95 protein-coding genes and 1 tRNA gene (1 of these 96 running past the window's edge) are annotated in these 115,343 nt (G+C 38.3%); 53 read left to right on the plus strand and 43 right to left on the minus strand.

Annotated features, from left to right (window positions below):
• The first annotated feature begins 263 nt into the window (after positions 1–263).
• Positions 264–1,103, plus strand: coding sequence for a GIN domain-containing protein (locus tag ASF92_RS00005; protein ID WP_197413204.1), 840 nt, complete (start codon positions 264–266; stop codon positions 1,101–1,103).
• 185 nt (positions 1,104–1,288) lie between these two features.
• Here ASF92_RS00005 and ASF92_RS00010 read toward each other — a convergent pair whose 3' ends face one another.
• Positions 1,289–2,467: a TlpA disulfide reductase family protein gene (locus tag ASF92_RS00010; protein WP_056085999.1), complete on the minus strand. Its 1,179-nt coding sequence runs from the start codon at positions 2,465–2,467 to the stop codon at positions 1,289–1,291.
• 176 nt (positions 2,468–2,643) lie between these two features.
• On the opposite strand from ASF92_RS00010, the gene ASF92_RS00015 reads away from it, so the two are divergent.
• The 7 genes from ASF92_RS00015 (at position 2,644) to ASF92_RS00045 (ending at position 10,888) form a co-directional block, all read left to right on the plus strand.
• Positions 2,644–3,711: a sensor histidine kinase gene (locus tag ASF92_RS00015; protein WP_056086002.1), complete on the plus strand. Its 1,068-nt coding sequence runs from the start codon at positions 2,644–2,646 to the stop codon at positions 3,709–3,711.
• Positions 3,708–4,391 (plus strand): LytTR family DNA-binding domain-containing protein, encoded by a 684-nt coding sequence (locus ASF92_RS00020; protein WP_056086005.1) that lies wholly within the window; start codon positions 3,708–3,710, stop codon positions 4,389–4,391. Before ASF92_RS00015 ends, ASF92_RS00020 begins: the two co-directional genes overlap by 4 nt.
• A 331-nt stretch (positions 4,392–4,722) precedes the next feature.
• Positions 4,723–5,334, plus strand: coding sequence for a GIN domain-containing protein (locus tag ASF92_RS00025; protein WP_056088974.1), 612 nt, complete (start codon positions 4,723–4,725; stop codon positions 5,332–5,334).
• 216 nt (positions 5,335–5,550) lie between these two features.
• The gene (locus ASF92_RS00030) at positions 5,551–8,142 is read left to right on the plus strand and encodes an alpha-L-arabinofuranosidase C-terminal domain-containing protein (RefSeq protein WP_056086008.1); all 2,592 of its coding nucleotides are present in this window, start codon (positions 5,551–5,553) and stop codon (positions 8,140–8,142) included.
• 182 nt (positions 8,143–8,324) lie between these two features.
• Positions 8,325–9,131 carry an ABC transporter permease gene (locus ASF92_RS00035; protein ID WP_056086011.1) on the plus strand — a complete coding sequence of 269 codons (807 nt, stop codon included), beginning with the start codon at positions 8,325–8,327 and terminating at the stop codon, positions 9,129–9,131.
• A 3-nt stretch (positions 9,132–9,134) separates the two neighbouring features.
• The gene (locus tag ASF92_RS00040) at positions 9,135–9,914 is read left to right on the plus strand and encodes an ABC transporter ATP-binding protein (RefSeq protein WP_056086014.1); all 780 of its coding nucleotides are present in this window, start codon (positions 9,135–9,137) and stop codon (positions 9,912–9,914) included.
• A gap of 2 nt (positions 9,915–9,916) precedes the next feature.
• Entirely contained in the window at positions 9,917–10,888 is a 972-nt protein-coding gene (locus ASF92_RS00045) for an MlaD family protein (protein WP_056086018.1), read from the plus strand.
• A 113-nt stretch (positions 10,889–11,001) separates the two neighbouring features.
• Here the strand turns inward: ASF92_RS00045 and ASF92_RS00050 are convergent, their stop codons facing one another.
• Complete coding sequence (locus tag ASF92_RS00050; protein WP_056086021.1) at positions 11,002–11,223, minus strand: hypothetical protein; 222 nt, start codon at positions 11,221–11,223, stop codon at positions 11,002–11,004.
• A 452-nt stretch (positions 11,224–11,675) separates the two neighbouring features.
• On the opposite strand from ASF92_RS00050, the gene ASF92_RS00055 reads away from it, so the two are divergent.
• The 5 genes from ASF92_RS00055 (at position 11,676) to ASF92_RS00075 (ending at position 17,491) form a co-directional block, all read left to right on the plus strand.
• A complete protein-coding gene (locus ASF92_RS00055; RefSeq protein WP_056086024.1) occupies positions 11,676–12,983 on the plus strand; it encodes an MFS transporter in 1,308 nt (435 codons plus the stop codon).
• 148 nt (positions 12,984–13,131) lie between these two features.
• Entirely contained in the window at positions 13,132–14,412 is a 1,281-nt protein-coding gene (locus ASF92_RS00060; protein WP_056086027.1) for a replication-associated recombination protein A, read from the plus strand.
• Between the two features lie 57 nt (positions 14,413–14,469).
• On the plus strand, positions 14,470–15,942 hold the full coding sequence (locus ASF92_RS00065) for a DUF5687 family protein (protein ID WP_056086030.1): 1,473 nt from the start codon (positions 14,470–14,472) through the stop codon (positions 15,940–15,942).
• A 2-nt stretch (positions 15,943–15,944) separates the two neighbouring features.
• A complete protein-coding gene (locus ASF92_RS00070; RefSeq protein WP_056086033.1) occupies positions 15,945–16,637 on the plus strand; it encodes an ABC transporter ATP-binding protein in 693 nt (230 codons plus the stop codon).
• 176 nt (positions 16,638–16,813) lie between these two features.
• A complete protein-coding gene (locus ASF92_RS00075) occupies positions 16,814–17,491 on the plus strand; it encodes an OmpA family protein (RefSeq protein WP_056086036.1) in 678 nt (225 codons plus the stop codon).
• A 109-nt stretch (positions 17,492–17,600) separates the two neighbouring features.
• Here the strand turns inward: ASF92_RS00075 and ASF92_RS00080 are convergent, their stop codons facing one another.
• On the minus strand, positions 17,601–17,945 hold the full coding sequence (locus ASF92_RS00080; RefSeq protein WP_056086038.1) for a hypothetical protein: 345 nt from the start codon (positions 17,943–17,945) through the stop codon (positions 17,601–17,603).
• A 138-nt stretch (positions 17,946–18,083) separates the two neighbouring features.
• Between ASF92_RS00080 and ASF92_RS00085 the strand changes: the two genes are divergently transcribed.
• From ASF92_RS00085 to ASF92_RS00095, 3 genes are all read left to right on the plus strand, one after another.
• Positions 18,084–19,106 (plus strand): Gfo/Idh/MocA family oxidoreductase, encoded by a 1,023-nt coding sequence (locus tag ASF92_RS00085; protein ID WP_056086042.1) that lies wholly within the window; start codon positions 18,084–18,086, stop codon positions 19,104–19,106.
• Positions 19,107–19,125: 19 nt separating this feature from the next.
• A complete protein-coding gene (locus ASF92_RS00090) occupies positions 19,126–19,899 on the plus strand; it encodes a zinc-dependent peptidase (RefSeq protein WP_056086045.1) in 774 nt (257 codons plus the stop codon).
• 61 nt (positions 19,900–19,960) lie between these two features.
• Complete coding sequence (locus ASF92_RS00095; protein ID WP_157263654.1) at positions 19,961–20,857, plus strand: DUF6263 family protein; 897 nt, start codon at positions 19,961–19,963, stop codon at positions 20,855–20,857.
• A gap of 17 nt (positions 20,858–20,874) precedes the next feature.
• On the opposite strand, the gene ASF92_RS00100 is transcribed toward ASF92_RS00095, so the two are convergent.
• The 5 genes from ASF92_RS00100 to ASF92_RS00120 all read right to left on the minus strand — a co-directional run bounded on the left by ASF92_RS00100 (position 20,875) and on the right by ASF92_RS00120 (position 25,151).
• Positions 20,875–21,858 carry an alpha/beta fold hydrolase gene (locus tag ASF92_RS00100; RefSeq protein ID WP_056086051.1) on the minus strand — a complete coding sequence of 328 codons (984 nt, stop codon included), beginning with the start codon at positions 21,856–21,858 and terminating at the stop codon, positions 20,875–20,877.
• Between the two features lie 393 nt (positions 21,859–22,251).
• Positions 22,252–23,103 carry a hypothetical protein gene (locus tag ASF92_RS00105; RefSeq protein ID WP_157263657.1) on the minus strand — a complete coding sequence of 284 codons (852 nt, stop codon included), beginning with the start codon at positions 23,101–23,103 and terminating at the stop codon, positions 22,252–22,254.
• 4 nt (positions 23,104–23,107) lie between these two features.
• Positions 23,108–23,482, minus strand: coding sequence for a GntR family transcriptional regulator (locus ASF92_RS00110; RefSeq protein ID WP_056086057.1), 375 nt, complete (start codon positions 23,480–23,482; stop codon positions 23,108–23,110).
• A gap of 19 nt (positions 23,483–23,501) precedes the next feature.
• On the minus strand, positions 23,502–24,320 hold the full coding sequence (locus ASF92_RS00115) for a hypothetical protein (protein ID WP_056086058.1): 819 nt from the start codon (positions 24,318–24,320) through the stop codon (positions 23,502–23,504).
• 3 nt (positions 24,321–24,323) lie between these two features.
• Positions 24,324–25,151: an ATP-binding cassette domain-containing protein gene (locus ASF92_RS00120; protein WP_056086061.1), complete on the minus strand. Its 828-nt coding sequence runs from the start codon at positions 25,149–25,151 to the stop codon at positions 24,324–24,326.
• Positions 25,152–25,390: 239 nt separating this feature from the next.
• Here ASF92_RS00120 and ASF92_RS00125 point away from each other — a divergent pair, with 239 nt between their 5' ends.
• From ASF92_RS00125 to ASF92_RS00135, 3 genes are all read left to right on the plus strand, one after another.
• Positions 25,391–25,786, plus strand: coding sequence for a DoxX family protein (locus ASF92_RS00125; RefSeq protein WP_056086064.1), 396 nt, complete (start codon positions 25,391–25,393; stop codon positions 25,784–25,786).
• A 2-nt stretch (positions 25,787–25,788) separates the two neighbouring features.
• Positions 25,789–26,778 (plus strand): aldo/keto reductase, encoded by a 990-nt coding sequence (locus ASF92_RS00130; RefSeq protein WP_056086067.1) that lies wholly within the window; start codon positions 25,789–25,791, stop codon positions 26,776–26,778.
• A gap of 89 nt (positions 26,779–26,867) precedes the next feature.
• On the plus strand, positions 26,868–27,947 hold the full coding sequence (locus ASF92_RS00135) for an NADH:flavin oxidoreductase/NADH oxidase (RefSeq protein WP_056086069.1): 1,080 nt from the start codon (positions 26,868–26,870) through the stop codon (positions 27,945–27,947).
• Between the two features lie 124 nt (positions 27,948–28,071).
• Here the strand turns inward: ASF92_RS00135 and ASF92_RS00140 are convergent, their stop codons facing one another.
• Positions 28,072–30,390: a TonB-dependent receptor gene (locus ASF92_RS00140; RefSeq protein WP_056086071.1), complete on the minus strand. Its 2,319-nt coding sequence runs from the start codon at positions 30,388–30,390 to the stop codon at positions 28,072–28,074.
• A 603-nt stretch (positions 30,391–30,993) separates the two neighbouring features.
• Between ASF92_RS00140 and ASF92_RS00150 the strand changes: the two genes are divergently transcribed.
• Positions 30,994–31,725, plus strand: a complete 732-nt coding sequence (locus ASF92_RS00150; protein WP_056086079.1) for a class I SAM-dependent methyltransferase — start codon at positions 30,994–30,996, stop codon at positions 31,723–31,725.
• A gap of 294 nt (positions 31,726–32,019) precedes the next feature.
• Here ASF92_RS00150 and hisS read toward each other — a convergent pair whose 3' ends face one another.
• From hisS to ASF92_RS00165, 3 genes are all read right to left on the minus strand, one after another.
• On the minus strand, positions 32,020–33,411 hold the full coding sequence (gene hisS, locus ASF92_RS00155; RefSeq protein ID WP_056086083.1) for a histidine--tRNA ligase: 1,392 nt from the start codon (positions 33,409–33,411) through the stop codon (positions 32,020–32,022).
• Between the two features lie 65 nt (positions 33,412–33,476).
• Positions 33,477–34,220, minus strand: coding sequence for a LytTR family DNA-binding domain-containing protein (locus ASF92_RS00160; RefSeq protein ID WP_056086085.1), 744 nt, complete (start codon positions 34,218–34,220; stop codon positions 33,477–33,479).
• Between the two features lies 1 nt (position 34,221).
• Positions 34,222–35,820, minus strand: coding sequence for a sensor histidine kinase (locus ASF92_RS00165; RefSeq protein WP_056086089.1), 1,599 nt, complete (start codon positions 35,818–35,820; stop codon positions 34,222–34,224).
• Positions 35,821–36,312: 492 nt separating this feature from the next.
• On the opposite strand from ASF92_RS00165, the gene fumC reads away from it, so the two are divergent.
• From fumC to ASF92_RS00195, 6 genes are all read left to right on the plus strand, one after another.
• Positions 36,313–37,710 (plus strand): class II fumarate hydratase, encoded by a 1,398-nt coding sequence (fumC, locus tag ASF92_RS00170; protein WP_056086092.1) that lies wholly within the window; start codon positions 36,313–36,315, stop codon positions 37,708–37,710.
• Positions 37,711–37,802: 92 nt separating this feature from the next.
• On the plus strand, positions 37,803–38,360 hold the full coding sequence (locus ASF92_RS00175) for a fumarate hydratase (protein WP_231729706.1): 558 nt from the start codon (positions 37,803–37,805) through the stop codon (positions 38,358–38,360).
• A 1-nt stretch (position 38,361) separates the two neighbouring features.
• Positions 38,362–39,168, plus strand: coding sequence for a S1/P1 nuclease (locus ASF92_RS00180; protein WP_056086095.1), 807 nt, complete (start codon positions 38,362–38,364; stop codon positions 39,166–39,168).
• A 294-nt stretch (positions 39,169–39,462) separates the two neighbouring features.
• Positions 39,463–39,897, plus strand: coding sequence for a hypothetical protein (locus ASF92_RS00185; RefSeq protein WP_056086098.1), 435 nt, complete (start codon positions 39,463–39,465; stop codon positions 39,895–39,897).
• A gap of 208 nt (positions 39,898–40,105) precedes the next feature.
• Positions 40,106–40,540: a low molecular weight protein-tyrosine-phosphatase gene (locus ASF92_RS00190; RefSeq protein ID WP_056088979.1), complete on the plus strand. Its 435-nt coding sequence runs from the start codon at positions 40,106–40,108 to the stop codon at positions 40,538–40,540.
• 39 nt (positions 40,541–40,579) lie between these two features.
• Positions 40,580–41,323, plus strand: coding sequence for a ThuA domain-containing protein (locus tag ASF92_RS00195; protein WP_056086101.1), 744 nt, complete (start codon positions 40,580–40,582; stop codon positions 41,321–41,323).
• A gap of 40 nt (positions 41,324–41,363) precedes the next feature.
• Here the strand turns inward: ASF92_RS00195 and ASF92_RS00200 are convergent, their stop codons facing one another.
• The gene (locus ASF92_RS00200) at positions 41,364–42,032 is read right to left on the minus strand and encodes a hypothetical protein (protein WP_157263660.1); all 669 of its coding nucleotides are present in this window, start codon (positions 42,030–42,032) and stop codon (positions 41,364–41,366) included.
• 290 nt (positions 42,033–42,322) lie between these two features.
• On the opposite strand from ASF92_RS00200, the gene ASF92_RS00205 reads away from it, so the two are divergent.
• The 4 genes from ASF92_RS00205 to ASF92_RS00220 all read left to right on the plus strand — a co-directional run bounded on the left by ASF92_RS00205 (position 42,323) and on the right by ASF92_RS00220 (position 45,288).
• Positions 42,323–42,778: a PA2169 family four-helix-bundle protein gene (locus tag ASF92_RS00205; RefSeq protein WP_056086107.1), complete on the plus strand. Its 456-nt coding sequence runs from the start codon at positions 42,323–42,325 to the stop codon at positions 42,776–42,778.
• Positions 42,779–43,018: 240 nt separating this feature from the next.
• Positions 43,019–43,396: a hypothetical protein gene (locus ASF92_RS00210; protein ID WP_056086110.1), complete on the plus strand. Its 378-nt coding sequence runs from the start codon at positions 43,019–43,021 to the stop codon at positions 43,394–43,396.
• Positions 43,397–43,518: 122 nt separating this feature from the next.
• Positions 43,519–44,724, plus strand: a complete 1,206-nt coding sequence (locus ASF92_RS00215; RefSeq protein WP_056086111.1) for a hypothetical protein — start codon at positions 43,519–43,521, stop codon at positions 44,722–44,724.
• A gap of 39 nt (positions 44,725–44,763) precedes the next feature.
• Positions 44,764–45,288, plus strand: coding sequence for a hypothetical protein (locus ASF92_RS00220; protein WP_056086114.1), 525 nt, complete (start codon positions 44,764–44,766; stop codon positions 45,286–45,288).
• Positions 45,289–45,637: 349 nt separating this feature from the next.
• On the opposite strand, the gene cphA is transcribed toward ASF92_RS00220, so the two are convergent.
• On the minus strand, positions 45,638–48,253 hold the full coding sequence (gene cphA / locus ASF92_RS00225) for a cyanophycin synthetase (RefSeq protein WP_056086115.1): 2,616 nt from the start codon (positions 48,251–48,253) through the stop codon (positions 45,638–45,640).
• A 284-nt stretch (positions 48,254–48,537) separates the two neighbouring features.
• Between cphA and ASF92_RS00230 the strand changes: the two genes are divergently transcribed.
• The 4 genes from ASF92_RS00230 (at position 48,538) to ASF92_RS00245 (ending at position 53,566) form a co-directional block, all read left to right on the plus strand.
• Complete coding sequence (locus tag ASF92_RS00230; protein WP_056086116.1) at positions 48,538–49,413, plus strand: cyanophycinase; 876 nt, start codon at positions 48,538–48,540, stop codon at positions 49,411–49,413.
• 86 nt (positions 49,414–49,499) lie between these two features.
• Positions 49,500–50,342 carry an isoaspartyl peptidase/L-asparaginase gene (locus ASF92_RS00235; protein ID WP_056086121.1) on the plus strand — a complete coding sequence of 281 codons (843 nt, stop codon included), beginning with the start codon at positions 49,500–49,502 and terminating at the stop codon, positions 50,340–50,342.
• 29 nt (positions 50,343–50,371) lie between these two features.
• Positions 50,372–51,052: a hypothetical protein gene (locus ASF92_RS00240; RefSeq protein WP_056086124.1), complete on the plus strand. Its 681-nt coding sequence runs from the start codon at positions 50,372–50,374 to the stop codon at positions 51,050–51,052.
• A gap of 342 nt (positions 51,053–51,394) precedes the next feature.
• On the plus strand, positions 51,395–53,566 hold the full coding sequence (locus ASF92_RS00245; protein ID WP_231729707.1) for a carboxy terminal-processing peptidase: 2,172 nt from the start codon (positions 51,395–51,397) through the stop codon (positions 53,564–53,566).
• A gap of 72 nt (positions 53,567–53,638) precedes the next feature.
• Here the strand turns inward: ASF92_RS00245 and ASF92_RS00250 are convergent, their stop codons facing one another.
• From ASF92_RS00250 to ASF92_RS00260, 3 genes are all read right to left on the minus strand, one after another.
• Entirely contained in the window at positions 53,639–54,559 is a 921-nt protein-coding gene (locus tag ASF92_RS00250; protein WP_056086129.1) for an AraC family transcriptional regulator, read from the minus strand.
• A 9-nt stretch (positions 54,560–54,568) separates the two neighbouring features.
• Positions 54,569–55,462: an SDR family oxidoreductase gene (locus ASF92_RS00255; protein ID WP_056086132.1), complete on the minus strand. Its 894-nt coding sequence runs from the start codon at positions 55,460–55,462 to the stop codon at positions 54,569–54,571.
• Positions 55,463–55,668: 206 nt separating this feature from the next.
• Entirely contained in the window at positions 55,669–56,601 is a 933-nt protein-coding gene (locus ASF92_RS00260; protein WP_231729708.1) for an SPFH domain-containing protein, read from the minus strand.
• A gap of 88 nt (positions 56,602–56,689) precedes the next feature.
• Here ASF92_RS00260 and ASF92_RS00265 point away from each other — a divergent pair, with 88 nt between their 5' ends.
• The 3 genes from ASF92_RS00265 to ASF92_RS21550 all read left to right on the plus strand — a co-directional run bounded on the left by ASF92_RS00265 (position 56,690) and on the right by ASF92_RS21550 (position 59,586).
• Complete coding sequence (locus tag ASF92_RS00265; RefSeq protein WP_056086135.1) at positions 56,690–58,732, plus strand: M13 family metallopeptidase; 2,043 nt, start codon at positions 56,690–56,692, stop codon at positions 58,730–58,732.
• A gap of 152 nt (positions 58,733–58,884) precedes the next feature.
• The gene (locus tag ASF92_RS00270) at positions 58,885–59,070 is read left to right on the plus strand and encodes a hypothetical protein (protein WP_056088986.1); all 186 of its coding nucleotides are present in this window, start codon (positions 58,885–58,887) and stop codon (positions 59,068–59,070) included.
• A 306-nt stretch (positions 59,071–59,376) separates the two neighbouring features.
• Positions 59,377–59,586, plus strand: coding sequence for a helix-turn-helix transcriptional regulator (locus ASF92_RS21550; protein WP_082489407.1), 210 nt, complete (start codon positions 59,377–59,379; stop codon positions 59,584–59,586).
• 123 nt (positions 59,587–59,709) lie between these two features.
• Here ASF92_RS21550 and ASF92_RS00275 read toward each other — a convergent pair whose 3' ends face one another.
• From ASF92_RS00275 to ASF92_RS00285, 3 genes are all read right to left on the minus strand, one after another.
• Entirely contained in the window at positions 59,710–59,895 is a 186-nt protein-coding gene (locus ASF92_RS00275; protein ID WP_056086138.1) for a hypothetical protein, read from the minus strand.
• Positions 59,896–59,939: 44 nt separating this feature from the next.
• A complete protein-coding gene (locus tag ASF92_RS00280; protein ID WP_082489408.1) occupies positions 59,940–61,040 on the minus strand; it encodes a CapA family protein in 1,101 nt (366 codons plus the stop codon).
• Positions 61,041–61,136: 96 nt separating this feature from the next.
• Entirely contained in the window at positions 61,137–61,694 is a 558-nt protein-coding gene (locus tag ASF92_RS00285) for a C40 family peptidase (protein ID WP_056086142.1), read from the minus strand.
• A 464-nt stretch (positions 61,695–62,158) separates the two neighbouring features.
• On the opposite strand from ASF92_RS00285, the gene pdhA reads away from it, so the two are divergent.
• Positions 62,159–63,154 (plus strand): pyruvate dehydrogenase (acetyl-transferring) E1 component subunit alpha, encoded by a 996-nt coding sequence (pdhA, locus tag ASF92_RS00290; protein WP_056088996.1) that lies wholly within the window; start codon positions 62,159–62,161, stop codon positions 63,152–63,154.
• A gap of 30 nt (positions 63,155–63,184) precedes the next feature.
• Positions 63,185–64,858 carry a pyruvate dehydrogenase complex dihydrolipoamide acetyltransferase gene (locus ASF92_RS00295; protein ID WP_056086146.1) on the plus strand — a complete coding sequence of 558 codons (1,674 nt, stop codon included), beginning with the start codon at positions 63,185–63,187 and terminating at the stop codon, positions 64,856–64,858.
• A gap of 318 nt (positions 64,859–65,176) precedes the next feature.
• Here the strand turns inward: ASF92_RS00295 and ASF92_RS00300 are convergent, their stop codons facing one another.
• The 5 genes from ASF92_RS00300 to ASF92_RS00320 all read right to left on the minus strand — a co-directional run bounded on the left by ASF92_RS00300 (position 65,177) and on the right by ASF92_RS00320 (position 71,320).
• Positions 65,177–66,049: a hypothetical protein gene (locus ASF92_RS00300; protein WP_056086149.1), complete on the minus strand. Its 873-nt coding sequence runs from the start codon at positions 66,047–66,049 to the stop codon at positions 65,177–65,179.
• 195 nt (positions 66,050–66,244) lie between these two features.
• Entirely contained in the window at positions 66,245–66,856 is a 612-nt protein-coding gene (locus tag ASF92_RS00305) for a GIN domain-containing protein (RefSeq protein ID WP_056086152.1), read from the minus strand.
• Positions 66,857–67,605: 749 nt separating this feature from the next.
• Positions 67,606–68,316 (minus strand): HesA/MoeB/ThiF family protein, encoded by a 711-nt coding sequence (locus ASF92_RS00310; RefSeq protein ID WP_056086155.1) that lies wholly within the window; start codon positions 68,314–68,316, stop codon positions 67,606–67,608.
• A complete protein-coding gene (locus ASF92_RS00315; protein WP_056086158.1) occupies positions 68,316–70,928 on the minus strand; it encodes a DUF4132 domain-containing protein in 2,613 nt (870 codons plus the stop codon). The genes ASF92_RS00310 and ASF92_RS00315 overlap by 1 nt, the downstream gene beginning before the upstream one ends.
• Before the next feature lie 2 nt (positions 70,929–70,930).
• Positions 70,931–71,320 (minus strand): hypothetical protein, encoded by a 390-nt coding sequence (locus ASF92_RS00320; protein WP_056086162.1) that lies wholly within the window; start codon positions 71,318–71,320, stop codon positions 70,931–70,933.
• A 532-nt stretch (positions 71,321–71,852) separates the two neighbouring features.
• On the opposite strand from ASF92_RS00320, the gene ASF92_RS00325 reads away from it, so the two are divergent.
• Complete coding sequence (locus ASF92_RS00325; protein ID WP_056086165.1) at positions 71,853–72,374, plus strand: hypothetical protein; 522 nt, start codon at positions 71,853–71,855, stop codon at positions 72,372–72,374.
• Positions 72,367–73,062, plus strand: coding sequence for a nucleotidyl transferase AbiEii/AbiGii toxin family protein (locus ASF92_RS00330; protein WP_056086169.1), 696 nt, complete (start codon positions 72,367–72,369; stop codon positions 73,060–73,062). Before ASF92_RS00325 ends, ASF92_RS00330 begins: the two co-directional genes overlap by 8 nt.
• A gap of 243 nt (positions 73,063–73,305) precedes the next feature.
• On the opposite strand, the gene ASF92_RS00335 is transcribed toward ASF92_RS00330, so the two are convergent.
• The 4 genes from ASF92_RS00335 to metG form a co-directional block, all read right to left on the minus strand.
• Entirely contained in the window at positions 73,306–74,577 is a 1,272-nt protein-coding gene (locus tag ASF92_RS00335) for a site-specific integrase (RefSeq protein ID WP_082489409.1), read from the minus strand.
• A gap of 312 nt (positions 74,578–74,889) precedes the next feature.
• Positions 74,890–74,961, minus strand: a tRNA-Arg gene (locus ASF92_RS00340).
• Positions 74,962–75,093: 132 nt separating this feature from the next.
• Positions 75,094–75,696 carry an FMN-dependent NADH-azoreductase gene (locus ASF92_RS00345; protein WP_056086172.1) on the minus strand — a complete coding sequence of 201 codons (603 nt, stop codon included), beginning with the start codon at positions 75,694–75,696 and terminating at the stop codon, positions 75,094–75,096.
• A gap of 219 nt (positions 75,697–75,915) precedes the next feature.
• On the minus strand, positions 75,916–78,021 hold the full coding sequence (metG, locus tag ASF92_RS00350; protein WP_056086175.1) for a methionine--tRNA ligase: 2,106 nt from the start codon (positions 78,019–78,021) through the stop codon (positions 75,916–75,918).
• Positions 78,022–78,058: 37 nt separating this feature from the next.
• Between metG and ASF92_RS00355 the strand changes: the two genes are divergently transcribed.
• Both ASF92_RS00355 and ASF92_RS00360 read left to right on the plus strand, forming a co-directional pair.
• Positions 78,059–78,958 carry an LD-carboxypeptidase gene (locus ASF92_RS00355; protein ID WP_056086177.1) on the plus strand — a complete coding sequence of 300 codons (900 nt, stop codon included), beginning with the start codon at positions 78,059–78,061 and terminating at the stop codon, positions 78,956–78,958.
• A gap of 1 nt (position 78,959) precedes the next feature.
• The gene (locus tag ASF92_RS00360) at positions 78,960–79,367 is read left to right on the plus strand and encodes a DoxX family protein (RefSeq protein WP_056086180.1); all 408 of its coding nucleotides are present in this window, start codon (positions 78,960–78,962) and stop codon (positions 79,365–79,367) included.
• 178 nt (positions 79,368–79,545) lie between these two features.
• Here the strand turns inward: ASF92_RS00360 and ASF92_RS00365 are convergent, their stop codons facing one another.
• From ASF92_RS00365 to ASF92_RS00410, 10 genes are all read right to left on the minus strand, one after another.
• On the minus strand, positions 79,546–80,178 hold the full coding sequence (locus tag ASF92_RS00365; RefSeq protein ID WP_056086183.1) for a hypothetical protein: 633 nt from the start codon (positions 80,176–80,178) through the stop codon (positions 79,546–79,548).
• Between the two features lie 242 nt (positions 80,179–80,420).
• Complete coding sequence (locus ASF92_RS00370; protein ID WP_082489410.1) at positions 80,421–82,016, minus strand: RagB/SusD family nutrient uptake outer membrane protein; 1,596 nt, start codon at positions 82,014–82,016, stop codon at positions 80,421–80,423.
• 24 nt (positions 82,017–82,040) lie between these two features.
• Positions 82,041–85,139, minus strand: a complete 3,099-nt coding sequence (locus ASF92_RS00375; protein WP_056086187.1) for a TonB-dependent receptor — start codon at positions 85,137–85,139, stop codon at positions 82,041–82,043.
• Positions 85,140–85,478: 339 nt separating this feature from the next.
• Positions 85,479–86,933, minus strand: coding sequence for a RagB/SusD family nutrient uptake outer membrane protein (locus ASF92_RS00380; RefSeq protein WP_056086190.1), 1,455 nt, complete (start codon positions 86,931–86,933; stop codon positions 85,479–85,481).
• A 25-nt stretch (positions 86,934–86,958) separates the two neighbouring features.
• On the minus strand, positions 86,959–90,090 hold the full coding sequence (locus tag ASF92_RS00385; RefSeq protein WP_082489411.1) for a TonB-dependent receptor: 3,132 nt from the start codon (positions 90,088–90,090) through the stop codon (positions 86,959–86,961).
• Positions 90,091–90,233: 143 nt separating this feature from the next.
• Entirely contained in the window at positions 90,234–90,899 is a 666-nt protein-coding gene (locus tag ASF92_RS00390) for a hypothetical protein (RefSeq protein WP_056086195.1), read from the minus strand.
• 93 nt (positions 90,900–90,992) lie between these two features.
• A complete protein-coding gene (locus tag ASF92_RS00395; protein ID WP_056086199.1) occupies positions 90,993–92,006 on the minus strand; it encodes a DUF1735 domain-containing protein in 1,014 nt (337 codons plus the stop codon).
• Positions 92,007–92,042: 36 nt separating this feature from the next.
• The gene (locus tag ASF92_RS00400; RefSeq protein WP_056086202.1) at positions 92,043–93,482 is read right to left on the minus strand and encodes a SusD/RagB family nutrient-binding outer membrane lipoprotein; all 1,440 of its coding nucleotides are present in this window, start codon (positions 93,480–93,482) and stop codon (positions 92,043–92,045) included.
• A gap of 31 nt (positions 93,483–93,513) precedes the next feature.
• Positions 93,514–96,765 carry a SusC/RagA family TonB-linked outer membrane protein gene (locus ASF92_RS00405; protein WP_082489412.1) on the minus strand — a complete coding sequence of 1,084 codons (3,252 nt, stop codon included), beginning with the start codon at positions 96,763–96,765 and terminating at the stop codon, positions 93,514–93,516.
• 425 nt (positions 96,766–97,190) lie between these two features.
• Positions 97,191–99,683, minus strand: a complete 2,493-nt coding sequence (locus tag ASF92_RS00410; protein WP_056086208.1) for a M14 family metallopeptidase — start codon at positions 99,681–99,683, stop codon at positions 97,191–97,193.
• 82 nt (positions 99,684–99,765) lie between these two features.
• Between ASF92_RS00410 and murF the strand changes: the two genes are divergently transcribed.
• Positions 99,766–101,064 carry a UDP-N-acetylmuramoyl-tripeptide--D-alanyl-D-alanine ligase gene (gene murF, locus ASF92_RS00415; protein WP_197413205.1) on the plus strand — a complete coding sequence of 433 codons (1,299 nt, stop codon included), beginning with the start codon at positions 99,766–99,768 and terminating at the stop codon, positions 101,062–101,064.
• A 170-nt stretch (positions 101,065–101,234) separates the two neighbouring features.
• Here murF and ASF92_RS00420 read toward each other — a convergent pair whose 3' ends face one another.
• The 3 genes from ASF92_RS00420 to ASF92_RS00430 are packed head-to-tail and all read right to left on the minus strand — an operon-like array spanning position 101,235 to position 104,309.
• A complete protein-coding gene (locus tag ASF92_RS00420; protein ID WP_231729709.1) occupies positions 101,235–101,681 on the minus strand; it encodes a gliding motility lipoprotein GldH in 447 nt (148 codons plus the stop codon).
• 10 nt (positions 101,682–101,691) lie between these two features.
• Positions 101,692–103,158 carry a regulatory iron-sulfur-containing complex subunit RicT gene (locus ASF92_RS00425; protein ID WP_082489413.1) on the minus strand — a complete coding sequence of 489 codons (1,467 nt, stop codon included), beginning with the start codon at positions 103,156–103,158 and terminating at the stop codon, positions 101,692–101,694.
• 2 nt (positions 103,159–103,160) lie between these two features.
• A complete protein-coding gene (locus ASF92_RS00430) occupies positions 103,161–104,309 on the minus strand; it encodes a DNA polymerase III subunit gamma/tau (RefSeq protein WP_056086216.1) in 1,149 nt (382 codons plus the stop codon).
• A gap of 215 nt (positions 104,310–104,524) precedes the next feature.
• On the opposite strand from ASF92_RS00430, the gene ASF92_RS00435 reads away from it, so the two are divergent.
• The 8 genes from ASF92_RS00435 to ASF92_RS00470 all read left to right on the plus strand — a co-directional run bounded on the left by ASF92_RS00435 (position 104,525) and on the right by ASF92_RS00470 (position 111,945).
• Positions 104,525–106,954 carry an outer membrane beta-barrel family protein gene (locus ASF92_RS00435; protein WP_056086219.1) on the plus strand — a complete coding sequence of 810 codons (2,430 nt, stop codon included), beginning with the start codon at positions 104,525–104,527 and terminating at the stop codon, positions 106,952–106,954.
• Between the two features lie 81 nt (positions 106,955–107,035).
• Positions 107,036–107,452: a Holliday junction resolvase RuvX gene (gene ruvX / locus ASF92_RS00440; protein WP_056086222.1), complete on the plus strand. Its 417-nt coding sequence runs from the start codon at positions 107,036–107,038 to the stop codon at positions 107,450–107,452.
• A 9-nt stretch (positions 107,453–107,461) separates the two neighbouring features.
• On the plus strand, positions 107,462–108,100 hold the full coding sequence (locus ASF92_RS00445; protein WP_056086225.1) for an O-methyltransferase: 639 nt from the start codon (positions 107,462–107,464) through the stop codon (positions 108,098–108,100).
• Between the two features lie 75 nt (positions 108,101–108,175).
• Positions 108,176–108,853 carry a glucosaminidase domain-containing protein gene (locus tag ASF92_RS00450; RefSeq protein WP_056086228.1) on the plus strand — a complete coding sequence of 226 codons (678 nt, stop codon included), beginning with the start codon at positions 108,176–108,178 and terminating at the stop codon, positions 108,851–108,853.
• Positions 108,854–108,883: 30 nt separating this feature from the next.
• Entirely contained in the window at positions 108,884–109,720 is an 837-nt protein-coding gene (locus ASF92_RS00455; protein ID WP_056086231.1) for a glucosaminidase domain-containing protein, read from the plus strand.
• Between the two features lie 48 nt (positions 109,721–109,768).
• Positions 109,769–110,521: a hypothetical protein gene (locus ASF92_RS00460; RefSeq protein ID WP_056086234.1), complete on the plus strand. Its 753-nt coding sequence runs from the start codon at positions 109,769–109,771 to the stop codon at positions 110,519–110,521.
• Positions 110,518–110,847 carry a hypothetical protein gene (locus tag ASF92_RS00465; RefSeq protein WP_197413206.1) on the plus strand — a complete coding sequence of 110 codons (330 nt, stop codon included), beginning with the start codon at positions 110,518–110,520 and terminating at the stop codon, positions 110,845–110,847. Before ASF92_RS00460 ends, ASF92_RS00465 begins: the two co-directional genes overlap by 4 nt.
• A 93-nt stretch (positions 110,848–110,940) precedes the next feature.
• Positions 110,941–111,945 carry a DUF3078 domain-containing protein gene (locus ASF92_RS00470; protein ID WP_056086237.1) on the plus strand — a complete coding sequence of 335 codons (1,005 nt, stop codon included), beginning with the start codon at positions 110,941–110,943 and terminating at the stop codon, positions 111,943–111,945.
• 45 nt (positions 111,946–111,990) lie between these two features.
• Here the strand turns inward: ASF92_RS00470 and ASF92_RS00475 are convergent, their stop codons facing one another.
• Positions 111,991–114,438 carry a DUF5916 domain-containing protein gene (locus ASF92_RS00475; protein ID WP_056086241.1) on the minus strand — a complete coding sequence of 816 codons (2,448 nt, stop codon included), beginning with the start codon at positions 114,436–114,438 and terminating at the stop codon, positions 111,991–111,993.
• A 184-nt stretch (positions 114,439–114,622) separates the two neighbouring features.
• On the opposite strand from ASF92_RS00475, the gene ffh reads away from it, so the two are divergent.
• On the plus strand, positions 114,623–115,343 hold the 5' portion of the coding sequence (gene ffh / locus ASF92_RS00480) for a signal recognition particle protein (protein ID WP_056086244.1). It continues 617 nt past the right edge of the window; only the first 721 of its 1,338 coding nucleotides appear in the window; the start codon lies at positions 114,623–114,625; its stop codon lies off the right edge, out of view.

Consider the following 115,343-nt stretch of genomic DNA (forward strand, 5'->3'; position numbering starts at 1 on the left):
ATCACATTCAACTTACTGCTGTCCAAGGCAGCGCTTCCTCCCGATTTTTCATCGGGGCTTGTGCTGCCGCCTTAAAAGCTTTAACGAATTTATCCGACAAATTCAGATTACTCGGTAAATTAATACAACTTTCGTCTAGGAATTACTGGCGTTGGTCTATCGGTTATGTTTGCTGGTATAATACGGGGTTTTTGTGTGCAACGTTTTAGGGACAGCTGCGTCTTAATTACAAAACAACAACAAAAACTTAAAATATAAAAGATATGAAAACCTTAACTAAAATAGTATTCGCAACAGCATTAACAGCAATAGTATTCACTTCATCAGCCATTTCAACTTTAGCGGCTGAGCCAGTTAAAGCAGAAACAACAACTTCTTCATTATCAAAGTTCAACAGGATTTGGGTGAGCGGTAATGTAAAAGTTATCCTGACACAGGGTGATAAACAAAGTGTAGATGGAACAAGCAACTACGATGCTACAAAAACTTCTGTATCAACTGATGGCAAAACCTTGTTCATCAATTCAGAGGAAACAAGCTTGGTAACGCTTAACATTACTGTAAAAGATTTAGAGCGGATTGAAGCTTATGGTCAATCGGTAGTTGTTACAAGCAATAATTTCAATGTAAAAAACCTTCAATTAATATTGGGTCAAAGCGCTACAGCGAAGATTAAAACCACAGCCGGTAATTTATATACCATCGTTAAAGAAAACGCGGTGTTGAAATTAAACGGTACAGCTGCTGAAAGCACCATGATTGCCAGCAACATGAAAAATGTAAAACTAGCTGACTTTGCCGCTTTAAAATCGGCCTCCTTTTATCAAACATCTGGAAATACGGCCGCCGTTTCCCAGGTGCAGGCCAATCAGCATCTGTCTTTCCATATTAAAATTTTATCTGTTTTTTATTTTTGGGGACCTAAGTTGCGTTTTAAAGAAAACGCGGTGTTGAAATTAAACGGTACAGCTGCTGAAAGCACCATGATTGCCAGCAACATGAAAAATGTAAAACTAGCTGACTTTGCCGCTTTAAAATCGGCCTCCTATGCTTCTCAAGCCATCATGGAAGCGGAACAAAACGCAATGGTTTTAGCCAAATAGAAAAATTACTGTTATATATAAACGAAAGCCGCCTATTGGGCGGCTTTCGTTGTTTAACGAGTTAATTGTTGTTCGGTTGAGTTAACTGATGCCACAGCCGAAATGCCGTACAATATAAACTTCCTACAGAAGAAAGTTAAGTTACCACAATTACTATCCCTTTCAGTTAAAGGTGTTTTGATACCCTAAATGTTTGCTTTTATCAGGTGTTCAATTTTCACATGATCAAGCGCTCCAATGTAAATAACTTTACCTGACTTGTCAATAAGTACAACTGTTGGATATGCGGAAACACCAATTTTTTTTGCCAAAGCTTTCCCTGTATAGAGCATTTTATAATCGGGCCGTTCCCGGTTATAGAAGAACGCAACGTCTTCTTTTTTGTCGTAAGCATTTATTGCCAATAACTGAAATCTATCCGTTCCATATTTGGTTTGGAGTGCTTTCAGGTATGGAAAGGATTCCATGCATGGACCGCAATTTTTTATCCAGAAATCCATTAATATTACCTTCCCTGCAAGCTGGTCACTTTTTAATACAGCATTACCTTTACCGTCGAGTTCAGGAAGCGCCCAGTCTGTCAGGGTTGTTCCAACCGATATTAGAGAAGGCACATCTCCCTTCTTTTCAAGGCTGTATTCTTTTTGATAGGTTGAATAGTACCAGGATTTGATTTCGGGCTGCCTCGGATGTGTATCAATTGCAGTAAATGTAGTAATGGTGTTATAGGATTCTTTATCAATATTATTGGTTTCTATTACCTGATACGGAAGGTTCGTTTCAGGATTAACCAATATGCGGTAATATATAGTTACATCCTTAGTGAAATGCATACCACGACCAGCATATTGCAGTGAACTCCGGTATAGAGATAAGGTAATTACTTTATAATTCTTTTTATTTATAAGCGTATCTGCCCCGTCTTTAGCAATGTTATTGCCTGCGATTAATGAAGGCAATTGATTTGCAAGGGTTTGAATAGAATTATGAAACAATGAAAGTGAGCCAAAGCTGCCAGGATCAGGTTGCTCGGCAATGCTGTAAGTTTTAAGCCTCTTATCCAGGGTAAAGATTTCAGAGTCGTTATAAACCGATCGGTATGTTGCTGTTTCGAGTTGAAAGCGTGCGGCCATACTTTTATTGGTCGAATCGAATTCCAGGTAGGCATGACCCCTGACTTCTGAGTGGTAATTATTTTTAATATTATTCACTTCATTATGATAATCATAACTTATAGCATTAAGAGCGGAAAGTTTAGCCGCCATTTTGCTTAGCGTTAATGACGAAAAATTTTGTTGGGCTTTTAACTGGCATGAAATACTCAGCACAGAAGCAAAAGATAAAGTCAAAAGAATTTTTTTCATCTTGTTTTATTTTCTACAAATCTAATTTACCCTAAGGGTTTATTTTTTCGAATTAGACCAGCAACAATAAAATTTCGACTAATTGCGGTAAACGAGATTAGTCGAAAAATCAGATGGGTTCGTCGAAATAAAATTCTATGCCGCTCATAAATTTCATTTTCTTTCTACTTTGCAAAATGATTAAACTAAAGAAGAACATTCAATGGAATTATGTCCAAATTGAACTACTGTTCTTTTTTGTCTTTTTTTATCTATTCCCGGTACTGACGGATATAGAATACAACTTTAATGAGCCACGCCACGCATCTCCCTTAAGTGAAAGTTTGAAATGGACTTTGATTTACGGTTCCTTTGCGATATTGCCAGCATTAATATTTTATTATTTAATCAAAGTTTTTCTAGTCAGAAAAAGGTTGATGCTTTTTTTATTGTCGGCATGTGCTTACCTGGTGGGGCTTCACTTTTATATGGCCGGGGAATATTACTTGATTGGACATGCATCTTTTTTACCGGTGCAGATGCAAAAAAATGCACTACGGTGGTATGCCGCGGGTAATATTCATTTTAGTGTTGTGTACATGTTTCGTGAATTTATCTGCATAATGGCTTTGGCATTTTTTATCCGTTCAGCCAAACAGGATAAGAAACTGCATGAAATGTCAGAACAGCAGCTGATTAGTGAATTGAACTATCTTAAAGCTCAACTGCACCCGCACTTTTTCTTCAACACCATGAATAATATTTATTCGTTTGCATTGCAGAAGTCTGAACATACTGCGCCTATGGTGGCAAAACTTGCCGATATGATGCGTTATATTTTATATGAAGCACACCACAAAAAAGTGCCATTGCAGAATGAAATTGCTTTTATCATTAATTATATTGAAACCGAAAAAATACGCTATAAGATGGCCCACAAAATTAGCTTCGACGTTCAGGGAAATGCCTCAAATGTGCTGATTGAGCCATTACTGCTTTTGCCTTTTATCGAAAATGCATTTAAGCACGGCCTGGAAGATGAAACCGGAAAAGGTAATGTACGTTTGGTTTTATTCATAAACGGCCGGGAAATTATACTCCAGGTGAATAACAGCAAACCAATTGGTTATTGTAAAAGAGAGAAAGGTATCGGCCTGGAAAATGTAATTAAACGATTGAAGCTCCTGTATCCTGAAAGATATAAATTAGAGATAAGTGATGAGCCTCATGAATATCAGGTAAATTTAACCCTAATGATCGAATGATTCGCTGTATCATAATTGAGGATGAGCCTTTAGCTCAGGAAATTCTGGAAACCCATATTCGTCAGATTCCACAGCTTAATCTTTTAGCAAAGTGTTATAACGCTTTAGAGGCTTTCAATATGCTCCATACCAATACGGTTGATCTGATGTTTTTGGATATTAAAATGCCAGATATTAATGGAATAGATTTCATTCGATCATTGAAGCATCCTCCGCAAGTGATTTTCACAACTGCTTATTCAGAATATGCGATTACAGGGTATGAACTCTCGGCTATCGATTATTTGCTTAAACCCATAACTTTTGAGCGCTTTGAGAAAAGCATAAATAAGATGCTGAAAATCCAGAATTATGAGCATCCCCCTGAAAAAAACTACACCTATTTTAAGGTTTCGGGGAAATTAATTAAAGTCTTTCACGATGAACTTTTATATGCCCAGTCTGTTAAGGATTATATTTTAATTCATACCAATGCAGGCAATTTTTTAACACATATGACCATGAAGCACCTGGTTGATTTGTTGCCGGCTCGCAATTTTGCAAGGGTTCACCGATCCTTTTTAATAAATACAAACGCTATCGACCTTCTGAAGAAAAATAGCTTGAAAATAGGAAACGATGTGATTCCAATTGGCCAGAATTACCGTTTCAACGCAAAGCCGAATGATTTAAAAGGCTAATTATATACTTAAGTAGAAGAATTTTCACTTGCGCCCTGCCTGCAATTTCTTTGTGTTTTACGGTGAACAGCTTGTCTAATTACAAACAATCTGTTGATCTGATATGAAAGCATAATTGGAATACTATAATATCATTCAAATAATATTATAGTCGAGGATTGCTGAATTTCAGGCAATCAGGGAAAATTGTTGCAGCCGTTCGTCTAGAAATTAGAGGCGTTGGTCTATTGGTTACAGATGCTGGTATAATACAAGGTTTTTGTGTGCAACGTTTAATGGACAACTGCGTCTTAATAACAAAACAACAACAAAAACCTTAAATATAAAAGATATGAAAACCTTAACTAAAATAGTATTCGCAGCAGCATTAACAGCAGTAGTATTCACTTCATCAGCAATGGTAGCTTCTGCAGCTGAGCCAGTTAAAACAGAAACTAAAAATTCAACATTGTCCAAGTTCAACAGGATTTGGGTGAGTGGAAATGTAAAAGTTATCTTAACACAAGGCGACAAACAAAGCGTTGAAGGCACAAACAATTACAATGCAGCAAAAACGTCAATATCAACTGATGGAAAAACTTTGTTCATCAATTCAGAAGAAACAAGTCTGGTAACGCTTAACATTACCGTGAAAGATTTAGAAAGAATTGAAGCTTATGGACAATCGGTAGTTGTTACCAGCAATAATTTTGATGTAAAAAACCTTCAGTTATTTTTAAACCAAAGTGCTGTTGCAAAAATTAAAACGACAGCAGGTAATTTGTATACAATCATTAAAGAAGATGCTGTGTTAAAATTAAATGGTACTGCTGGTGAAAGCACCATGATTGCAAGCAACATGAAAAATGTAAAATTAGCTGACTTTGCCGCTTTGAAATCGGCCTCATTTGCTTCTCAAGCCATTATGGAAGCTGAACAAAACGCAATGGTTTTAGCCAAGTAGAAAATTACCGTTACATAATAAACGAAAGCCGCCTCGTAATTGATTTACGGGGCGGCTTTCGTTGTAATAAAATGGCGCGGGGTCGTGATTCACCTGGGCAATAAGTTTATCCCTAAAAATCTAACAAACAATTAATTCAAATAAGGGAAATAATAATCGTTACTACAACTATTATTATTTATTTTGGTGCAATCTCACTAACCAAATAGCTTGTTTATGCTGCGCAGATTATTTTTCACACTATTCGTAATAAATGTTGTATTTACATTTTCAACTTTTGCACATGAATACAAATTAAAAGATGAACCTGATTCCGCCTATTTGTTTTCCTATAATGCAAATGGTTTACGTTTCGCATGGAGCCACGACAATAAAAACTGGTCATCAATAGGCAGAGGCTATATTTATCTTCGAAGTGATTACGGCAGATGGGGAACTGAAAAGAAAATGATCGCACCCTTTTTAATTAAAGGAAGAAATGGAGAATGGGTCTGCATCTGGAGCTTAAATGACCGCACAAATCAATTTGCTGTATCAACCTCAAAGAATCTCATCAACTGGGGGCCACAAAACTATCCTTATGTAACGTTGGGCAAAAATGTGCTTTCCCCCGTAATCGCTTTCAACACCCAGAATGATGAATATGATATTTACTATTCAGATGCTGATGGAAAATATTTCGAAACCAAGACAAGGGATTTCATCGTTTACAGCCAGGTTAGAAGCATCTCTGTACCCACTGTTTTTGATAATAGTATCAACGCCGATATTAATGGGCTCAAGTCTGGACAAAGCCATCGCGTACCCTGGTCAGTAATCAGGGACCTTCAAAAAGCTTACGAAATTCAGGAATTTAAAGTTAAGCAAAACAATGAACGCACGGAGGATGATGCCAAACGTTTTGCCGGCCTAAAACCCGTTGATTTGAAGGTTTCACTACAGCCGGAAAAGGCAAAAAAAATCAGCGGTATGCTTACGGGAATATTTTTTGAGGACATCAACTATGCCGCAGATGGCGGTTTGTACGCGGAACTGGTTCAGAACAGAGACTTTGAATATAAACCAAGCGATAGGGAATTTAACGACGAAGCATGGAAAAGTACATTCTCATGGTCGTTGTCAGATGAAGAAACAATTTTTTCAATTGATTCTATATTACCAATTCACCCTAATAATTTACATTATGCGGTTTTAGATGTAAAAGTACCAGGTGCAGCACTAACTAATACTGGCTTTGATGGAATGGCCTTAAAAAGAGGTGAATCTTATACATTTTCGACTTTTGCTAAGCATTTGGAAGGTTCGAAGTCCGACTTTGAAGTGCGATTGGTTAATGGAAAAGGCATAATATTGGGAAAACTTAGGTTGAAAAGCGCATCCGCATGGAAACAGGTGAAAGGGACATTAACTTCTTCGGCTGATGCCACCGATGCAAGAATAGAGATTAGTCCTTTATCGACTGGAAAATTTGCATTCGATATGATTTCGTTATTTCCTGAAAAAACTTTTAAAGGGCGTAAAAATGGGTTAAGAGCTGATTTAGCGACAACCATCGCTGCTATCCAGCCTAAATTTGTACGCTTTCCGGGAGGTTGTGTAGAGCATGGTGATGGAATTGACAACATTTATAAATGGAAAAACTCTATTGGTCCATTGGCAGAAAGGAAACCCGACCGTAATCTTTGGGGCTATCATCAAACCATGGGATTAGGTTATTTCGAGTATTTTCAATTTTGTGAAGACATTGGGGCAGCACCAGTCCCGGTTATCGCAGCTGGGGTGCCCTGTCAGAATTCAGCCACCGGCGGTGGCGGGCAGCAGGGCGGTATTCCAATGGCAGAAATGGGGCAGTACATCCAGGATATAATCGATTTGATAGAATATGCCAATGGCGATGTGCATACAGCCTGGGGTAAAAAGCGGGCGGAAGCAGGTCATCCAAAACCTTTTAACCTTAAATTTATTGGGATTGGGAATGAAGACCAGATCACAGAAGTTTTTAAAGAGCGATTTACACTTATTTATAAAGCGCTTCGGGCGGCACATCCTGAGATTACCATTATAGGTACTGCAGGTCCATTTTTTGAAGGCACTGATTATGAAGAAGGCTGGAAAATTGCATCTGATTTAAAAGTGCCACTGATTGATGAGCATTATTATCAATCACCCGGCTGGTTCATCAATAATCAGGATTTTTATGATAAATATGATCGAACAAAATCCAGGATTTATTTGGGGGAGTATGCAGCCAGTGTTCCGGGAGGAAATAAAACAAATCTGGAAACAGCCCTGGCAGAGGCGCTTTATTTAACGGCATTAGAAAGAAACGGTGACGTGGTAAGTATGGCATCTTATGCTCCGCTTATAGCGAAAGAAAAACATACGCAATGGAATCCCGATTTAATTTATTTTAACAATAGTGAAGTAAAACCCACGGTAGGCTATTTTGTGCAAAAAATGTTCGGCAATTATTCTGGCGACCAATATATCCCTGCAAAAGTTAAAACCTCTGTGGAGCAGGAGCCTGTTAACAAGAGGATTGGCATCTCAGTAGTTGAGGATACAAAGTCAAATCACCTTATTATTAAACTGGTAAATTTACTTCCCGTTGAAATCAATACATCACTCAATCTGGACAATTTTTCAATTGCTGGTGAAACCGTGGTTAAAACAGAAATTACTGGAAATCCTTCCGATAATTCCATTAAACCAATAGTGTCGGAGGTAAATATCCGAAACTCCGTGAAAATTCCCGCTTATTCTTTTACAGTATTCAAAATTAAGTTAAAAGGTTATAAACTTAATTAATTTATTTTTATAGAACAGGCAGAGCAAACAATTGTTCTTTTAAACTGTATAGTTAGTGTAAGCAATCTGATGCGGTTTGATGATGCTTTTTTATAGAATTTTGCCGGCGAAAACATATAAGATTAGCAACATCGGAACCATTAATATTAAGCAAACATTTCCATTAAAACCTAACATCGAGTATGATAACAGTCGATTCGAAACCTGCTGAAGAGCAGGTTGATAAAGAGCCGGGTAAATTTGGCAAATGGTTTATTTCGTTATATCAAGTTTACAGCTTTATTGGCCGGTTTTTCAAAGAAGCCTTTTTACCGCCTTACGAATTTAAAGAACTCATGCGTCAGTGTTATGAGATTGGCTACCGCTCTGCTTTACTGATTTCAACAACCGGATTTATTACCGGACTGGTTTTTACCAAGCAATCAAGGCCTTCCTTGTCTGAATTTGGAGCAACGTCATGGTTGCCATCCTTAGTCGGCATCGCTTTGTTGCGTACCTTGGCACCACTTTTAACGGGATTAATTGCAGCAGGTAAAGTGGGCTCAAGTATTGGCGCAGAACTTGGCTCCATGAAAGTGAGTGAACAAATAGATGCCATGGAAGTTTCGGCTACCAATCCGTTCAAATTTCTGGTTTCAACACGTGTACTCGCCGCCACCATTACCATGCCTATTTTAACCTTTTATACCGCCATGGTGGGTATGCTTGGCGCCTTACTTAATGTATCGGTTAATGAAGGCACAAGTGCAACAACATTTTTTCAAAGTGCGCTTGAAAGCATTACCTATTTAGACATAATTGCATCCACTATAAAAGCAATACTTTTCGGTTTTACAATAGCAATAGTTGGCTGTTATCAGGGCTATAATTCTTCTAAAGGAACGGAAGGTGTAGGTAAAGCGGCAAACTCAGCTGTAGTAACCGCTATGTTTTTAATCTTTATCGAAGAGGTCGTTTGTGTTCAGATATTCAGTCTGTTTAATAGCTAAGTCATGGATATAATAGCAAAACAATCAACCGATACAAATACCGAAAAGGTAATTGAAATTAAGGGACTAAATAAAGCCTTCGGCAGCTACGTTGTACTGGAGAATGCATCGCTGGAGTTATATAAAGGTGAAAATCTTGTTGTTTTAGGCAAATCGGGTACCGGTAAATCTGTGCTGATTAAAATCATTATAGGGCTCCTGAAACCTGATTCAGGTTTAGTGAATGTGCTTGGAAATGTTGTGGATGAAATTTCTTATAAGGAATTACTCGCACTGCGGCTAAGAGTAGGCTTTTCTTTTCAAAACAGTGCATTATATGATAGCATGACAGTTAGGGAAAACCTCGAATTTCCTTTGGTGCGTAACCGGAAAGACCTGACGAAAAAGGAAGTGAACTCATCAGTAGAAGAAATGTTGGATGCTGTGGGACTTTCACAAACCATAAACCAGATGCCGTCAGAACTTTCAGGAGGACAGAGAAAACGGATTGGTATTGCCCGCACACTGATTTTAAGACCGGAAATTATGTTATATGATGAGCCTACTGCAGGCTTAGACCCTATCACCTCTAAAGATATCAATAAACTTATCAATGATGTACAGGAACGTTACCGCACAAGTGCCGTTGTTATCACCCACGATTTAACCTGTGCCAAAGAAACGGGCAATAGGGTAGCCATGCTTGTCGATCGGAGTTTCGAAAGACAAGGAACTTTTGACCAGGTGTTCAACTCTGGAGATGCTAAGGCGCAACCATTTTTTGATTATAATTTTATCCAATAACCATGACGGACAATAGAAAAAAAATAACTGTAGGTATATTTATTGCAATCGGCATCCTCATTTTTTTACTCGGCATATTTACATTGGGTAGCCAGAAGAAAACATTTGTTAAAAGTTTTACTTTAAGTGTCGTTTTTAATGACATACAGGGTTTAAAAAAAGGCAATAATGTTTGGTTCTCCGGGGTAAAAATAGGGACCATAAAAAAGATTGAATTTTTTGGAACTTCTCAGGTGAAGGTTTACTTAAGCATTGAAGAAGATGTCCATAAATACATCCACAAGGATGCCGGTGCCAGTATTAGCGCCGATGGGCTAATCGGTAATAAGATCGTGGTGCTTACAGGAGGTAACCCAAAATTTCCTTTTGTTGAAGATGGTGATGTTTTAAAGGTGAATACAGCACTTTCGACAGATGACATCATGAAAACGCTTCAGGTAAACAATAAAAACCTGGTCGATATTACATCTGATTTCCGGGTCTTATCGAAAAACCTAATCGACGGAAAAGGTGCTGCTGGCGCCCTGCTTTCCGATCAGGAACTGGCTATGAACTTTAAATCCATGGTTGCAAATCTAAACCAGACAGCCATTGCAACCGCACAGGCTTCAAAGGATCTTAACCGTTTTGGGAAAACGCTGAACACGAAAAACGGGTTAATGGATAAAATGCTTACCGATACAACAGTGTTCCAAAAACTGAAACAATCGGCTGCAACATTGCAGAAATCTGTAGAATCAGCTTCAAGTTTAGCAGCAAATTTGGATGCCGCATCGGCCAAGCTAAAAACGACAGACAATGCAGCTGGCTTGCTCTTAAACGATCAAAAAACAGCAGAGCAAGTAAAAACGATTATGCTTAATTTGGAAAAGAGCAGCAAAAAATTAGATGAGGACTTAGAAGCACTTCAGAGTAATTTTTTATTCCGTGGTTTTTTTAAGAAAAGAGCCAAAGATTCTTTAAATAAAAAATAGAATCATCAGGTTCAGCGCATGCCTGTAAGTGGATCGGCTATGTTAGCAAGCGCAGTGTACATCTAACAATCTTTCGTTTTGGAATAATTTAGTAGACGAGATTAATAAGTGAATTAGAACTCATGGTTTTGAAATTCTTCAAAAGCCATTTCTAATGCAGATTTTTCCGCGTACATAATCTTTTCTTTTATTGTAACGTCTGCAATTTCAGTGAAAATTGTTATCGAATTGGCATTTAACTCGAATGCCGACAAAAGCTCCTTAAATTTATTAGGCTTGATTTTTAATACAGTAGGGTTACTGTTATTTTTCGCTGCGTTGTTTTTTATAATCATTACAATAAGATCTCCTTATAGGTAATGGTTTCTATTGCTCCATGAAACAACTTCTCCATTTTCCAAATAAATTTTTATAAAATGGCTTTTTTAAAGACGATTGGGTATTTATTTATAGGTAATATGCCCTCAAACCTGTATTTCAGGCATATAAATTATAACAATGGTCTAATAATCAAAACTTTTCCAGTTCGTCAACAACTATTCAAAAGTAATACCAAATTACTCAAAAAGCGCCATAAGTTGTATTATTAATAATATATAGTTAAAAAATCTTGTCTTTTAACAGGTGAATCCAGATATGCTGGACTTAAGAAAGAATCACTTTACTTTAAAGCAGATTTTGAATGCCTTTTGTAATTACATTAACCGTGCATAATCTTATCTTAGCATCAATCAACGTAAAATCATTAAAGTTGGATGTTTTTAGTTAAAAATTTTTACCAATAAACATGAGAAGTACTCAGAGTGATTTTCCATCAGTGGAAATTAACGAAATAAAATACAGGTTAAAATCCATATTTGGAGGTTCGGTAGGCAACCTGGTCGAATGGTACGATTGGTACACCTATTCCGCTTTTGCCTTATATTTTTCTACCTCCTTCTTTCCAAACAGTAATCCAACGGCCCAGCTTTTAAACTCGGCCGGTATTTTTGCCGTTGGATTCTTAATGCGACCCATAGGCGGTTGGTTATTTGGAAGTATTGCAGATAAGCTGGGGCGAAAAAAATCAATGACACTTTCTGTATTAATTATGGCAATTGGCTCACTGATTATCGGTTTAACGCCAGGTTACAAGCAGATTGGAATTTTAGCGCCGTTATTATTGGTTTTTGCCCGGTTGATTCAGGGCCTAAGTACAGGTGGGGAGTACGGTACGTCTGCAACCTATCTAAGCGAGATGGCGACAAAAAAACATAGGGGTTTCTACTCAAGTTTTCAATATGTTACTTTAATCGGCGGTCAGTTACTGGCTTTAGGTATTCAATTGGTTTTACAGAACTGGCTTTTAACGCCTGCCCAGTTACATGATTGGGGCTGGAGAATTCCTTTTTTCATTGGTGCAATTCTATCGTTTATCGCCCTTTATTTAAGAAGACATATTGATGAAACTGATGCCTTCAAAAGCAAAGACAAATTGAAAAAACCGGGTGGAATTGCTGTGCTAATGAAGTATCCGAAAGAAGTATTCACAGTTGTAGGCCTCACTTTGGGCGGAACAATTGCTTTTTATACTTTCAGTACTTATATGCAAAAATTTCTGGTTAATACGGTTCATTTGAGCAAAGAAATGTCTACAACATTATCTTTTATATCGCTTTTGGTATTTGCAATTATGCAGCCATTATTTGGTTTATTATCGGATAAAATCGGAAGAAAACCATTATTAATTGGCTTTGGTGTTTTAGGAACTTTATTTACCGTTCCGATTTTAACAGGCCTGGCCAGTGAAAATAATACAACTATAATTTTCCTGTTGATGATTGCCGCACTCATCATTGTAAGTGGTTACACAAGTATAAACGCAGTGGTTAAAGCAGAATTGTTCCCTGCAGAAATCAGGGCTTTGGGTGTTGGTTTGCCCTACGCTTTAACGGTTGCAATATTTGGAGGAACTGCAGAATATTTTGCCTTATGGTTTAAGAATATCGGTCACGAAAGCTACTTCTATTGGTATGTTACAGGCTGTATTTTGATTTCGCTGACTTTGTACATGACCATGAAAGACACCAAACATCATTCGAAAATAGAGGACTGACCAGGATTAAATAGGTTAAAGGAATTTAGGATTCGATTGGATAATTATGGCGCTAAATCATTTGTGATCTAAGAAAATCTGTGGCTCAATAGGAGGTTGTTGGCAATATTCCATAAACACAATAATCAAATTTTATATATTTACCATTATGCAAAACCAGGCCCCTTTAGCTGAAAGAATGCGTCCTCAAAATCTTGATGAATATGTGGGCCAAAAACATTTGGTTGGTGTTGGTGCGGTTTTGCGAAAGGCGATTGAGAGCGGTCAGCTGCCATCGATGATTTTCTGGGGACCGCCGGGAGTTGGCAAGACAACTCTGGCCTTCATCATTTCCCAGGCTTTAGACAGGCCGTTTTTCAACTTGAGTGCAATAAACAGCGGCGTAAAGGATATCCGTGAGGTAATAGATAAGGCCGCCGCTTTGAAAGACAGCTTTTTAGGCTTGCCGATTTTGTTTATCGACGAAATTCACCGTTTCAGCAAATCGCAGCAGGATAGTTTGCTTGGTGCTGTAGAGCGGGGCTTGGTCACCCTTATCGGTGCCACCACGGAAAACCCATCGTTTGAAGTGATCTCTGCTTTGCTCTCCCGTTGTCAGGTTTACATTCTAAAATCTTTAACGGAAGAGGAATTGTCTGGCCTGCTTCAAACAGCGATAAAAAAAGACCCGATCCTCGCTAAACAGAAAGTTACAATTAAAGAGCATGAGGCTTTAATCCGTTTAAGCGGTGGCGATGCCCGTAAACTTTTAAATGTTCTGGAAATTGCGGTTAATGGTATAGGTGGGAGTAAAATTACTTTAACCAATGAGAATGTACTTGCCCACGCGCAACAAAACTTAGCGCTTTACGATAAAGCAGGCGAACAGCATTACGATATCATTTCAGCCTTTATTAAATCCATCCGCGGAAGCGATCCGAATGCTGCGGTTTACTGGCTTGCCCGAATGATTGAAGGCGGCGAAGATCCATTATTTATCGCCCGGAGATTGTTGATTCTCTCTTCAGAAGATATCGGAAATGCCAATCCAAATGCCCTGCTGCTTGCTAACAATTGTTTTACAGCTGTTAACGTAATCGGATATCCTGAGGCTCGAATTATTCTATCGCAATGCGTAACTTACCTTGCAAGTTCTGTGAAAAGTAATGCAGCTTACGAGGCTATAAATCATGCGCAGGCTTTGGTAAAACAAACGGGTAATTTACCGGTTCCCTTGCACATCCGTAATGCACCAACCAAGCTGATGAAAAACATCGGCTATGGAAAAGATTATAAATATTCACACAGCTACGAAGGGAATTTCGAGGCACAGGAATATATGCCCGATGAAATAAGCGGAACAAAATTGTACAACCCTGGTAAAAATCCCGCTGAAGAAAAACTGCGTGAGAAACTAAAACAAAACTGGAAAGACAAATACAATTATTAGCTGTAACATTTCAACCAAAAAAAATACTAACTAAAAGAACTAACACCTAAACTATATATGTTGAATACTTTTTTAAGCCATCAATGGAAATCATTCTGGCGTTCACGCAATCGGGGCAGCAGCATTGCCGGGCAAATTGTTCTGGGCTTTTTTATGCTATACTTTCTCGTTCTGGCACTGGGGGCAGGTATCGGAATGCAATTTCTTTTACCGAAAGTTTTCCCAAATCAAGATGTTATTAAAAGCTTTAATGGATTAATACTTTATTATTTTGCTTTCGATTTTATTATGCGACTGCAACTGCAGGAATTGCCAACTTTGAGTATTATTCCTTATCTGCATCTTCGCATTTCCCGAAGCAAGATTATCAATTTTCTGAATGTTAAAGCCTTGTTTTCTGCTTTTAACCTGTGGCCATTTTTTATATTCTGGCCATTCTGCTTTATGAAAATCGCGCCAACTTATGGCGCTTTTGCTACATTGATGTATATTATTACCATTCTCTCGTTATCTGTCTTTAACAATTACCTGGCGCTTTACATCAAAAGAAAATCGATTAGTAATGTACTTTACACACTTGCCGGTTTGGTAATTTTCGCTGCTTTTGCTGCACTTGAATATTATAAGGTAATTTCGGTAATGGCAGCTTCCGATTACCTTTTTAAAGCCATCGCTTCAAAACCTTATATCGGTTTCATTTTTACACTTGCTGCAATTGCTATTTTCTACATCAATTCTACCTTCCTTCGTAAAAACCTGTATACGGAAGAACTCGGCAGCAAACAGGAGAAAAAAGCAAGTACCGATTATGCATTCTTAAATCGCTTCGGCAGAGTAGGCGAACTGGCTGCTTTAGAATTAAAGTTAATCCTTCGCCATAAAAGACCTCGCTCTTCCGTTATAATGGGCTTTTTCTTTTTATTCTACGGATTTATATTCTATAAGGAGAAAGCAATTGACAGGGATGCCTTCGGACAAATGATGTTCGGTGCCATTTTTATGACCGGAATTTCTATTATTATATACGGGCAATTTATGTTTGCCTGGCAAAGTGCGCATTTTGATGGGATACTGGCAAACAAAATCAATTTTAAAGATTTTATCAGGGCTAAATTTTTACTTTTTACTATTGGTTGCACAATAATTACACTTTTAGCGAGTTTTTATGGCTTTTTAAGTCCCAAACTGCTACTGCTGCACGTAGCTGCTTACCTGTACAATATTGGATTTGGAACCGTGGTGGTTCTTTATCTTGCTACTTTAAATTATAAGCGTTTGGACATTACTAAAGCGGCAAGCTTCAATTACCAGGGAACGGGTGCTACCCAATGGCTGTTAATGTTTCCATATGCGCTCACTCCGATTTTGATATATGTTCCATTTGGTATGCTCGACAAACCTTATTGGGGTTTAATTGCCGTTTCTGTTTTCGGCCTTGCCATGTTACTGATGCGCAGTTTCTGGGTAAACTATATTGCAAAAAGACTTGAATTACAACGTTATAAAATAGCCGAAGGCTTTAGAGAATAATTATGATTTTAGAAGTTAAAAATTTACAAAAAGTTTATGGCGATAAAATCGTTGTAAATATACAAGGTTTACATATCGAAGCTGGTGAAACCGTTGGTTTAGTCGGCAATAACGGAGCAGGTAAAACCACGTTCTTCCGTATGCTTTTAGATTTAATAAGGCCGACTCAAGGTGAGGTTTTATCAAAAGGCGAAAATGTGATGCAAAATGATGATTGGAAAAATTACACTGCATCATTTCTGGATGAAGGTTTTTTAATCGATTACCTTACTCCTGAAGAATATTTTATTTTCATTGGAAGTTTGCACGATTTAAGCGTTGCAGATGTTTCTGCATATCTTAATCAATATGGAGAATTTTTTAACGGTGAAATTTTAAATAGCGGAAAATACATTCGTGATTTTAGTAAAGGAAACCAGGTCAAAGTTGGCATTGCTGCGGCATTAATGCAAAAGCCAGAGATTTTAATTTTAGATGAGCCTTTTGCCAACCTGGATCCAACAACTCAAATCCGGTTGAAGAATTTACTTAAAGCACAAAGTGGGAGCATGACTACATTTATATCCAGTCATGATTTAAATCACGTTACTGACGTTTGTAACCGCATCATATTAGTTGAAAAAGGCAGTGTGATTAAAGATTTTAAAACGGACGAAAATACGTTAAAGGAGCTGGAAAGTTATTTCTCTGCATGATATTTTGTACTAATAATAATACAATTGAAGAGTCCTGAGATTTCAGGACTCTTTTTTTGATCAAAAATTATTCTTTTTAAGGCTTAATAGCCGAAATAACTTTAAAATCAAACGACCTTAATTTTTGGCATCGTGTTTGAATATGATGCTAAAGGAAATTAAACCTAATTAGTATTATGAGTATTTCAAGAGTAAAAATAGCAACATTAAGTATAGGATTAGCAGTGGGTTCGATGGCACTTCAAAGCTGTGACAGTTTAACTAAGACACAGAAAGGTGCCGGAATTGGTGCTGCAGCAGGTGGTGTGGTAGGTGCACTAATCGGGAAAAAAGCCGGTAATACAGCAGTTGGTGCTTTAATTGGTGGCGCTATTGGTGGTACGGCAGGTGCATTTATCGGCCGCAGAATGGATAGACAAGCTGCTGAGATTCAAAAAGCAATCCCAAATGCAGAAGTTATCCGTGAAGGTGAAGGTATCATTGTTAAATTTGATAGTGGTATTTTATTCGATTTTGATAAAACAGCATTAAAAGACGCAGCAAAGACGAATGTTCAAAGCTTAGCTGCTTCATTAAATCAATATCCGGATACTGACATTAAAATTATAGGTCACACAGACAGCCGTGGTACTGAGCAATATAATCAGGGTTTATCCGAAAGAAGAGCGGCTGCCGTTAAAGCATATGCAGTTTCTCAAGGTGTACCTTCTTCAAGATTAGTTACTATTGGTAAAGGTTTCGCTGAACCAATTGCAGATAATGAAACTGATGCCGGACGCGCTGCTAACCGTCGTGTTGAAATTGTAATTGTGGCAAACGATGCATTAAAAAACACAGCTAAAACGCAAGGATAGTACGGACAATTCCCTCTACCTATGAGGTCATTATATATCCAACCCTGGTGCCGGAGCATCAGGGTTTTTTGCTATGTGTTATTTTATTTTGCGTGCTTTGCGGTTAAACCTAAGAATAAATATCCTCGAAATAACTGACCACTAACGACTTCATTAAAAGTTCTTGTTCCAGCATTGTGTATGGCGGAATAGCCTTAACTAATTTCCAATGTGGCCAGCCATCCTGGTCCAGGCCTTCTAACTCGTAAAAACCCATTTCGCTTAATAAACGGCAGGTCGCAATGTGCATTAATTCCTCTTTCTGGCGTTTACTGTATTTTTTCGGTCCCTTTCCTAATTCCTGAACACCAATTAAAAACAACATCACTTTCAAGTCAGGAAAATCTGAATCAAATTCCTGTGAAATTTTCTCTTGTAAAATCTTCCACTTGCTGTTTATTTCCGATGGTTTCATGATTACAAAGATAGCGTTAAAAAGTTTAAGCTAAATATTGAAGAAAGAGGCAAAAAAATTTGACGTAAAAAAGTAAAAATTAGATGTTCAGGATTTTCCTTGCATCGTAAAATATATTTTTGGTTACATTTATAATCTATGAGTACGAATTCAAATAAAATAACAGCTGGTCTACTTGCCTACGGCATGTCTGGAAAAGTTTTCCACGCACCATTTTTGAATGCCCATAACGGCTTTAATCTGAAGGCCGTAGTTGAGCGCAGCAATAAAAATGCAATAACAGATTATCCGGAAATCATAAGTTATAACAGTGTTGATGAACTTTTAGCTGATGAAGAAATTAAATTGGTAGTGATAAATACACCAAATAACCTGCATTACGAGCATTCAAGGGCGGCTTTGGAGAATGGCAAACACATTCTAGTTGAAAAGCCCTTTACCGCAACATCAACACAGGCTAAAGAATTATTTGATTTAGCAGATAAAGTAGGAAAGCAGATATTCTTTTATCAAAACCGCCGTTGGGATAGTGATTTCGCATCGGTGAAAAAAGTTCTAGCCAGCGGGAAGTTAGGCAAGCTAAATGAAATGCATTTGCGTTATGATCGGTATAGAAACGTTATTGGCCCAAAAGCTTTTAAAGAAAAGGCGATCGAAGCAAGTGGCCTACTTTATGATTTAGGTCCGCATCTTTTAGACCAGGTTATCAGTTTATTCGGTAAACCTTTAAGTTTTCATAAAGTTTTAGGTAAAAACAGAAAAGACACGCTTGTTGATGATTACTTTACCATTCAGCTATCTTATGCTGACAGCGTAAACGTCTTTGTTACCTCCAGTATGCTGGTCGTAAATCCGCAGGCCGCTTTCGTTTTGCATGGCGTTTATGGAAGTTTTATTAAACAAAGAGCCGATATACAAGAAGAACAACTACTTGCCGGAATGAAACTGACAGATGATGGTTATGGTATCGAGCCTAAAGGTAAAGATGGTTTGTTAACTACGATCGATGATGACGGAAATAAAACGGAAGAAATTATTCCTTCAGAAATTGGAAACTATTTACCACTCTTCGACGCCGTTTACGAATCACTAACCACTAACATACCTTATCCTGTAAGTCGAGAAGATGTAATTACACAGTTAGAAATAATAGAAAGTTAATACATTCTTCAATCTCCTTATGAACTCCTTGCCCTTTGCCTATTTAATTCCCATATTTCTTATCGCCCTATATTTTATCCTGCGGAAAAAGAAACCTGTAATTGAACCTTTAACAGAAACCGACAGGCAAATTCTAAACGACTACGTGGGCTACTACCATCATCTGGACTCTACTGACAAATTAAAATTCGAACAGAAAGTTGCTGAATTTTTTAGTGCCGTAAAAATCGAAGGCGTTGGCGTTGAAATGACTACACTGGACGAGTTGTTGATTGCATCAAGCGCTGTAATTCCGATTTTCGGATTTAGCGACTGGCAATATAAAAATCTGACGAGCGTTTTGCTTTATCCGGATACTTTTGATAAAGACTTTCAATTTGAAGGAGCTGAAAGAAATATTATGGGCATGGTAGGCAGTGGCTATATGAACGGGCAAATGATTTTATCCCGATCTGCGTTAAGACATGGGTTTTCGAAAAGTGCTGGTAAAGAGAATACAGCCATTCATGAGTTTGTACATCTTTTAGATAAATCTGATGGTGCAACAGATGGTGTTCCGGAAAATTTGATGAGCCATGAATATACTTTGCCCTGGATAAAAATGATGCACGAGGAAATAAAACGAATTGAAAATAATAAATCGGATATCAACCCTTATGCGATTACCAATGAGGCAGAATTTTTTGCTGTCGTTTCGGAATATTTTTTCGAAAAACCTGAATTACTTAAAGAAAAACATCCTGATTTATACCAGCAATTATGTCACATTTTTGCTCAGCAACCCGCCGGATAACAGGAACAAAATGAAGATTGCTGTAATCAATTTCAATCACAAAATTAATTAACAACCAATAATGAAAGCATTTAAAATATCCCTATTTATTCTATGCCTGTCCTCGCTAAGTACCTTTGCACAGAAAACTTACTTGTTGAAACAGGATTATCCAATAGGTAAAAAGTATGGCTATACCATTAATTCTGATCAGATAATTAACCAGAAGGTAGATGGAAAAGAACTTAGCTATATTCAGAATGTAGGAACAGATTACCTGTTTGATATTGTTGGTGTAAAAGGCGTGGAAAAAAGTGTCAAGGTTACTTACAAAAGATTAACTATTAAATCTGTTGGAATGGGCAATGAATTAATTCTCGATTCCGATAAAGAAGAGGCGGGTAAACCGAATCCGTTTTCCGGTCTGAAAAACGCCAGTTTCAGTATGGTATTGGGTTCAAACGGCAGCGTTAAATCTGTTTCTGGAGTAGGAAAAATGATTGATAGCATGGCGGCAAAAATGACAACTGATACTGCTCAGCTTAAGCAGTTTAAATTATCTTTAAGTAAACAGTTTAATGCAGAAGTTATCAGACAAACCATGGAATCATCATTAAAAATTTTCCCTGAAAAGGCTATTAAGGTTGGTGAAAGCTGGGTGGTTAATACAAAAATGCAAATTACCATGCCAATTGAAGCATTGACAACGTATACACTTAAAGAAGTTAAAGATAATTTGGCAACGCTTAGCGTAAAAGGGAATCTGGTTTCAAAAGGAAGTTTTGTGGCGATGGGGAACGAAATGCAAACCGATCTTAAAGGAATAAATATTGGCGATGCACAAATTGACATCAGAACAGGCATGATTTTAAGCAGTCACACCAGAATTGAGTTGTACGGGAAAATGAACGTTGCCAATCAAGCCATTGATTTTGATATGGAAGGAATAAACAATGTTATAGGCAAAGAAGTAAATTAGTGCTGCTTACATTTAAGCTATAAACTGCCTGTTAAAGCAACCAAAAATTCAGTAGGTATTTCAATGTGAGGGATGTGGCCACAAGCTTCAAATTCAACAATTTTTGCGCCCTTTATTTTTACTGCTGTATTTTTACCCAAAAATTTGTACTGGCCATAAATTACTTTTTGGTCTTCATTTAACAGCGCTTTTCCAATTATTGTCCTGTCTTCTTTACCAATAAATAAAATTGTTGGCACCTTTAAATTTGGAAATTCATCTACTACAGGTTCATCATAAATCATTTTATAAGTTAAAGCCGCAACCTTTGCATATTTAGGGAAATCTGCACTGTAAATTACACCTGCTGCCACATTGACAAGTGCTTCATATTCAGGTTTCCAATAGGTAAAATAGCTACGATAATATTGACGTATACTTTCGGGTGTGTTTTTAAGCTCACGTTGGTATTGTTCCTCAACAGTAGACGTTGGGACAAATGTTTTATAGTTTTCTAATCCAATTGGGTTTTCTAACAGAAGTTTATCCATTCTGTCCGGGAACATGAGTGCAAAGCGTGTTGCTAACATTCCGCCCATACTGTGTCCCAAAATAGAAATTTTTTGAATGCCAAGCGTATCCAATAACTTTTTATCCCATTGGGCAAGTTGTGTAAAACTATAATTGATTATCGGTTTTGATGAACGGCCAAAACCAATCTGGTCAGGAACAATAACCCTGAAACCATTCCCCGCTAAAGCCCGAATTACATTTCCCCAATAGTAGCCGGCAAAGTTTTTACCATGAAAAAGCATTACTGTTTTGCCGTTAGCGGTACCCGTAGGCGCAACATCCATATATGCCATTTTAATATCTTGTCCTTCTACAGAAATTGGTAAATATTTTATCGGATAAGGATATTTCACATTTTCCAGATTGATAGATAATGTATCGATTTTTTGAGCATAGATGCCTGTAAAAGATATTGTTGTGATGGCAAGTAGAAGTAAAAAACTTTTCATGTTCGAATATTTGTGGCAATATAATTTGCTAATCGGCCTAATTTAATAATAATTAAGACTATTGAGCTGACCAAGATAGATTAAAAACCATGCCTATTTTTCATATATGCGAACAGCAGACCATTATAAATTCGATTTGAACTTAATTTTTTTTAAATATTCAATCGCATTAAGGCAGAAGCGCGATGCCTGAGGGAAGTAAGACATATCCGATTTGGATATGAATCGCTAACGGCAAGCTAGCGCTGAATTTAAGGATACTGCTCAAATCGCCAGATACAACCACTTAACGAAACTAAGTTTTATGATGCAAACAGAATACTAGCTGACGATGTAAAAATCAGTAAGCTTTAGGTACCAATACTGGTATCTAAAGCTTACAGAACTCTGTTCTTATTTATTAAACAATGTTTTTAAAATCGATGCAGACATGGATACAGATGTTGAATCTGATAAACTGCCTGAGGATTTAATTACTTTAATGTTTTCTAATTTCAAATCAGATTTTCCTGATGTTTTGATGTAAAGATTATCAATTTGAAATTTTTTACTGTTATCGTTTTGGCCAGAGATGTTAATATCTGAGTTACCCTCAGCATTAATTATTAACGATTTGTATGAAGCCCATTCCGATTCAAAATTTGAATTTTTAAGCTCTAAATTTACGAATCCAACGTTGAGGTTGTTACTGAAGTTTAACCTATCAACATCATTAGCTATAGCCGTTATTTTATTTATTTTTGATTCCGAGCCTATAGAAACTTCAGTCATTGAAGTTGTATTCAGCAGTAAAGAATCGGCAGTCGTGCTCAATGATAAGCCTTGTCCCTTTGCCATGCTCAACTGTTTAAAGTTTGGTGAATAAATAATCAGCGAAGCATAAGAACTTGCTCCTTTGACTATATCTTTAATGCTCAATTGCAAAGTGCCATTTTCATCAACATTAAATGAAATCGCATTTTTATCTTTCTCTTGAATCTTAATTCCAGCTTTGGAATCCTTAATTAGTTGAATATTTAAAAACATTCCCTTTGCATCGTTTATGCTCACTGCCGAAAAAGAGTTAACGATTTCACGGCTACTAAAGCCTTCAGTTGGTGTAGCAAAGCGGTTCATGGTTTTACTCTCTTCTCTAAAAGATTTTGCATCCCTATAGTTCATTTTAACCGTTATGGCAACAACGATAATTGGAATTATTATCAGGGAAACTGCCAGTGCAATTAATAGTTTATTACTTGTTTTCATGTCTTTAAGCGTTAAAATTTTCTTCAACAAACAATTCATATTTGGCTTTGAGTTCATCAAAACCAATGTTCAGCAGGTAGATGTTTCTAAATACCACGGGTAATTCATCATCAATAAACTGCACTTTTCTATAACTCTTCACATTTTCAGTTGCACTTTCACCAACAAAGAAGCCAATACCTCTTTTATTATTAATGATATTTTTATTTTGCAATAATTCGTATGTGCGCATTACAGTGTTGGGGTTAACTTCCATTTCTACAGCCAGTTCCCTAACTGAAGGCACTTTTTCGTCGGCTTTCCATTTTCCTAGCAAAATATGTTCGCAAACATAATCTGCTATTTGAAGGTATATTGCCTTATTATCTCTAAATTCCATATGTATACCAATTAAAAAATTAAACCTCTTTCTCTTTCAGGCGCACGTAAGCTATCGCCCAGAAAATTAATGTTAAGGCTGTTGTTACCAGAAAAATCAGTAGAAATGCTAAGTCCTCTTTATTCTGGTGAGCACCATGGTGAACACTAACCATATTGCGCGTTAATAGGCTTGCCGATTTGTAAATGATGTAGCTTGCTGCGCCAATGAAAATCATAACCGAAATTGCTGTTTTGATGTAGTGAAACCTATTGAAATATACAGAGCCCAGAAGAAAAATACTGGTAACAAGAAAAGGTATTGCAATTAAATGCAAAAAATAATTTCTATAGTTTTCTTCATTTACGATTTGGGCAGAAATGCTTTCGGCAGCTTTTGGAAATGTAGTTTTAGCGCCACCCACTTTAAATTCTGAAAGATGTGCATTAATGTATTTTACAAAAGACAGATCGACGAGATAAAACAAAACTAAATATGTGGCAAGGCTAAGGATAGCCGTATAAAAAACAGCACCTAAGAACTTTTCAAATGTAGAGGCGGGTGTCATCAGCTCAAAAATTGCCCTCGATTTTTGACCCATCAAGGCAAAATAGCTGCTTGCAACTACGCTTATAAAAATGAAACCCAGGATTAGGAATAAGCCGTATCTAAAGCGCATATCTAAATTTCCGTCGCTATCGTAGTTATTATATCTCGACGGAGCTGGCACGTTCCAGGCATAAAAGCCAATAACAATTCCAATAATTGCCATAAGGCTTATTAAATATATCTTTCCAAAATCCAGCCATTGTCTTTTAAGCAATAAGCCAAACCTGTTTATGTTAAATGTATTGTTCATCGCTTAGTTAAATAGAGGTTTAAATTTGATTTTTTCTGCAAGAATGGCATTAAATAAAAGTTCCATATCCAGTTTGCTGTCTTCATTATGGTAATTTGGCAGCACGGCGTTATAGCCTGATAAAGAAGCCTCGGCATAAATGATGCTGTCGTCGATTTCTTTTACCTTTTTAAAAGTGAGTTTCTCTGTAATTTCTTCTACAGATGCCTTCAATGCTACATCGTTTTCATCCAGCATAATAACGGTATCGATTAAATTATCTAAATCCCTTACCTGGTGCGTTGATATAATAATGCATCTGTCTTCCGTCATTGCTGAAGCCATAATTTTTCTGAACTGTGCTTTTGAGGGGATGTCTAAACCATTGGTTGGCTCATCCATAATAACTAATTTAGCTTGTGTTGCCAGGCCAAAAGCAATAATAAATTTTTTCTTTTGGCCATAACTCATGTTAATCAGTTTATTGCTGGCCGGGATGTCGAATTCTTTCAGCAGCTCTGCGAAATAGCTATGGTTAAAATTTTTATAAAAAGGGGCATTGGCTTTCAAATAAGAATCAATTTTAACCGAAGGCAAATAAAATTCTTCCGGAATAAAACAGATTTGCTCAAGCAGAGCCGGCTGACGCTTTGCAGGATTGTAACCCATAACGTTTAAAGTGCCACTTTGTGCATAAACCAGGCCTGCAAGATTTTTTAACAGCGTTGATTTACCCGCGCCGTTTTTTCCAAGCAAACCGTAAATATGACCGTTGCTTAACTGCATACTCATATTTCTAAATAGTGGCTTATGCTTGTTGTAACCAAAATTCAAATTGTCAATCTTTATCATATCTACTGTATTAGTTAAATAATACACTAAAGTATGTACTATTTCTATATCCTCCAAATTATTTTTGAAAAAAGTTTTACGTAAGGAGGAGCGCGTAAGGCGTTTTCAGTCATACGCCCTACGTGCTCCGCTCCTCGCGCTTTGCCAAAGGGCCATGAAAAGGTAAAATATCAGTCCAATAACTATTGCATTAAAACATCCTTAACTTGCCAATTGTATTTATATAACAACAGGATTTTATGGATAGAAATTGGGCTTACTTACTCGGTCGATTAGCAATCGGATTAAGTTTCTTTGGACATGGATTAGTACGCTTACCCAAACTAGCCGGTTTTAGTAATTGGATGATGGGGCAATTTTCAAAGTCGGCTTTGCCGGATTTTCTGGTTTTGCCTTTTAGTTATGCTTTGCCTGTTTTGGAGTTTGCTTCGGGACTACTCATTCTGATCGGATTGTTTACCAGACAAAGTTTACTATTGGCAGGAGCAGTTTCTTTAGCCCTGATATTTGGAACAACAATGATAGAAAATTGGGAAGCTTTGGTATCGCAACTCATTCACGTGGCGTTTCTAGCCTTTTTGTTGGCTTATTTACCATTAAATATTTATGCGATTGATAATAAATTAAAAAAATAATTATGGAATACAGAAGAATTGGAAATTCAGATTTAGAACTTTCAGTAATCACTTTCGGGGCATGGGCTGCCGGTGGCTGGATGTGGGGTAGTACGGATAGAAATGATGCGATTAACGCAATAAAAGCGGGTTATGATTTAGGTGTAACTTCGATTGATACGGCTCCGATTTATGGTCAGGGCGATAGCGAAGAAATTGTGGGTGATGCAATCAAAGGAATTTCAAGAGATAAGCTGCAGATTGTAACCAAGTTCGGAATGCGCTGGGATTTAGATAAAGGTGAGCTGGCAATGAAATCTAAAAACAATGATGGTAAGGACATCAACATTTATAAATACGCAGGTAAAGACAGCGTAATCTACGAATGTGAGCAATCATTGAAGCGTTTAGGAACAGATTATATCGATTTATATCAGATTCACTGGCCTGATGTAACGACGCCAATAAGCGAGACTTTCGAAGCGGTTGCACGTTTAATTGAGCAGGGCAAAGTGCGTTATGCCGGTGTTTGCAATTACAACGCCGAACAGTTGAAAGAAGCTGATAAAACTTTAAATATGGTTTCGAACCAGATTCCTTTTAGTATGGTTAATCGTGGTGTTGAAGATGAAACTGTACCACACTGTATTGAAAACAATAAATCTATTCTAGCGTACAGCCCTATGGAACGGGGTTTATTAACCGGAAAAATGACAGCCGGTTATAAATTTGAAGAGGGCGATCATCGTAAAGGGAACAAATTTTTCCTTCCTGAAAACATAGATAAAACAAATGCATTTTTAGCGAAGATCAAGCCTTTGGCGGATGAAAAAAATGCATCTTTGTCGCAACTGGTTTTGCGATGGACAATAGAACGCCCGGGTATTACAATTGCTTTAGTTGGAGCAAGGAATGAAGAACAGTCGATTCAAAATGCCAAGGCCGTTGATGTTAAATTAAATAGTGAAGAAATCCAGTTTATCAATACAGAATTAAAAAACGCAGGCTTTTAAAATAATCCAGACTATGCAAACGTTTCATGATCGAAATTCTTTGTGTACTCTGTTTATTTCTTTATGCCCTTTTTGGTTAAAAAAAACATATGTCTAAATTATTTTCCCCTTTAAAATTAAAGGATATTACCTTAAAAAATAGAATTGTTATTTCCCCGATGTGCCAGTATTCCGCCGTTGACGGCTTTGCTAACGACTGGCATCTGGTCCATTTAGGAAGTAGAGCTGTTGGCGGCGCCGGATTAATTATACAGGAAGCTTCAGCCGTTCTTCCCGAAGGAAGAATTACCTATGCCGACCTGGGCATCTGGAAAGATGAACACGTGGAGAAACTGAAACAAATTGTTTCTTTCATCCATAGTAATGGAGCGATTGCAGGTATTCAGTTAGCCCATGCCGGCAGAAAGGCAAGTTGCGAATTACCCTGGCATGGTGGTGAACAAATTGCAGAAGGAGAAAACAGCTGGTTACCCGTCGGGCCTTCGCCTATTCCATTTAAAAAAGGCCAGGTAACACCCCACGAATTAAGCATCAAAGAAATTCAGGATGTAGTTTTTGCTTTCCGTGCTGCAGCCAAAAGAGCTTTAGATGCGGGTTATAAAGTAGTTGAAATTCACGCTGCTCATGGTTATTTATTGCACGAGTTTTTCAGCCCCTTGAGTAATAAACGTACCGATCTTTATGGTGGAAGTTTCGAGAACAGGATTCGATTAACCATCGATGTGGTGGAAGCCGTTCAATCGGTTTGGCCGGAAAACATGCCCGTGTTTGTTCGCATTTCTGCCACAGACTGGACTGAAGGGGGATGGAATGAAGAAGATTCGGTTCAACTGGCTGCGGTGTTAAAAGATAGAGGTGTAGATTTAATTGATACCTCATCAGGCGGAAATGTTCCCGATGCAAAAATCCCGGCGGGACCAAATTACCAGGTTCCCTTTGCCGACAAAATCAGGAATGAAATAGGCATTTACACCGGCGCTGTTGGGGTAATTGTAGATGCCAATCAGGCAGAAGCAATTTTAGAAGAGGGCAAGGCTGACCTTATATTTATTGCCAGGGAATCTTTAAGGGATGCTTATTTCCCCACACATGCTGCCCAGATTCTAGGTGATGATACGGAATGGCCAAATCAATACGTAAGGGCCAAGAGAGAAACTTTTAAAAAGTAGTTCCATATTTAGCCACAGATTTACAGATTAAAATATTGATTAATCTGTAAATCTGTGGCTTTTTATTCATTTCGTCATTGCTAGAAGGCTTTTCAGCCGACGAAGGAATCCTTTCATTCGGGTATTACTTCGCTAACGTAAAAGGCATATACAGTCCGAAAGTGAGGTTTCTTCCAGCATTGTAAACACCTAAATTCGGATTTTCATAATCAAAACGACCAGGCTTATACCTACTCAAAGCATCATAATATCTTTGATTTAACAGATTATTTGCAGAAACGGATAATTTAACCGGCTGTTTCCCTAAATTGAACGTGGCGCCAATTCCTGCATTTAACAAAGTATAGCCACTTGTTGGCGTTTCAAAAACAGCATCGACACGATTCTGTTTAAAGGCAGAATTTATCCCAACTGATAAATATGCATCATTTGTGCCTTTTAACTTTGGTTCAAAACGCAATTCATTTCTCAGTGTTCCTGCGGGGATAAAAGCTAAGGGTCTGCCAAGGGTATTGTTTTGCGCATGTACGTAACCGAAGGTATTTTCGAAATGAATAAATGGAACCGGATGGATGGTTAAACTTGCCTCTGCGCCATACAGATTTGCGTTGACCTGGCCATATCGGTAAACCGGGTATTCGTCTCCTTCAGCGGTAATGGTTTCACCATTATTTGAAGCATAAATAAAATTGTGAACGTAGTTATTATAAATACTTGCACTTGCACTTACAATTTTACCCTCATATTCTAAAGCCGCGTCAACCTGGTAGCTGCGTTCAGGGCTTAAATTCGGATTACCTATCTCATAGCGAAAAGTACCCTCATGCACTCCGTTTGAACCAAGTTCTGCCGGGTTTGGTGCGCGAAATGCAGAACCTGCATTCGCCTTGAAGTTCCATTCTTCGTTAAACTGATGGGTAAAACCTAAAGCACCGCTTACATTCGAAAACTTGTTTTCAAACGCGGGAAATTGCTCCTCTCCATCTACCAGCAGTTGCTTCCCTGTATTTTTACGGTAGTCATAACGGGCACCCAGACTGAAGGTATTTGCATCCCAGTTTTTCTTTGCGTAAGCAAATACACCTACACCGTAGGTATGGTAAGCAGGGATTAAAAACTCAATGCCTTTATTCTGACTTCTACCGGCATCAGCACTTAAGCCAATTACAGGTTGCCACCCATCACCGGTTTCATGGATGTAATATTTTAAATCGGCATTGTACGTTTTAAGATCGAAAAATAAAGAAGGATCCGGCCCGTCTTCCAGCTCACGACGCTGGTTTTGCTGATAACCAAAATCTGCTTTTAGATTACCATTACCAAGGATGAAATTATTGTTTAGAGCAATTTTAAAATGGCGGATATCCTGACGGGGATAATTTAAATCTCTGCTTTTAAAATCTGATGTTGAAAAAGGATCGCCATTTTCTTTAACAAAATTGCCTGCAGCATCTAAGGTAGGTTCATAGAAACCAATGTTATTACGGAAGCTGGAAACATTTAAATGCGTATAACCCCAACTTTTGTTCAGGCCAACCATACCACTTAAATCTGTTTCGTTGAAGCCCGAATTAGGAAAATAACCAGTTGGTGTTTTGAACGAATAGGCATTTTTATAAGTTCCACGGGCTCTCCATACAAAACCATTTGCATTACCATTTAACATTAATGAGTTTGCTGTCAGGCCATTATTCGTTGAGTAATTGCTAATAAATTCGCCTCTGGTTTGTCCCTCAGGCGCAGAACTGGGCTCCAATAAATTGATAACACCGCCCAATGCATCAGATCCATACATTAGAGATGCAGCTCCTCTTAAAACTTCAATCCGGTCTGATTTAAACTGGTCAATTTCAATACCATGTTCATCACCCCATTGCTGGCCCTGCTGTTTAATTCCATCATCCAGGGTTACGATTCTGTTATAACCCAATCCCCTGATAACCGGTTTTGAAATCGATGGCCCTGTTGTAATTTGCGATACCCCGGGGATTTTTGTCAACGCGTCGATTAAATTTGTTGACGGCTGTAGTAACTGATCCTTTCCTAAAACCGCAGCTGAAGCACTGTTTCGTTTACTGGTACTACTGATTAAACTTCCTGTAATTACGACTTCCTTAGTTTCAATGGCGGTAGGTTGAAGGGAAAATTCCAAAGCGCCGGCAGTTGCAAAATTCACATTCTGTGTTGCGGTTTTATAACCAATAAAATGAACTTCAACTAAATAAGTTCCTCTCGAGGGCAGGTTGTTTAATGTGAATTCGCCGTCACCATTGGTTTGTGCAGTAACCTTTAAATCCGGGATAAATATGGTTGCCCCTGGCAAGGCTTGTTTGGTCGAAGCATCTGTAACGTTACCTTTTATGTCTTTTAATACGTTTGCAAAAACCGGCGTAACCAAGGAAATATATAGAATAAGAGATCCTATAAGCTTTGATATTTTCATGTTATGTGTATTGATGGTGTGAGATAGCCAGCAAATAGCGCAAAATAGCCGCCATGCTTTACTATCTATGTAATAATTGATTAACACTCTTAAGTGTTTGAAAAGAAAAATCAGGCTAAAGGAGGCCCTCGTAAACTGGTACGCCTTATTTCTGTGAAGAAACTTTTAAGTACAGGGTTTGCCTGACTGAAGATTTTCGCGGAAAGGAATATTTTATAAAGCTGATGCGTTTGAACGTAATTTTTTTCAAAGCCTGCATTACAGATTAAACAGTTTTCAGTATGCGCCTGAACGTGGCTTAAGTGTTTGCAGTTAACTTCTTTGGTAACAGCCGCGACAGGCTGATGTTGATGTAATAAATTCCAGGGTGTTAAAGCAATAGTAAAAACCATCAGCATTACTGCTGAGAAAAGACGGTTAATATTTTGCCTGTGCTTTTTCAATCTGCCAAAAGTAGCAATTACTATTTGATTATATATATTTAAACAGTAATATTGATTTTACAGTGTACATAACTACAATTCCGATGGAAAACTTTAGATGAGCCAGCACTGTTTACACTGAGTGTTAATTCGGAATCATTGATATAGCCAAATTCAAATAATGAAAGATAATTTTTCTTTGCAGGCAGCAGAATATGTACTGTACAGGCCAACCTATCCGAAGGAACTGTACGACTACCTTTATACATTGGTTAGAAGCAACGATTGGGCCTGGGATTGTGCAACCGGCAATGGTCAGGTGGCCACGATACTGGCCCAGAAATTCCAAAAGGTTTATGCCACAGACATGAGTGAGAAACAGCTCCAGCAGGCATTGAAATTACCTAATGTAACTTATAACGTGGAATCTTCCGACAAGGCTAGTATTGCTGACGACAGTTTTGATTTAATTACTGTAGCACAAGCCATTCACTGGTTTAATTTTGACGCTTTCTATTCAGAGGTAAAGCGTACGTTGAAACCCGGCGGAGTTTTAGCCGTAATCGGCTATGGCTTAATGTCTATCGACAAGCGTGTGGATAGGGTAATTTATAAATTGTACGAAAATATGCTTGGGAAATATTGGGATAGCGAGCGCAGGTATATTGAAGAGGGTTATAAAACGATTCCCTTTCCGTTTGAAGAGATTATTGCGCCACATTTTCAAATTAAAACTTCATGGAATTTTAACCAGATGATAGGCTATCTTAACACTTGGTCTGCCTTGCAGCATTATAAAAAAGCCAACGACAGAAACCCGCTTGAATATCTATTGACAGAATTGAAAGAAGCATGGGGAAATGATGCGGTTAAAGATGTGCACTTCCCGGTTTTATTGAGGATAGGGAAATAGGATTAGCCGTAAAGCTGGGTGCTTAGTTTTACCACAAAGTACACAAAGAAAGGCGCAAAGAACACAAAGCTATGCTATTATTTGCAAGTTTCCTGTCCTCTGTGAAAACTCAGTGAACTCCGTGTTTAAAATCGAAAACCTTATAGCTAAGGTTGTTGCTTAGTTTTACCACAGAGTACACAAAGTTAAGCTACCGCTATTTGCGAGGCTATAAAAGGCTTAAGTTTTTTTTATGGTAAACAACGCTGTATTGCTCTGTACCCTCAGTGAGCTCCGTGGTTAAAACCGAAAACCTTACTTCAATAAATCCATGATACCTAGAACAGTCAGTTTTTTCTGCTCGCCGCTTTGCATATCCTTTAATGTCAGCTCGCCGCTTGCAATTTCATCTCCACCGATCAAGATAACATAAGGAATATTCTTGGCATCGGCATAAGCCATTTGTTTTTTCAGCTTTGCGGATGATGGGTAAATCTCAGCCGAAATACCTGCATTCCTGAATTGTTGCAGAATTGGCAATGCATATTGCTCTGCCTCTGCATCGAAATTACTGATTAAAACCTTTGTGCCGATTTCTGAGGATGCAGGAAAAAGGTTTAACTCTTCCAGTACATCATAAATTCTATCAGCGCCGAAAGACACACCAACACCTGTCAGGTCTTTCAGGCCGAACATGCCGGTTAAGTCGTCGTAACGACCGCCGCCACCAATACTGCCCATTGCAACCTCGTTCGTTTTAACCTCGAAGATACAACCTGTATAATAGTTTAAACCACGCGCTAAGGTAACATCCAGTTCCAGTTTTGCCGTTAATGGCAGCGCATAAGCGATCAGGCTTTCTACATAAGCAAAAACCTGTTCAATTTCGGCAATACCTTTTAAGCCGATCTCAGAAGTAGCTAAAACTTCTTTCAGGCTTGCCAGTTTTTCTTCATTTGTTCCCTCCAGTAAAATAACCGGACGAATTTTATCTAAATCGTCTGCTGTAAAACCCCGCTCCAATAATTCTTTACTTACGCCATCCAGACCTATTTTATCCAGCTTGTCAATGGCGACAGTCATGTCAATAATTAAATCAGGTTTATCTATAATCTCTGCGATACCAGATAGAATTTTTCTATTATTAATTTTAATGCTGAAATCTTTCAGCCCCAGTTTAGCTAAAGCTTCGTTATAAATCAGGATAAACTCTGCCTCGTTTAATAAACTTTCTGAACCCACAACATCGACATCACACTGGTAAAATTCGCGGTACCGGCCCTTTTGAGGCCTATCGGCGCGCCATACCGGCTGAACCTGGAAACGTTTAAAAGGTAAAGTGATTTCATGTTGATGCATCACTACGTAACGGGCAAAAGGAACGGTCAAATCGTAACGAAGTGCTTTTTCAGAAATTAATGGAATGAGTTTATTGCTGTTTTCTTCTTCTGCAAAGTCAAAAGATTTCTTTTTAGGATCTTTGAGGTATTCCCCGCTATTCAGAATTTTGAAAATCAGTTTATCGCCTTCGTCGCCATACTTTCCGGTTAAGGTAGAAAGGTTTTCAAAGCTTGGCGTTTGAATTTCTGCGTAACCATATTTCCTGAATACTGTTTTAATGGTATCGTATATAAAGTTGCGTTTCACCATTTCAACAGGCGTAAAATCGCGCGTACCTTTTGCTAATGAGGGTTTAATTACTGACATAGCCGCAAAAGTACAAAAATGCCGGGTTTAAACCTTACAGGTTTCCAAAACCTGTAAGGTTTGTTTTATTTTCCCAACACAGCTTTAACCATTTCCCTGTTCGGTTTTGATACCGGGATTTTATCTCCGTTATTCATTAACAACATACCACCATCTTCTTTTAACCAGCTTTTTACAAACTTCGGATTGACCAAATGACTTTGATGTGCACGAACAAATCCTTGCGGTTTTAATAAATCCGCATATTCTTTTAATGGCTTAGATATTAGGATCTGCTCACTATTTGATAAATGGAAAAAAGTGTAGGTATTATCGGCAACGCAGCGAACAATATCATCAACTGAAACATAGCGGATTTCGTGTTGTTGGGGCAGTGCAATTTTAGGAACGGCGGGTTCAGTTCGTTTGATTTGATTAAGCAAAAAGTTGAGTTGTTCTCCATTAATTTTATTCGCAATTCTCGCTTCAGCTTTCGAAACCGATAAAATTAATTCGTCAGGGTCAACTGGTTTAAGCAGGTAATCCAAGGCAGCAAACTTTACGGCCTGTATTCCGTAGTTATCGTAAGCGGTTACAAATATAACTTCAAAAGTTTTCTCACTTAGTTTTTTCAGCAAATCGAAACCCGTGTGTTTTCCCATCTGTATATCAAGAAAAATTAAATCCGGGTGGTGCAGGTTTACTTGTTCGAAGGCATCATCAATGTTGCCGGAAACGGCTACAACTTTAACTTCAGGACAATTCTTTCCCAGCAAAACCTGCAGGTTTTCTAAATTTGCCTGCTCATCATCTACTAAAATCGTCCTCATTTTATAACCATTGTGTTAAAGTAATTGTAACCACCGTTCCATTTATGTCGGACTGAATGTCTAAAACGAAAGGTGTATTTTTATAAATCGTGTTCAGTAAAGATATCCGGTTTTTACTAAGTGCCAAGCCTAAGCCATTATACTTTTGAGTTGCATTGAAACCTTTGCCATTGTCGCTTATTTTTAACACTAAATCTGATGTTTGCTTTTCAAAGCAAATGGTAATTTCGCCCTTATTCCCTTTTTCAGCAATGCCATGCTTAATGGCGTTTTCTACAAAAGGTTGCAAAAGCATCGCAGGTATTTCTATGTTTTCTATATCTAAATCCGCGGAGGCATTCAACTGATATTTAAAACCGAACCTCAATTGCTCCATTTGGAGGTAATCATCCAGCAACGTTTTTTCTTCGGTTAAACTGACGAGTTCTTTGCTATCTAATACATTTCGTGTTAAGCGGGCGAACTTACTGAGGTAACGATTGGCATTATCGATTTCACTTTTGTTCATCAGATTTTGAATACCAGCAAGTGCATTAAATAAAAAATGCGGATTTAGTTGTGACCTCACCACTTCCAGCTTTGATTTTGAAATTTCTTTCTGTTGTTGCTCAGCTAGAAGTTTCTTTTTGTTCTTTCGCTTAATGTAGACCCCAATTAAACCAAAAATTATCCCCAACAGCGCACCCGAATAGCCGATATAAGTGAAAAGTTCTTTTTTGGTGAAGTTTTCTTCGTCTAAGGTTATAGAAATAGTGTGTCTGGTTACATATTTTTCTATTGCTGCTTTGGACGTACCACCCTCAATCAAGGGCTGTATAATAACCTCATAATCTCCCGATTTTTTGAAAACCCCTTTATCAATAGATACGTAAGGTAAATAGTCATCCGCAACAACATTATAATGGCTATTATCATAATTCCATGAGGTGGAGGTAAAAATAATCTTGCCTGAAATTGGGTCCGCAATCATTAAGCGATACAAGAAATCAATATCTGTTTTGTCTATTACAATATTTAAAGCTCTGGTCTTATTTGATAGCAGAATATCTTTTACATTATCTGGGTCTGCAGCTATTCCACTTCCTCCATCATCGAAGACGACCCCTTTTGTGATAGAACTGATTTTAGCAGGTTGGATAATCTTCGCAAAGTAAATACTTTTGAAAATCTTTTCTGGTTGGCTAGTTTTATAAAGGAGGATAGTAAGACTCTTATTTGTAATATTATAGGTTCCTAGATTTACATTATTAAACTGTGGATTAAATTTATCCTCATACACATTAAGCCCCTCAAAACTTTGGTTAAGTTTGATTGGTGCATGATCTAGAATTATGGTGTATCTATATAAGCTTAAAGTATCTGTTTTTAAGAAGTAGGTAGAAAAAGCTATTTTTTTAGAACTCGGAATATAATTAAACATCACATTAGGCTGATTAGGAAAGACATTACGGTTAAAGACTTCTTTTGATGGCGCATCGACTGAAAAATCAATCCAATTTCCTCCAATATACTTTTCATTTGTTATGCCTTGTGCACATGAAACAACCACCTGACAAATAGCTATGGTGTAAACTGTAAAAAATATAATTATCTTTTTCATACATTAAATATTTCCTTAAACCTCCGCTTAAAAATTGGCCTGTAAAATCCTAAAATAGTAAATGAAACCATCAACTTAGTATTTGGATGGTTACGAACAGAATTTAATTTAGGCTTGGTAGTAAAGCAGGTCATACCCAAGCACAAATGGCGAAGAATAATGCGATTGTGGAATAAGCTTTCCTAGAGAAACCAAGTTTATTAATAAGCCGCTATCCTAAATATGCCATTCTGAGGCCTAATTTATTCCATATAAATAACAGCGGAATTTTAGTGGCATTGATTAGACTGCAAGGAGTCGTCCTTCCCAACTTGATTCGGAATCTTAATGCGATAAGCCTGAAGTTAAGATTCCCGCCTGCGCGGGAAGGAAGACTACCCAAATGGGTTTGTCATCAGAAATACCTCCAATTCATACCTTTTAAATATCGAAGATAATACCTTGCTTTATAGGCAAAAAACTTAAATTTGCCACAACAAAAATCAAAATATAATGAGTTTCAGAATAGAACACGATACCATGGGCGAGGTGCAAGTGCCTGCCGACAAATACTGGGGTGCACAAACCGAACGCTCACGCAATAACTTCAAAATCGGGCCTGAGGGTTCAATGCCTAAAGAAATCATCCATGCCTTTGGCTATCTGAAAAAAGCTGCGGCATTGGCCAATACTGAGCTTGGCGTACTTTCTGCCGAGAAAGCAGCGTTGATTGCCAAAGCTTGTGATGAAATTATTGCCGGCGATTTAGACGATCAGTTCCCATTGGTTATCTGGCAAACCGGATCTGGCACGCAAAGTAACATGAATGGAAACGAAGTAATTGCAAACCGTGCTCATGTAATTAATGGCGGCGCATTGGCTGACGATAAAAAAGTGCTCCACCCAAATGACGATGTGAATAAATCGCAATCATCAAACGATACTTACCCAACTGCGATGCACATTGCAGCCTATAAATTAACAGTAGAGAATACCATTCCTGGTTTGGAGCAACTGCGTAATGCTTTGGCCGTAAAAGTTGAAGAATTTAGTGCAATCGTTAAAACGGGCCGTACGCATTTCATGGATGCAACGCCGCTAACACTTGGACAGGAGTTTTCTGGCTACGTTCAGCAAATTGATAACAGCATCAGAGCAATTAAGAACGCTTTGGTTATGGTTGCTGAACTGGCTTTAGGGGGTACGGCAGTAGGGACTGGTTTAAATACGCCTAAAGGTTACGATGTTTTAGTGGCTCAGAAAATTGCCGATTTAACCGGCTTGCCTTTTGTTACGGCTCCAAACAAATTTGAGGCTTTAGCTGCGCATGATGCAATGGTGGAACTTTCCGGTGCTTTAAAACGTACAGCAGTTGCCTTAATGAAAATAGCAAATGATGTTCGTATGTTGAGTTCCGGGCCGCGTTGTGGCATTGGGGAAATTGTCATTCCTGATAACGAGCCAGGTTCTTCAATTATGCCAGGAAAAGTGAATCCAACCCAACCGGAAGCATTAACTATGGTTTGTGCCCAGGTTATCGGTAATGACGTTGCTGTTTCCGTCGGCGGTATGTCAGGTCATTTTGAACTGAACGTTTTCAAACCTTTAATCGCAGCCAACGTATTACAATCCGCTCGTTTGATCGGTGATGCTTGCGTTTCTTTCACTGTGAAATGCGCGGCAGGAATAACTGCAAACTTACCGGAAATCGAAAAACACTTACAAAATTCACTAATGTTGGTTACGGCGTTAAATCCTCATGTAGGCTATGAGAATGCAGCTAAAATTGCAAAAAAAGCGCATAAAGAAAATAAAACGTTAAAGGCTGCAGCTGTTGAGTTAGGACTCTTAACCAACGAACAATTTGATGAATGGGTTCGGCCAGAAGACATGGTTGGCAGTTTGAAATAATCCCTGTTTTAATAATATTAAACTTACGATTTGATTTACAGTTTGCATTTAGAATCGTAAGTTTTAAAGAAAAAATAATCGTCCTGCGAAAAATGACAATACCTAAAAGAATATCAGGTAGTTTAGAAAAATTAAAGCTGAACTTAAGGCTTAAACACCTTTACCTTTTACCTTTCGCATTCTACCTTTTACTTTTTTTAAGTGCTTGTTCCCCCCGTCCAAATATTCAGGGCAAAGGGGAGGCTTTCATGCAGGGTATCTGGAATCAGGACTCCGTTGCGTTCAGCGATAAATTAAGCAATTACACCCAACATCACTTCAAAATTACCTGCGACTCCATTTACATCGATTTGGTGACCTACAGCAAACTGAACCTTTATGAAGATTCATGTTACAATAACGGTATTTGGAAAGAATTTGCGAAAGGCGTTTACGCTGTAAAAGGAGATACCTTATTTGTCGGTGCTACTTTTACGCATGCCAATTACAAACAAAAAATTTCGGGCTGTTACCGCATCGGCCGTTACGATAAGAACTTCCTGATTAAGAAAAAGTCTTCGGATACATTGGTTTTGGAAAGTCTGAGCGACCGCCGCGAAATAACATTATCACTAAAAGAAAAAGTTACCTGCGTACAAAAAGAATTATAAAATGATATTGAGAACACTGAAGAATAAACTGGCAATGATTTCAGCAATAGGTTTGTTAGCCTATTTGCCTATGCAGGCAAACGCGTGGGGCATGATTGGCCACCGTGTGGTTGGCCAAATTGCGGATAGCTATTTAAATGCAAAAACCCGTAAGGCCATCCAAGCCATTTTGGGCAACGAAAGCCTTGCCATGTCGGCAAACTGGGGCGATTTTATAAAATCAGATTCTGCATACAATTACATGTATAACTGGCACTTCGTAAACCTTCCTGGCGGCTTAGATAAAAAGGGAATTTATAACATCCTTGAAAGTGAGCAAGCGCCAAACCTTTATAACAAGATTATCGATTTAACAGCCGTTCTAAAAAAATCAAACAGCACTGTTGAAGAGAAAAAATTAGCGCTTCGTATGCTTATACATATGGCCGGCGATTTATCCCAACCCATGCACGTAGCGCATAAAGAGGATTTAGGTGGAAACAGGGTTTCTGTTGTATGGTTTAATGAGAAATCAAATTTACACCGGGTATGGGACGAACAGTTAATTGAATACCAGCAATTAAGTTATACGGAATTCGCAAAAGCAATTAATCATCCATCAGCTGTTCAACTATACAACTGGCGGAACACCAGCCTGAAGGATTGCATTTACGAATCTTACCTGGTGTGCGGAAAAATTTATGATTATACCAAGCCCGATTCTAAGTTAAGCTACCGGTACAACTTTGATTGGGTGGAAACACTAAATCAGCAACTGCTGAAAGGTGGTGTTCGCCTTGCTAAGATGCTGAACGATATTTACGGGTAGCTAAAAGCTTATGTAATTTGAGGCTGTATCATAAAGATTGACGGTGGCTCAAAAGCAAATATATTTTGATACCCCCGTCATTCCCAATTAAATGGGGAATCTTAATGCTATTGTGGAATGCTTTAAAATTAGCTTCGCTGAGCAATCGTGGTTCCCGCCTGCGCGAGAATGACGGGAAACGAAATAACATTCTGGTCCTTCACTGCTAGATTTTACCTTTGATACAGCCTCTTGTTTTTATAAATGTAGCGTTAATTCATCTCATCACGTTTTAGGGTTAAAAACCAAAACACTATGAAAAAATTGTTCCTTATTTTAGTACTCTTTACTGCATTCGGTTGTAAAAAGAAATCCATTAACCCGGAAGACATTACTCAATATGAGTGGTTGTTGTCTACTGCTACGATTAGTCCGGCGATGGTCATTAATGGAAAACCTGAAACGAATTTTAAAACGATGTCGGGCCCCTCAGGCTGTTTAAACAGTAATTATACGCTTTCATTTTCTAAAGATGGTTCTTATGCTTTCAGCTCTAATGGTCCACTTTGCGATATGATTTCTTTCCGAAATGCAAAGTATACCCGTAATGGAAACGAAATTACCTTGAATGATGGTGGAGCGCAGCCCAGTAAGTATATTTTAAGTGGCAACAGCATCACCAATAAATATACATTTGAACAAAATAATGTGAGTTATACCGTTACTTATATTTACAACCCGAAACAATAGCTGGTAAGCCTATATTCTGAATTGTTGATCTAAATCTTTCGGCAATGAACATCCGGTATTTCTCATCCCACACGCATTCGCAGGTAAAATTAGGAATTATTAGCTCCTGACTCGATTTGGACCGATAATTAAAATCTCATAACTTACAGGCTAATTACATCTGGCTCGATTTATGGGCTTGTTTCATAATTATAATACAACACTATATTTGAAAATTTTAATGGTTTGCCTGGGTAATATCTGCCGTTCGCCACTCGCGGAAGGTATTATGCGCCATTTGGCAAATGAAAAAAAACTTAACTGGGAAGTTGCATCTGCTGGTACAGGAAATTGGCATATTGGTAAAGCACCCGACAATAGAAGTATTGCCGCAGCAAAGGCAAATGGTTTTGATATCAGCACCCAGCGAGCGCAGCAGTTCAGGCATAATATGTTTGCCGAATATGATTTGATATTCGTAATGGACAGGAATAATCTCAATGACGTACAGGCACTTGCAAAAACTCATAAAGAGCGCAAAAAGGTAATGTTATTTTTAGATAACGATGAAGTTACAGACCCATATTGGGATAATGCACTATTTGGGCCTGTTTGCAAACAAGTTGAAGAAAGATGTAGAGAAATTATCCAACAACTTTCTTAATTTAGTACTTAAGATTAAATTTATACGCTAACCATTATTATGAAAAAGCTGTTCTCCATTTGCCTGCTAATTGCTAGTGTCATTTTATTTCAAAGCCATGCTTTTGCAAAGAAAGATCCCAGTATTTTGGTCTTCTCCAAAACCAAGGGCTTTCGACATGCATCTATTGAAGCGGGAAAAACAGCCATTCAGAAATTAGGATTAGCACATCATTTTTTAGTTGACACAACGGAAAATGCAGAATTATTTACGGAAGCCAATCTAAAAAAGTATGCAGCAATACTTTTTTTAAGCACTACAGGAGATGTTTTGAATGATGCACAACAAGCTGCATTCGAAAAGTACATTCGAGGCGGCGGTGGATACGTAGGTGTTCATGCAGCAACAGATACAGAGTATGGCTGGCCCTGGTACGGAAAACTTGCTGGTGCTTACTTTTTGAGTCACCCGGAACAGCAGACTGCGCGATTCGTTATCAAAGATAAAAAGCATCCTTCCACAAAATTCATGACCGATTCTGTCTGGATGCACAGAGATGAGCTATATAATTTTAAAGACATCAATCCAGACATAAAGGTGCTGATCACTATTGATGAATCATCATACAAAGGCGGCAAAAACGGCAATTTCCACCCTTTTAGCTGGTACCACAACTTTGAGGGGGGAAGGTCTTTTTACACTTCGATGGGGCACACCAACGAAGCCTGGGTAGACAATATGTTTCTAAGACACCTATACGGTGGAATTGAATACGCAATTGGCGGGCAAAAAAAACGCCGTTAATATAGAACCCGAACGGAGTTACGTTGATTGTTTAATGGGTTTAATGGTTTAATTCGTTTTCATTGACCAGGTAAATGTATTTCAGCATGCAAAAGGAAGCGATAGCACCGAATGTATGCCACAAAAAATGCGTTCCTATACTTAACATTCCCCATTTATCCATTATACGAAAAGTTAATGCAAATGTAAAAGCAAGCAAAGCAAAACCAACCCATTTGCCGTTTTTCCATGCCGTTTTAATAAGGTACCCAAGAACAGGGAACAGGACTATAGCTGCCATGAATGCATAATTGATGTTTATAAAGATTTGGAAATCGGCACCAGTAAACTGCTTTCTCAAAAAAGCCTGGAAAAACGCATAAACAATGACAATAGAAACTGCGAAATACCACTTGGTAATTTTAGCCAGGAAGTAGGTTCCTGCGGACAGACAAAGCAACATTATCGGTACCCAATCCATCATGATAAACACGGTCCAGCGCCTTAAACCATGATAGGTCGTTCCGCCAATGCCACCGATATACAATAAAATTAATGCGATTGATAAAAATGTGTGTTGTTTGAAGTTGCCCCAAAGTTTATATGTCCAGTATATCGCGATGGCCAGAAAAAAGCAACTCGTAATCGTATTTAGTGGTTCGGGGAATAAATGATTAAGATTTGTTTCCGTATAAACTGTACCGCCATCTGATGGGATCTGGATTGACATATTCATGCTATTTATGATTTATAACGCTTTAGGGAAATTAATGTTTGCGCCCAAAATCATACCTGACTGTTCGGATTTAGCACGTTAAATTTGCAAAAAGCGTTCCGGGTGGTCATAAACTCAGCAGAAATATTTAAATTGATATCGATGTTGGCTACAGAACAGGCAAATGCCAAGGCAGCAATTTTGGCGGATATTCAAGCGTATAGCATGTGAGAATAAGATTTTTGTAAAAATGACAAACCTTTCCCTTCTGTTCCTGTTGAAATACTACATTAAATCTATAAAACATGAAAACGACAACAGTAACAACAGAAGTTTTAAACGACCTTGTTCAAATTAACAATGATCGTATTGAAGGATATGAGAAAGCACGCCAAGAATTAAAAGATGGTGACCAAGATTTAAAGTCTTTATTTTTAAATATGATTGAAGAAAGCCAGAAATACAAATTAGCATTAGCTACTGAAGTTTCTGCTTTAGGTGAAGACATCGAAACAGGCACAACAACTTCAGGTAAAATTTATAGAGGCTGGATGGATGTTAAAGCTTTATTTACTGGCCATGATCGTCAAACGGTTTTAAACAATTGTGAGTTCGGCGAAGATGCTGCTCAGAATGCTTATAAAATGGCGTTGGAAGAAGAAGATTTGCCTTCAAATATCAGATCATTAATTTCTGATCAGAAAGCAGCTTTAAGACAATCTCACGACGAAATTAAAAGATTACGCGATTCTCAGGCATAAAAATAGTTTTAGTAATAATAATGAAGCCCTTTCGACCTAAGTTGAAAGGGCTTTTTTTTAATCATGTATTCCACTTCAATAATGTCAATCGGCATACATGTAATATATTGCGGCAGCCTTTACCAATAATTGCGCTTATAGCCTGGTATTTATTTTTCGTGTAAAATTTTAATAGTGCATCTGAAATGGTAATTCCATTGTGTAGCTTTATTATTCATCCCGCTCAAATTTAAATTAACGATGAATAAATTAATGCTCCAAAAAGGCAAAGCTATGGCTTGCCTGATTTTAATGTGTCTTGTACTCGGACAGTCTTGTAAGAAGGAAAACCGAATTCCTGTTGAAAGCCCCGATATAGAAAGCCAGCTAATTAAACAAGAACTTATCGAAAATTGGTTTAAGCAAAATCCGCTGTCATCTGTTTTGGAACCCGATTGGACCAAAGCCAGGCAGGCGCTTCATCAGGGAAAAAGCATTGTAAGGGTGCCGATACTAAATGTTGATAAATTAAACCATGCCACTGCTGTAAGTGCAAATAATGCAGGTTATTATGCCAAGCATCCGCCCGAAATTTCTTCCTACAAAACGCCGATGGGCAAATTGCTGGTTATTTATTAAACTTTATACCGAAAGATGTTCAGCATAATTTTGGAGAGAATGGCATTTGGACAGGAGAATTAATTGAATGGAATGTTAAAGGCGACACCCTGCATGTAATTGAATTTGCCGACAATAAGATTGTGAAGGACAAGCTTATTGCACCTGCATCAACTACAAAAACGAATTCGATAGGTGCCGTTTTAAAGCAAAATAAATTGGCCTTAGCAGCTAACAATGGAAATGGAGGCTTTTGGTCTTTTTTGGGCAGAGTTTTGGGTGCTGTAGCTGACTTTCTTGGTCTGCCCACACGCGACACCATTATTGATGGACTCAGAGTAGACTGGACAATAATTGGATCTGATATTAGCAGTTGGTTTGATGGTGCAGAAAGTTATTATGGAAGTACAGGCGGCGGTGCAGATGGGTATTTAAGTGCCGGCGGGCCAATTTACGTAAGTTATCTTGGTGCTTCGGGAGGAGGGAATACAGATACCGGTACTACAGGCGCAAATGTTTCACAAATTGTGTTCACAGAATATAAGATATATAAAGGCGGGCCTAATCATATTGACCCTCCGCTGGATGTAGATGATTATATTGTAACTGAATTAGGTTTTACCGGAAATGCGGCAAATTATTTAATGAGCCATATTGATGTACAACTGGCATTAGAAAATTATCTGGATGCTAATGGTAGAAACTTTGAAACTATTGAGTTTGTGAATTGGGTGGTGGAGTATTCAATGAGTAATTTGGACATACAGCCAGCTGAACTAATAGAAGCTAATAATATCCCAAATTGGTCTATTAATCTACCAAACTTAATAGATACTACGGGATTATCTCCCTATCCATCATTTAAAGCAGTAGTCTCTAATTTACCTGCATTTTTAAGTGAAAATCCAGATGTTATTACATCATTGATTAGATATACTGGATTTTCTAAAACTAAACTCATGCAATTAATGCAGCCTAATAAGGGCCCAAAAATTCAACTGGTTAGTAATCTTGTGGATGAATATGGACGTCCGTGTTTTGGTCAATTTGATCCTGGATCCAAAACATTAAAGATAAAAAAAGAATTAGTTGTTGGGCTAGACAAAGTTCAATCACCAAACAGATATTCTGCTCTTGGTATGTTGTTAGCAATTGTTACAATGCATGAATTTGTGCATTATGGACGAGATGTTAATAAGTTAACAAAACGAGTTAATATTGGTGGTATTTTGTATGAAGCGGGGATGGTTTTCGAATTAAGTATATCGCCCCCCTATATTTACGGTACTATCGATAGAAATAACGCTATCCAATGGGTTAAATTTTTTAATTTTAATATAAACGATTGATCCATAATTAAAAGTTTCTAATATAGAATAGAATTGACCATGTTAAAAAAAGGCATTATTTTACTTATTAATATAGCGATGTTTCCTGCTTGCCATTCAATTGATAAGAATAAAAACGAATTAAAAACTAGCGATACTACAAAAATTATGGCTTCCGTATTTAACGGAACAATGTTTTTAAAGGAAAATCCGAGTATTGACACTTTATTCTTGTTGAAAAATAAGTTTTTTAACAAAAGTTGGCCTCATCGTACAGCGAGATTAAAGATTGAATTTATAGATGATAATTCAAAAACAAGAATGTTTAATATTGGGCCTGGCTTTCCTTGCGATGCAAGGCAAAGATTGAGTATTCTTAAGTTTAACTATAAAAAAGATACCGTAAATATGGTTATGCTAGACCATGGAAGTAATCTATTCTACGATACAAAACTTATAAATAGAAATAAAAATTGGGAGGTTGTGAAGGAAGAGATAAGTGTTGGGGGGAGGGTGGAGAGATTTGAATTTGAAGATGAAGACTGGTATTTACTTCTAAAAGAGAAAAAGGAAAAGAAATTATAATATTTAGTCAGAAGTATAAAGTAAAATTTTAGTCTAAAACTAAATTAATATTTGCCCACCGTCAAATCTAGCTCCATTATATAAAAGCGATCGTTCAATTTTACTAAACTGAATAAAAGAGAGAGATATGAAATAACAAAATTCGAAAAAGCAGCTGACACCGTTATATTAAAACTTTATAATTTTGGCTTAAGGGAGGGTTACAACTTAAAATTATCCTATCAAAAAGGCCTGAGATAATTGTAGATGAACAGAGTTATGTTTATTGACAGTAAAAATGCCCCCAATAAGTGTCTAACTTTTTGGGGGCAGTCTATCTCTAATACAGGTGCCTTATTTTAAATAAATATTACGCTTCCAGTTCTCTATCCAGATGCTCCGTAACCCGTTGAATGGTATTGTCAATCGTGTTACTCAGGATTGTTAGATAAGAGCCTTTTTTCGCATTGTCAATTGCAATCTGTAAACATTCGGTACTCTTATTGTTGATGATAATTTCTTTATTAGCATCAACCTCTTTGATGCCTTTTACCAGCAAATCAACTAATTCATCTTGTGTCCGTCCGCGCAGGTATTTTTCCTGGCAGATGTAAATCTTATCGAACATTTGTGCAGCAATTCGCGCAGTTTCAATAATATCCTCGTCCCGCCTGTCGCCGGTACCGGAAATTATTCCTACATGTTCTGTTGATTCTACGCTTTGCAAATAAGCTTTAACACCATTAAAACCGTCAGGATTATGTGCAAAATCGACCAATACTTTAAAGTCCTTAAATCTGAAAATATTCATTCTGCCGGGCGTGTGTGCGGCTGATGGAATAAAGGTTTCTAAAGACAATCGGATATCTTCCGGTTTATAGCCCCATAAGTAGGCTGCAAGCGTTGCGGCCAGCACATTTTGGATCATGAAGTTCACCGAACCTCCGAAGGTTAAAGGAATGTGCGTCGCCTTATCCACCCGTAATTTCCAGTCGCCGGTTTTTATAGTGATATACCCATTTTCATAAATGGCCGCAATACCACCTTTTCGGCAATGCTCTTTTATCACCGGATTATTTTCATCCATGCTAAAATAGGCTACTTTACAGCGGGCATCCCTGGCAATTTTCACACAATAACCATTGTCGGCATTTAAAACAGCCCAGCCTTTACGGCGAACGGCACCAATAACAACTGCCTTTACGCGGGTTAAATCATCCAGATTATGAATATCCGAAATGCCGAGGTGATCTTCCTGGATGTTCGTAATAACCCCAATATCACATTGGTTAAATCCCAATCCAGCCCGGAGAATACCGCCACGTGCAGTTTCCAAAACAGCAAACTCGACCGTCGGGTCTTTTAATATAAATTCTGCGCTAACCGGGCCGGTGGTATCACCTTTCATCAGCATGGTATTGTGTACATAAACCCCATCACTGGTGGTAAAACCTACACGCTTTCCATTGCTGCGAATAATGTGTGCAATTAAACGGGTGGTAGTCGTTTTTCCGTTTGTACCTGTAACCGCAATAATCGGGATTTGCGATAATTTTCCCTGTGGGTATAGCATATCAATTACCGATGCGGCAACATTTCTCGGCAAACCCTCGCTTGGCGCGAGGTGCATCCTAAATCCTGGTGCAGCATTTACTTCCAATACAACACCGCCATTTTCAGTTAGGGGTTGCGTCAGGTTTTGCGCCATAATGTCAATGCCACAAATGTCCAGTCCGATTACCCTTGAAATCCTTTCGCAGATGAAAATATTTTGTGGATGGACGATATCGGTCACATCAATTGAAGTACCACCGGTACTGAGATTGGCTGTGGATTTCAGATAAACAATTTCCCCTTTCTCCGGGATGGTTTCTAATGTATATTCTTTTTTAGCAAGTAAATCCAGCGTATCCCTGTCCACCGCAATCTCTGTTAATACGTTTTCATGTCCGTAACCGCGGCGGGGATCTTCGTTTTCCTTGTCGATTAATTCCTGTATTGTATGGATACCATTACCTTTTACATGGGCTGGGTCGCGTTGAGCGGCGGCAACAACTTTATGATCTATTACCAGAACGCGGAAGTCGTAGCCGGTAATGAATTTTTCGATAATGACTTTGCGTGAATAGGTTTTAGCATATTCAAAAGCAGCTTTGGCTGCTTCCAACGTTTTAACATTTATTGTTGCACCTTTGCCATGATTTCCGTCTAAAGGCTTAAAAACCAAAGGAAAGCCTACTTTTTTCACCGAGGCTTCTAAATCTTCCGGATTTGAAATGGTTACACCAGATGCAACCGGAATGGCCGCTTCGGTTAAAAGCCTTTTTGTCTCTTCCTTATTACTGGCGATATCAACGGCAATGCTGCTGGTTTTTTCGGTCATGGTGGCACGGAAGCGCACCTGATTTTTTCCGTAGCCCAGTTGTACTAAAGAACTTTTATTTAACCTGATCCACGGAATGCTCCGGCTTACAGCTTCCTGAACGATTGAACCGGTACTCGGACCCAATGCTTCCAGTTCACGGATTTCCTTCATCCGGCGGATATCGTGCTCCAAATCATATTCTACATTATCAATTAAAGCCTGGGCGATCTTTACTGCTGCTTCTGCCGCATAAGCCCCAACTTTTTCTTCAAGATAACTAAAAACAACGTTATATATGCCTTCTGTTTTGGTTTGCCGGGTCCTGCCAAAACCGGTTTCCATCCCCGCAATGGTTTGAATTTCCAAAGCAATGTGCTCAATAACATGACCCATCCATGTACCTTCTTTTACCCGGCTAAAAAAGCCGCCTTCTACCCCTTTTGAACAACGGTGGCTGAACATACTCGGCAAAAGTTTCTCTATCCTTTCGCTGAATCCGTCGATTGTATTAGTTGGGCGCTCTTCCAATTCCTCTAAATCGAGGCGCATCTGAATTAGTTTTTTGCGGTTTATCGACCATATATTTGGTCCTCTTAGCACTTGTATGTTTAATATCTTCATGTAATATTTTGTCTTTTTTTTATCCTGGATTGAGGATAAGCGCTATTCCATTTTAAGCATAATTGATGATGGTAAATTATGCATTTAATTTGAAAATAGATACTGCATTAACCTAAATCAATTTTAAAGTACAATTGTTTTGTTTTCAGCATCAACCAGCATAATTTTTAACTTAAAACTTTCAACTATTGTTAATAATTTGAAGATTATTGACAAAAAAAGTCGTGTTTTTTATCTTATCCTGATATATTTGGGTTTTTTGATACAATAATAACACGCAAAGAATGGTTCCGAAAGGTAAACTCATCATCATAGGTGGCGCAATAAACACCGGCAGTTTTGCAGAAACGCAATTTGGATTGCCGGATAACATGAATTTTTTTGAGCGCGGAATTCTAAAAAGAATTACCACTGAATCTGTTAAAAATACGGAATCACGCTTTGAAATTGTTACCACTGCATCGCTGATGCCCGAAAAAGTGGGCGAGGAGTACATTAAGGCTTATGCGCAACTGGATGTTCATAACGTTGGCGTTTTAAATGTAACCAATCGGGAGGAAGCAAACGCCGAAGAAAACTATGAACGTATAAAAGCTGCCGAAGTTATTATTTTTACGGGAGGCGATCAGCTGCGTTTATCGTCTATATTCGGAGGAACAAAAATTCACCAGGTTCTTTTGGAAAAATATAAAAATGAACCTGTCGTTATTGCGGGAACATCGGCTGGTGCCGCAGCAAGTTCCAAAAATATGATATACCAGGGCAGCAGTAAGGATGCTTTGTTGAAAGGCGAGGTTAAAATTACCGGTGGACTTGGTTTTATTGATGATGTAATTGTGGATACGCATTTTGTACAACGAGGAAGAATCGGACGTTTATTATATGCTGCTGCAAGCAACCCTGGCATTTTAGGTATTGGTTTAGGAGAAGATACCGGCTTATTTATCTCCGACGGCCATATCATGGAAGCTATTGGTTCAGGAATGGTTATTCTAGTTGATGGCCGCCAGATGGCTGATACAAATCTCACCGACGTAGAAATGGGGCAACCTGTTTCAATAAAAAATATGGTTGTACACGTTATGTGCGATGGCGACGTTTATGATTTAAAGGATCACAGTCTGGTAATTCATCATCCTAAAGTGATTCCGATAGGATAAAAAAAAGCAGAAGGTTCAAGACAAAAAGGAGGAAGGTTTATATTTCCTAATCTTGATACCTGCCACTAACGACTTGATACTAAAAAATGAAATTAATTATACACGGAGGCTTTTTTAGCGAATCGTCCACTAACCAAGAAACAAAAAAGGCCAAACAAGATGCCTTAGCAAATATTGTTACCCTCGGTTACGACTATTTAAAAAATCATACCGCTTTAGAAACTGTAGTTTATACTGTTGGCTTGCTTGAAGATAATGATTTATTTAACGCAGGGATAGGTTCTCAGATTCAGAGTGATGGAAAAGTTAGGTTAAGTGCAGCAGTTATGGATGGAAAAACTGCAAAATTCAGTGGTGTAATTAATGTCGAAGATGTTAAAAACCCAATCGAAATCGCTCAACATCTTTTAACTTACGATGATAGAGTTTTGAGTGGAGATGGCGCTCAAAACTTTGCCAGAAATAATGGCTTCGACTATTTCAACCCGATAACCGAACAACGCCAATCTGAATATGAAGTAAAATTAAATCAAAAGAATAATATAGGTACAGTGGGCTGTGTTGCTTTAGATACGGCAGGAAATTTAGCCGCCGCAACCTCAACCGGAGGAAAAGGTTTTGAAATCCCCTGCAGGGTAAGTGATTCGGCAACAGTTGCCGGGAATTATGCTAATGAATTTGCAGGCATTTCGTGCACTGGTGTTGGCGAAGATATTGTTAGCGGCGCATTGGCGGCGAAAATTGTAACCCGGGTTACAGACGGTTTTTCTTTAAAAGATGCATCAGACAAATCTTTCGCTGAACTTAAGGCATTTGATGGATTCGCAGGCGTAATCGGTATAGCTGCCAATGGTGATATTTACCACGTCGATTCTCACCCCTACATGGTTTGGGCGTCTTTTGATGTTAATTTACAGGTATTTAGCTGAAAATAGATTTAAAGTATTATTTTTGTTGCATGACTAAAATGGTTATGGCTTTTTTCAGCCTTTTTGCCTCCCTACAACTTTACGCACAAAATATTGATAAGTCTGACCAGGAGCCTGGCATTGGTGGTAGTGCAATAAATATTGCGGTCTCCAGGTACGACCTGGCAGAAGGATCCAATTATTTTGAAGATGCAGAGAGTCTGGAAAAAAAAGGAGATTTCAATGAAGCACTGACCCTATTTGGTAAGGCGGCTTTCGAATTTAATGCAGTAAGAAATTTTGGTTTATATTGTCAGGCGCTTATTAAAATGAGCAACATGCATTACCATTTAGGTCGTTTTACGGATGCCGAGCAAATCCTTTTAAATGTCGTTTTGAAAAATTACTCAAAAATGGGCAGTCGCATTGGTCAGATGAATACGTATAATATTTTAGGTAAAGTTTACCTCGCAGATAATAAATATACGCAATCAATGTGGTTTTACACACAACAAGGCATTCTGGCAAAACAAACTGGCAGCAATAATTCATACATTGAATCTGTTTTGGGTGTTGCCCAGGTTAAAATCAGGAAAAAAGATTTTGCACTGGCATCTAAAGACTTAAACCGTGCAGAACTCTTAGCGAGATCCATTAAGAGCAACCAATATAAGGCGCAGATTAGAGAATCTCGCGAAATCATAGCCAGTAAAACAGCATCGAAAAAATAGTACATAATCTTGCGTTCCTGTATAATTCATTCATTTTTGGATGGCATGCCACGGAGTAGTTGTGATGCCAATTAAACCCATCCTTCACGGCCAGATCATTCAGCGGTTGAACAGACCAATTGTTAATTTTTGTTAAAATTACATTGTTGTAATGTGCTGATTTTAAAACAAAAAGTGCGTCAACGCGTTATTTTAAACGATTGCCAGATAAAAATCTTTTAGCTAGATTTGATAGAATTAACAAGAGACGGTAATAATGCTGTCTCTTGTTTGTTTATCTGCTAAAATGGTATCATATTGGCTATATAGAATATAGAAATGGATTTTAAATTATTTAAAGAGATGTTGAAGAGAATATTTTTTGTGCTTTTTACCGCTGCAGTGCTTGCTTGCCATGCAGCCCCGAAAACCCAGCCAGTTGTGGATGGGGTAACTAATGTGAAGCCGGATGAACAACAACAACTGGTTATTAAAGAAGTTGTGAACCTGATAGAAAGCTATAATTATAAAAAGCTCGAAATTAACGACTCTATTTCTTCAATTATTTTGGATAAATACATCAAATCTTTAGATCAGGGTAAAAACTACTTTCTGGCTTCAGACATAAAAGAATTTGAAAAGTACAGGTATACCCTTGATGATGATTTCAAAAATGGAGATTTAAGCGGTCCTTTTTATATCTATAATGTTTATGCAAAACGCCTCAACGAGTATTTTAGCTATTCTTTAGCACAAATTAAAAATAAGTATGACTTCAATCAGAACGATACTTATGTGTACGACAGGGAAAAGATGCCATGGGCTACTTCCATCACCGCATTGAATGATACCTGGAAAAAACGGATTAAATATGAGCTGATTAATTTGAATTTAGCAGGTACAGCGCAGGCAAAGAATGTAGAGACTTTAACCAAGCGTTACCAGAATCTTCAGTCCCAAACGTCGAAAACAAATAATCAGGACGTATTTCAGATTTTAATGGATGCATTTACCGAATCTATTGATCCCCATACCAATTATTTCAACCCGGTAAATGCTGTTGCATTTAATGAAGATATGTCCCGTTCATTTGAAGGCATTGGTGCCCGTTTACAATTGGAAAATGAGGTTGTTAAAATTTCAGAAATCATTGCCGGCGGACCTGCTTTCAAAGATAAACAATTAAGCCCTGGGGACAGGATCATTGCGGTTGCACAAGGTGATGGAGAATTTGTCGATGTTGTTGGATGGCGACTTGATGCAACAGTATCCAAGATAAAAGGGGCCAAAGGCACAAAAGTTCGTTTGAAAGTGATCCCTGTTGGGAAAGAAATGTCGTCAAAACCGGTTATCATTTCACTTGTACGTGATAAAGTCGTTCTGGAAGAAACTTCGGCTAAGAAAAAGGTAAAAACCATCACTCAAAATGGAAAAGAGTATAAAATGGGTATTATCACTTTACCTGCTTTCTATGCTGATTTCAAAGCTGCAAATGCTGGTGATAAAAACTATAAAAGCACCACCCGGGATGTTAGAAAACTTATCGATTCCTTAAAAACTTTCGATAAAGTTGACGCAATTATAATGGATTTACGTGGTAATGGTGGCGGTTCTTTAGTAGAAGCGATTTCATTAACAGGCTTATTTATTGATAGAGGCCCTGTGGTTCAGGTAAAGGATTTACGTGGTAAAATAGAAGTTGATGAAGATGAAAACAGTGGTGTAGCCTGGAATGGCCCTTTTGGTGTGATGGTAGACCGTTTAAGCGCTTCGGCTTCAGAAATCTTTGCAGGTGCTATTCAGGATTACGGACGTGGTATTATCATGGGCAGCCAAACCTATGGTAAAGGAACTGTACAATCATCTATCGATTTGAATAAATTGGTAAATCCGAGTATGCTGCAAAGGGTTGCGGGCTTAATCACTAAGAATAAGACAACCGGAACTGCTCCATCTTCCACAACTGCCGCAGATATTAACCTGGGACAGATTAACCTGACAATGGCGAAATTCTATCGCGTGGCGGGAAGCAGTACGCAACACAAAGGTGTTACGCCTGATGTTGTTTTTCCTTCTTTATATCCGATGGATAAGATAGGCGAGGATACCGAACCTTCTGCGTTACCATGGGATGTGATTCCGAGTTCTAATTTTAAAGCTGTCGCAAACTTAACCGCTGTTAAGCCTAATTTAATCAAGAACAGTGAGCAACGTATTGCGAATTCCTTAGATTTTAAATACCTGAAACAAGATATTGCAGAGCTTAAAAAACGTGACGCAGAAACTTCGGTTACCCTTAACGAAGAAAAGCTGAAAGCAGAACGTGAAGCACAGGAAGCCAAAACGTTGGCGAGGGCTAATGAATTGAGATCGGCAAGAGGTTTACCGCCTATCAAAAAAGGAGATAAAATAACCAAGCAGGATGCTTTCGATTTCATAGAAGATGAATCATTGCATGTAATGGGCGATTTAATGCAGCAATCAGGTAATTATGTCATGAACCTTGGTATAGCTGCGGCAACAAGCTTTAAATAACATTCATTTATCAAGCGAGCCATCCATTTACAGATGGCTCGCTTTTTTTCAGAATCATTTTATAAATCAACCTCAATTAAAAGATTGTCTGAACGCGGAGGGCGTCAAATTTGTTTTGGATTTAAACAATTTGGTAAATGACTGTAAATGTTCGAAACCAAGCGAATAGGCAATTTCGCTAACAGATAAATCTGTTGTCGAGAGCTTTTCTTTCGCCACGCTAACTAATTTCTGATGCAGGTATTGTTGTGTATTCTGGCCAATAAGAGATTTTAACAGTGCGGAAAGATAACCTGCTGAAATATTTAGACTTTTGGCGATATAGTTCACGGTGGGTAAGCCCCTAACATCAAGATTATCGTCTTCGAAATATGCATTTAATATGTTTTCCAATCGATTTAACACCTCGTGGTTGACCACCTTTCGTGTAATGAACTGGCGACCGTAAAACCGTTGTGCATAATTTAAAAGTAGTTCTATCTGGGCGAGAATAACGTTTTGGGTAAAATGATCTATATTGATATCGGTTTCGTTTTTCACAAGCTGAGCAATAGCATTCAGAATTTCCTCTTCATTTTCAGAAACATGCAAGGCTTCAAATAATGAATAATCAAAAAAATCATAATCTTTTATGATTTTAGCTAGATGAGTGTACCAAAGTAACTCTGGATGAAAAAGAATCATCCATCCCGTAGGACGATGACTTTTACCGGCATTAACTTCTACAGTGAAAACCTGGCCTGGTGCCATAAAAAATAACACGCCATCATCGAAATCGCTCATTTGTTGACCATATTTAATTTTAGCGTCAGGAACACGTTTAAGCGCAATAGAGTAGAAATCAAAAATAATGGTGTTCGATCGTCCATTAACCGGCATCTGAACATCCCCTATATTTACGACACTAACTAATGGATGTCCCGGTTTTGGTAACCCTGCAAGTTTATGATATTCTGAAATTGTTCTAAAACGATATCTGTTGGAAGATTCCATTATAGCATATTATTTAAAGTAAATTCCTTGGTCTAAATCTTGAATTAAACTGGAGTATTCAGGTTTCCAATTTAAGCGTTCCCTGGTTAATTGTGCCGTAGCCGGTCCATCTACACTCACGAAATGTTCAAACCAGTCAAAATGTGCATAAGCTTCATTCGCGGGTATAGAAATAACAGGTAAACTAAGTTGTTTGCCGATGGATTCTGCTATTGATTTAAGGGTTATTGATTCTTCGGCTACCCCGTGAAAACGTGCGCCTGGTTCCGCTTTTTCTAAGGCCAGCCGGTAAAGTCTGGCCGCATCAACGCGATGAATACCTGTCCACCGGTTTTCGCCTTTACCGATGTAAGCTGAAAAACCCGTTTTCCTGGCGATATCAATCAGCATCGGTACGAAGCCATGGCTGTCGCCTTCCCCATGAACGGACGGCGACAAACGAACCACCGACACACGAACGTTTTGAGCAGCAAGTACGTCAACTGCTTTTTCTGTGGCTAACCTTGGGTTATGTCCATTGTAATTTGGCAACATATCTTCTGTAGCTAAACGACCTGGATTAACGATCAGTGTTCCAGATGTTACTATGAAAGGCTTAGAGCTTCCACGAATAGCATTACCCATCGTTTCAATAGCTAACCGATCAATATCACACACCTCTGCAAAACGCGTAAAGTCATGAATAAATCCAGTGTGAATAATACCATCAGCTAGGTTTGCCCCTTCCTTTAAACTTTCCAGGTTTTCCAAATCACCTCTATGCACTTCAGCTCCGGCAAGCAAGATTGCTTTTTCAGCCGCATCATTCCGTGCCAGGCCTAAAACCTTGTGACCTGCGTTAATTAATTCCTTTACCACCGCGGAACCAACAAATCCGGTTGCGCCTGTTACAAAAATTTTCATTCTAATTGATTTAAATTGTCTGACAAATCACATTTATCAGGTGTGCAGTTAAATATAATCGCATCTCCTAACGGCACAAAAATCTATTAATCTGAGCAAAGAAATTTAGGCTAAACTAATTTTGATTTAGCCAAAATGCATATGTTGAACAAAAAAAACTGCCGCAGTTTTGCGGCAGTCCAATATATTAAAAAGATTATTCTTAGTTATTTTTTAGGCTGATTTTGGTTCAGCTGCATGGCCATCATTTCTTTCATCGTTTTATTCATGCCTTCTGTACTGCCATCTAAGAAAATAATATTGCCCTCACCATATTCAGCAAATTGTTTGATGGCCTCTGTCCACATCGTAAAAAGAATTACAGATGTATCTAAATTTGCCTGTTGCATTTCATGCGCTGCATTTGTCATACCTTTTGCAACTTCCTCCCTGAATAAAGCAATACCCTGTCCCCGTAACTGAGCTGCTTCACGTTCGGCCATGGCCGCAATCTTAATTGCATTACCGTCGGCTTCCGCACCTTTTGTTTTGGTAATTAACAAAGCTTGTCCTTCATTTTCTGCTGCTGCTTTTAAGTTGTTTGAAGCCACAACCCTACTCATTGAGCGCATAATTTCCTCATCGAAAGTGATGTCATTTAACTGCAAGTCCTGTAAATGATAACCCCATCCATCTAATACCTGATCGATTTGTTCCTTAACGTGAAGTACGATTTCATTTCGCTGAGCGAGGACATTCGCCTGTTTTTGCGTAGCCACATAGGCACGGATGGAACCTTCAATGGTTCTGATTAGTGCCTGCATTAAATTGGTCGCATCAACAAATTTAAAGGCTACGTTTTTAATGGTTTCCTCATCCTGGTTAACCACAGAATATAAAAGCATGGCTTTAAAATAAACATTTGCCTGATCCTGTGTTACGGCCTGGAATGAAAGTTCAACTGAGCGGTTTTGAATTGAAATACGCGAGTAAATCTGTTCGATTAACGGAATTTTAAAATTCAAGCCAGGTCTTAATTGTCGTTGGTATTTCCCAAATACGGTAATTACAGCAATGGTACCTTGTTTTACGGTAACAAATGAACTTAAAAGAATGATGATTCCGAAGAAAATTAGAATGTAAACTGTGTATTGCATCATATTGGATTTTTTATGAAGTTATAAAAAATTCATAGAAACTACATGATGGTTTTTGTAGCTTTAATATTTCTAACTTAATCATATATACATGAAAAAGAATTTATTTCTGCCAGCTGCTGCATTAGTGTTACTTGCAGCTTGCCAGAACGATAAAAATCATCAGACAACGGAAGCCGACCAAAGAACAGTATTTTTTGATACAGCCGGAATGGATACAACAGTTAAACCGGGCGATAACTTTTTTCTTTACGCCAATGGAAAATGGATGAAAAATACGCAGATTCCGAAAACAGAAACTGGCTGGGGCTCATTTTATACGCTTTACAACGACAACCTTAAAAATTTAAAAAGCATATTAGAGCATGCTGCAAAAAGTAGTTCTGTTAAAGGAACTGCGGAACAAAAAGTCGGTGACTTCTATGCAAGTGGCATGGATTCTCTGACCATAGAAAAACTGGGTACGGAGCCTGTTAAGCCATTGTTATCAAAAATTGAAGCCATTAAAAATGATAAGGATTTAATTAATTTCATCGCCGAAGGATTTAAAAATGGCGAAGGTGATTTATTAGGTTTCGGTATCGAACCGGATGATAAAATAAGCAATAAAAATGCTTTGGTATTTTCCCAGTCAGGAATAAACTTACCTGAACGCAGTTATTATCTTGATCAGGATGAGAAGGCAAAAAAAATCAGATCCGAATATGTAAAATACATCACGAAAATATTTAGTTTATCGGGAGATTCTGTAAATGCCGCTAAATATGCTAATGATATTCTGAAACTGGAAACTGCGATTGCTGCCTCGCATTCGACTCCGGTAGAACTTCGCGACCCTCAAAAAAATTATAACAAATATGCTATCGCCGATTTTCAGAAGCAAATGCCAAATATTGATTTTAAATCTGTGTTGAACAAATTAGGTGCCAGTACTGACAGTGTTATTGTTCGTCAGCCAAAGTATTACCAGGCGCTATCTACTTTAATAAAAAGCCAGCCGATTAACATCTGGAAAGAGAAACTGAAATTTGACGCATTAAATTCAGCCGCAAATGCACTTACCAAATCGTTTAGAAAAGCTAAGTTTGATTTCTTCGGTAAGACCTTGTATGGTCAGCCATCACAAACTGAAAGGTGGAAAACTATGGTTAGCAATACCGACAGAAATCTGGGCGAATTGTTAGGTCAGCTCTATGCCGAGCAGTACTTTAAACCGGAAGCAAAAAAGCGCATGCTTGAGCTGGTAAATAACCTCCAGAAAGTTTATGAAAACAGGATAAAAAAAGTAGACTGGATGACGCCGGAAACGAAGAAGAAGGCTTTAGAAAAGCTTAACGCATTTGTTAAGAAAATTGGTTATCCCGATAAATGGAAAAAATATGATGATGTAGAAATTTCAAAAAACACCTATTATGCAAATCTACAATCAGCTGAAAGGCATGCTTATAAGGAAATGATGGATAAATTAGGTAAGCCTGTCGACAAAACAGAGTGGGGCATGACGCCGCCGACTGTAAATGCTTACTACAATCCATCCTTTAACGAAATCGTGTTTCCAGCTGGAATTTTACAGTTTCCATTTTTTGCGTTTAACGCCGATGATGCGATAAACTACGGTGCGATCGGTGCGGTGATTGGCCACGAAATGACTCACGGTTTTGATGACCAAGGTCGACAATATGATGCTGCGGGTAACTTAAAAGAATGGTGGACAAAAGATGATGCAGCCAAGTTTAAAACCAAGGCGGATAAAGTTGTAGCGTTTTACAACAATTTCTCATTATTAGATAACCAGCACGTAAATGGTGCGTTAACATTAGGAGAAAACCTGGCTGATATTGGCGGACTTAATATTGCATATGATGCTTTTAAATTGACTGAACAAGGTAAAAGCACTGATAAAATTGATGGTTTCAGCCCAGACCAACGTTTCTTCCTGGGCTTTGCCCAGGTTTGGAGGATGAAGAACCGTGATGAAAGCATGCTTGTTCGTCTGAAAACCGATCCACATAGCCCGGAAATGTTCCGTGTTAATGGACCGTTATACAATATGGAAGCATTTTATAAAGCATTTAATATACCAGCAACAGCCAAAATGTATGTTGCACCGGCGAACAGGCTGGGTGTTTGGTAAATTAATCCGCATTAGTTAGTTCAATTTAAAGCCACAGAATAACAGATTTTATATCTGTCAGTCTGTGGCTTTATTCTGAAATTCACTTAACTTTTATTCAAATGCAAACAAAAAACAATATTTATTGTATTTACTCTGATAATTTTAAAACTATGAACGTAAAACGAACTTTTGGAACCGTCCTAACCATTTTAGGAATAATCGGATTAATTTATGCAGGTTATGGATTTGTACAACAAAGTCAGCAAACCCGGGGCTTATTAGTTTATGGTATAATCGGGTTAATATTTTTTATTTCCGGAATCGGCTTGGTTAAAAATACAAAGGACGAGGCTTAGCTTTTAAGGAAGCCAACTAAGGTTAGTCTTAACTCCGGTCTTCTGCTAAAATTCTTACGTTAAATTTAAGTCGTTAAAAATAACCAAAAAACCTGCACACAACTTAAATATTTCATTTGAGATTAAAGAGGTACGCAGTTATTGATCCTTGGCAAATATGGTACACAATAACTTGTTCTGATTTTTGTTGCATTTCCTTTTCTGTCTATTGACTTGATGCAAAAAATTGGAATATGTAATATTTTTTGTTAATATAGCGTCTCATTCGGATCGGTCATCCCCCGCATTCAAATAACAGGAATTACCATGGATGATACGAAATGTTTGTTAATCAGTAAAAAAATCAAGTTAAAGAGGTATGCGCTTGGTTACAGCCAGGAATATATGGCGCAGCAACTTGGCATATCGCAAAACGTGTATTCGAAAAATGAAAGGGATGTCAAAAATATTCCACTAATACGAATTATACAAATAGCCTCCATATTAAACGTTTCCGTTTCGAGACTATTGAAATAAACCGTCAGAAAATCATCTCCTAATCGCCTGCACTATTTGATTTGTATTTGTTGCTACAAATATAAGTGATGTAAGCTTGTATCGATACGGTCAGCACTTATTTTTGATTTTCAAACTTATAATTTATGGCTTACTTTTTTTCGATTTGATAATCAGGAATTGACTGTAGGCAACTAATGAGCCGGCGAGAATTATAATCCCAGCCGACAATAAATTTTCCGGGTTTTTATTAATATAGAAAGCTGCCGCTAAAACCAGAATGGTTGCCGCTAAGCCAATAATATAATGAAGAATTAATCCCTTTTTCATGAGGCAAATATTCTGAAATAATTCTAAATGATGGTAATCTAAATCTATTCTTTTGGTAAAGAAATCCTGTTATCTTCAAACGAAAGTTTGTGTCCGGTAAAATCTTCGTCAGTTAAGTCTTTAATCTTTTTAAAAGCGGCATGGGTATCATCAAGGGTTAACCGGTTTATTTTATCCTGTTTTACAGAAACAACGTCAGCATAAAGAAAATTGCCTTTGCTGTTTATTTTAAGCTGGAGCAATGGTGCAATGCCATTGTTGCCTTTTAGACTGAACATCCCATAGGTGCAAAAGTTACCCAGGCTATAAGCTATGAATTTATTCCTGTACACTTCTACTGCACGGCTTACATGCGGCCCGTGGCCCAGTACTACATCTGCGCCAGCATCAATAACTGCGTGGGCAAACGCGTAAACATCGCCTCGGTTTTCATTATAAAAAATTTCGTTTTTGCGTGGAACATGTTCAAACCGGGCGCCTTCACCTCCACCGTGAAAAGAAACGATTACAATATCGACCTTCTTTTTTAAATAAGTGACCAAGGCTTTAGCACCATCTATTTTGTTAATTGAAACCGTATTTTCGTTCGGGGCAAAAGCGCAGAAGCCATAGCGAATGCTATCTTTTTCAAAAATTTCAAAAGGTTTGTTTACTTGACCTGCATAATGAATTCGCAACGAATCTAAAATCCTTGCTGTGTTCTTTCTGCCTTTGGCATCAAAATCGCCTACATGGTTGTTTGCAATACTCAAAACATTAAAACCTGCTTTCTTATAAATTCCGGCATAACGTTCCGGCATGCGAAAAGCATAACAATTGTTTGGGTTAAGTCCTTTACATTTATTTGAATTTCCTGAATTCAAAAAACAACCTTCGAGATTTCCGAAAACAATATCGCCTTCAAGCAGGCTATCAACCGCCTTAAAACTATTTATTGCGTCATCTGGAGGAAGATTTACCGTGGATGGGAAAGCTGAGCCCAACATGATGTCGCCAACCGCTGTTATCGAAATGGTATCCTTAAGTCTTTTGACGGCCGTGTCTGCTTTCGGTTGCGAGACAACAACTTGTGCGTTGTTGCTGGTGCAGCCAATAAATACAGCTAAAAGAAGAAATGGCAAAAATATGCCGTTTGCTAGCTTCATTAATTGGATATTGAGTTAAAAAAAAATCCTCCGGAATTGCTTCAGGAGGATATATATTTTTTCGGGCTAACTGAAAATTGCCAACCTCATACTAATCTATTCTACAGTAAAGTCCTTTTTAAAGGATTCAAGTATTCTTCCACCTTTATAAAAATAACGGCTGTAATAAGGTTCATTTAAATTACTGATTACAACTCCTCGGGAACTCGATGCATGAGCAAATCTGTTATCGCCAAGGTAAATTCCAATGTGTGAAATGCTTCGGCTTTTTATCTTAAAGAAAACCAAATCACCTTCTTTTAAATCTTCTTTAGAAAGTGGGTCTACCATGCTAAAAATATCCCTTGAATTTCTTCTAATCGTGGTGTTGAAAACTTTATCGTAAATCGCCTTCGTAAAAGCAGAACAATCAATGCCTTTTTTAGTGTTTCCACCAAAACTGTAAGGAGTTCCAATCCATTCGTAAACGAATTTATATAATTTTAAGTTCGACGTTGCATCAACTGCAACACCCATAACCTGAGAAAAGTATTGAGATGCAAGGTTATCTGGGTCGTTTAAATCTTTGCCGGATTCTTTTGTTTTTGTTTGCGCAAATGCGGTGGAGAGCGTGCAGATAGCGATTAGAGATGAAAACAAAATTTTTTTAATCATGTTATACAGTTATGTTTGGGTAAACTACTTACACATTAACGTACACCACATGGGCTTATTGTCGGTTTCCAAAAGTATTAATTATCTAAATGTCATCCAAATGTTTTAACGAAAAATCAAAAGTTATTAACATTTATCAGTTTTAGTTACGGTTTTTTAAGCGATGAATAAAAAATAACAGGCTATTTTTGACGAATGAGCAGTAATCTTTAACGGGATCTAAAATTGTGGCTATCTGCATTTTTACAGAATTTAATTTCACCTTGATTATAATAGAGAAAGATATAAACTGCAAAGTTTTAAAACCAGAAAATCATAACTAAGTGCTAAATTCAGCATTATATTGTAACACAACTGTTAAAAGAGCAAATAGGGTTTATAATAGGATGTTTTTACATTAGAAAGTGCCAAAAATTACAATAAAAAAATTAGATTTGCTGTTGCAAAAAAACAAATATCCTAAAATGAGTGCAGTAGAAATAAATAAAGATACTTGGTTAAAGTGGTTCGAATCGATGTTGCTTATGCGTAAATTCGAAGAGAAAACCGGCCAGTTATACGGACAACAAAAAATTCGTGGCTTTTGTCATTTATACATTGGACAAGAGGCGGTAGTTGCGGGTGCAATATCCGCCATGCAAAAAGGTGATTCTATGATTACGACTTATCGTGATCACGCACATGCCTTAGCATTGGGTGTTAGTGCCGACAGCATTATGGCAGAAATGTATGGTAAAGCTACGGGTTGCTCTAAAGGTAAAGGCGGTTCTATGCACATGTTTAGCAAAGAACATAATTTTTACGGTGGACATGCAATTGTTGGGGGTCAGATTCCATTAGGTGCTGGTGTTGCTTTTGCAGAAAAATACAAAGGAACAGATAACGTTAACATTTGTTATATGGGCGATGGTGCTGTGCGCCAGGGTGCATTAAACGAAACGTTTAATATGGCTATGTTGTGGAAATTGCCCGTAATTTTTGTTTGTGAAAACAATGGTTATGCAATGGGTACTTCGGTACAACGTACTACCAATATGACTGATATTTATAAAATTGGTTTGGGTTTCGATATGCCTTGTGCTCCGGTTGATGGTATGGACCCTGTTGCAGTACACAATGCAATGGACGAGGCTATTCAACGTGCTCGCAAAGGTGAAGGACCTACTTTCTTGGAAATGAGAACCTACCGCTACCGTGGTCACTCGATGTCTGATCCAGCTAAATACCGTACTAAAGAAGAATTAGAAGACTATAAAGCAAAAGACCCTGTTGAGCATGCAAGAGAAACTATTCTTAAAGAAAAGTATGCCGATCAAGCCTGGATCGAAGAGGTAGAAGCTAAAGTTAAAGCTACGGTAGATCAGGCAGTTAAATTCGCAGAAGAGTCTCCATGGCCAGATGCATCTGAGTTATACAAAGATGTTTACATGACGGAGAACTATCCTTACGTAATGGACTAATTTTAAAAAGATTTCAATTAATTAGATATAATGGCTGATGTAATTAAAATGCCCAAAATGAGCGACACCATGACCGAAGGGGTTTTGGCGAAGTGGCATAAAAAAGTGGGCGATAAAGTGAAAAGCGGCGATGTTTTGGCAGAAGTAGAAACTGACAAGGCAACCATGGATATGGAATCTTATTGGGATGGAACACTTTTATACGTTGGTGTAAAAGAAGGTGAAGCTGTTCCTGTTGATGCTGTTATGGCTGTTATCGGTAAAGAGGGTGAAGATTTCCAGGCAGCTTTAGATGCTGAAAAAGGTGGTCCTGAAGCTGAAAGCGAAAAGCCGAAAGCTGAAAGCAAAGAAGAAACTCTAAACGAAGAAGCTGCTCCTGCTCAAGGTGGCGGTTTGAGTGAAGAAGAATTAGCAGCAAAAGGCGTTACGGTAATTCGTATGCCTTTGTTAAGCGATACCATGACTGAAGGCGTAATTGCCGAATGGCATAAGAAAGTTGGCGATAAAGTTAAAGATGATGATGTTTTAGCTGATGTAGAAACCGATAAGGCAACTATGGAAGTTATGGGTTATGCAACCGGAACTTTATTACATATTGGTGTTGAAAAAGGTCAGGCCGCTAAAGTAAACGGAATTATCGCAATCGTTGGTCCGGAAGGAACCGATGTTAGCGGAATTATAGCTGGAGGCGCTCAAAGCTCAAAGCCTAAAGCTGAAAGCGAAGAAAAAACTGAGACTCAAAAAGAAGAAAAACAAAATACTACTGCTAATTCTGATTCAAATGCTCCTGTAGCAGAAAGCTCGTCGGATAGCCGTGTAAAAGCATCGCCATTGGCTAAAAAGATTGCTAAAGATAAAGGGATTGATTTATCGCAGGTTGCAGGAAGTGCAGAAGGTGGTCGTATTATTAAGAAAGATATCGAAAACTTTAAACCTGCTGCTGCTCCGGCGAAATCAGAGCCAGCGCCAGCAGCTGAAAAAGTAAGTGCTGCAGCTCCCGTAATTCCAACTTTCGTTGGTGAGGTTAAATATACTGAACAACCGGTTTCGCAAATGCGTAAAGTAATTGCAAAACGTTTGGCTGAAAGTTTATTTACAGCGCCACACTTCTACCTAACGGTAAGTATCGATATGGATAACGCGATGGCTGCCCGCGCGGCAATTAATGCGGTTGCTCCGGTTAAAGTTTCTTTCAATGATATCGTGATTAAAGCGGTTGCTGTGGCATTGAAAAAACATCCGGCAGTAAATTCATCGTGGGGTGGCGATAAAATCCGCTTCAATGAACATACCAACATTGGAGTAGCTATGGCAGTCGAAGATGGTTTATTAGTTCCTGTGGTTCGTTTTGCGGATGGCAAATCATTATCACACATTTCTGCTGAAGTAAAAGATTTCGGTGGAAAAGCTAAAGCTAAAAAATTACAACCATCGGATTGGGAAGGAAGTACTTTCACTGTGTCTAATTTAGGTATGTTTGGAATTGATGAGTTTACATCAATCATCAACTCTCCTGATGGTGCAATTTTATCGGTAGGTGCAATTCAACAAGTTCCTGTTGTGAAAAATGGTGCTGTTGTTCCTGGAAATGTTATGAAATTGACTTTAGGTTGCGATCACCGTGTAGTTGATGGTGCAACCGGAGCACAATTCCTGCAGACATTGAAAGGTTTGTTAGAAGAGCCAATCAGATTATTAGCTTAACCAATAGCAGTTTAGAATTACAGTTTTCGAACTTGTAACATATATAGCCATTCCTTTAAAGGAGTGGCTTTTTTGGTTGATAAGATTCTCATGAAATCTTCGTCTAAGCAATTAGCAATACTAGATCTCCAAGGTAAAAACTGAACCGTTTTCACCTGGCACAATTGCTACACATTAGGTTTAACAAACTAAAGGTGACAACGATAATATCGCAGCCCTATTTAGTTTTCGATTCCAGATTTGGTGTCACAAAGTAGCATACACGAATTAATTTTAGGCCAATATTTTAAATAGGTTTTGCTTCAAGCTAAACATCCGCTAGTTCCCCTGGTTCGAAAAGTCAATTTTCTTTTTGAATGCTTTTTTAATTTCAATCAATATCACTCCGTTAGCCCCCTTTGATCCATAAAGTGCTGCCGCTTTCGCATCTTTAAGTATATCTATCTTTTCAATCCAGTCTGCAGAAATCTGTCCGAGCCTGATAGGATCGATCGTACAGCTTCTATTTCCGCTAGACACAATATAAAGCGGTTGTCGTGAATTAGAAATAAAGGAGACACCACCGAGCATGATAGGTGTAAGCTTTTCTAAGCGAATGACCATGCCATCGCTAAGATCTGATTCCCCTATAGAAAAACCCGCTAGAAGAAAAGTATAGGTAGATAACTTGTCCTGGTCATTTACTCTAAGCTCGAAATGGCCCGCTGAGTCTGTTATCGCCAATACGTTCTCAAATCCCTTTTTCCGAATTTTTACTCCTGCCAAAGCATTGCCTTTTAAATTATCAACCACGCTTCCTTTTAAAACCGTAATTAAAAGAGGGCGTAGGCTTGAAGTTTCATTTGATGAAGGCAGAAATTTCGGCGCTTGAACGCTTCCGGTTAATGAAGATTCAGCATTTTGAGCCTGAGCAGGACTGATCGTTACTGCGGCCAGAGCCATTGGCATCATCCAATACCAATTATTGGTAACGGGTAGCGCTAGGTTTCGGTTGAGCTGGCTGGAAAGCAACCTCCCACATACTTCGCCGGTTTTATGCTGAAAAAAATGAAATAATTCCTCATCTGATTTACCCGTCAGATCCACAATGCTTTTTTCACATTTGCTACAAAAATGCTCACCGTTTTCTCTTTCAATCTCACTCCATTGCTGCGTGCAGGGTTTGGTTAACATCAATTGTAGCTTTTTCATATTCGCCCTTTATAGCAGGATGTCGGGGGATTGATAATTCCATAAAACGCATCAGTAAGAAAAAACGATTATCAAATGAGCAGTATAGTAATAGCCTTTTTAGTAAATAAGAAGTTAACCACCGCAATTTTTAATCATATACAAAACAAAAAAGCCACCCACATGGGTAGCTTCAACCTATCTGATTAATATTTTCTATTTTGCTAAAACCATGGCATTTTGTTCAGCGTCCATGATGGCTTGAGAAGCAAAAGAAGCAGATTTCAAAGCGGCAAAATCAGCTAATTTTACGTTTTTCATGTTGCTAGCAATCATCGTACTTTGATCAGCAGTACCGTTTAATTTCAATACCGCATCATCCTTAACGATAGTATATAAACTGCCTGCTGTAGTTTTGATCTTAGCTGTAGCACTTTGTCCTAACAATAACTGAAGGTTTTCAACATCAAAATTATTGTTGGTTACCACAACCGACTGTCCATAAGCTTCAATTCTTTCCAAATCTTTTACAGTAATATTAAGTGTTACCTGACTGGTTTCCATTGAATTGATAAACAAGGTTTTTCCATCAGTTGATACGGAGGTTTTTGCAGCGTCATAGTTGCTGGCACCTTCTACGTTTTGTTTATCGCCTTGCGTTAAGACAATTTTCACATTCCCGCTCACCCAGATCCTGTTGAATTTTGATAATGAAGAAGTTTTTGTTACTGCTTTAACTGGCTCAGCGGCAAAAGTTGCCACCATTGATGAAGTAAATAATACTGCTGTTAATGCTGCTGCGAATATTGTTTTTGCTAAAGTTTTCATATTGTTTATATTTTAGGTTTTTGCTATTGTTTGTTATTAAGACGCAGCTGTCCATCAAACGTTGCAGGCAAAAACCCTGTATTATACCAGCACTAGTAACCACTAGACCAATGCCTGTAATTTCTAGACGAACTCTTTCAAACTTTCTCTCCTAACCAGCATTAAATCCCGAGTTTGTGTTCAGACTTATCCTTTACTGTATGCTCTATTTAAAAAATATGGCGATGTTCATTTTAATAGCTCGTTCATGTTTCATGAACAAAGTGATTTTTTGAACGCTCAAATTTATTATACCCCTAAGGTGTAACAAATAGGGAGGATAGGCATGTGGATTAGGTCAAAAGTATTGTTCGGGGAAAACCTTATGGGACATGTGGAGAAATATGATAATGGTATGGATTTACTTACGATTCAAAATACCTTTGTAGTGAAAGCGCCAGACCTATAAGTCTAGGCTTTCCCTTATTTTAAATATATATGTTTATATTTTTTTAATAAATTAAACATATACGTTTATATCAGGGTTTAATACAAACTTTAGATGCGCCGTCATCAATGATAATTCTTATGGAACATCCAATCCGTCAATAATGGTTAATAAAATCTGGTTTTCTCCTTAGAAAGTCAACACCAAAAAATTAAATGAATAGTATTATACTCAATAATTACGCAAATGAGTATAATATTATCCAACGGCGTGGTCTCAACTTTTACTGATAATTATATCACCGGCAATCTTTAGGTTAGGCCTAGCAGGACTTTTGTATCTTGAAGGATTTAAAGATATTGTTCAGTGTATCCATGCAGAGTAGCCGGCCATCCAGATTGCTCTCAAGGTCAAGGATTATTTTTAAAACTTCTGAAGCTTGCATAGTTGCAGCTGTTCCGCAGGTGGTATTGATGATGCCGGAATTGTTACAGGTATTGAGCTCATTTTCACGCAGGGCCTGACTGGAGAAGATATCTTCGAGCTTGATCCCTTGTTTATGATTCAACACCGTCAGATAGGCCGTCCATTCCAGCACTGCGGCATATACCAAGGGCTTATTCATCGCCGCGCTAATTTCCCCGATCAAGATCCTTGTTTCAGTATTATCTGTGCAGTCGCATAAGATTCCGTAGTTTTCAATCAATGCCATTGCATTGTTTTCATCCAGCTTTTCGCAATAGGCGGTAATCTGTATTTCAGGATTAATCTGCTGAAGCCTTTCTTTTAAAATGTCTACCTTGTTTTTGTTCAGGTCTGCTACAGTATAAAAAAACTGGCGGTGCAGGTTGGTGATGGAAATAGTGTCCTGATCCACTATGCCGATATGACCAACACCGGCCGAGGCCAGGTAAGTTGCAAGGGGCACGCCCAGGCCACCTGCACCAATGATGAGCACTTTGGCATTGCCGATCTTTTCCTGTCCTTTTTTGAGTACCTGTGGCACCAGGATCTGCTGTTGGTACCGCTGCATTAACTTCTGTTGATCTGAGAGGTAATAGTGGTATCGGTGATCTTATCATCCTGGGCGAGCAAAAATGCTTTGGAGAGGATTACCGATAAACCTGCATCACCTTCAAATGGTATAAAAAGATTTTCGGTATGGCTTTTTTGGCTTCGGTCAGGCACGATACAGAGGTATTGGTCATTGGGTTCCATCAGGATGTTGGTGCTTCCCAAATGGATCTTATAGGTGCGCAAGGTACCCTGTACCACCAGGAACTTATCTTTAATCTGGGCAACCTTGCTGATCTTGAGACGCGGCAATAAATTCGTAATGATTTCTTTCCTGTTTTTAGCCACCTCTGATAAATCCCCAAAAGAGAAAGTCGTCCAATAATCGCGATAAGCCGGAAGGCCGCCAGAGTCTTGCCAGGTGGGATCGTTACCCACACTCGCGACACCGACAAATAAATCCACATCCCTGAGCACCTCTGAAAGGGGAAGAACAGGGATATCAATCAGGTTTTTCACCTGGTCATTTGAGGTATCGATGAACCGGACCTGGTCGGTGGAGATATAGTTCCAGATACCCGTATCGTTAAAGGCGTCATCTGCTGCGACCTCATTTACCCAATACTCTGCACGAAGGTTATATTCGGGAAGATGAACCCTTGCAGACTCGTTGTCACGGCCATCATCATAAGCGCCAAGCAGCGAATATTTCCATCCGCGTGTCTTGGCCAGCATATTGAACTGATGCTGTTTTAAAATGTGCGAGGCCATGCGATTGCTATAGGTGCGGGTGTTGATTTCGGCATCTGTGAGCAGGTAAACTTCCCTGTAGGCCTGTTTTAGAGGCTGCTGAATTTTCTGTCCGCTGAGAAAAGCCCGCCACTGAGTAGTTTCCTGAGTGCTGGCTAAAGCAGGATGCCAAAGCGATACCACACAAGTATTTTCGGGTGTCGCCCGGTTACCATTATAGTCCTTCCATTCCTGACCGATTTGAATGAGGCTTTGCGGATGGCCGGGGTTTTCAGGGTCGGTAAATGTCCAGATGATCTTTTCAGCGATAAAGCTGACCAGACCATGCTGCAGGAAATACTTTTCAAAGTTTTCGTAATTCCATACCCTGCCTGTTCTAAAAAGCCTGTCAATCCGGTCTCTCTGGGCTGAGGTATTTTGATCAACTTGTTTTTGTGTATCCTTTATTTTTTTAAGCCGCTGCGCGTATTTTTCCTTGATGAAAGCAGGGACAGTTTTTTGGGGACTTCCGTCCGGCCTGGTCCAGCTAAGCACTGATTTACCTATGCCGGTAATCTCGAGTGTACAGTTATAATCTTCAAAAGCGTAACTGCGCTTTCCACGAAGAAGCTTAAAATCTTCGACAGCCATATCCTCAATATCATGCGTTGAGACTTTTTGGAAAGCAGCTGCCTCAGCAATGTATTTTTCGATGAGGGTCTGGGTGCTGGATTGTTTGATGCGCAGCTTAAGCCTGGAAAGATGCCCAATACCATCAAGACCCTTAGATTTATAGAGCGCGTACAAACAAGCGTTGCCCAGGCCTGCCGCTGCCGGGCCTTTGCCCGGAATTTTCCGGAAGCACCGTTCGCCCAGCTTAGCGATGAGGTTGAGCGTGTTCTGATCATGAAAGTGTGCACATATCCAGACCAGCCCCTTGATAGCATCCAGGTTAATGCCGCTTAAAAATTCAGTCGTGCTGTAGTTATAACGCTGGGCCCCGGTACCATAGGTGTGCGTCACGGTAGTTTCTTTGTGGGCAGTAATGAACTCAATCCAGCTGCCGATGACTTTCTTGAATTTATCCGTACCCAGGGTCTTGACCAAGGCGAGGGATTCATCAAGGTATTTTTTGCTCGGTTTCGCGCCACTTGCCTTCTGGGCTTTGGAAAGCAAATCAAACCAGATTTGTTTTTCCGGGTTTTCCATGGCCATCAGCATCGGGTTGGCATAAGCTGCAAGCGCATCCTGGCCCAGAAAAAGCGTTGGTTTGGCTTCGGTTGCCGTGGGCTCGAAAAGCAGTTCATCAAGTTTAGCTTTTAATTTGACGACTTCTTTCAATGTTGTCTGATCACTGCTGGTATAGGCTTTTTTTAATTTCCCAAGTGCAACTTTTACCGCGTCAACAGGCTGAACGGCTTTGTACTGGTTTAAGAGTTGATTAATAAAAAGTGCGATCGGCCACTGGCTGAAAGTACACCATTTACCAAACCTTTTTTTGGTGAAAAAGGCATCAATGATCCTGATGATGCCCTCATCCTGATAATGGATCTTTGTCCGCAGAAGTTGGGTCAGGTAAGCATCCCTGACGATATTATCTTTGTATTCTTCCGGGCTGGCATCGCTATTGCGTTTTGCGTAAGTGTCTGTTTCGCTAAGGCAGTACAGCAGGAAATCTGTTTTTTTATCATCTGACCAGTTTTGCACCTCATTCTGGTAAACATCAATACCGCTGAGCTTCACGTCATAAAAGTGCTCGTTCATTTTCACGCACTCCTTCCGGGTAGAAACAATAACCTTTTTGAAATCCGCGTTTTCAGACGATAGGGAATCCGTTAGGCTGCTGGAAACTTTTTCAGTTGCACCAGCTATGGCCTGCTTAATCTTATCAAATATTTTCATCGCTATCCCCCAACTAAAGGCGTTAGTTTTATGAAGCTGATGGCCGTGTTGTCACCGAGCTCGACCTGCTGTTCCAGGCTTTCAGACTGTTGATTATCGATGAGTACAAAAAAGCCGTTTTTCTGAAAGGCATCCAAAGCAACGTAAACCTGTTTTTCGGCATCGATGAGTTTCCGGTTTTTAAGCTTGTATCCGTTAAGCGTCTTTTCAGCATCTGTGGGCTCAACCAGGCCATTAAAATATTCAGGGAGTTTATTGTTGTAGTTTTCGACCTCTTTTCTTACACGGCTGGAGATAATCTCTGATACGCTTACGGTACTGGACTGGAAATGAAGCTGGATCTCCTGAAGGATTTTACCAGCAAAGGTTTCATCTTTAATAGTAATGGTCATGTGGATGTGTTGATGGCGGTTTAGAATTTGCTTTCAAGATGCAAATTTTCTTTTTGCCTGGCAAATTTAAAACCAGACACTTTGCAGCATACAAGATATTAGTTTCCTTCAGAAAAAAGACCATGCACCCAGTTGACGCCGTATAATTTTCCAATGTCAGAACAGCTAAAAACTACCCCACAAGTCATTTTTAGTAATGATTCCCTAAATAGACTTCTGTACCCTACTATCAACCAAGCTCAACGGAAATTTCAATCCTTGCAACTTTAGAAAATGATTCCATATCAACCTTTAAAGAGCTATTATTAATATAAAGAAGCTTGAGTTCCCAATATCCGATTTGGGAATACGGAGTTCAATACCTATTCTTTCATATTCGAGCAACAAGAATATTCGCGATTCGCGAATTGGAAATATATTAGATTAAACACACGATGTATACCATTTTTAGTGATTATCATCATAAATTCGCAATTCGCGAATTGCGAATCAATAACATTTTTCTTATATTTGACTCATAAAATTTAATGGTATGAAAGCACACAATGGCATGCGTCCACACGATATCGTAATTTTATTGAAGATTATTGAAAAACAAAAAGGCTGGCTAAGTAAGGAAATTTCCGAAGAATTAAAGATAAGTCCATCCGAAATAAGTGAATCATTGAATCGTTCCAGTATATCAGGCTTGCTGAGCCCTGATAAAAAAAAGGTAATGAAGTCTGCTTTTTTATCTTTTTTGCAGTACGGGCTTCGATATGTTTTCCCGGTTGAGCCTGGCCCTATAGAACGTGGGATACCAACAGGCCATAGTGCAGATATATTAAAGGACTATTTCATTTCTGAGGAAACCTATGTCTGGCCATCAAGAAAAGGCAAGGCAAAAGGCCAGTCGATCGCCCCTTTATACCCCAACCAGATTTTTGCAGTGGAGCAACATAAAAAGCTTTATGATATGCTTGCCCTGGTGGATGCCATAAGGATAGGAAAAGTAAGGGAGTGCGAAAAATCAATGGAGATATTACAAAAATTATTCGAAAATAATTATGCATGAAAACTTAGTAAGGATGAAAGCCGTTTCCCTCATCCTAAAAGACTTAGAGCAACAATTTGTATTTGTAGGAGGCGCGACCGTATCACTATATGCGACCGACCCTGAACTAGCTGATGAGGTCAGGCCTACTGATGATGTAGATGTAATCGTTGAACTCGCAACCTACGGCGGATATGCAGACCTTGACGAAAAGCTAAGGTCGTTAGGCTTTACCAATGATGTTGCCTCTGGGGTCATCTGCCGTTATAAAATAAAGGGCATTGTCGTGGATGTAATGCCAACCGAAACAAATGTAATGGGTTTTTCTAATAAATGGTACCCTGAAGGTTTTCAAAATGCCGTAGATTATAACTTAGAAGAGGGGCAAGTGATTAAATACTTCTCATTACCCTATTTTTTTGCAAGTAAATGGGAGGCATACTTAGGACGTGGTAAGGGAGATTATAGGACCAGTAAAGATTTTGAGGACATTATTTATGTGCTCGAAAATGTCGATGATTTTGAAAAACAGCTGAAAGCAGCTCCTGATAACGTGTTGGAATATCTAAAGGAAGAAATCTCCAAAGTTATGTTTACCGATGCCTTCGAAGAAGGGATTTATGCCCATCTAAGGGGTGGCTATGGAGGAGCAGATGCAACTTATATAAAGATGAGACTCCAGGATGCACTTGGTATAATGGAACCTTAATGTAATTTACTTACTTGAAAATTCTTATAATAGATAGGCGCTGAAATCTCAACGATCTAGTTATTATTATCTTGATCGAACTGACCGACATTGATGTCGGTCAGTTGTAACACCCTATTTTCAAATTGTCTTAATCTGATTGCTACTTCAATCAAATACAAAAGAAATGATTGAAATAACAAACAATTAGATTAAGATTGACAAGACAAATTACAACCAATTTCCGTTTACATTGAAAGCAATTTACCTAAAGAGCTTCATAACTTTCATATCACTAGTATCCTCTTCATCCTTATTCCGTTCCAGAAGTTTCTCCTGTAATGCAGACATCTCAGTACTAACTTTAGTATCGATAACCTTCGCATAATGCTGCGTTGTTTTCAAGCTGTTATGCCCAAGCATTTGTGATACCGTTTCAATCGGAACACCATTTGAAAGCGTAATAGTCGTCGCAAAAGTGTGACGAGCCAGATGATAAGTGAGTACTTTAGTGATGGTACAAAGATCTGCGATCTCTTTCAGGTACCCATTCATCCTCTGGTTGGTTAGCACTGGCAACGCCACTTTTCTCCATCGGCATATCCTATGATTTTTATATCTGTCAAGAATTACTTTTGCCTCATCCAACAAGGGTATGTGACAGGGCGTTTCCGTTTTCTGCCGTTTAATGAATATCCATAAATTACCGTCATCGCCTCTCGTAATCTGATCCAAGCGAAGCTGCTTCACATCTATATAAGAAAGGCCGGTGTAGCAACTAAAAATAAAAATGTCACGAACGATGTTTAAGCGCTCAAGTGGAAATTCCCTGTTTTTGATCCTATCCAACTCTTCCATATTTAGAAAAGTCCTTGCCTTAGCTTTAGCAGTATTGCGATAATTTAAAAATGGATTACCAACAATCCACCCAGCACCCAGGCAATACAGCATGATTTTTTTCAGGTGAACAATATATTTCCGGGCAGACATTGCATTATTTCCTCGATCTATCCTAAGAAATAGCTCATAATCGGTGATAAATTTAAAATCTACCTTTTTGACGTTAATGTCCTGAACCTCATATTTGAGCTGAAGAAATTGTTTAACATGTCTGATGGAACTTTGATAGGTTTGAAACGTGATATAACTGTATCCTTTACCAATCAGTTTTTCCATATTGTCATTGTGCTTCTGATAAACTCTCAGCAGGCTATGGTTAGACGTATTCTTTCCGGTAAGATGATCCCTCAAGACTACCGCTGTCACCTCATCTTCCTTCTCCACAAGAGAGGTATGAAATCTTCGAACTTTTGAGGCCAGCGTGTCCAGATAATCATTAAGTTCCCGGATCTCCTCGCGCAGGCCGGTGCCTTTTCCTTTAAGCGCGGACCAGAAGCTGGGAATAATTTCCCTACCGACAGAATATTCCGAATGTTTTCCTTTCACGGTAATCCGTAAATAGAGGGGCATCATCTCGCCCTTGATAAAATTTTTTGGTCTTTTCAGATAGAATAAAAGATGAAAATTGTAACTCATAATGATACATTTAAAATTAAACAAATGTACATTTGAGCCAGTGAGTCATCAAGATGTTCGTCAGTCGAACGAGCTGTAAATCAATATCTTACAAAATAATCCAGCACCCGAACATTTCGGAATAATTCTGGTTTTGATATTTCAATCAATCTGCTGACCTACAGTGCTTTACAAGAAACAGTAAATGTTCGTCTCACTAAAACCAGTGATTCAGAATGAACAACTATGAGTCATAATGTGCTATAAAAACCAAAACAAAGCCTTGAAAATCAACGATTTGTGCGGCAATGTTCTGGTTTATATCTAAGGAAGTGGTCCCGACGAGAATCGAACTCATATCTAAAGTTTAGGAAACTTCTATTCTATCCGTTGAACTACGGGACCAGGTAATTATATGGTCGCAAATATAATAAAAGTTTTGAGTGTAAAACGGACAGATTTAGTTTGTCTTTTCCTTAACAAATAAACAGCGTGATAAATCGCGGTTAGCCATTGCTCAAGATGTTTACAACTGCTTTAATCTATTAAAATACTTTCGATTCCTTTTTCCAATGCAGTATCCTGAACAACCGGCATTGAAACGCCTTCTACTCTGAAAACCGAAACATCTGTTATCCCTAGAAAGCCAAGCACCGATTTTAGATAAGGCGTAGCAAAATCATAAGCCATCATGGGTCCATCGGAATAAATACCTCCGGATGCAATAGCTAAATAAACTTTCTTACCTTGAATTAATCCTTGAGGCCCATGCTCCCCATATTTGAAGGTAATTCCTGCTCTTGCAATATGATCTAACCATGCTTTAAGTGTAGAATGGATATTAAAATTGTAGATTGGAACACCAATTACGATGATGTCTGCATTTTCAATTTCTGAAATGGCTTCGTCCGAATGACGAACAGCAGCCAAATTTTCAACGCTTCTTTGCTCTGTGGGCGTGAAAAAGGCGGCAAGGTGCACCTCTTCAAGATGTGGAAATTGCTTTTGGACTAAATTACTTTCAGTAACTGTTGAACCCGGATAGGTGGCTTGAATCTGGTCGATAATGGCTTTGCCTAATTTTATGCTCATCGATGCCGCACCGCGAGGGCTTGAAATGATATGAAGGATCTTTTTCATGTTTCTAAATTTTATGACGTAAATTTAGAAATAGCCTTGCAGCAAATCTTATAACTATCCCAAAGGCTAGTGCTATCCTTTGAGATAGTTTGACGATGGATAAATACAAAAAAGCCCTGAATGTTCAGGGCTATATATTCGTATTCTTTTGAAAACTCAGAATTGCACAATTAAACTTAGTAAAATCGTAAATCTAAATTCAAAACTCGTAAATCCAAATTATCTTATCACACTACCTTCTTCAAAATTATCAGACGGAGATACGAAAGCAAGTTTTCCTTCTGAATTTTCGGCCATTAAAATCATGCCCTGAGATAAAATTCCTTTAATCTCACGCGGCGCGAGATTCACAATCATACTCACCTGTTTACCAACAATGTCTTCAGGTTTATAATATTCAGCAATACCTGATACAACCGTACGTTCATCTAAGCCAGTGTTCACAGTTAGTTTTAGCAACTTCTTGGTTTTTTCCACTTTTTCTGCCGCGACTATAGTTGCCACACGAATATCCATAGTTGAAAAATCATCAAAATTAATGTTTTCTTTTACAGGAATCGGAGCGTTATTCGTTGCATTAGAAGCTTTACTTTGATTTAATTTTTCAATCTGGAAATCAATAGCAGCATCTTCAATTTTTTCGAATAACAAAACACCTTCGCTAATATCATGACCGCGTTTAATCAATGTGATAGAACCTGCATCTTCCCAACCTTGTTTACCATTTTTCAGCATTTTCATTAGCTTATCGGCAGTGAAGGGCAAAAACGGTTCAATTAAAATCTGAAGGTTTGCACAGATTTGTAAAGAGATATGCAAAATGGTACGAACCCGGTCTTCATCGGTTTTAATCAATTTCCATGGCTCTGTTTCGGCTAAGTATTTATTACCAAGACGGGCAACATTCATCACTTCCGAAAGTGCCTCCCTAAAACGGTAATTCTCGATTGAAGCCGAAATTTTTGCAGGATAACTTGCCAATTCATCGATAACGGACTGATCCTGTTCGGTAATTTCCATTATTGTTGGAACCGTACCGTTGAAATACTTGTGGGTAAGCACAATAACCCGGTTTACAAAATTGCCTAAAATGGCAACCAGTTCATTGTTATTCCTTGCCTGAAAATCTTTCCAGGTAAAATCGTTATCTTTTGTTTCCGGTGCCGTTGCGGTTAACACATACCGCAAAACATCCTGTTTACCCTCAAATTCCCTGAGGTATTCATTTAACCAAACGGCCCAGTTTTTGGAGGTCGAAATTTTTTGCCCCTCAAGGTTTAAAAATTCATTTGCCGGTACATTATCAGCAAGTATATATCCGCCGTGCGCCATTAACATTGCCGGGAAAATAATGCAATGAAAAACGATGTTATCTTTACCGATGAAGTGTACCAGCTTGGTGTCTTCATCTTTCCAGTATTCTTCCCAGCCACATTTATCTGCTTCGTAGTTGCTGATGTAATATTCTTCTGCTTTGGGATTCCAAACATCAAGCTTCGCGTAGTTACAAAGTTCTTTCGTGGCCGAAATATAGCCAATTGGCGCATCGAACCATACATATAGCACTTTACCTTCGGCATCGCGAAGCGGAACACGAATACCCCAGTCTAAATCGCGTGTCATCGCACGGGGATGTAGGCCCGCGTTCAACCAGCTCTGGCATTGTCCGTATACATTCGGACGCCATTCTTTATGACTTTCGATGTATGCCCTTAACCTTTCTTCATACTTATCCAAGGGCAAAAACCAGTTTTTCGTTTCCTTTAAAATAGGTTTAGCACCAGACAAAGTCGATTTCGGATTGATTAAATCCGTCGCATTAAGAGTTGTACCGCAATTCTCACACTGATCTCCATAGGCATTTTCATTTCCACAATTGGGGCAGGTACCGGTTATGTAACGATCTGCAAGAAACTGCTTCGCTTTTTCGTCATAATATTGTTCGGTAATTTCTTCGGTAAAAACGCCTTTATTGTAAAGGGTTTCAAAAAAATCTGCCGCAGTTTGATGATGTGTCGAAGATGAAGTACGATGATAAATATCGAAAGAAACCCCAAACTCTCTAAAAGAATCACCGATAATTTTATGGTATTTATCTACAACTTCCTGTGGGCTAATGCCTTCTCTTTTAGCTTTCAATGTAATCGGCACGCCATTCTCATCAGAACCACAAACAAACTTTACATCGAGTTTGTTCGAACGAAGGTATCTTGCGTAAATATCTGCCGGAATATAAACACCCGCTAAATGCCCAATATGTACCGGACCATTGGTGTAAGGCAGCGCCGCAGTAACTGTATATCTTTTTATGTTATTATTATCCAAAACAATTCATTTAATTTGACAAAGATATTGTTTACCCATGATTATACAGCCCCCATATTTAAAAAAAGGAGATAAAATCGCGATTGTTTGTCCTGCGAAAAAACTTCCCAAGCCCATTGATTATGCCGTTTCAGTTTTAAAAAATTGGGGTCTGGACGTTATCCTTGGCAAAAGCGTGTTTGCAGAAGAAAACCAGTTTGCAGGATCTGATGTTTTAAGGGCTACGGATATACAAACTTTCCTGGACGATCCGCATATAAAAGCAATAATCGCCGGCCGCGGCGGCTATGGTACGGTTAGAATTATAGACGAACTTGATTTCGAAAATTTTAGGCAAAATCCAAAATGGATTATTGGTTTCAGCGACATTACCGTTTTACTGGCTCACCTATTCGCACAACAGAAAGTGCAGTCTATGCATGCACAAATGCCCTACACGTTTGAGGATTCAACACCCGAAGCCTTACTTTCCTTAAAAAAAGCACTGTTTGGCGAGCATCAGTCCTATTCATATGAAAGCACTTTTAAAAACAGGACAGGCAATTGCAGCGGTACTTTAGTCGGTGGAAATTTAACGTTACTTTGTATGCTGCAGGGTTCGCTATCTGAAGTGGATTTTGAGAATAAAATCTTATTTTTAGAAGACGTTGGTGAACATGAATATTCAATCGACAGAATGATTAGGATGCTTAAAAGAGCCGGCAAACTCGCAAAACTTAAAGGATTAATTATTGGTGCATTTAATGAAATTGAGGAAGAACCAATCCCATTTGGGCAAACAGCGGATGAAGTAATCTGGGAACTGGTAAAAGAGTATAATTATCCGGTGTGCTTTAATTTTCCAACAGGGCACATTGAAAATAACCTGACGATGGTAGTTGGCGCAGAGGTCGAATTAAAAGTTGAAAACAATAAAGTAGAATTTAAATATTTATAGAATGGCAATATTAGATAATTTAGGAAAATACCGTAATACCGGCTTACTGTTGTTAAGATTGGGAATTGGCACAATGTTTATCATCCATGGGTTTCCAAAACTGGCGGGCGGACCTGCCGGATGGGCGAACCTGGGCGGAAGCATGAAAGTAATTGGTATTGACTTCTTTCCTGTTTTTTGGGGTTTTATGGCTGCAATAAGCGAAACTTTCGGAGGGTTCTTATTAATTGTTGGATTATTTTTCAGACCCGCATTAATATTGCTGATCTCCACAATGATAATTGCAGCCCTGGTTCATTTTGCAAAAGGAGATGGGCTACAGGGCGCAAGCCATGCGATCGAGTTGGGCATTGTGTTTTTTGGGCTTCTATTTATTGGTCCGGGAAAATATAGTGTAGATAAGAAATAACCAAATTCTTAAACAAGAAGCAGGAAGTTATTGAGTTTTTCTAAGGGTAAATATTTATTTCAATATAAATTATCAGGCAACGGTCAACGTTCGCCTGATAATTCAAGTATTCTTCAATATGATGTTAATTCTTTAAAAAGCAGCACCAATATTAAAACATTGATTAACTCAAAATAACTTAGTTTAAAGCAGACGTCAGTTTAATGTAATCATCCTCTTTTGACAGTTTCGCATTGTACTGATTAATTTGCTCTTTCAGATCCGGCAAAGCATTTAAAAATGAATTTTTGTTTAGTTTAACTTCTTTTTCTACGCCATTATAAAGCACGTAATACTTCTTATTCTCATCGATAATTTTTTCTACGTTCGCTGAATTGTAACCTTTTACTTCCAAAATTACTTTCCTGGTTTTCTTTAACAGCTTTACCTTACCATTACTTAGCAATTCAAAGTAGCCGCTTTCATTATTGCCATCGTCTTTTAATAAAAATGTTCTGTTACCATTTTTGGTAATTATGGAAAAGGCTGCCACCTTTGGCGAAAACTCGTAAACTTTGTTTTCTTGTTTAAAAAGAAGTTTATCAGCAACCATATCATATCTCACTTCAGCAGGCTTAACAAGTTTATTGTCTGCCAATTTTACTTCGGCATTAGCCCATTCATCCAATAGATAGGGGGATCCGGTAATGTTTTCATACCTGGCATCGGTTAAGGGCTTACCATTCTGGTCCGGTATAAACACATATTGTGCATGAGCTTTCTGAATGAAAAGGCACAAAACGGAGGCTATAATTAATCTTATTGTTTTCATAGTCATCATTTTATATTAAAAGTAAAAAAAAAGAAGTTATTAATGTAAATTATTTATCCCTGACATACCATAGGATTAGATTATTATAATAACCTTTTAAAAAAAAACGGCAATTTCAATTTAGAAATTTGCCGTTTTTGTAGTATTTAATTCTTATTAGAACTTCCAGAAAGGCTCTGGTTATGACCTGTAATTTTAAATTATTATTAACCTCTTTTCGAAAAGAATCTATAGATAATTAATTAATAATTCGGATTTTGCTGTCCTGCCAATACCGGGTTGGTAGCAATTTCTGTTTGTGGCAACGGCCAGATAAATCTAAAATCTGAATAAGGTATTGCCGCAACAGAACGTACGCCTGCGAAAGGCACGGCTGGATTCCATGAAGCAAATGTAGTTCCAGTCCATGAAACCTTTGCAGGGATACCCCCTGTAGAAAAAGTAGCATCATTAGCCAGGCGATGAATATCACTCCATCTATGTCCTTCAGCTAAAAACTCGATACGTCGCTCGTTCAAAACAGCTTGAATTAAATCGTTACCAGTTGCAAAACTTGCGGCTGTAAATTGACTTGCGGCTGAAGTAACTGCTCTATTCCTCACCGCATTTAATAAAGCTAAACCTCTAGCACTAACTGCTGTCGTTCTAGCTTCTGCTTCTGCAACGTTTAATAAAACTTCAGCGTATCTGATAATAGGATTTGCATCTGTAAACGTAGAGAATTCAGGATATTTGGTAGAAAAATATCCACGACCATCATTAGTGGTCAATGTTGTTCTCCGTAAATCAGTTGGCAACCAGAAAGGCGAGTTGTAAATGATTGGCGAGATTGCAATCAGCGCTCTTCCTGCAGCTTTGGTGTACATTGTTGAAATCGAACCATTCGTACCAGAATTACGTGTTGTAGAATTCTCTATAGAAAAAATTGACTCGCTATTCGTAAAATTGGAGGCCGTAACAAATGGTGCTGATGGAGTTGCAGTTAATGAATATCCGCCAACAGGACTCACAAATGGCCCAGCAGCCGGAACAAGCTTGTTACCTTCAGATATTACATTTGCCCAGCTTCCCATGTGTAAATAAATTCGTGTTTTAATGGCAATAGCCGCTCCTTTAGTTGCTCTGGAAACTTTTAAGCCCGCGGCATAGGTATCTGGCAAATTGGTTTCTGCAAAATTTAAATCTTCCAGGAGCTTATCGTAACATTCCTTCACAGTATTTCTACCTTGATTTTTATTTACATCGACCCCTGCAGGAGAACTAGCAGCAACAGTTCTGTAAGGTACACCTAAATGTGTGGCACCCGCCGTATGGTTATATGGTCTTGCAAAATGAACTAACAATTCATGATGTGCCAGGGCCCTTAAAAATCTTGCCTCACCCTCATATTGAAGTGCTAGAGCAGGGGTAATAATACCGCTTGCAGCAGCTTTCTTAATGCCTTCGATAACCACATTTGCCCTGTTAATTAATGCATAACTCGTTTCCCACATACCCTGATTATTCGCTGAGGTTGTTGTGTATGTTCCCTCGTAAGTTATCAGGTAGAAAGACGGGACAGCGATAACATCTTCACCTCTAACGTCCTGTTGTTCAGTATTTGCCGCCCCGAATGGATAGCCCCTATCAACAGAACCTGCATACGACCCCATTTGGGCTGCGCTGTAAACACCAGTAACGGCCAGTGCAACCCTTGCCGGTGAACTAAAAGCAGATTCTTCAGAAAAACTGTTATTTGGTTGAAGTTCTGTAATCTTCTTACATGAAGACATAACTAAAGCAACACCCAAAACAGCAACTGCTGCCCTTTGATTAATATTTTTAAATATATTTTTCATTTTTTCTATTCTTAATAATTAACACTAAAAACCTAAGTTAAGACCAAATGTAAATGTTCTCAATTGAGGGTTGCCGTTAAAATCTACACCCGCTCCCGATGTGTTAACCTCTGGATCCAGACCAGAATAACCTGTAATTACAAAGACGTTCTGTGCTGAAGCATATAAACGTAGTTTGCTGATGCCTAATTTCCTGGTTACTTCTCCGGTAAAATTGTATCCTAAAGCCAAGTTATCTAAACGAAGAAAATCACCTTTTTCAACGAATCTTGTTGATGCAGAGTTTTCTAAGTTTACAAACGCACTACGGGAAGCATACAATCTCGGCATGTTTCCATCACCAGGATTTGCTGCACTTTGCCATCTACCTAAAACTTCCGTGCCGTTATTTACAAAGTTCATGTTCAATAAATCCTGACGTGAACGGTTCATAATATAATTTCCGCCTTGAAAACGTAAGAAAACATTTAAATCAAAATTATTATAGGTAATTGTATTGTTAAATCCTCCAAACCATGTTGGTAGTGAATTTCCTAAAACACGACGGTCTGCATTTGCATTAAGAGTTGATTGTGCGCCTAACACACCTGGATTGGCGGCATCATACAGATAATATGTCGAATTATTGATGTTACCTTGAATGATTTGTCCGTTGCCTTTTTTCCATAGAGGATTACCATTTGCCGGGTTAACACCTGCATAGTCATAACCGTAAATTGCTCTAATAGATTCTCCAACTCTGATGATGTTGTAATCGCCAGGGATATCCTGCCCATCAACCAAACCTTTAACTACGTTTCTTTGTGTTGAGAAATTTAATGATGCATTCCATTTCACTTTACTTTCTGAGAAAATGTCAGAAGATACTGCAAACTCAAAACCATCATTTCTGATGCTTCCGATATTTCTGCTGATGCTGTTTCCTGGTATACCGATTGAAGGCGGCGTTGGTGCAGAAAGAATGATATCGTCGTTATCTTTTCTCCAGTATGCAGTAACTATATTAATTCTGTTTTTAAATAAACCAAAATCTAATCCCAGATCGTAAGTTTTTTGTGATTCCCATTTCAAATCTGGATTACCTGTATTGTTAAATGCGATACCACTTTGATTTCCATAAGCCGCAGCACCATAAGTACCTAAGTATGGGAATGAGCCAATATCAGTATTACCAACTTCAGCAATCGAACCCCTCAACTTAACATCACTTAAAACATTACTGATTCCAGAGTTTTTAAAGAAACTCTCTTCTGATAATCTCCAGGCAAATGATGCACTTGGGAAATAACCTACACGGTTTGCAATTGGCAATGCAGAAAGTGCATCTCTACGAATTGAACCACCAATGTAATACCTACTTTTGTAGTTATAACTTAACCTTGCAAGATAAGATTCTATACCGTTAAAGGTTAAACCACCACCAACAGTTGGTGTTACGAACGTTCCTGAAGTAATGTTCTGATTAAAGAAGATGTCGGATATATTTGAGATATTGGCCTGATAGAATGAAGATCTTCTTTTTTGAAGCTCTTGTACTAAGGTAATATCTAAATTGTGTGCGCTATTGAAAGATTTGGTATAAGTTAGAATGTTTTGCCAGTTCCAAGTAAAAATTGGAGAGTATGCCTGAGAGATTGATCCGTTTGCACTTAAACCATCACCTGCTCTTGGATCTGTAAATACAAAATCATCAACATAAGAACCATCAACGCCTAATTGTGTTTTGATTTTTAGGCCTGGTAAAATTGTTGCTTCAAGATAAGTTGAACCTAACAATCTGTACGTTTGAGATTTTCTAACGTTATTTTCCAAAACGAACATAACGTTAGGGATGTTATCAGAAATCGGAATCAAGTTGCCGCCAGCGCCTAGTGCTCTTCTGTCTGGTGTAATATTATAACCAGTAGGATCGTTCGCATTATAAACCGGTACGTTTGGTAACATACGCATGGCAGCGAATGTATTACCGGAAAGGTTATTAGAACCTGCTAACGGACCTAAGTTATTTTGGTAAGTTAAACCTGAAGTAACACCAAAGGTTAAAAATTTATTAATTTTTTGATCAACGTTTGCTCTTAATGTATATCTGGTTAAAGAGTTTGAAACAATAGCACCTTTTTGATCAGAATATCCCAAAGAGAAATAATACTTAGTTTTATCTGTTCCTCCCGAAGCGGCAACTGCATGGTTTTGTTGCACTGATTGGCGGAATACATAATCTTGCCAATCCGTATTTATAAAACCACCCATTCCATCTGAGGTTGGTCTTGCCTGGGTTGCCTGACCAGCATTAGCAAATCTTTCATTTGCGATTTCGATAAACTGGTCTGCATTTAAAAGATCGAACTTAGAGGAAACATTAGCTATAGCTGCAAAGCCATCGTAAGTAAAAGTTGTGCCGTTTTTACCCCTTTTTGTTGTGATTAAGATAACACCATTCGCTGCTCTCGAACCGTAAACAGCAGTAGCAGCACCATCTTTTAAGATATCAATCGATTCGATATCATTCGGGTTAACATCGGCTAATGCATTTGCACTTGTAAAACCACCTACGTTGCCACTTAAAGATGGCACCCCATCAATAACTACAAGCGGAGATGTACCAGAACTGATTGAATTTACACCCCTGATTCTGATTTGTGGCGCCTGACCAAGTAGACCTGATGGTGTGATAACCTGCACCCCTGTCGCTTTACCAGCCAATGCCCTATCAAAAGATGGGATGGAGACATTAGTAACCTGGTCTCCCGTAACCTTCGAAACAGAGGAGGTATTGTCTTTTTTACTCACCGTGCCGTAACCCACAACAACAACATCTGTTAATGTGTTTTCGTCTGACGATAGAGACACGTTGATTTGATTTGAAGTTCCAATTTGGCGACTAGAAAGTGTATAGCCTATTGAGGTAAATTCTAAAGTAGCTCCTGCAGCTGCCCTTATCGAGTATTTTCCGCTGGCATCAGTCGTTGTTCCGCCTGATGTGCCTTTAATTCTAACACTTACGCCAGGTAACGGCTGACCGTCTTCCTTACCCGTAACTGTTCCTGTGATTGTTCTTTCTTGCCCGAATGCGGTTCCCGCAATAAATAGCAAGATGAACAAACTTTGTAAAAGTTTTTTCATAAAAATTTAGTTAGGTTTAATAGTTTGACACTAATGTATACAAAAGTATAAAGTAATGCAAATTTTACGATAATAAATCCTACAGATTAAGTAGGTGAATGTAACGGACGGAATATTAAGCAGATACCTGACTGACGCCACTTTTTAGTTTTCAACATGTTTGGCTGTAAAAAAATGGGCTTATAATTAAGAAAGATTTATTATTTTATAATGACATTGATAAGATCAAGAAATAACGCTATGCCGAATAATAATTATAAAGTAGCACGCTGCGTGAAATAAAAAACCCCCGATATTTTTTAATTTACCGGGGGTTTAAAAACTACTGATTTTAACTATTTACTGATTCTGGTCAGCAACAGTTAAAGCTTTGTTAGAATCAAATTCTGCTTGAGGTATTTTTAATGTTAAACGATTAGAGTTTGCCGGAAAACTAAGTTGAGCACTAACGACGTGACCATTACTTCTTGAAAAAGGTAAGTTACACCTCTTGATATCTAAGAAACCAATACCGATTTCGCCAAACAACTCTTTTCTTCTTTCTAATAGTATTTCATTAATTAAAGCGGTTCCGGTATTACCCGATGCAACAGCTGATGCGTCTCTATTTTTTTGAACGGCAAATAAAACGCTTCCTGCTGTTGGATCATTTAATCTTGCTTTTGCTTCAGCCTCAATTAAATACATCTCAGGGCTACGCATCATCACTAAGAAATCAGTAAAGTTTGTTGTTGTACCAAATTTTGTTGTTTTATATTTCTTAATTCCCACATAAGTAGCACCGGCAGGTGTAACAAACTTCGATGTTCTCACGTCAGTTGCTGAAAATTGAGCTACAAAATTCGGGTCTACGAAAAAGTTAAAATAACCAGTCCCAGATGTTCCCCAGAACGCTGATGGCGTGCCATAATAAGTTGTTTGATCCGCCGCTTGAGGAAAACCCCACATCACTTCTTTTTTTGCTGAAAAATCAGAGGTCATTGTTGTCGAAAGTTCTGAAACAGTTAATGGGTAAGATGCTCTTGCAACTTGTGCAGCAGCAATAGCTTTTGTAAGATAGGAGTTATCAACCATACCCATTTCTAAATAAACCCGGGCTAACAAGCCATTAACGACATCTTTATTAATAACATCTTTAATTCCCCTCGACGTACCAGAATTTGCAGCCGCATACTCAAGGTCGCTCAGTATTAATTTATAAACCTCGCCTATTTTTGATCTTGGATTCCCTGTTGTAGCAGCCGTAGTAGGCGTAGTATATATTGGTAAACCGGGCCCATTTGGGTTCTCGCTGTAAGAATGAGCAAACTCTCTCACCAATTCAAAATAGCACCAAGCTCTGAAAGCCCTCGCTTCTGATAAGAATTGAGCTTTAGCTGTTGCGGATAAATTTCCTTTTTCTACGCCATCAATTACTACGTTTGAAGCATTGATAAAATCGTAGAAGAAATTCCAGGTAAAAGAAACTCTTCTGAATGTAGGTTCACGGTTATCTTGCAAATAATCGAAATTATACCAGTTTCCGTCAGGCAAACCCACATCCAATCCCTTTGCTTCCCGAGCAAGATTGACTGATGCGATGCCCCATACATCTGTAGATGAGCCATATTGAGTTCTTAAAACCCTGTACATTCCCGATAAGTTTGCTCTAACGCCCGCCTCGGTAGCGAACACGTCAACCGCGGAAACTGCTGTGGCTGGTTTAGGCTCTTCCAAAAAGGATTTTTTACATCCTGAAAATAGAACACTTGATGCAAATGCAACGAAAAGTGTGCCTTTTACTATATTTTTCATAATAATATTTTATTTCTAATTAATACTAAAATCCAACATTTAAACCAAAGGTAAATGTCTTAAATGTAGCTGAACTTTGTGAAGTTACTCCGTCAATGGAAGTTTCAGGGTCCGCACCTTTTTTCAATTTAGATAATGTCCAGAAATTATCTCCCTGCACGTAGAATCTCATTGATTTAACAACATTCTTTGTTTTCGAAATTACGGATTGAGGTAATGTATAACCAAAAGTGACGTTTCTCAATCGTAAATAATCACCATCAAACAAGTGACGTGTTGACGCGTTACCGTAGTCGCTATTTCCAAATTTCAATGCGGGAACGTCAGTAACCTGACCTGGGGTTGTCCATCTGTCAAGGATGTCGGTACTTAAAGCGCCACCTAAACTCGAAAATCCGTGCATCAATGAAATATAGTCACTATCTAAAATTTTGCCTCCAAGGGAGAAATTAAATAATGCAGATAAATCAAATCCTTTGTACTCAAATGTATTGGTTAAACCACCAGTTAATTTTGGCAAAGCAGAGCCTTGAAGTGATCGTCTTGCTGTAGCAATCGCGTTAACAATAATCGTACCTCCTGGATTGTTCGGATCATCTGCATACCATTGTGGTTTTCCATTGTCAGGATTCACACCAGCCCATTCGTAGGTATAAAAATCATATAATGGAACACCCACTTCCAGGCGTTTAGTCCCGGAGATGATAAAATTCTGTGGTAAAGCTGTGATTCTGTTTTTTAAAGTTGCAAAATTTAAATTGGTTGACCATTTAAATGCGCCAGTTAAGTTTTTCGAATCGATAGTGAATTCAAAACCTTGATTTTTAATTTTACCAACATTATCATCAATAGCAGTAAAGCCACTTGAGTTAGGTAGAGGTCTTGAAAATAATAAATCAAATGTGTTTTTGTTGTAATACTCAATTGACGCAGAAATTCTGTTTTTTAAAACTGCGAAATCTAAACCTACGTTAAATGTGCCTTGTTTTTCCCATGTCACATCAGGATTTCCAAGCGTCGTTAAGTAAACACCAGGATTCGACAAATCAGGATATAATGTTGAGTATGAACTGATATAAGGGAAAGAACTTGTTAATCCCTCATTGCCTATCTCTCCATAAGATGCGCGAAGTTTTAAGTAATCAAACACTTTTTGATTAGCCATAAAGCTTTCGTTTGAAATAACATACGACCCACCAACCGAATAGAAAGTACCCCAACGTTTATCAGAAGCAAAACGTGTAGAACCATCTCTTCTGATCGAACCTTCTAAATAGTATTTGCTATCATAGTTGTAGGTTGCACGAGCAAAATAACTCTCGATTCTTCTGCGGACAGTTCCGGATGCAGCGGTTTCTTTAGTTGATCCTGGAGATACTTCATAAAGCCCAGGAGCCGGAAAGCCAGTCGTACCGGCAGATAATGTTTCGCTCTTATAATCGTAGGCTTCTGTACTCGCAATCGCGCCTAATCTATGTTTACCGAAACTTTTATCAAAACTTAACATGTTGTTCCAAGTCCAGTCGGTCAGTAAGTTTCGTCCTCTTGTAACACGCCCGCCAACAGGAGCAGCATCACCTAATAAAGGATTTACATATACCAGGGTTGATCCAACATTCCGATTAATACCAACATTTGATTTAAACCTTAAATAATCTGTAAAGGCAACTTCAGTATATGCATTTAATGAAGATTGAATGCCTTCAGAAGTATTTCTATCTAATTGCTGAAGCGCAATTGCGTTTGTGTTAGCAGCTGCAGGACGGCCGCTATTTATGGCCTGGCCGGCAACCGAGCCGCCAAAATCATAAATTGGAGCACCAGTCGCATCCAATACTAAACCTCCGTTAGTATCCCTTCTATATAATGGATAAATAGATGACACAATACGGGCAAATTGAACTGCATTACTGAAAGCACTTCCTGATTGCGACGGATTATTATTCTTCGTAGCGGCAAGAGACGAGTTTAAACCGACTTTTAACCACGACCTTAGGTTTGCATCACCATTAAAACGAGTTGTTAAACGATTGTAGTTTGAATTTTTTACCGCTCCATCCTGATCTAAATAATCGGTCGATAAGAAATATCTGAATTTATCAGATCCACCTTGAATATTCAAACCGACATTCTTACGTCTAATCGCGGAATTACTTCCTTCTTTTGCCCAGTCTGTATCCCATAATAATGAAGCACCCGGAACTAAGTTACCGTTGGCGTCAATCGGATTCGCAACATTGTATGGGTTGTATTTTAATCCATAAGTGTTTGCTGAGCCTGTGATCAAGTTTGTCGAGGCATATTGACCAGGGTTGGCAATACCTAGACCTGTGGCATAATTTTTTTGCGCTTCCCAAGCAAGTTTCATATAGTCTTCTGATGAAACATATTTATACTCATCGACAGCTCTAGACGATACACCATAATTGGCGTAAGCGTTAATAGCCGCTTCACCATTTTTACCACGTTTCGTAGTGATTAAGATTACACCATTTGCAGCTCTGGAGCCATATAACGAAGTTGCAGCGGCATCTTTTAAAACCGTCATGCTTTCAACATCGTTTGGGCCGATACTGTTTATGCTTCCTGAGTAAGCAAGTCCATCCAATACAATTAATGGTTCAGCACTGGCATTTACAGAGGCCACACCACGAATACGAATGGTAGGATTTGTTCCAGGCTGACCGGAACCATTGATTACCAATACGCCCGTAGCCAAACCTTGTAAACCCTGAGTTACTGATGTTACTTGCTGTTTTTGTAATTGCGATGCACTAACGGTAGTTAATGAACCTACAACATCTTGTTTGCGCTGAGTACCGTAAGCTACCTGAACAATGTTTACATCTTGCAATGTATTTTCTTCCGGTGTTAATGAAACATTTAAAATACCAGAAGCGGGTATGTTTAAAGTTGCCGAAACGTAAGCTAAATAAGAAAATTGTAAAGAATTAGTTGAATTTGTTACCTTAATTGAATACTTACCGTTACCATCAGTTTGAGCACCGCCTGCTCCGCCAACGGCTTTAATGGTCACTCCCGGGATAGGTAAACCGTCTTCTTTAGAGGTAACTGTACCAGTAACTGTTCGTTCCTGAGCTATTGCAGAAAAAGCAATAAACATCATGACGAACAAACTTTGTAAAAGTTTTTTCATGAAATTTAAGTTAATTAATAATTAGTTTTAAAAACCTTAAATATAGATCTGAAAAAAATAATTAACATTAATTAACTAAAAGAAAATTTATTTATGACAAAGCGGAGACAAACAATTTAGAGGTTTGCCGTCATCATATCCGTCTAAAGGGTGTCGTAATAGCTAAGAAACTTTATAACGCCTTCATTGGTTTTCAAATCTATCTTATTCTCTTTTATGAACTTAGTTAGTTCATCTCCCTTTCCCAAGACTGTAATAAAAGACTTTTCATTATTTTTTACTTTAACCGGAGCACTATCATTTATAACTAAATAATAATTTGTCATGTCGGTCACTTTCTTGGTGACAGTTGCAGAATTATAGCCCTTGCTTTCGATAATTGTTTTCGAAAGCTTCTTCAGATATTTAACTTTCCCGTCGTAAATTACATTATAAAATGTTTTAATGCTCATGCCGTCAACAGGTTTGAAGCCGTTTCTGTAAACTTCCTTCGTATTCGACAAAATGAATTCGGTAGGCATATCTTTAAATGTATATTCCTGGTCATTTTCACCTTTAGTAACTAAAACATCCTCCAATAAGTCATATTTCACGTTTTCTTTAAGTGGATTTATTCCCATTGAAAACTTAACTGTAGCGGCTTCCCACTCAGGAAATAAATATGGAGAACCCTGGAGATCGCCCCTTGACTCTTTTGTTGCTATGAGATTTTTATAAGTATTTACAGTTGTAATTTGTGCATAAGAAGTTATACTGAAAAACAACAATACACAGAAAAAAATTTGATTAAAATATTTAGAGGCTTTCATAGTTTAATTTTAAGATAGAACATAAATATAAAGGAAATATTATTCAAAAAAAAGAGGCCTCCAATTTTGGAAGCCTCTTAGTAATAAATCGTATTATCTAGAACCTAAATATTTCCAGGTTTCATCCCATGTTGTTCTAACATTAGGAGCAGCAGTTACGACACTTGGCTGCAGCATATTGTACTTAACTGTGATCGTTCCATTGTTATAAGTATTAACGCCTGTTGGGTCTAAACGACCTGCACGTGTATTACTTGCAGGCTGTCCATAATAATTTGTTACCGCAATAATTTTATCAGTGGCAGGATCAAATTCAAATACTGCAGAGAATGAACCGTATTGAGAAAATGAGCCAGCGCTTGATATTACTGCGTAAAAACCGCCATAAACGTAGTTGTCGTAAACCGCACATTTTGTAGCAGAAATAGTTCTTAGCTCATATTGCATTGGCGCATCGGTACCCAAAGCATTGTTAACATGTGACAAAGTCGCATTAGTTACATCCACCATTGTCCCAGTAACCGCATAAATTCCATCATATTTGTTTTTAATGCTAATCAATACGATTATGGATTTTTGAGTCGTAGCAGTTAAAGATGCATTGCCTGTACTTGTTACATTATAAGCGACAGCATATTTTTTTGATAAGTCATATTTGCTACCATCTAACAAAATTTTTAGTTCTTTAGCGAACTCACCAGGTGCGAAATTGAATGTATAGCCAGATGCCGTTTTAACTATGCTTGAATTAGATACTAAAGTATAAATAGATTCTGGAAGGAGAACATAGTCCTCACTATTGTCAGTATTATACTTAGTGATTACATCCGGTGCAGATGTTAGCTGAACTGTAGTTGCAGTTGCTTGTTCATCGCTGTTACTGGCGTCTTTTCTAATTGTAAACAAATTAACATTCCTTACATCAGTAAAAGGAGAAAAGTAAAGCGCATTTACAGGCCCCTCTGCAACTTTTATGAAAGTTTTACCAGCAGTTAAAGTTGCCTGAGGATCATCACCAGATACAAAATCATCTTTTCTACATGAAGTAAATAGAACCGACGTTAATACAATCCCTAAGGAAAGGTATTTTAAAAATCTTTGTTTCATAATTTTATTTTTTAAAATTAATTTTTTCCTTAAATACTATAAATCCCACCAAACCCTGGCGTCTTGTGTATTACCACCCGTTAACCTTGCAATAGCAGCAGTTACACTTGCTAAATTGGAGGTAAGTTCAGATGATGGATAAGAATATCTGCGTGGAATTAATTTACTTGAGTTTGTTGCTGCTGCTGCAGGAACTAATGCAGGGAAACCAGTTCTACGATAAACGTTCCATGATCTTAAACCATTTGGATAACTTGCAACATATTCCTGAGTGGCAATATTTTTCAGGTTAGCAGCTGATCCTGCGGCTCCGATTGCAACATTAGATCCGGCTAAATATGAAGCAGACGGCGCACCAACACCCCATTGTTCGTGTGATAGCGCAATGCCACTAGTGTAAACAGTAGCTAAAGGTTCTGTGGTCCAACTCATGTTGGCAGCTTCAGCACGAGCCAAAGCAACTTCAGCCGCAGATAAAATAACAAAAGGACTTGTTTCTAAACGCAAATCGCCCCTTAAAACACGAGCCCAAGATGGATTTGCATCTGTAAAGCCTGTAGCTGCTGCTCTTGTAACGCCGTATGGAACGCCCAAGCTTGAAGAAGCCGTGTTACCTGGCACTTCAGAAGCGCCACCATAGGCTGCCTGTCTTGCATCACCACCTAATGTAGTCGTCATAAGATCAGTCATTGTTTTGCTTTCTGCTAAATCTTTACGACCGTTATATTCGTTCCAAACCGGGTTTTTATAGTTTACATTGTAAACAATTTTAGCATTTTGCGCATTTGTAGCGATGTATCCGTTAGCATCAGCCAACGCCGCTTTAAATTGTGTTGCAGCATAATCAGTTGCACCAGGGTATCTTTTCGATAACTGAAGTGCCATCATCATTCTTAATGAATTTGCAAATCTTTTCCATGAAGCCACATCGCCATTAAACATAATATCTCCAGAGATGCCCGAATTATCGAAAGCAGCTACGGCTGAAGTCAATGTCGAAATCATTCCCTTATAAATCGATTCCTGGGTATCATATGCCGGGGCATTGAACTCGATGCCCTTTAAAGCCTGGCTATAAGGAATATCTCCGAAACGATCTGTTATTGTCCAGAAAATATACTGCTGAACAATCTTAGATACCTGGTTCATATTGTTGCTGGTATTCTGAAGCTGTATGTTCTGTAAATCATACAATGCACCGCTATAGTAACCTGTAAAGGGTCTGTTAGTTGTTACGGTGTAAAGTGAAGCATCAGGATATTGTGTTTCAGAAAAATACTGACCGTAAAATCCAGCATTAGTGTCATAAGCATAACTTGCCAAGCCCACCAACGAGTTTGTAAGTAAGGCTGATGTGTTTGCCTGAGTTGTTGTATTTGGGTCAACATTGGTTGCACCGAAATTTTCAAGCTTTTTACATCCGGCTGCTGTTACTAATAACAAGCCCGTGAATGCATATATAAATATCTTTTTCATATCTTTTCTTTAAAAATTAATCGCCCTCTAATTAAAAGCCTATTCTCAAGTTAAATCCTAATCCCCTTGTACCTGGCAATTGAGAAGTTTCTCCGCTTGTTGCAGATACTTCAGAAGGATCGAAATCTTTTGTTTTCGCATAAATTAATACAGGATTTCTTGCAACGATAGAGAATGTTGCATTCTGAACAAACTTAGCAATACCTAATTTTTTAACCGGAATGCGATAGCCTATGGAAACTTCACGTAATTTGATGAAAGTTAAATCATAAATGTAATCATCGAAAGTTTTAGCATTATATAATCCCTGATAATAGTCTTGAGCTTCTAAGTAATATGTTTTTGGCTGACCAGTTGTTGCGTCAACACCATCCACACGTACACCACCGCCATCTGCTACTTTATCGCGAACTGGATTTCCTTTATCGTTAACTCCTGCAGTACGAGCGGTTACACCACTATATGAACCCCACATGTTTGATAGTGAAACGAATTTACCACCGAATTGGTAATCTATATTTGCCGCTACATCAAACATGTTGAAAATTGTAAAAGCATTTTGAATACCACCTGTGTGTTTCGGTAAAACGCTACCAAAATAAACGTTTGGATCATTAACGAAGTGTCCATTGGCATCTAACAATGGAACACCTTCAGCATTGCGTTTTTTACCGTTACCCCAAATCTGACCCCACTCATAACCTGCATCGTGAACCATAAATGGCATTGTTGAACCCCAAACACCTTCTACGGATGCTCTTGTTACGCCGTATTTCTCACTCACCTCAACCACCTTGTTGCTGATTAAGTTTGCATAAGTTGCAGAAATATTCCAGCTGAAGTTCGGACGGTTAACCGGAATACCTGACACCTGGAATTCTAATCCATGACTGGTAATCTTACCAACGTTAGTTAAGATTGAACTGAAACCACTGGCTCCGTTAACAGTAACCGATCTTGGGTAGTTTGTTTCTGTTTTGTCCCAATAAGTACTGGATACACTTAATCTTCTATTAAAGAATTTTAAATCTAAACCAAACTCAGAACTTTTTGCAACAGCTCCTCTGATATCTGGATCAACTAATGCATCTGGCGTGTTTTGCAATAAATTCCCATTGAATTTTAATGAGTTAACACCATAAGCTGAACCTGGGAAACGATATGCTCCGAATGAATCATTGGTTGTTCCTAAAGCCTGAGGAATCTCACCATATGAACCTCTGATTTTTGCTTCAGATAACCATCCAAAATCTTCTTTAGGTAACAATTCAGAGAATATGAATGAACCACCAACTGATTTCGATAATACACCACTGTGATCTGATGGTAAAGTTGAAAACCAGTCATTTCTAACCGAAGCATCGATATAGGCTAATCTTTTGTAACCAAAAGTTGCGCGGGCTAATAATGCTCTGTATTTTTCTACTTGCCTGTAATTTCCAATACTTGGTGCATCTACAGAGTTACTAACAGTGAACAAGTTAGGGATGGATAAACCATTTACTGTTCCAGCATTGTTGTAATTAGATTCACCTTTAAAAATATCTGTACCAGCGGTTACATCTAGAGAGAAATCTTTAATTTGTTTGGTATAGTGACCTAAAACTTCATAGTTTTCTCTGTTTGAATACGTATTTTGACTATAGTAAGATGCCTTTAGGCCAGTTTGATTGGCACTTGTTTCTAATTCAGTTCTAACTCTGTTTTCAGTGAAAGTTGTATTCTGTTGTTTACGATAAGTTGCCGTGAAACTCAAATCGCTGTTCACTTTGTAAATGAATGATAAATTTCCGTATAAGCGATCTCTTTGGTTTAACTGTTTGGTTAAATCACCGAAAACATAAGGATTGTACCAATAGTTACCACCATAGAAAGCTTTAGGGTTAGCCGGGTCATAACCCGTAGGGTCAGAGTGATTCCAGCTTGCATAAATTGTTTCACCCGGTAATCCTTGTACTGTTAAACCTCTCAATTCTTTCATGATATTCATGTCCAAATCGCGGTGGAACCACTGAGAGAATGAACCAGTTGCTAAATTACTGTAAGCATCATCAATTGCTCCGTTTAATACTGTTTTAACATAATTTATGTTTGCAGCAACTGTGAAGTGCTTGTTAAGATCGTAAGAAGAGTTAAAGTTGAATGTATTTTTAACTAAACTCGTACTTGGAAGTAGTCCGGTCGTATTTTGATTTCCGTAAGTCATTTTCAAGTTATATTTCTCACCTGAACCACTATACGAGATAGAGTTGTTAAAAGTTACTCCAGTATTGTAAAAATCTTTAGCATTATCCGGATTTGGAGTTAAGCTTGCGGTTTTATTTGAATACTGTGTACCTGGATACCATGCATACCAAGGAATGTATTCCTGACCAACCATTTTAGGACCCCAACTTGAGTCATCACTATAGTTTGGATAGTATTTACCGTCCAAAGCCTTCCATTCAGCTGGATCAGTCGCTTTCCAGGTATATTTGATTAAATCCTGAGAGTTACCACCAGCGTAAGTGTTCTGGTAGTTAGGAAGAATGTAAGCATTCTCAAATAAACCACCTAAGTTCAAGGTAATACCTGAACCAGTAGTCGATTTTCCTTTCTTAGTTGTGATCAAAATTGCTCCTGAAGCAGCCTGAGAACCTAAAATCGCAGCTGCCGCCGGACCTTGTAAAACGGAGATATCTTCGATATCGTCAAGATTCACATCATCAGCATTTGGAAGAATAGTTCCATCTACAACATAAAGTGCGCCGCTACCAGTTCCAAATCCACTTGCACCTCTTAACCTAACGGCTGTATTTCTACCTAATGCCGCCGCAGACTGACTTCTAACCTGAACACCGGCTACTTTACCCGCTAAAGCGTTATTTAAGTTTGTTGCACGTACTGTGTTAAGTTTGTCGCCAGAAATGGTCTGAGTGTTTGTTACCTGAGAACGCTCAGTTGTTTTTATACCATAAGCACCTGTTACCACAACTTCAGTTAATTGGTTAGCATCGGTTTCCAATGATGCGTTAACTACACTTGAAGAACCAATAACGATTTCTCTAGGCTTGTAGCCGATATAAGAAAAAATTAATGTTGAGCCGTTGTTTGCTCTGATGGAGAACTTGCCATCTGCCCCGGTTACAGAACCGCCTGAGGCACCTTTGATTTTTACACTTACTCCAGGAATTGGTAAATTATCTTCCTGAGCTGTAACTGTACCTGTGATTGTCCGCTCTTGAGCCATCGCCGTTGAAGCGACTAGCAAAAGAATGAACAAACTTTGTAAAAGTTTTTTCATAATAAAAAATAGGTTAGTTAATGATTTAAATGCTAAAGTATAGTTAGTTAGCTACAACACCAAATTTTTTTTAACAATTTTTAACATTTTAACATTTGAAATCACATAATAACCCAGTTTCACATAAAAAATCCCCAAAAAAGAGAAAAACTAAATAAATAGTTTGAAAAACTGTCTGTTTCAGCAGGCCAGAGAACAAAAATTTGCGCTTTTTTGATTTAAAAAAACCAGTTTTCGTTTCAAATTCGACAAATTTGAAACGAAGCTCTTAGTTCAAATAGCTATAAGCTATAAATTATCTAAATTTCTTCAGTTATCTGAAGCAGATTAATGACAGAAACCAAAATCTTATTGTTTGTTATGTACGTAAACTCAAGACAAGCTAACCAAAATAAGGAAGCGATTTTGTACGTTGTGGGTTTATATCAATAACTACAAAACAAAATGTTTCCAAATAGCGTCTTTCCGCCTTCCCAAAAATTCCTGAATAACGGATCGTTTGCTAAATATATGATACTTCCCCTTCCTGAATCCTGAACGCCAATCAGCAAACCAGTTTTTAGATCTTCACGTACTTTTTTCCCGACAATACCAGCCATTAAACTTTTATCGCTTAGCTGACCAACATTCCAGCCTTTAGTAAGTGGCGCATATATTTTACGATCCGTTTTTAGTGTGTAATAGCTCTTACCAATGCCATAAGCAAATGGATGGGAGGCATCGAGGTTTACCTTATATATTGCCCCAGGAATGGCGTTTTCATAGTCATCCTTATCTTTGTCTTTAAAAAGGAGCTTACTTGTTTCTGGCTTATCATCCTTTTTTACAATCGCTTCTTTCTTTTTAATATCGAAACCTTTTTTCTCTAAAACACTTTCTATGGCATCTTCCATCAAAATTAACTTTCCGCCTTTACTAATCCAGTTTTTTAAACCTTCATCTATAACATTTCCATAATTGCCATCAGGAAGGATTAAGGTGTTTATTTTGCTGATTTCCAGATTATTGATGTCTTTAACATTAATGATATTTGGCATTAGACCTAGATTACGCTCGAGATAATACCAAACTTCACCAAATGCAAGAGAAGACACCTCGTTCCCCGATACAACAGCAATTTTGGGCTGCTTCAATATCGGATAAACCGAAGAGCCGAAGTCCTTCCCTTTATCCACAAAGCCAGTTGAAATTGCCTGTAGCGGCTTGTTTAAATGATTAGAAATCTCGACAACTTTATTTTTTATGTCTTTTATTTGTTTCTCATTTTCGGCGCGCAGAACAATCAGTGTTCCGGCAGGGTAGTCCTGTCCGTTAACGGAAAACGGCTGGTCCGCTTGCCTAACTTTAATATTTTCTTTCTGCAAGGCAACCAGTAGCTGTAAATCTTCACTATTTCCCCATCCAAACAGCCAGGCAAGGGGTTTATCTAAATTAGAAGAGAATGGTTTAGCCTCATCAATTACATCGTATTTCCCCTTTATACTTTCCTTTAATGCATAAGCTTTTAGTCCGTAAACATAGGGAAGTGCCCATGCTGTAATGTCGTAGGTATTAGAGTCGGTCACAACAGTTTGCGGTTCCAGCAAAACATTTGCCAATACGGCTTTTGGTTGCAAGACGTTTACAATTAAATCATTCCTGCTGAGGGTGAATCCTACTTCTTTCTGAGTATCATAGTCATAACCACGAAGTGCCTTATCGCCTCCATAAGCAAATTCGATTTTGTTTTTAGTCAACAGTTCAGCTAGTTTTTTTAACCGGGATAAGTTATCAGGTTTAATTACATAGCTTTTGTAAGATCCTGGCGGGGTATTTAGTGCCTCTTGAAAATATTTTTTATATTCACTAAGCAATTTATTATGGTTCGACGAAGTCACTTCAAGAGTTGACATACTGGTTGTGAAATGATGCGCAATGCGGTCTTTCAATGTTAAGGTATCGCCATCGTTGGTTACAACCGACAAGCCGGCCCGTATTCCGCCCTGTTCGTAAGTCATACCTACAGCACCATTATATAAAGGATAAGTATCCCCGTAAGATGGATATAAAAGGTCAAAACGTTCTTTAGTAAAATATTGCCAGCCCTGTTCATCGAAATATTTTGCATTGTTTTTACCAACCACAACCTGAAAGCTCTTTTGCCATGGCGTAATGTCCTGGTGTACCGGCTCTGCCGCAGGCGCGAAATAATAGGGCTCATTATAACTCTGTTCATGAAAATCGACATGGACTTGAGGCATCCATTGATTATAAAGTGCTAATCTTTGTTTGCTCTCAATTTGAGTTTGCCAGGCCCAGTCTCTGTTTAAATCAAAATAATAATGGTTGGGCCTTCCTCCCGGCCATGGCTCAATATGTTCTCTGGAACTTGGGTCTGAATTTGGTTTTTCGCCGACAACACTGTTAAAATAGTTTACATAACGATCTCTTCCATCCGGATTTAAGCAGGGATCTATTACGACAATAGTATTCTTTAGCCATTCGTTAGCCTTTAAATTGGTTCCGGAAGCTAAATTATACAGCGTTTTCATCGCAGTTTCAGTTGAGTTAGCCTCGTTACCATGTACATTATAACTCAACCACAGAATGGCGGGTTGAGAAGTTAAGTCGACACTGCCGGCTCCGCTGGCTAAAGTCAGGTTATCTTTGCGGATTTGTTCCAGCCTGTTTATATTTTCCGCTGAAGAAATGACTGCAACCAGCAAAGGCCGTCCTTCATTCGTCTTACCATAGTCGATCAACTTTACATTTTTTGACGCCGCAGCAGCCGTTTGTCTGAAATAATCTGCAACTTTATGATGCGGTGTGAAATGTGAACCCAATTCATAGCTCAAAAACTCATCAGGCGATTTTACCTGGGCTTTTATATTTAAAACTAAGGATAAAGCGAAAAAGCCAATGGTAAATAGTTTCTTCATAAGAATATTTTTACCTAATGTACAAATTTTGTTTTTTGTTGTAGCTAAAGCTTAATTTTACCGTACATTTTTTACAATAAATATGTTGACAATCGAAAAACTGTACAATCTTTATTTAGCTAATCCATCAATATCAACCGATACAAGAAGCATCAAGAGAGGCAGTATCTTTTTTGCACTCAGGGGTGATAATTTTAATGCAAATGAGTTTGCTCAACAAGCTGTTGAAAAAGGTGCATCGTATGCAATTGTGGATGAAGCGAAATATTCAAATGATAAATGTTTATTGGTAGAAGACACGTTAACTACTTTGCAGGATTTAGCATGCCATCATCGTGAACAATTAAAAATTCCCGTGATAGGATTAACAGGCAGTAATGGTAAAACAACCAGTAAAGAACTGATTAATGCCGTTTTAGCAGAGCGTTATAAGACTTTCGCTACTTTCGGCAACCTGAATAATCATATCGGTGTTCCGCTTTCCATTTTAGCTATCCATAGTGGTGTGGAAATTGCCGTTATTGAAATGGGTGCCAATCATCAAAAAGAAATTGAATTACTTTGCAGTATTGCTCAACCTACCCATGGCATCATAACCAATGTAGGTATGGCGCATTTAGACGGGTTTGGTGGATTTGAAGGCGTTAAGAAAGGTAAAGCTGAATTGTATGCTTACCTGAAAAGTACCCGGGGCTATACTTTCATTAACCGCGACAATTCTTATTTAATGGAAATGAGCGGGAATGCCGGTTTATCAAAACTAATCTTCTATGGCACTGAAAACGGCAATGCGATTAAAGGCCAATTAAAAAACAGCGACCCGTTTATTGAAGTGGAATGGACGAATCATGAGTTTTCTTCGATGGTGAAAACCAATTTAACCGGCAGTTATAATTTTGAGAATATTCTTGCGGCAATTTGCATTGGCGACTTTTTTGATCTCACACCCGAAGAAATTAACCATGGTTTAACAAATTACCACCCTAAAAACAACCGTTCTCAGTTAACCAAAACGGAAAACAATACAGTAATCTGCGATTTTTACAACGCAAACCCGAGCAGCATGTCGGCTGCGCTTAATAATATCTCTGTATTAACAGCAAATAACAAGGTTGCCATTTTAGGTGATATGTTTGAGTTAGGGCCCGAATCAGAAACTCAGCATAAATTAATTGCTGAGCAGGCCATGAAAAGCGGATTAGATAAAATCATTTTCATTGGCAAATATTTTTACACTTTAAATGACGATTACGAAGCTGTTTTTTGTGAAACTCCTGAACAAGCTGCAACTTATCTTACAGAAAATAAAATAACAAATTCGCTTGTGTTGCTTAAGGGATCGAGGGGAATGAAACTGGAAAGCTTATTAAACCATTTGTAATTCAAAAAAAGCAATTATCATAAACATTCATTATGCATTTTAGTAGGTTTGTTCGGATGTTGTTCGGGGTTTGTTGCTAAAACATACCTTTAAAGGCCGTTTTCCCGAACAAGACTCGAAGCAATCTGCAACAAGTGTCATACCTGATAAGGTAAATTGGAGTTGGAATCCTAATTCGGCTCAATTAAAAGACCAACATCAACAACTTCTAAAAGTGGGTTGTCGCGCATGTTCTGTTCGATTTCAATTTCGAATTTACCAGGATGCAAAAAACGGTGGTTTGTTAAAAGTGGAAAGGTATAATTAAAGATATTCCCGGAACCGCTACCTAACCATTCACCATCATTTTTTGCCAGTTTGAACTGATAGCGCTTGGTTACTTTATCCTTCTGGTCTTTAAAATGCACCAGAATGAAAATATTTGCATAACGGTAATCGGCAGTATGTCTTAGCTTAAAATAAACGTTGTAGGACTTATTGCTGTCCTTAATTTCAAAAGGTACTTTGAGGTGATTCCGGTAAGTCCACTTTCTATCCGGAATCTCCACGTTGCTATCAACTACATCTGAGCTGCATCCTGATAAAAATGCAGAAAAAAGCATAAAAAAGAGTAGCAAAATTTGCTTTTTACTCGGCAGCCGGTTTATTGTCAGAACCATTGTTATTATTTCTGCGATTATTATTCTTTCTACGATTATTCCGGTTTTTGTTTCTGTTTTGATCAGGTTTCTTTTCGCCGGCAACAGCTTGTTGTCCCTCAGCCTTAACTACTGGTTTTGGCGTTTGAGCTTGCTGTGGCTTTGGCCCGTTTTGTAGTTTTTGATGCGCCTGTTGCGGCCCTTTCTGACCGGCCTGTTGTGGCCTTTGCTGATTAGGATTTTGAGGCTTCGCATTAACGGCCTTATCATTGCCGGGAACTCTGTCTCTTTTGTTCTGGTTACTATTCCGGTTATTTTTCTGATTTTTATTCTGGTTATTGTTCCTGTTTTTAGAACGTTCATCCAGGCGTGTTAGGCTATCCTGACCAACAACATTTTCGTAATCGAAAGATTTCTCGACAACAACAGGTGCTGCAATTTGGATGGCTTCTTCTTTTAAATTAGGCGCTTTTTTTCCGGCTTTGTTCATTGCCATAATTTCTTTGACACGAGCCGCAGCTACTGGAATCCAATTTTCATCGCCCTGGTAACTAAACCACATAACTTTTTTAAAAATATCGGTCTTTTGATGACGGGCATAGCCTGCTTCTGTATCCAGGTTTTCAATTCTATCCGGAATGTCTCTTAAAGCATCCAGATAAGTATCCAATTCATAATTTAAACAACATTTTAATTTACCACATTGTCCGGCAAGTTTTAATGTGTTCAAGGAAAGATTTTGATAACGGGCAGCAGCCGTAGAAACGGTTTTAAAATTCGTAAGCCAGGTAGAGCAGCATAGCTCACGCCCACAGGAACCGATGCCGCCTAAGCGTCCGGCTTCCTGCCGCATTCCGATTTGACGCATTTCGATGCGAATGCGAAAACTTTCTGCCATTTTTTTAATTAACTCGCGGAAATCTACACGACCATCAGCAGTATAAAAAAAAGTAGCCTTAGTTTTATCCGCCTGGTAATCTACATCGCTAATTTTCATCGACAAACGCAAATCCAGCGCAAGTTTACGTGCCTTATGCATGGTTTCCCATTCCATTTCCTTTGCGGCGTTCCACTTTTCAACATCGGCTTCAGTCGCTTTTCGATAGATTTTCTTTGTAACCTGATCTAAAGTCGTTTTACGCCTTTTCATTTGCACTCTTACCAATTCTCCGGTAAGTGAAACATGGCCAACATCGAAGCCACCCGTTGGCCCTTCAACCGCAACAAGCTCACCAATTTCAAGATAAATGTTATCGTTATTTAGAAAAAACTCTTTCCTTGAGCCTTTAAATTTTATTTCTGTAACCTGAAAAGGTTTATAGCTGGATGGCATATCCAGGTTAGATAGCCAGTCATGCACTTCCATTGTCTGGCAACCACCGGTGCCGCATGAGCCATTACTTTTGCATCCATTAGGGGTGCAACCACCACCTGTTGAACAACTTCCACATCCCATAATTAATTGTATATATATTGAGTCCCCTGAGGGAGCGTTTTAAACCTGATAATTTTTACCAACTGTAAAGATACATCTAAAAACAGAATTTTAGGGTTTGCATTCCTTTCAATATGGTAGTGTGCTTCTTCAAGTATCGAAATTATTGCCTCTGTCATAGGCAATGTAAGCACATGTTCACTTAACTTTTTGGCGGTCTCCATTGTAAGGGGAGGCAATTTGACCAATGTTTCTGCCCCGCTGATTATCAAGCAACATTCCCGCAAATAATTTACACCGTATTTTAAAAAATTCTTTTGATTTTCGCGTCCCCATTTTGCGGCCTCATCGGTAAAGTCGATTAATTCGGGCACCTTATTTCCAAACCCCATGCGCAGCCAGCTTGTAAATGTCCCTGAGCTATCGCTCTGAACATCCGCAGCCAAAGCTTTCGCTTCTATTATATTTCCATCTGCCAGAAATGAGTAATCAATGGCCTGATTCCTGTTTAAGCCTGTATTTTCGAGTAAATAATCTGATATTTCTTCTCCTGTTAGCTTTGGAATTTTTAAAATCTGCGTACGGGATAAAATTGTAGTTAGAATCTGTTCTTGATTTTGGGCCACTAAAATAAATAGCGTGTTTGCAGGTGGCTCTTCAATTAATTTAAGTAAAGCGTTTCCAGATTTATCCAGGTATTCAGGCAACCACATTATCAGCACCTTAGTCTGGGCTTCAAAGGCTTTGTAACTCAATTTCTTAATAATATCATGGCACTCACCAATCGGAATGTTTGCCTGTTTATTTGCTGCCTCAAGTTTCGAACGCCAGATATCCATGTCAAAATAGGTATCCTGCAGCAACATATTACGCCAGTCATCAAGAACGTCTACTGCCGTTTTTATAGTTGATGAAGCAAAAAAAGGATAAGAAAAATGTAAATCAGGATGAATTAACCGTTCATACTTCCTGCAATTTGAACAAGTACCGCAGCTATCATCAACTCTTCTATCCAGGCAGTTTATATACTGCGCATAAGCAATAGCCAGAGGCAATGCACCCGAGCCAACTGGTGATAAAAAAAGCTGAGCATGACTAATGCGGTTCTCTTTTACGGTCTGCACCAGTTGTTGCTTAATCTTGTTCTGTCCGATGATTTCTTTAAACTGCATTTGGTGCAAAATAAGAAATAGATGTGAGATGTTGGTATTTATAAACAGAATTTGACTCAAGCAAAACCACAACGCGCAAAGATTAGTTTGCAGCCGCTAATGTAGTAATGATGACAATAATCAATAAGATTTAACTCTGGAGATTCACATATACCTTTGGTTTTCACTATATTTGAAACCCATCAACAACTCTAAATTAACTATTACTCATACAAATGAACTTTTTAAAGTCATTGTTATTGCTTTTTCTATTGCTCTCAACAATAATTAGCTTTGGACAGAAAAAAACTAAGACAATTAAAGTAACTGTTCTAAACGAAAAGCAACAGCCTTTCGAAAACGCAACGGTTGAACTTCTTTCTGCAAAAAACTTTACGTCTATAAAAGCGGGGAAAACAGACAAAAAGGGCACCATTATATTCAGCCAACCTGTTCCAGGCAACTATGTTTTCCGCGCAAAAGCAGTAGGATACGAACCCCATAAAACAACCCTGATCAAATCTCCTTTTATAATTTCTTCTTTGTTCATTAAAATATTACCAGGTAGCCAGGTGTTAAAAGATGTAAATATAGGAGGTAATAAGCCACCTATACAACACATAAGAGGTAAAATAATCGTAAACGTAGCTGCTACAATTACCAATGATGGAACAACGATTCTCGAGCTACTTGAGAAATCGCCTGGTGTAATGATTGACAAAGAAGGCAGTATCAGTTTGCAGGGGAAAAACAATGTATTGGTCATGATTGATGACAAACCAACTTATTTGTCGGGCGTTGATTTAACCAATCTTTTATCGAGCATGAGCTCTTTTCAGGTAAGCCATATAGAACTGATAACAAATCCATCTTCAAAATACGATGCAAGTGGTAATGGAGGTATTATAAACATCAAAACAAAAAAAAATACACAGGAGGGTTTCAATGGTTCCGTTAATACCATTGCCGGCTGGAGCAGGAATTACAAAAACAACAATAGTGTGTTACTGAACTACAAAAAAGGAAAGATAAATATTTATGGTACAGCAACCTACAATCGAAATAACAATTACACTGATATTTATGCTGATCGTAATTATTTTAATCTAAATAGTACCGGGACAGGGGTTTTAGAACAAAATACGGCAATATCTAATCTTACCAATTATCACTTTTTAAAAACAGGATTAGATTATTATTTTTCAAAAACCACAACATTGGGTTTTTCCCTTAGTGGTACAATAATCAAAAGAAAAGCAAAAAGTGATGCCATTGCGACATGGAAAAATGAGGATGCCGGCATTGACTCATCAGTATCTACAATAAGTAGCAGCCTGTTTAAATTTAAAAATGGTGCTGCTAACCTGAACCTCAGGCACAGTTTTAATGAAAAACAAGATGTATCTGTCGACTTAGATGTGTTGAGCTATAGAATGAATAATGATCAGGTTTTTACAAATGAACTCCTGACACCTAATGGTTATAAGAACGGGACCGACATCGAAGTACCATCAACAATAAAAATCTTATCCGTAAAAGCAGACTATACCTTACATTTAAATCAATCTAGTATGCTGGAAACGGGCTTTAAATCTTCAACCATCAGCACAGATAATATTTCGACATACATAAACTTCAATGAATCGTTGCGATCTGTTAATTTAAATAGGAGTAATCATTTTTTGTATAAGGAGCGGATTAATGCTTTTTATACGAGCTTTGAACATAAATACAATAAAATCAGCACTCAAATAGGACTGCGTTATGAGTATACTAATTATAATGCCAATCAATTTGGCAACAGTTCAAAATCCGATTCTACTTTTTCGAGAACTTATGGCAATTTATTTCCTTCGGGTTATTTAAGTTATCAGGCAGATTCGCTCAATACAATTACGATAACCGCTAGCAGGAGAATAGATCGCCCTGCTTATCAAAAACTTAATCCTTTTATGTTTATCGTTAACAAGTACACAATACAAAGAGGAAACCCCTATATACTTCCGCAATATAGCTGGAATTTAGAATTGAGCCACCGCTATAATCAATTAATTACTTCAACACTTTCTTATAGTATTGTCAGAAATTATTTTTCGCAGTTATTCTTATCGGAAGGAAAAAAAATATTAATATACACGGATGGAAATGTCGGAGAAATGAAAAACCTGGGTTTATCAGTATCACTCCAATTTCCAGTGACAAAATGGTGGTCGTTTAATGGGCAGGGAAATTTCAATTACAAAAAGCTTAATGGCGACAGGAACATAAATTACCAATCATCCATCAATCAGTTCCAGGTTAGTGCCAGTAATCAGTTCAATGTGATAAAAACAGTAATGGCTGAACTATCCGGCTTTTACATTACCCAAGCAAGAAATGATTTGCAGGAACTTTTGTATCCCACAGGACAGGTATCTGCAGGCATTTCAAAAACGATTTTAAAAGGCAAAGGTAGTCTTAAGCTTAGTGCCAGGGATATCTTTTTTACACAGGCAATGGAAGGTTTAACAGATTTCCCCCAAGCTCAGGAATATTTCAAATTAACCCGGGATAGCAGGCTTTTTTTCCTTAGTTTCAGCTATAGATTTGGCAAACCATTAAAAGCGATTAAACGATCAAACGGTGGTGCTACTGATGAAATGAAAAGGGCAGGTTCCGTGAATTAAATCGTTAGATTCCCTAATCGCTGCTCCAACAGAAAAAAGTCGTTTCCTTAAAAAACCTTACATTTGAGGCTTTATAATTATATGGCCCGAATTCTTGCCTTCGATTACGGAACAAAACGCATCGGCATCGCCGTTACCGATCCGCTGCAGATTATTGCAACAGGATTGGATACCGTGCACCCAAAAGATGCCATAAATTACATAAAAAAATACCTCTTAACGGAACAGGTAGAAGCTTTTGTTATTGGCGATCCCAGGCAGATGGATGGTTCAGACTCGGATTCAAAGCAACATGCAAAAGGCTTTTCCACATTACTAAAAAAGGCTTTTCCTAGCATCCCTCTGCATTGGGTTGATGAACGTTTTACATCAAAAATGGCTCATCAGGCTATAATGCAAAGTGGGTTAAAAAAATCCGACAGACAAAACAAGGAAAGGGTAGATACCATTGCGGCAACCCTGATTTTACAATATTTTATGGAAACCAACCGTTTATAACTAATTGATATGAGTCTGATAAACGACGATTTACAAGAATTAATAGTTAATTACTGCGAACCGGAAAACGATTTGCTTAAAAGTATAGATCGGGAAACAAACCTTAAAGTCTTAATGCCCCGTATGTTATCCGGCCATTATCAAGGCAGGGTTTTAAGCATGTTGAGTAAAATGGTTTCGCCAAAGAGAATTTTAGAAATCGGAACTTTTACAGGCTACGCTACGATTTGCCTGGCAGAAGGCTTAACGTCAGATGGTTTAATTTACACGTTGGATATCAATGCTGAGCTTGAAGATATGGTTCGTGCCAATTTCGCAAAATCTGATTACAACAATAAAATACAATACATTTTAGGAGATGCCACAAAAACGGTAAACGAATTAAATGAAGTTTTCGACATCGTTTTTATAGATGCCGACAAAAAAAATAACGGAACATATTACGATTTAATTTTTGACCGTGTTCGCCAAGGAGGACTAATCATTGTTGATAATGTACTCTGGAGTGGAAAGGTACTTCGGGAGAACCAAGATAAAGACACTAAAAATATAACCAGTTTTAATGATAAAATAGCTGGCGATGAACGGGTTGAAAAGTTAATACTTCCTGTTCGTGACGGGCTTTTTATAATTAGGAAGAAAGTTTAAGATAATGGTCAATAGGTTAACTGCTCAATCGGTTAATCGTACAATTAACCAATTGAACAATTTGTACAGTTACCCATGAGAAAGATATTTACTTTGTGCCTGTTGCTTTCATTTGTGATTACCGCTAATGCTCAAAGCACCGAAGATTATGTTGCCGAACATTCGGCATTCGCTCAAAGCCTAATGCGTGACCATAAAATTCCTGCGAGCTTAATTCTGGCAGTAGCCATACACGAATCTGCCTCGGGCAGTAGCCGCATAGCACAGCATTTAAACAATCACTTTGGTGTGAAGGGCCCGAATAACAGCGCCGAAATACGCTCTTCTTACCGCGATTACTTCAGTGCTGATGAATCTTACAGCCATTTCGTAGAAATTATGGAAACCCGAGCACCATTTAATAATTTATTTTCAAAATACAATCAATACGATTATAAGGGCTGGGCCAGAGGAATTCAGCGCGCCGGCTATGCCCATAGCAGAAGTTGGGCCAGCCAGGTTATCGCTTTGATAAAAAAGTTTGAACTTTATCAATATGATGAGCGCCCCGATGGTTATGAAGAACCGGCCTACACGACGAATACTTATCGCCGAAAAGATAGCATGCGAAGACGCGCCAACTTTTATACTGTCAAAGCCGGCGATAATTTAAGTGTAATCGCAAAGAAGAAAGGCACAACGGTTAAAGCCATTATGCAAAAAAATGGAATGAAAAAGGCTAATCTTAAATCAGGACAAAAAATTAAGTTTTAATCCAAAACCCCATAAAAATTAATCTCAAAAATGAAAATACAATATATCTATCTGGCGCTAATAGTGGTCTTTCTCAGCTCTTGCTCTACCCGTAAATATTCTAAAAACAATAAACAGATAGAGAAAGCGGCTAATAAAGCAAATAACAACAGTTATAAAAGTTATAATACGCTGAGTTATATTGACGAATTTAAATCAGTCGCTATCGAAGAAATGAATGCTTATGGCATTCCGGCGAGCATTACTCTGGCGCAGGGAATTTTAGAGTCGGGTAGCGGGAATAGCGATTTAGCAAAGTACGCCAATAATCACTTTGGAATTAAGTGTACATCGGATTGGAAAGGAAAAAATTATTTCAGAGATGACGATCAGAAAAACGATTGCTTTAGAGTGTACAAAGATGCGCGCGAATCTTTTAAAGATCATTCAGAATTTTTGAAGCGTAAGCGCTACAGCACGCTTTTTCAATTAGACAAAAATGATTACAAAAGTTGGGCTCAGGGCCTAAAACAGGCCGGTTATGCAACCAATCCAAAATATCCTGATTTGTTAATCAATACAATAGAAAAGTATCAGCTTTATCAATATGATCAATCTGAAACGGAAAAACAAAAAATAGCCCGTGAGGACCGTGTATTTACAGAGATTAACCAAAATATTCCGAAAGAAAAAACCAAATTTACTCCTGTAGAAACACCTCCGCCAGGGGCAAAACCAATTATTGCAGATGGAACTTATACTGTGATTAAGGGTGATACACTTTACAATATTGCTAAACGGTTTAACATCAGCATTGACGATCTGAAAATATTAAATAATATGACAACCGATGGCATCAAACTTGGACAAGTATTGAAGGTTAAATAATGTTAATCAAAATTATTGCAGCATGGTAAGTTGTAGATTTGTTTTCCAATGAGAATTTTAATTTCTTTTCTGTTGTTGTTTAATCTTTCGACTGCACTATTTGCACAAACAAAACCTGTGCAGGGTGTTGTTATTGATAAGGAGACAAAGCAACGGCTGGCAAAAGTTTATATTTACAATACCCGGAGCGGAGATGGCCTATACAATACGACAAAAGGAGAGTTCAGTACCTATGCCATTCCAGGCGATACCCTGGTGGCCGCCCTTTCTGGTTACGGCGTAGATACCGTTGTTTTTAAAGGGCAACCTGCCGCATATTTTCAATTAAAATCATTGGGCATTCGTTTAAGAGACGTATTAATTCAACAGAAAAAACTTTCTCCACAGGCTCAACACGAAAAGGCATTAAAGGAATACCGATATGCGATTGAAAAAGGAAGTTCGAAAAATTTACTTAATCTGGGGAACGGCGGTGTAGGTTTGGGAATAGATGCAATTTACAATCTGTTGAGCAGGCAAGGTAAAAATGCCCGCCATTTGCAGAAAATCCTGGAAAAAGATTACCGGGAAGACGTTATCGACTACCGCTTTACATCAAATCTGGTTCAGCAAATCCTCGGGATTAAAGATCCGGAACTGACGGATTTTATGCAGCAATATCGTCCAACCTATCAATTTGTACTAGATGCCAACGATTATGCTTTTAACCTCTTTGTTAGAAATGCGTATAAAAGTTATAGGGTTAATCCACAAGCATTACGGTTGCCTCCGCTTCCTGAGCTTAGCATAGATAAGTTTTGAAAGCGCCGATTTTGATTTTTAAACGCTTACCCGCAGCAGGTATGGCTATATTCCCTTTTATATTATTAAGAAATGAAAGCTATAAAACAGACCAGGAAATTATAAATCATGAAAAAATACACCTCCGCCAACAACTTGAACTTTTAATTTTACCGTTTTACATCCTGTATCTGCTGAATTATTTAATTAACCTAATCAGGTATAAAAACCACGATCTGGCCTACAGGAAAATCATTTTTGAACAAGAAGCCTATACTCATGAAACCAATTTAGCCTATTTGAAACAGGGTAATTGGTTTTCCTGGATTAAGCTTATAGGCTCCTAAGAAGGCCAATTATGTTCCATGATTTATCCCCTATGGTAAAATCCTTCGTTCAATCCTTTTTATCTCTGATAATTTTTTTTTCCTTTGTAAGTAATGAAGAATTTTTTATTTTACCTTGTCCTCATTTTAAGCCTCAGTTCAGCGAATTTATATGCTCAGGAAATTGATACAATTCCTATCAACACTAAGGACCTGAACATAAAGCTAAAGCGCAGCCCCTTACCTAGCAGGACATTACCTTTGTCCTTTGAGCCTGTGAAAATCCGCCCGGCAATAGTAAATGCCAAAGTAAATTATTGGAAAACCAAAACATCAATCGGGATCAATATTAACCAAGCACAATTTAGCGATAACTGGAAAGGGGGAGGCGTAAATTCAATTGCTGTTGGCGGCTTATTAAACTGGAAGGCCGAATACAGCAAAAACAGCTATAGCTATGTAAGTGAGGTTATTCTCCAATACGGTAAAATAAAAAATAAAGATCAGCTTCAAAAGAAAACCAATGACCGTATTTTCTGGGATAACAAAGCTTCCTTTCAACTTTCTAAAAACTGGTACTTTTTCGGTTCATTAAACTTCGAATCGCAGTTTGACAATGGTTTTACATACACAAATGTAAATGGAACAGAAATCGCGACGCTGATATCAAAATTTATGGGACCAGGTTATTTAACTGAATCTATAGGTTTTGAGTATAAACCAAATAAATATTTCTCTACTCGCTTTGGTACGGGTACAGCCCGCCAAACATTTGTGCTGGATAAAAACTTGGCCAATGGCGACGTCAAAAAAAATTATGGCGTACCGATTGGTAAAACTTTCAGAAATGAATTGGCTTTTCAGGTGGTAAGTGCTTTTGATAAAGACATTTTTACCAACACCAATTTGAAAGCCAGGTATGCCATGCTAATTCCATACGAAAACTTTAGGTATTCAAGGATAGATCACCGCTTAGACATAGCACTAACTGCCAAAATCAACCGCTTCATGAATACCAGTTTAACCGGAATCGGACTATTTGACAGAGACACCGGAACAGATAACATTCAAGGAAGTCAAACCTTGGCGCTTGGCTTTATATTCGTTTTCCCAAGATAGTTGTCGTTATTTTTATTGCTGTGAAAGGATTGGAAATATAATCACCTAATTCTTTTCAGTGCCTTTAAATTGGATTTTTTTGCGCGTTTTCTTCAAATCAAGGTAGTCGATAAAATACAAAACCTTAACAGATAAACTATTATTTTGGGGTGAAGCTAGAATCCCACTCAGGTTTTTGTTGTAGCGCTGCGTGTAAAAAGTGTCGTAAGTTTCGGCTGCATCTTTGTACGATACCGAAAGCGTGCTACCTGGCGCAAATTGCCAGGTATAAATTAAATCCACATTGAAAACATTGTAATTTCTATCTGTTCCGGTTAACGCAGGTCCATGATAATCGGTTAAATCTCCATCAGGTTTTAGCAAGTAGAAATCCTTGTTTCTTCTATCGCTCCAATAATGTCTTAGTACAACCGTTAACCCCATTAAATTTGTAAAGGTGTATTTTGCGTCGAAAGAATTTTCTACCGTTCTTCTATCATATTTAGAAAAAATGGCCTCACGGCCTTGCGCCGTAACCCAGTTTACATAATTATAATTCGGGTTAAAGTTTAAATCTAAACCAAAAGCAATTTTATCATTTAGCCTAAAGTTTTGAAAGAGGTAAAAATTATATGATTTGCCTTTAAATAGCTCCTGCTCCTGATAGCGAATATTTCCTCCAAAATTATAAGCCTTTGCTCTGTTTGGATTAATGTAAAGCCCAATTGTAAAATTTTCCGGCGCTTTATATACCTGTCCATTTCTTGATTCGTAAAAGTTGTTGGCTTTGGCATCATAATTTACATCCAATTCCGCAGACCATAAGTTTTTAAACCGGATATATGAGCCTGCCTCAATTCCGGAACTTTGATAATCGCCGGGGGTTACCCTTCTCGAATATGATATGTTAAACCAGTTTTGAAATTCATTATACCATTTACCTGGTTTGTAAACACTGTATCCTAAACCGATTCGTTGGTCTAAAAAGTTGTTGTTGGTAAAGAAGCCCATATCAGAAGGGTCGAATTTATTATCGGCATAAACCTGATTGTAGCTCCATGTAAAATTGCCGCTTTGCTTACCTAGCCTTAACGTATAACTGTATCCTGTGCTGGTTTGCTCATCCCTGATGTAACTCATCTTACCGCCTCCGTTAACAAAATATTTGTTGTCTTTATTGTTCAGGTTGAAAAGTAAAGCACTAACATTTGCATCATAAGCAATTCCCTGCCTTAGCACATTTGTATTAATAAAAGTGGCCGAACTGTTGTTTTTTAGAGACTGGTCAAAGACCAGAATATTATAATTAGTTAAAGGTTGTGTTTCTACCAGCCTTGTGTTTCCCTGGGCATCCTCCACTTCCGTTTCCATGCTGTTTGTGATAGCATTGAAAATGCCAATACCCAAACCCTTTGCCGTGCGACCTGAAATTTTGGTTGCATTTAAAACCTTTGCTTCCGTTTGGTCTTTGATAATTTTGTCATCGCTACTTAGTCCAGAATAATTGTAGTAAGCCGGAATCGAACCAATTCGTTTAGAATAAAACAAATCGCCTTTATTAAAAAGCTCCGTTCCCTCGGTAAAAAACTGGCGGTTTTCGTTAAATTTTACCTCAAACGGAGTGAGGTTCAAAATCCGGTTATCTGATTGTACCTGACCAAAATCAGGCACCAAAGTCATATCTAAAGTGAAGCTGTTATTGATGCCATACTTTACATCCATGCCCCCGTTAAATCTTGAAGTTGTATTTTTTACCCCAGGAAGGTTAACGGGGTAGTGGTTCACATAAGCCGAAATGTAAGGCGAAAAAGAAAGACGCAAAGGCGGCTTTATATCTTTAATACCTGTAAAAAGTCCTTCCTGATTGATGAAGCCATTTACCGCAGGGTTTACATAATTCCAAAAAGTTTGAACATTGGTTCGTTGTATTCTTCTGCTGAAGTTTAAACCCCAGTTTTGAATGCCTTTACCCGAAAACCGCAAAGCTGAATACGGAATTTTCATTTCACAAGTCCATCCCTTTTCGTCGATTTTAACAGCACTTTCCCAAACGGCATTCCAGTTGGGGTCTTCATCACCTACCTGCGAATATTTGGCATCGAATTGTACGCCGGCGGCGGTTACAAAAAATCCATTGCCATTCATTTTGTCGTAAAACGGGTCGACAATAATAGAGATGAAATCGGCATTACCAATGTTATCCCGTGAAACCAATTCATGTGAAACGCTATCTTTATCATCATACATACGAGCATAAACATAAATGGCTACGTCATCGTAAAGCACTTTCATTTCGGTCCGTCTTTCTTTTTTTTCTACCCGGCCCGGCACTGGTCTGATTTCGAAAAAATCAGTTGCTATTGGCACATTTACCCAACAGGCATCATCTAAAAAACCATCAATTTTTGGTATTTCAACAGTTCTTAAAGCTGATAATTGTTTTTGCTTGGTGGGGTCTTGTGCGTAGGAAATAAAATATACGAACAATAAAAAGAGTGATAAATAGAATTTCATTTATTTAGTTTAGTCTACATAAGACTAAAGCATATATCAAATGTTGCATCAAAAGAAAAATATCGACAATTAAACCTATAAGGTTTTGAAAACCTCATAGGTTTGAACTAAATTTGTACATTTGCTTTTTATTAAAAACATCGGCTTTTCGCCTGGAGCGACTGGCTTTTTAGCTTAAAAAAACATGTTTGATAATTTACAGGACAAGCTAGACAGAGCATTTAAAGTATTAAAAGGACAAGGCAGTATTACGGAAATCAACGTGGCGGAAACCATGAAAGAGATTCGTAAAGCATTATTAGATGCCGACGTTAACTATAAAACCGCCAAAGCGTTCACGGACGAAGTGAGGCAAAAAGCATTGGGACAGAACGTTTTAACAGCGGTTTCTCCCGGTCAATTGCTTACCAAAATCATGAACGATGAGCTTGCAGCTTTAATGGGCGGCGAAGTTACTGAGTTGGAAACCAAGGCAAACCCAACCATTATCCTAATTGCAGGTTTAAACGGTGCCGGTAAAACGACTTTCGCAGGTAAACTGGCATTGCATTTAAAGGGTAAGGGTAAAAAGCCTTTGTTGGTTGCAGGTGATATGTACCGCCCGGCAGCGGTAGACCAGCTGGAGGTTTTAGGAACTTCGGTTGGAGTTTCAGTTTATGCAAACCGAGAGTCGAAAGATCCCGTTGCCATTGCATTAGAGGGTATTGCGCACGGTAAACAAAATGGAAATAACGTAATCATTATCGATACGGCAGGTCGTTTGGCGATCGATGAATCGTTGATGAACGAGATTTCGGAAGTTAAAGCGAAAACGCAACCACACGAAATCTTATTCGTTGTAGACTCAATGACTGGTCAGGATGCGGTAAACACAGCCAAAATATTTAATGATAGATTGGATTTCA

The sequence above is a fragment of the Pedobacter sp. Leaf176 genome (genome assembly GCF_001424305.1).
Lineage (GTDB): Bacteria > Bacteroidota > Bacteroidia > Sphingobacteriales > Sphingobacteriaceae > Pedobacter.

Coding starts and splice junctions, on each gene's coding strand:
- ASF92_RS00355 (WP_056086177.1), top strand. CDS start 78,059: ATGATTATACAGCCCCCATATTTAAAAAAAGGAGATAAAATCGCGATT.
- ASF92_RS00360 (WP_056086180.1), top strand. CDS start 78,960: ATGGCAATATTAGATAATTTAGGAAAATACCGTAATACCGGCTTACTG.
- ASF92_RS00105 (WP_157263657.1), bottom strand. CDS start 23,103: ATGAAAACAAGTAATAAACTATTAATTGCACTGGCAGTTTCCCTGATA.
- ASF92_RS00305 (WP_056086152.1), bottom strand. CDS start 66,856: ATGAAAACTTTAGCAAAAACAATATTCGCAGCAGCATTAACAGCAGTA.
- ASF92_RS00370 (WP_082489410.1), bottom strand. CDS start 82,016: ATGAAAAATATATTTAAAAATATTAATCAAAGGGCAGCAGTTGCTGTT.
- ASF92_RS00260 (WP_231729708.1), bottom strand. CDS start 56,601: ATGATGCAATACACAGTTTACATTCTAATTTTCTTCGGAATCATCATT.
- ASF92_RS00090 (WP_056086045.1), top strand. CDS start 19,126: ATGAACTCCTTGCCCTTTGCCTATTTAATTCCCATATTTCTTATCGCC.
- ASF92_RS00310 (WP_056086155.1), bottom strand. CDS start 68,316: ATGCAGCGGTACCAACAGCAGATCCTGGTGCCACAGGTACTCAAAAAA.
- ASF92_RS00245 (WP_231729707.1), top strand. CDS start 51,395: ATGTTGAAGAGAATATTTTTTGTGCTTTTTACCGCTGCAGTGCTTGCT.
- ASF92_RS00455 (WP_056086231.1), top strand. CDS start 108,884: ATGAAAATACAATATATCTATCTGGCGCTAATAGTGGTCTTTCTCAGC.
- ASF92_RS00405 (WP_082489412.1), bottom strand. CDS start 96,765: ATGAAAAAACTTTTACAAAGTTTGTTCATTCTTTTGCTAGTCGCTTCA.
- ASF92_RS00065 (WP_056086030.1), top strand. CDS start 14,470: ATGTTGAATACTTTTTTAAGCCATCAATGGAAATCATTCTGGCGTTCA.
- ASF92_RS00320 (WP_056086162.1), bottom strand. CDS start 71,320: ATGACCATTACTATTAAAGATGAAACCTTTGCTGGTAAAATCCTTCAG.
- murF (WP_197413205.1), top strand. CDS start 99,766: ATGTTGACAATCGAAAAACTGTACAATCTTTATTTAGCTAATCCATCA.
- ASF92_RS00430 (WP_056086216.1), bottom strand. CDS start 104,309: ATGCAGTTTAAAGAAATCATCGGACAGAACAAGATTAAGCAACAACTG.
- ASF92_RS00200 (WP_157263660.1), bottom strand. CDS start 42,032: ATGTCAATCCAGATCCCATCAGATGGCGGTACAGTTTATACGGAAACA.
- ASF92_RS00055 (WP_056086024.1), top strand. CDS start 11,676: ATGAGAAGTACTCAGAGTGATTTTCCATCAGTGGAAATTAACGAAATA.
- ASF92_RS00255 (WP_056086132.1), bottom strand. CDS start 55,462: ATGAAAATTTTTGTAACAGGCGCAACCGGATTTGTTGGTTCCGCGGTG.
- ASF92_RS00070 (WP_056086033.1), top strand. CDS start 15,945: ATGATTTTAGAAGTTAAAAATTTACAAAAAGTTTATGGCGATAAAATC.
- ASF92_RS00130 (WP_056086067.1), top strand. CDS start 25,789: ATGGAATACAGAAGAATTGGAAATTCAGATTTAGAACTTTCAGTAATC.
- ASF92_RS00165 (WP_056086089.1), bottom strand. CDS start 35,820: ATGAAAAAGATAATTATATTTTTTACAGTTTACACCATAGCTATTTGT.
- ASF92_RS00300 (WP_056086149.1), bottom strand. CDS start 66,049: ATGAAAAAGCTACAATTGATGTTAACCAAACCCTGCACGCAGCAATGG.
- ASF92_RS00040 (WP_056086014.1), top strand. CDS start 9,135: ATGGATATAATAGCAAAACAATCAACCGATACAAATACCGAAAAGGTA.
- ASF92_RS00175 (WP_231729706.1), top strand. CDS start 37,803: ATGACAATACCTAAAAGAATATCAGGTAGTTTAGAAAAATTAAAGCTG.
- ASF92_RS00385 (WP_082489411.1), bottom strand. CDS start 90,090: ATGAAAAAACTTTTACAAAGTTTGTTCGTCATGATGTTTATTGCTTTT.
- ASF92_RS00450 (WP_056086228.1), top strand. CDS start 108,176: ATGAGAAAGATATTTACTTTGTGCCTGTTGCTTTCATTTGTGATTACC.
- ASF92_RS00375 (WP_056086187.1), bottom strand. CDS start 85,139: ATGAAAAAACTTTTACAAAGTTTGTTCATCTTGCTATTTATTGCGGGA.
- ASF92_RS00110 (WP_056086057.1), bottom strand. CDS start 23,482: ATGGAATTTAGAGATAATAAGGCAATATACCTTCAAATAGCAGATTAT.
- ASF92_RS00230 (WP_056086116.1), top strand. CDS start 48,538: ATGGTTCCGAAAGGTAAACTCATCATCATAGGTGGCGCAATAAACACC.
- ASF92_RS00120 (WP_056086061.1), bottom strand. CDS start 25,151: ATGATAAAGATTGACAATTTGAATTTTGGTTACAACAAGCATAAGCCA.
- ASF92_RS00400 (WP_056086202.1), bottom strand. CDS start 93,482: ATGAAAAAGATATTTATATATGCATTCACGGGCTTGTTATTAGTAACA.
- ASF92_RS00390 (WP_056086195.1), bottom strand. CDS start 90,899: ATGAAAGCCTCTAAATATTTTAATCAAATTTTTTTCTGTGTATTGTTG.
- ASF92_RS00195 (WP_056086101.1), top strand. CDS start 40,580: ATGAAAAAGCTGTTCTCCATTTGCCTGCTAATTGCTAGTGTCATTTTA.
- ASF92_RS00380 (WP_056086190.1), bottom strand. CDS start 86,933: ATGAAAAATATAGTAAAAGGCACACTTTTCGTTGCATTTGCATCAAGT.
- ASF92_RS00080 (WP_056086038.1), bottom strand. CDS start 17,945: ATGAAACCATCGGAAATAAACAGCAAGTGGAAGATTTTACAAGAGAAA.
- ASF92_RS00050 (WP_056086021.1), bottom strand. CDS start 11,223: ATGATTATAAAAAACAACGCAGCGAAAAATAACAGTAACCCTACTGTA.
- ASF92_RS00365 (WP_056086183.1), bottom strand. CDS start 80,178: ATGAAAACAATAAGATTAATTATAGCCTCCGTTTTGTGCCTTTTCATT.
- ASF92_RS00205 (WP_056086107.1), top strand. CDS start 42,323: ATGAAAACGACAACAGTAACAACAGAAGTTTTAAACGACCTTGTTCAA.
- ASF92_RS00045 (WP_056086018.1), top strand. CDS start 9,917: ATGACGGACAATAGAAAAAAAATAACTGTAGGTATATTTATTGCAATC.
- ASF92_RS00115 (WP_056086058.1), bottom strand. CDS start 24,320: ATGAACAATACATTTAACATAAACAGGTTTGGCTTATTGCTTAAAAGA.
- ASF92_RS00470 (WP_056086237.1), top strand. CDS start 110,941: ATGAAGAATTTTTTATTTTACCTTGTCCTCATTTTAAGCCTCAGTTCA.
- ASF92_RS00275 (WP_056086138.1), bottom strand. CDS start 59,895: ATGAAAAAGGGATTAATTCTTCATTATATTATTGGCTTAGCGGCAACC.
- ASF92_RS00220 (WP_056086114.1), top strand. CDS start 44,764: ATGTTAAAAAAAGGCATTATTTTACTTATTAATATAGCGATGTTTCCT.
- ASF92_RS00185 (WP_056086098.1), top strand. CDS start 39,463: ATGAAAAAATTGTTCCTTATTTTAGTACTCTTTACTGCATTCGGTTGT.
- ASF92_RS00250 (WP_056086129.1), bottom strand. CDS start 54,559: ATGGAATCTTCCAACAGATATCGTTTTAGAACAATTTCAGAATATCAT.
- ASF92_RS21550 (WP_082489407.1), top strand. CDS start 59,377: ATGGATGATACGAAATGTTTGTTAATCAGTAAAAAAATCAAGTTAAAG.
- ruvX (WP_056086222.1), top strand. CDS start 107,036: ATGGCCCGAATTCTTGCCTTCGATTACGGAACAAAACGCATCGGCATC.
- fumC (WP_056086092.1), top strand. CDS start 36,313: ATGAGTTTCAGAATAGAACACGATACCATGGGCGAGGTGCAAGTGCCT.
- ASF92_RS00025 (WP_056088974.1), top strand. CDS start 4,723: ATGAAAACCTTAACTAAAATAGTATTCGCAGCAGCATTAACAGCAGTA.
- hisS (WP_056086083.1), bottom strand. CDS start 33,411: ATGTCAGTAATTAAACCCTCATTAGCAAAAGGTACGCGCGATTTTACG.
- ASF92_RS00035 (WP_056086011.1), top strand. CDS start 8,325: ATGATAACAGTCGATTCGAAACCTGCTGAAGAGCAGGTTGATAAAGAG.
- ASF92_RS00435 (WP_056086219.1), top strand. CDS start 104,525: ATGAACTTTTTAAAGTCATTGTTATTGCTTTTTCTATTGCTCTCAACA.
- ASF92_RS00150 (WP_056086079.1), top strand. CDS start 30,994: ATGAAAGATAATTTTTCTTTGCAGGCAGCAGAATATGTACTGTACAGG.
- ASF92_RS00125 (WP_056086064.1), top strand. CDS start 25,391: ATGGATAGAAATTGGGCTTACTTACTCGGTCGATTAGCAATCGGATTA.
- ASF92_RS00265 (WP_056086135.1), top strand. CDS start 56,690: ATGAAAAAGAATTTATTTCTGCCAGCTGCTGCATTAGTGTTACTTGCA.
- ASF92_RS00015 (WP_056086002.1), top strand. CDS start 2,644: ATGATTAAACTAAAGAAGAACATTCAATGGAATTATGTCCAAATTGAA.
- ASF92_RS00160 (WP_056086085.1), bottom strand. CDS start 34,220: ATGAGGACGATTTTAGTAGATGATGAGCAGGCAAATTTAGAAAACCTG.
- ASF92_RS00085 (WP_056086042.1), top strand. CDS start 18,084: ATGAGTACGAATTCAAATAAAATAACAGCTGGTCTACTTGCCTACGGC.
- ASF92_RS00235 (WP_056086121.1), top strand. CDS start 49,500: ATGAAATTAATTATACACGGAGGCTTTTTTAGCGAATCGTCCACTAAC.
- ASF92_RS00010 (WP_056085999.1), bottom strand. CDS start 2,467: ATGAAAAAAATTCTTTTGACTTTATCTTTTGCTTCTGTGCTGAGTATT.
- pdhA (WP_056088996.1), top strand. CDS start 62,159: ATGAGTGCAGTAGAAATAAATAAAGATACTTGGTTAAAGTGGTTCGAA.
- ASF92_RS00315 (WP_056086158.1), bottom strand. CDS start 70,928: ATGAAAATATTTGATAAGATTAAGCAGGCCATAGCTGGTGCAACTGAA.
- ASF92_RS00140 (WP_056086071.1), bottom strand. CDS start 30,390: ATGAAAATATCAAAGCTTATAGGATCTCTTATTCTATATATTTCCTTG.
- ASF92_RS00005 (WP_197413204.1), top strand. CDS start 264: ATGAAAACCTTAACTAAAATAGTATTCGCAACAGCATTAACAGCAATA.
- ASF92_RS00020 (WP_056086005.1), top strand. CDS start 3,708: ATGATTCGCTGTATCATAATTGAGGATGAGCCTTTAGCTCAGGAAATT.
- ASF92_RS00395 (WP_056086199.1), bottom strand. CDS start 92,006: ATGAAACAAAGATTTTTAAAATACCTTTCCTTAGGGATTGTATTAACG.
- ASF92_RS00295 (WP_056086146.1), top strand. CDS start 63,185: ATGGCTGATGTAATTAAAATGCCCAAAATGAGCGACACCATGACCGAA.
- ASF92_RS00335 (WP_082489409.1), bottom strand. CDS start 74,577: ATGAGTTACAATTTTCATCTTTTATTCTATCTGAAAAGACCAAAAAAT.
- ASF92_RS00280 (WP_082489408.1), bottom strand. CDS start 61,040: ATGAAGCTAGCAAACGGCATATTTTTGCCATTTCTTCTTTTAGCTGTA.
- ASF92_RS00240 (WP_056086124.1), top strand. CDS start 50,372: ATGACTAAAATGGTTATGGCTTTTTTCAGCCTTTTTGCCTCCCTACAA.
- ASF92_RS00060 (WP_056086027.1), top strand. CDS start 13,132: ATGCAAAACCAGGCCCCTTTAGCTGAAAGAATGCGTCCTCAAAATCTT.
- ASF92_RS00410 (WP_056086208.1), bottom strand. CDS start 99,683: ATGAAGAAACTATTTACCATTGGCTTTTTCGCTTTATCCTTAGTTTTA.
- ASF92_RS00135 (WP_056086069.1), top strand. CDS start 26,868: ATGTCTAAATTATTTTCCCCTTTAAAATTAAAGGATATTACCTTAAAA.
- cphA (WP_056086115.1), bottom strand. CDS start 48,253: ATGAAGATATTAAACATACAAGTGCTAAGAGGACCAAATATATGGTCG.
- ASF92_RS00330 (WP_056086169.1), top strand. CDS start 72,367: ATGCATGAAAACTTAGTAAGGATGAAAGCCGTTTCCCTCATCCTAAAA.
- ASF92_RS00425 (WP_082489413.1), bottom strand. CDS start 103,158: ATGGGATGTGGAAGTTGTTCAACAGGTGGTGGTTGCACCCCTAATGGA.
- ASF92_RS00075 (WP_056086036.1), top strand. CDS start 16,814: ATGAGTATTTCAAGAGTAAAAATAGCAACATTAAGTATAGGATTAGCA.
- ASF92_RS00180 (WP_056086095.1), top strand. CDS start 38,362: ATGATATTGAGAACACTGAAGAATAAACTGGCAATGATTTCAGCAATA.
- ASF92_RS00270 (WP_056088986.1), top strand. CDS start 58,885: ATGAACGTAAAACGAACTTTTGGAACCGTCCTAACCATTTTAGGAATA.
- ASF92_RS00325 (WP_056086165.1), top strand. CDS start 71,853: ATGAAAGCACACAATGGCATGCGTCCACACGATATCGTAATTTTATTG.
- ASF92_RS00210 (WP_056086110.1), top strand. CDS start 43,019: ATGAATAAATTAATGCTCCAAAAAGGCAAAGCTATGGCTTGCCTGATT.
- ASF92_RS00030 (WP_056086008.1), top strand. CDS start 5,551: ATGCTGCGCAGATTATTTTTCACACTATTCGTAATAAATGTTGTATTT.
- ASF92_RS00095 (WP_157263654.1), top strand. CDS start 19,961: ATGAAAGCATTTAAAATATCCCTATTTATTCTATGCCTGTCCTCGCTA.
- ASF92_RS00285 (WP_056086142.1), bottom strand. CDS start 61,694: ATGATTAAAAAAATTTTGTTTTCATCTCTAATCGCTATCTGCACGCTC.
- ASF92_RS00460 (WP_056086234.1), top strand. CDS start 109,769: ATGAGAATTTTAATTTCTTTTCTGTTGTTGTTTAATCTTTCGACTGCA.
- ASF92_RS00345 (WP_056086172.1), bottom strand. CDS start 75,696: ATGAAAAAGATCCTTCATATCATTTCAAGCCCTCGCGGTGCGGCATCG.
- ASF92_RS00475 (WP_056086241.1), bottom strand. CDS start 114,438: ATGAAATTCTATTTATCACTCTTTTTATTGTTCGTATATTTTATTTCC.
- ASF92_RS00445 (WP_056086225.1), top strand. CDS start 107,462: ATGAGTCTGATAAACGACGATTTACAAGAATTAATAGTTAATTACTGC.
- ASF92_RS00100 (WP_056086051.1), bottom strand. CDS start 21,858: ATGAAAAGTTTTTTACTTCTACTTGCCATCACAACAATATCTTTTACA.